The sequence below is a fragment of the Paenirhodobacter ferrireducens genome, assembly GCF_004022265.1.
Classification (GTDB): Bacteria; Pseudomonadota; Alphaproteobacteria; order Rhodobacterales; family Rhodobacteraceae; genus Rhodobacter; species Rhodobacter ferrireducens.
Genome location: NZ_SAVB01000021.1, coordinates 1 through 105144, shown reverse-complemented (window position 1 = coordinate 105144; position 105144 = coordinate 1). Strand labels below are relative to the sequence as shown.

Sequence of the window (105144 nt, the reverse complement as noted above, 5' to 3'; positions counted from 1 at the left end):
CGCTCGGACCAATGGCGCGACATGGCTCATTCATGAACCGCTGCTCGGCCCTGGGACGGGCCGAGATCGAGGCCGTGACATGAGACAGACGGGATAAGGCCCAGATCGGCCCGTCGTCCGATTAGCGAAACAAGGTCTCCTGTAGGCCCCCTAGATCGAAGAGAGTGGTTTCGGGCGTAGGATCCACCAAAATGTCGAGATCGCTATCTTCCTTGTCTTCTTGACGAAGCACAGAGCCGTAGACGCGAGGATTCAATGCGTGATGTTGCGCGACGAGTTGCCGGATCACATGGCGGCCGTGCATGAGAGCTTGTGAAGGTTTCTTCCGGCACATTTCACGTCCTTCAAGTCCTTTGCGCATTCCCAGAAATCCGCCGCCCGCTCTCAGTAACATTGACTGCCAAATCTGACCAAGAATGACCGGCGGTTGCGCGTTCCCCATATAGCCACCATTCATCCACCGCACAGCGCCGCACTTGGCCCGAGCGGCTGCTTCCAGGAAGAGGCGTCAAAAGGCGACCGGCGGCTCACGGGCCGAATACGTCACCTGCGCCCATTCCGGAAATCGCCGCGATCTCTCACGCCCTCGGTTCCACGTCCTTCCAGTGCTTGTGCTTCGGCAATGCCTTTGCGCGCCGGGCAGCCTCTGCAATCGTGACAGGCGCATGATTCCAGACATCGACGCCGACATTGAGACTGTTGGCGCTGCCTTGCCAGTTCCCATGAACATGCCCGAACAGGTGCAGCGCGCCTTTCCTCGCGCCGTTCCACGTCATCATCGGGTAGTGGCACAGCGTGACTGGCAGATCCGCTGCGGGATCTTCGGCCTCAGCAAGCAGGGACACGCTGTCCCACGGCAGCGCCTGCGTCAGCGGGCCGTCGTGATTGCCGACGATCAGGTGCCGCCGCGCGCCCGGAAGCTGACCGAAGAGCGCGAGCAGCCAGTCGGGATCCTTGACCTTCGGGCCGAAGGCGAAATCGCCGATGATCCAGAGGTCATCCTCCGGCCCAACCTTCTGCCAGAGGGCCTCGATCAGCGCGGCGTCCATATGCGCGGTGTCGCGAAACGGGCGCCGGGCGTTGGGGATGATGCTCTCATGCCCGAAATGGAGGTCGGCGGTGTACCAGAAGGTCATGGGGATTGGTCTCAGAGGGAAGCCGAACCAGTCTAGCCGCACATCGAGTGCGAGCAAACACGATCCGGATGCCGTCACGTCCAACGTGAGAGGGTATCGCTGCGGGAAAGGAGGAAATTCACCGAAGAGCAGGAAACGTCGTGGACAGGATGGTTTCCGTGCGCCAACAAACATGTTGACAGCCGATCGGTACGCTTATGCTTCAGATCGGCACTGTTATGGGTAAATTACACAGGAACGGCTTGGTGGAGCTGAGGGGGATCGAACCCCTGACCTCATCATTGCGAACGATGCGCTCTCCCAACTGAGCTACAGCCCCTCGCCGTGGGGGGCTTTTCGCCCTTTGGCGGGGGAATGTCAAGCGCCCCAAAACACGGGAATGAAAGATTTTTCATTCTTCGGTTTCGAGGAGTTTTGCTCCCCCGCCGCCCCCCCCTTTCAGGCCGTGACGCCAAGCTTGCCACGCACGAAGGCGGCAAGATCGGCGGCCGGCCGGGCGCCTGCCGCGCGCGCCACCTCGCGCCCGCCACGAAACAGCACGAAGGCCGGAATCCCCTGGATCCGATAGCGTTGCGCCACTGTCGGATTCGACTCGGTGTTGATCTTGGCGAGCCGCACCTGCGGCGTCAGCATCCCCGCCGCCGCCTGGAACTGCGGCGCCATCTGCCGGCAAGGCCCGCACCAAGGCGCCCAGAAGTCGACGAGAAGCGGCAGGTCGTCCTTTTCCGCCTTCATCAGGGTCTCGGTCTCGATCTCGGTCACCTTGCCCGAGATCAGCGGCGCGCCGCAGACGCCGCATTTCGGTCCCGCGAGCAGCCGGTCGGCGGGAACCCGGTTCGCCTGCCCGCATTCGAGACAGGTCACGCGCATCGATTCGGCCATGTTGAGCCTCCGTTGCATTCGATTTGCCGAATATATTGGAAGCGACTCGCGACAATGCAAGGAGACAGGATGACCCCGTTCCGGAACCTGACGGCCGAGCGGCAGGAGGCGCTGCGCGCGGCCTATGCCGAGGAAATGGCGCGGCAGGGCGGCACCTGCGAAATGGCCGAGAAGATCGCCCGTTTCGCCGCATGGCTGGCCCCGCAGGGGGTGAGCTTCGGGCCCGAAGACCTGCCGCAGCGCCAGCGGTGAGGCCGCAAGGGGGCGCTGGCCCCTCTTGGCTACGCCAATTCACCCCCGGGATATTTTGGGGCAATTGGAAGCGGAAAGGGGAAGGTGCCCCTCCCCTTTCCACCCGGCATTTCCTTGGCCGAAATACTCCGGGGGTCCGGGGGCAGCGCCCCCGGCCCGTTGTCTTACATCCAGTCCTCGACCGGCGGGCAGGTGCACACCAGATGCCGGTCGCCATAGACGTTGTCGACCCGGCCGACGGGCGGCCAGTACTTGTCCTCGCGGAAGGCGCCGGGCGGGAAGCAGCCCTGTTCGCGGCTGTAGGGCCGATCCCAGTCGGCCACCAGATCCTCGACCGTGTGCGGCGCACGGCGCAGCGGGCTGTCCTCGGCGCCGATGCGGCCCAGGGCGACATCGTCGATCTCGGCCCGGATCGCCTCCATTGCGGTGATGAAGCGGTCAAGCTCGGCCTTCGTCTCCGATTCCGTCGGTTCGACCATCAGCGTGCCGGCGACCGGCCAGCTCATCGTCGGCGCGTGGAAGCCGTTGTCGACCAGCCGCTTCGCGATGTCATCGACCGTCACCCCCACCTCGGCGAAGCCGCGGGTGTCGAGGATGCACTCATGCGCCACCCGCCCCCGGTTGCCCATGAAGAGGATCGGATAGAGCGGCTTCAGCCGCGCCGCGATGTAATTCGCGTTCAGGATCGCGACCCGCGTCGCCTGGGTCAGGCCCGCGCCGCCCATCATCAGGCAATAGGCCCAGCTGATCAGCAGGATCGAGGCCGAACCATAGGGCGCGGCACTCACCGGCCCCTCGACGCCGCCGAGCTCGGGGTGGCCCGGCAGATGCGGCGCGAGATGCGCCTTCACCCCGATCGGGCCCATGCCCGGGCCGCCGCCGCCATGCGGGATGGCGAAGGTCTTGTGCAGGTTCAGGTGACTGACATCGCCGCCGATCTCGCCCGGCTTCACCAGGCCCACAAGCGCGTTCATGTTCGCGCCGTCGATATAGACCTGGCCACCGTGCTCATGGGTGATCTCGCACACCCGCTTCACCGTCTCCTCGAAGACGCCATGGGTCGAGGGATAGGTGATCATGCAGGCCGCGAGATCGCCCCCCGCCTCGGCCGCCTTCGCCGCGAAATCCTCGAGGTCGATGTCGCCGTTCGGCGCGGCCTTGACCACAACGACCTGCATCCCCGCCATATGCGCCGAAGCCGGGTTGGTGCCATGCGCCGAGACCGGGATCAGGCACACGCGCCGGTGCCCCTCGCCCCGCGCGCGATGGTATGCGGCAATCGTCATCAGCCCGGCATATTCGCCCTGCGCGCCGGAGTTCGGCTGCATCGAGAAGGCGTCATAGCCGGTGATCTCGCACAGTTTCTGCTCGAGATCGGCGATCACCTCGGCATAGCCCTCGGCCTGGTTCGCCGGCGCGAAGGGATGGAGCGAGGAGAACTCGGGCCAGGAGATCGGCATCATCTCGGCCGCGGCGTTGAGCTTCATCGTGCACGAGCCGAGCGGGATCATCGCGCGGTCAAGCGCGAGGTCGCGGTCCGAAAGCCGGCGCATGTAGCGCATCATCTCGCTTTCCGCCCGGTTCATGTGAAAGACCGGGTGGGTGAGATAGGCGCTGTCGCGCAGCATCGTCTCGGGGAAGCCGAGGCCCACGGTCTCGGGCGCCGGATCGGTGATGCCGAAGGCGTCGAGAAGCCGGGCGATGACGCCGGCATCGGTCAGCTCGTCGACCGAGATCCCGACCCGGTCGCGCCCGACGCGGCGCAGGTTCAGCCCGCGGTGGCGGGCGGCCGCCATGATCCCCTGCTGGCCGACGCCGACCTTCACGGTGATCGTGTCGAAGAAGGCCTCGGGGGCGACCTCGGCGCCGGCGGCCACCAGCGCATCGCGCAGCCGCACCGCGTTCAGATGCACCTGCTCGGCGATCGCGCGCAGCCCGACGGGCCCGTGGAAGACGGCGTAGAAGCTCGCCATCACGGCGAGCAGCGCCTGCGCGGTGCAGACGTTCGAGGTCGCCTTCTCGCGGCGGATGTGCTGTTCGCGGGTCTGCAGGCTGAGCCGATAGGCCTTGTTGCCACGGCTGTCGATCGAGACACCGACGATGCGCCCGGGCATCGACCGCTTCAGCTCGTCGCGCGTCGCCATGAAGGCCGCATGCGGGCCGCCATAGCCCATCGGCACGCCGAAGCGCTGCGCCGAACCCACCGCAATGTCGGCCCCCATCGCGCCCGGTTCCTTCAGCAGGCACAGCGCCAGAAGGTCGGTCGCAACCACCGCCAATGCCTTGGCGGCGTGGAGTTTTTCGATCAGATCGGTGAAATCGCGGACATGGCCATAGGTGCCCGGATACTGGAAGATCGCGCCGAAGACCTGGTCGGGGACCAGCGTCTCGGGCTCGCCCTTGATGATCTCGATGCCGAGCGGCAGCGCCCGGGTCTCGATCACGCCGATCGTCTGCGGATGCAGGTTCACATCGACGAAGAAGGCGCGCGCCTTCGATTTCGCCGCGCGCTCAGCCATGGTCATCGCCTCGGCCGCCGCCGTCGCCTCGTCAAGAAGCGAGGCGTTCGCCACCGGCAGGCCGGTGAGGTCCGCCACCATCGTCTGATAGTTCAGCAGCGCCTCGAGCCGGCCCTGCGCGATCTCGGGCTGATAGGGGGTATAGGCGGTGTACCAGGCCGGGTTTTCCAGGATGTTGCGCTGGATCGCCGGCGGCGTGACCGTGCCGTAATAGCCCTGCCCGATCAGCGAGGTCATCACCCGGTTCTTCGCCGCCACCCCGCGCAGCTTCTCGAGCAGCGCGTGTTCGGTCATCGGCGCCCAGCCGAGCGGCCGCGTCTGGCGGATCGCGGCGGGCACCGTCTCGTCGATCAGCGCCTCGAGCGAGGGCACGCCCACCGCCTTCAGCATCTCGGCCATCTCGGCCGGGCTTGGCCCGATATGGCGGCGGTTGGCGAAATCGTAGGTATCGTAGGAAGTGGGCGTGAACATGGGATTAACCGATGAAATCCTTATAATCCTCTTCCGACATGAAGGCATCGAGCTGCTCCATGTCCTCGACCTTCATCTTGAAGAACCACGCGCCAAGCGGGTCCTCGTTGACCAGGGCGGGGTTGTCGGAAAGCGCCTCGTTCACCTCGACGATCTCGCCATCGACCGGGGCGAGGATGTCCGAGGCCGCCTTGACCGATTCGATCACGCAGATCTCGTCGCCCTTGGCGACCTTGGTCCCGGGCTCGGGCAGTTCGACGAAGACCACGTCGCCCAGCTGTTCCGAGGCATGTTCGGTGATGCCGACAACCACGAGGTCGCCCTCGACGCGCAGCCATTCGTGCTCTTCGGTGAATTTGATCGTCATCTCGGGGGCTCCTCAGCGTTTGTAGGAATGGGGATGGAAGGGCATCGGGGCGATGCGGACGGGGTGACGCTTGCCGCGCACCTCGCCATAGACGAGCGTGCCCTCGGTCAGCGTGGCCGGCAGATAGGCCATCGCCATCGGCGCGTTGATCGAGGGGCCGAAACCACCCGAGGTGACGCGGCCAAGCGCCGCGCCGCCGCTCTCCTCGGCGAAGATCTCGGTGCCCTCGCGCATCGGCGCGCGGCCCTCGGGGCGCAGGCCGACGCGGCGGCGGGCGGGCCCCTGCGCCAGCTCGGCAAGGATCCGCTCGGCGCCCGGGAAGCCACCCGCACGGGCGCCCTCCGCGCGGCGCGCCTTCTGGATCGCCCAGGCAAGCCCCGCCTCGACGGGCGAGGTGGTGGTGTCGATGTCATGGCCATAAAGGCACAGCCCGGCCTCGAGCCGCAGGCTGTCGCGCGCACCCAGACCGATCGGCGCGACCTCGGCCATCGCCAGCAGGGCGCGGGCGAACCCCTCGGCGCGCCCCTCGGGCAGCGAGATTTCGAACCCGTCCTCGCCGGTATAGCCCGAGCGCGAGATCCAGAGCTCCGCGCCCTCCCAGACGAGCGTCGCGACCTCCATGAAGCGCATCGCAGCCACACCCGGCACCAGCCGCGCCAGCGCCGTTTCCGCCGCCGGCCCCTGCAGCGCCAGAAGCGCGCGGTCGGCGATCACCTCGACGCCCGGCACATGGGCGCGCAGATGCGCGCTGTCGGCCTCGGCACAGGCGGCGTTCACCACGAGAAACAGATGATCGCCCCGGTTCGCCACCATCAGGTCATCGAGAATGCCACCCGCGGCATCGGTGAACATCGCATAGCGCTGCCGGTTCAGGCCGAGCCCCGCGACATCGACCGGCACCAGCGCCTCGAGCGCGGCGACCGCGCCCGCGGGCAGGATCACCTGCCCCATGTGGCTGACGTCGAACAGCCCCGCCGCGGCGCGGGTGTGCAGATGCTCCTTCAGCACCCCCATCGGATATTGCACCGGCATCTCCCAGCCGGCAAAGGGCACCATCTTCGCCCCAAGCTCCAGATGCAGATCGAAAAGCGGCGTCCGCTTCAGGCCGGTTTCACTGGCCATGTCACACTCTCTTTCAGCCGGAAAAGCCCCGGCACCGAATCCCATGGCCTTTCGGCCCGCTCGATGCCCCCTCTGTCCCAACCCGTTGCCGGGCGCCTGAGATCGTTATCCCTTCGGCGGGCTCCCGTGTCCGGGCGCCTCTCTCCAGAGTCGTCGATCAGGTCGGTCCTTTTGCCTGAGAGTTTACCGGGGCGGTTGCTCCTTCGGCACCGGCGCGTGGCCGGCTTCTCCCGTTCCTGACGTCTCTCCCGATAGCCGAAGCCCCCCGTATCTGGCAAGCAAGAAAACGGATGCGACGCTTTGCAGAAAAAAGCGACATTCCTGTCAGGAAAAATGCCATGAAAAAAAGGGCGCCGACCGCGCCCCTTTCATCTTGGCAAAAATACCTCGGGGGTCCGAGGGGGCAGCGCCCCCTGCCCCGGCAGGGGCCCGGCGCGGCCTCAGCCCTTCGCCCGCACCCGGTGCAGCAGCGGCAGAAGATCGGCCATCTCGGGCCCGTGCGCCTGCCCCGTCAGCGCCTTGCGCAGCGGCATGAAGAGGCCCCGCCCCTTGCGCCCGGTCGCGGCCTTCACCTGCGCCGTCCACTCCCCCCAGGTCTCGGGGCCGAAAGGCGGCTCGGGCAGAAGCGCCAGCGCCGTCGCGACGAACTCGGCATCCTCCGGCTCGATCACCGGCTCGGCGCCGTTCAGGCACAGATCCGCCCAATGGCCGAGATCGTCGAGCCGGTCGATGTTGTGCGAGGCGACCCGCCAGAAGGCCTCGGCCTGCGCGGCGGGAATGCCGAGCCCCGCGATTCGCTCGGCCACCGCGGCGAAGGGCAGATGCTGATTGCGCGCGCGGGTCAGCGGAATCAGCTCGGCCGCGTCGAATTTCGTCGGCGCCGCGCCGAACTGGCTCAGTTCGAACCCTTCGGCCAGTTCGTCAAGCGACATCTTCAGCTCGACCGGCTGGCTCGAGCCAAGCCGCGCCATCATCGACAGCAGCGCCTCGGGCGCGATGCCCTGCGCGCGCAGGTCGCGGATCGACAGCGCGCCGAGGCGCTTCGACAGCTCCTCGCCCTGCGGCCCGGTCAGCAGCGAGTGATGCGCGAAGGCGGGCGGCTCGGCCCCGAGCGCACGGATGATCTGGATCTGCGTCGCGGTATTCGTCACATGGTCGGCGCCGCGCACGATATGGGTCACCCCCATGTCGGCATCGTCGACCGGCGAGGCGAAGGTATAAAGCACCTGCCCCGAGGTCTTCACCAGCACCGGGTCCGAGACCGAGGCCGCGTCGATCGAGATCGCGCCGAGGATGCCGTCCTCCCATTCGATCCGCTCCTGATCGAGGGCAAAGCGCCAGTAGCCCTCGCGCCCCTCGGCGCGCAGCGCCGCCTTCTCGGCCTCGCCCAGTCTCAGCGCGGCGCGATCATAGACCGGCGGGCGGCCCATGTTGAGCTGCTTCTTGCGCTTGAGGTCCAGCTCGGTCGGGGTCTCGAAACACTCGTAAAGCCGGCCCGCGGCGCGCAGATGATCGGCCACCTCGGCATAGCGGTCGAGCCGGCGCGACTGCGCCTCCTCGCGGTCCCACTCGATGCCGAGCCACTCGAGATCCGCCTTCAGCGCGTCGATGTATTCCTGTTTCGAGCGTTCCTGATCGGTGTCGTCGATGCGCAGAATGAAGGTGCCGCCGGCCTTGCGGGCGAGCAGATAGTTCATCAGCGCGGTGCGCAGGTTGCCGACATGGATGTAGCCGGTCGGCGACGGGGCGAAACGGGTCACGATGGTCATCTGGGGGCCTCCTGTGGGCCCCTGCTCTTTCACACCCGGCCGTTCTTGTCCATATCGGGGGCTGGACCGGCACGGTGGAGGACAGGATGACGGCACGCTGGAAGGATTGCGAGGCCCCCTCGCTCGACGACATCGCGGCGATGGCGGAAGCCGCGCGCGCCGCCCTGCCCGAGGCCTTCCGCGGCCCGGCCGCGGCGGTCGTGCTGCGGATCGAGGATTTCGCCGCGGACGATCTGCTCGACGAGCTGGAGATCGAGGACGCCTTCGAACTCACCGGGCTTTATGACGGCATCCCGATGACGCAGAAATCGGTGATGGATCCGGGCGGGCCCGACGTGATCTGGCTGTTTCGCCGCGCGATCCTCGACGAATGGGCGGCGCGTGGCGATGTGGCGCTCGATGCGCTGGTGGCCCATGTCTTCGTGCACGAGCTCGCGCATCACTTCGGCTGGTCGGATGGCGATATCGCCGCGATCGACCGCTGGTGGGAATGAGCGCGGCTTGCCGGGGCAGGAGGCGACCCTAGCTTGAGCCGAAACCCGCCCGGAGGACCGAGAATGAAGCACCCGACCCGCCGAGCCGCCCTTGCCGGCGCCGCCGCCCTGCCCCTCGCCTCGGCCCTGCCGCAACCGGCCGCGGCAACCGAGACGCCCCCCGCCCCGCCCGCGATCGCCCCCTGGCGGCGGCTGCGGCTCGGCGCGTTCACCGTGACCCCGCTGCTTGCCGGGCAGCGGCCGCTCGAGGCGCCGCATGGCACCTTCGGGCTGAACGTGTCGGACGAGGCCTTTGCCGCGGCAAGCGACGCCGCCTTCCTGCCCACCGACCGCGCCCTCAATTCCTTCACCCCGGTGCTGGTCGAGACTGGCAGCGAGACCGTGCTCTTCGACACCGGACTTGCCCCCGAAGGAGTGCTCGCCGCGCTTGCCGCCGCCGGCCACGCCCCCGAGGACGTCACCCTCGTCGTGCTCACCCACATGCACGCCGACCACATCGGCGGGCTGAGTGCCGGGGGTGTTGCGACCTTCCCGCAGGCGCGCTGCGTCACCGGCCGGATCGAATGGGACCACTGGTCCGCCGCCGGCAACGAGACCTTCGAGACCCGGGTGCGCCCGCTCGCCGACCGCTTCACCTTCCTTGACGACGGCGACACGGTGGTGCCCGGCATCACCGCGGCGCTCGCCCCGGGCCACACGCCGGGGCACATGGTCTTCCGCCTCGAAAGTGCCGAGCGCGCGCTGATGCTGACCGCCGACACTGCGAACCATTATGTCTGGTCGGTCGGCCACCCGGACTGGGAGGTGCGCTTCGACAGCGACCGCGCCCAGGCGATCGCCACGCGCAAGCGCGTGCTGGGCGCAATCGCGGCCGAACGCATCCCCTTCATCGGCTACCACATGCCCTTCCCCGCAGCCGGTTTCCTCGAGGCCACGGAGGGCGGTTTCCGTTTCATCCCCGTGAGCTATCAGCTCGACCTCTGACAGGTGCCGCACTGCGGCGATAGCGCTTGGAACAGGGCAGCGGACCTGCCATGATCGCGGCACTTGCCGCGCGCGAAACACCCGGGGAGATTGCATGCCCGCGATCCTGACCATCACGCTCAACCCGACGGTCGACATTGCGATCACCGCCGATCACGTGGCGCCCGAGCGCAAGCTGCGCTGTTCGCGCCCCGATACCGACCCGGGCGGCGGCGGCATCAACGTCAGCCGCGCGATCTCGGCGCTTGGCGGACATTCGACTGCCTTCGTCGCGCTTGGCGGGCCGACCGGCGACAAGGTGATGCACCTGCTGGCCGAGCAGGGGATCGGGCTGTCGCCCTTCCCCGCGCCCGGCGAGACGCGGCAGAGCCTGACCGTCACCGACGCCTCGACAGGAGAGCAATACCGCTTCGTCATGCCGGGGCCGGAATGGTCGAAACGCGACGTGACCAAGGTGCTCGACCGGATCGGCCGGGCCGCGCCCGAGGGCGGCATCGTGGTGCTCTCGGGCAGCCAGCCGCCGGGCGTGCCCGAGGATTTCCCGGCAAGGCTCGCCACCCGGATCGCCCGCACTCAGGCGCGCTTCTTCCTCGACACCTCGGGCAAGGCGCTGCATGCGCTGCTGAGCTCGGGCGCGAAACCCGCCGACGTGCTGCGCATGGACGATCTCGAGGCCGAGGAACTTGCCGGCCATCCATTGCCCAGCCGCACCGACAGCGCCGATTTCGCCGAAAGCCTGGTGAACCGCGGCATCGCCCATGCGGTGATCGTGGCGCGCGGCGCGGATGGCAATGTGCTGGCCACCGCCGCGGGCCGCTGGGTGGCGCAGGCCTTCCCCGACGAGGTGATCTCGAAGGTCGGCGCCGGTGACAGCTTCGTCGCGGCCTTCTCCCTCGCCCGCACCCGCGGCCTGCCGCAGCCCGAGGCGCTGCGCTGGGGCGCGGCGGCGGCGGCGGCGGCGGTGATGACCGAGGCCACCGACCTGTGCGAGCTGCACACGGTGAAGCGGCTGCTGCGCTCGACCACGCTCACCGAGATCTGAGCGCGCGCGGCCGGGAGGGGGAAAGGGGGCGCCGCCCCCTCGGCCCTTCAGGCCTCACCCCCGAGGTATTTCGGGCAAGGCGAACACCGGGACCATGGTCACGCCCGGCTCAGAAGCTCGGCGGCGTGCAGGCGCTGACCACGGTGCAGGGCTCGCGCCCCGGGTTGCGGAAGCGGTGCGGCAGCGGGCTGGCAAAGGCATAGGCATCGCCCGGGCCGAGGATCTTGCGTTCGCCGTCGACCGTCACCTCGAGCCGGCCGGTCAGGATGATGCCGATCTCCTCGCCCTGGTGGCTGAGCGCCACCTTGCCGGTGTCGGCGCCGGGCTGGTAGGTCTCGTGCAGCATCTGCAACAGCCGCCCCGCCCCCGCCTCGCCGATCTGGCGGTAGGAGATCTTGCCCTTGCCGATCTCGACCAGCTCCTCGGCCGCGAAGAAGAAGCGCCGCTCGGTCTCCGGGGTGAAGGCGAAGAATTCCGCAAGCCCGATCGGCAGCCCGTCGAGGATGCGCTTGAGCGCCCCGACCGAGGGGTTGGCGCGACCGGATTCGATCAGCGAGATCGTCGAATTCGGCACGCCCACCCGGCGCGCCAGCTCGCGCTGCGAGACCCCGCGCGCTGCGCGCAAGGCGCGCAACCTGCCGCCGACGTCCACATCCATTGCCCCGCCCCGTTCCGCTTGTTCGACATTCGCAAAACATCAACGAACGAACACGCAAAATCAAGGACTTGGATGCAGCGGAAAAAGGATTGTTGCAGGCGACGGAACGTGGCTTCCTTGCAGACAGACAGCTTTCCCCGAAATCACGGACCGAGTCCCATGAACAAGCTCACGAACGACCTTTCCCACGTCACCGAGGCCGACCGCGCCAACGTCTGGCACCATCTGCTGCAGCACAAATCGCTCGAGACCACCGACCCGCGCATCATCGTCAAGGGCCAGGGCCTGCGGATCTGGGACCAGCACGGCGCCGAATTCATCGACGCGGTTTCGGGCGGGGTCTGGACGGTGAACGTCGGCTATGGCCGCGAGAGCATCGCGAACGCGATCCGCGACCAGCTGATCGAGCTGCCCTATTGGGCGGGCAGCGGCGGCACCATCCCGGGCGCGCTGTTCTCGGAAAAGCTGCTGACCAAGATGCCGGGGCTGAGCCGCGTCTATTACGCGAACTCCGGCTCGGAAGCGAACGAGAAGGTCTTCAAGATGGTGCGCCAGATCTCGGCGCGGCTGCATGGCGGCAAGAAGTCGAAGATCCTCTATCGCGAGCGCGACTATCACGGCGCGACGATCGGCACGCTCGCCGCCTGCGGTCAGGAAGAGCGCGCGATGCAATACGGCCCCTTCCCCGACGGCTTCGTCGCTGTGCCGCATTGCCTTGAGTATCGTGCGCAATGGGATGTCGAGAACTACGGCGAACGCGCGGCGGATGCGATCGAGGAAGTGATCCTGCGCGAGGGCCCGGACACCGTCGGCCTTCTGTGCCTCGAGCCCGTCACCGCGGGCGGTGGCGTGATCGTGCCGCCGAAGGGCTACTGGCAGCGGGTGCAGGAGATCTGCAAGAAATACGACATCCTGCTGCACATCGACGAGGTCGTCTGCGGCATGGGCCGCACCGGCACCTGGTTCGGCTATCAGAACTACGGCATCCAGCCCGACTTCGTGACGATGGCGAAGGGCGTGGCCTCGGGCTATGCGGCGATCTCGTGCTGCGTGACCACCGAGGCGGTGTTCGAGCAGTTCAAGGATGCCTCGGACAAGCTGAGCTATTTCCGCGACATCTCGACCTTCGGCGGCTGCACTGCGGGCCCGGCTGCGGCTCTCGAGAACATGCGCATCATCGAGGACGAGGGGCTGCTGGCCAATACCGTCGCCATGGGCGAGCGGATCATGGCGAACCTCAACGCGCTGATGGAAAAGCACAAGGTGATCGGCGACGTGCGCGGCGCGGGCCTCTTTGCGGGCGCCGAGCTGGTCGCCGACCGGGCGACGAAAGAGCCGATGGCCGAGGCCGAGGTCTCGCGCGTGGTGGCCGAGGGGGCGAAGCGCGGCGTGATGTTCGGCATGACGAACCGCTCGCTCACCGGCTTCAACAACACGCTGTGCTTCAGCCCGGCGCTGATCGCGACGCCCGATGACATCGACGCGATCACCGATGCTGTCGATGGCGCGCTGACCGCCGTCTTCGGCTGATCCCGGCGCCACGGAAACACAAAGCCCCGGCGGAAACGCCGGGGCTTTTGCATTTCGGGAGGCGTTTCCGGGGGCGGCCTCAGCGCGTGTCGCGCCAGCGGTTCACCATCGGGTAGCGGCGGTCGAGCCAGAAGGCCCGCGTCGTCAGCCGCGGTCCGGGCGCCGACTGGAACCGCTTCCATTCCGAGATGTAGAGCAGATGCTCGACCCGCTTCACCGTGGCGCGCTCAAACCCCGCCGCGACGATCTCGGCCACTGACTGGTCGCGCTCGACCAGCCGGTCGAGGATCGCGTCGAGCACCTCGTAGGGCGGCAGGCTGTCCTCGTCCTTCTGGTTGTCGCGCAGCTCGGCACTTGGCGGCTTGTCGATGATCGCGGGCGGGATCACCTGGCCCGCCGGGCCCTGCATCCACGGCCGGTGGTTCGCATTGCGCCAGCGGCAGGTCTCGAAGACGCGGGTCTTGTAGAGGTCCTTGATCGGGTTGTAGCCGCCCGCCATGTCGCCATAGATCGTGCAATAGCCGACCGCGACCTCGGACTTATTGCCGGTGGTCAGCAGCATCCCCCCGAACTTGTTCGAGATCGCCATCAGCATCACGCCGCGCAGGCGCGACTGGATGTTCTCCTCGGTGATGTCGGGTTTCGTGCCCTCCATCAGATGGGCGAGCGCCCCCGCCACCGCGTCGCGCGGCCCCTCGATCTGCACGGCGTCGAGCCGGGTGCCGAGACGGCGGGCCAGATCGGCCGCATCATCAAGCGAGCCCTGCGAGGTGAAGCGCGAGGGCAGCATGACGCAATGCACATTTTCGGCCCCGATCGCATCGGCCGCGATCGTGGCGACCAGCGCCGAGTCGATGCCGCCCGAGAGCCCGAGCACCACCTTCGAGAAGCCCGACTTGCGAAGATAGTCGCGCAGGCCGGTGACCATCGCGGCGTAATCCTGTTCCCAGTCCGACGGCGCCTCGGTCACCGGGCCGGGCAGTGCCTGCCAGCCGTCGGTGCCGCGCTCGAAGTCGATATGCGCCACGGCCTCCTCGAAGACCGGCAGCTGGGCGGCGAGCGCCCCATGCGGGTTCAAGACGAAACTTGCCCCGTCGAAGAGCTGGTCGTCCTGCCCGCCCACCATGTTCAGGTAAACAAGCGGCAGCCCGGTCTCGACCACGCGCGAGACCATCAGGTTCATCCGCAGCTCGAGCTTGTTGCGATAGTAAGGCGAACCGTTCGGCACCAGCAGGATTTCGGCCCCGGTCTCGGCCAGCGTCTCGGCGACGTCGGCATGCCATGAATCCTCGCAGATCGGCGAGCCGATCACCAGCGGGCCGACCCGGTAGGGGCCGGAGATCGGGCCGCTGTCGAAGACCCGCAGTTCGTCGAACAGGTCCACATGCGGCAGGTGATGCTTGAGGATGCGCGCGGCGACGCGGCCGTTTTCCAGCACCCACCAGGCGTTGTAATGGCCGCTCTCGTCCCAGTAAGGGCCACCGATGCCAAGTGCCGGACCATCGGTGATCTTGGTGGCGAGGTCCTCCATCGCCGCCATCGCATCGGCGACAAAGGCGGGCTTCAGCACCAGGTCCTGGGTCTGATAGCCGGTCAGGAACATCTCGGGCAGCGCCACCATGTCGGCGCCCGCGGCGCGGCCCTCCTCCCAGGCGGCAAGCGCCTTCGCCGCATTGCCGGCGAGATCGCCGACGGTGGCGTTGAGCTGGGCGAGCGTGAGGCGGAATCTGTCGGCCATGCGGGGCTCCTCGTTCGTCTGCCCCCGATGTAGCCTCTTGGTGCAGCGGTGGAAAGCCGCAGGGGGCGAAAACCCGCACCGATCGGTGCCGCAATGCGGCAGGGACGGCCGCGATGCTTGTGCGATCTGCCCCCGCGCACTAGATTTGCCCGGCCTTCGGGCAGGCCGAGTCAGGGGGAAACATGGCGCGCACACGGATTCTCGCAATCGGACTGGCAGTGTCGCTGGCCGCCGGCGCCGCCGTGGCCCAGGAGGTCGCCACCAAGCAATACGAGGACGGCGGCATCTACGAAGGCACCTTCAAGGACGGCAAGCAGCACGGCCACGGCATCTACCGCCTGCCCTCGGGCTATGAATACGAGGGCGATTGGGTGATGGGCGAGATCGTCGGCGAGGGCACGGCGAAATTCCCGAACGGCTCGGTCTATGTCGGCCATTTCTCGCGCGGCAAGCCCGATGGCAAGGGTAAGATCACCTTCGCCGACGGCGGCACCTACGAGGGGGACTGGGTGCAGGGCGAGATCACCGGCAACGGCATCGCCCATTACGCGAACGGCACCACCTACGAGGGCAGCTTCGTCAACGCCCTGCATCAGGGCCATGGCGTGCTGACCGGCCCCGACGGCTATCGCTATGAAGGGGACTGGGTACAGGGGGTGAAGCAGGGACAGGGCAAGATCACCTATCCCGACCGCTCGGTCTACGAGGGCGACATGCTGGCCGGCGCGCGCGCAGGCCACGGCCGGCTGACGATGGCGAACGGGCTCGTCTACGAGGGGCTCTGGGCCGCCGGCCAGATGAACGGCACCGGCCGGCTGGTGCAGCCGAACGGCGACATCTACGAAGGCGAGATGGTCGACGGCAAGCGCCAGGGCCAGGGCAAGGTGACCTACGCGAACGGCGACACCTACGAGGGCAGCTTCGCGGGCGATGCCCGCTCGGGCCGGGGCGTGTTCCGCGGCACCGACGGCTATGTCTATGACGGCGACTGGACCGAGGGCCGGATCGAGGGCGCGGGCAAGGTCACCTATCCCGACGGCTCGGTCTACGAGGGCGCGTTCAGGAACGACCTGCCCGAGGGCAAGGGCAAGATCACCTATCCCGACGGGTCAAGCTATGAGGGCGACTGGTCGGCCGGCGTGATCGAGGGCACCGGCATCGCGCGCTATGCGAACGGGCTCGTCTACGAGGGGCAGTTCCTGGCCGCGCGCAACCACGGCAAGGGCAAGATGACCTACCCCGACGGCTATGTCTACGAGGGGGACTGGGCCGATGGCCAGCGCCAGGGTCAGGGCAAGGCCACCTATGCCGACGGCACCGTCTACGAAGGCGGCTTCGAGGCCGGACAGCGCTCGGGCCGGGGCCGGATCACCATGCCCGACGGCTTCGTCTACGAGGGCGGCTGGCACAATGGCGAGATCGACGGTCAGGGCAAGGCGACCTACGCGAACGGCGACAGCTACGAGGGCACCTTCGTGATGGGCAAGCGTCAGGGCAAGGGCGTGATGCGCTACAAGTCGGGCGAGGTCGCCTCGGGCACCTGGAACGAGAACGTTCTGACCGAGGAAGCGCCGGTCACCGAACCGCCGGCCGGCGATGCGCCAGAGACAGAGGCGCCGGCGGCCCCGGCCGCGAACTGACCCTGCCCGCCCGGAGGGCGGACAGGGAAAGCGGTCAGACTGCGGCCATGTCCACCGCGCGCGGCTTGCCCTCGGCATCGACCGCGACCATGGTGAAGCGCGCCTCGGTCACCTTCTCGCGCAGCGCGGTATAGGCGCGCCGGGCCCAGACCTCGATGCGGATCACCATCGAGGTGCGGCCGACCTGATCGACCGCGGTATAGACGCACAGCGTGTCGCCCACCTTCACCGGCTGCTTGAACACGATCTCGTTCGCCGCGATCGTCACCGTGCGGCCGTTGCAGCGCTCGTTCGCGCGGATCGCGGCGGCAAGGTCCATCTGCGACATCACCCAGCCACCGAAGATGTCGCCCGCCGCGTTGGTGTCAGCGGGCATCGCCAGCGTCCGCAGCGTCAGCTCCATCCCCTCGGGGGTATTCATCTCGCTCATCTCTCGTCCTTTCGGTCTCTCCCCTGCCCCGGGATGTGGCATGCGCGGGCGCGGTTCTCAACCCGGCCCCGCGTGCAAGACAGCCCTGCATCCGGTGCATCCCCGCACCGCATGCAGATTCCGCTTTTCAAACGCGACCGGGCCGGTATAGTCGCGGCCATGACACGGATGCTGAACATTTCGACGAACCGTCCCGGGGCCTTTGCCTCCGGCCTGTCCGTCCGTGGTCTCCTTCTTCTTAGCAGCCTCTGAGCGTGCCCTCGGGCGCGACCGCTCAGGGGTATCCAGCGCCCGACCTTCCCGAAGCCCACGCGAGCGCTGGCCTTCGGGTTCCCCTGACGCTAAGGAAGACCCCGAGGAGACATTTCCATGGCTGCGAACATGACCGACAAATCCCGTGTCCTGATTTTCGACACCACCCTGCGTGACGGCGAACAGTCGCCCGGCGCGACGATGACCCATGACGAGAAGCTGGAGATTGCCCAGGCTCTCGACGAGATGGGCGTCGACATCATCGAGGCCGGCTTCCCGATCGCCTCGGAAGGCGATTTCGAGGCGGTGTCCGACATCGCGAAGAACGCGAAGAACTCGGTGATCTGCGGCCTCGCCCGCGCGAATTACAAGGACATCGACCGCTGCTGGGAGGCGGTGAAGCACGCGCCGCGCGCGCGCATCCACACCTTCATCGGCACCTCGCCCAGCCACCGCGGCATTACCAACCTCGATCAGGACCAGATGATCGAGCGCATCGCCGATACCGTGAACCACGCCCGCAACCTGTGCGAGGACGTGCAATGGTCGGCGATGGACGCGATCCGCACCGAGCGCGACTATCTGTGCCGTGTGGTCGAGACCGCGATCAAGGCCGGCGCCACGACGATCAACATCCCCGATACCGTCGGCTACACCCTGCCGCAGGAATCGGCCGAGATCATCTCGATGCTGCTCGAGAAGGTGCCGGGCGCCGACGAGATCATCTTCGCCACCCACTGCCACAACGACCTCGGCATGGCGACGGCGAACGCACTGGCGGCCGTCGCCGCGGGGGCGCGCCAGATCGAGTGCACGATCAACGGGCTCGGCGAACGCGCCGGCAACACCGCCCTCGAAGAGGTGGTGATGGCGATGAAGGTGCGTCGGGATCTGATGCCCTACACCACCGGCATCGACACCACCAAGATCATGAACCTGAGCCGCCGCGTCAGCCAGGTCTCGGGCTTCCCGGTGCAGTTCAACAAGGCGATCGTTGGCAAGAACGCCTTCCTGCACGAGTCGGGCATCCATCAGGACGGCGTGCTGAAGAACGTCGAGACCTTCGAGATCATGAAGCCCGCCGACATCGGCATCACCGAGACCAACATTGCCATGGGCAAGCATTCGGGCCGCGCCGCGCTGCGCTCGAAGCTGAAGGATCTGGGCTTCGACATGGCCGAGAACCAGCTCAACGACGTCTTCGTGCGGTTCAAGGCGCTCGCCGACCGCAAGAAGGAGATCTATGACGAGGATCTGATCGCGCTGATGTCGGACAGCGCCGCCAACACCGGCAACGACTATCTGCAGGTGAAATGGCTGCGCGTGGTCTGCGGCTCGGACGGTCAGGAAGCCGAGCTGAAGATGCTGGTCGACGGCGTCGAGAAAAGCGCGACCTGCGCCGGCGACGGCCCGGTTGACGCCTGCTTCAAGGCGGTGAAGGCGATCTACCCGACCAAGGCGAAGCTGAAGGTCTATTCGGTGCAGGCGGTGACGCAGGGCACCGATGCGCAGGCGACGGTGAGCGTGCGGATGGAAGAGGACGGCCGCATCGTCACCGGCTCGGCCGCCGACACCGACACCATCCTCGCCTCGGTGAAGGCCTATGTCGGGGCGCTGAACCGTCTGCGCGTGCGCAGCCAGAAGACCGCGCCCGACGCCGACATGAAGACGGTGAGCTACAAGCTCTGAGCGGGCCGCGACAGGGATCAGGGGCGCCGGCATCGCCCGGCGCCCCTTTTCATCCCGCGCAAGCCCGGCAGAGCCGATTTTCCACCGCAAAATCACACGATTTCGTGAGAAGTTGCAGATTGAATATTTCAAAACTCTGACGCGGCCTAATGGCCGGATCCGATGTTCGATTTCTGCAATTCCGCCTCCATCGGCCGGCGGAATGCCGCGGCTGTGACCGGGGCGTGAGGGAAATCCGCTTCCGCATTTTCGAGGCTTTGCCTATATGGGCGGAAACCGGGCTCGGGGGGCGAGTCGCGGGCTTTTACTCATTGGGAAGCGGACATGGCGGGACTGGGCGGGATTTTTTCCTCGGACATGGCAATTGACCTCGGCACGGCGAACACGCTGGTCTACGTCAAGGGCAAGGGCATCGTGCTGAACGAACCCTCGGTGGTCGCCTATCACGTCAAGGACGGCAAGAAGCAGGTCCTCGCGGTCGGCGAGGATGCCAAGCTGATGCTCGGCCGCACCCCCGGCTCGATCGAGGCGATCCGCCCGATGCGCGACGGCGTCATCGCCGATTTCGACAGCGCCGAAGAGATGATCAAGCACTTCATCCGCAAGGTGCACAAGCGCTCGACGCTGTCGAAGCCGAAGATCATCGTCTGTGTGCCGCATGGCGCGACCCCGGTCGAGAAGCGCGCGATCCGGCAGTCGGTGCTGTCGGCGGGGGCGCGCCGCGCCGGGCTCATCGCCGAACCGATCGCCGCGGCGATCGGCGCCGGCATGCCGATCACCGATCCCACCGGCTCGATGGTGGTCGACATCGGCGGCGGCACCACCGAGGTGGCCGTGCTGTCGCTCGGCGACATCGTCTATGCGCGCTCGGTGCGCGTCGGCGGTGACCGAATGGACGAGGCGGTGATCTCCTACCTGCGGCGCAACATGAACCTGCTCGTCGGCGAAAGCACGGCCGAGCGGATCAAGACCACGATCGGCACCGCGCGCATGCCCGACGACGGCCGCGGCGCGAGCCTGCTGGTGCGCGGGCGCGACCTGCTGAACGGCGTGCCGAAGGAAGTCGAAGTCAATCAGGCGCAGATCGCCGAGGCGCTGTCGGAACCCGTGCAGCAGATCTGCGACGCGGTGATGCAGGCGCTCGAGGCGACCCCGCCCGATCTGGCCGCCGACATCGTCGACCGTGGCGTGATGCTGACCGGCGGCGGCGCGCTGCTGGGCGAGCTTGACCTGAGCCTGCGCGAACAGACCGGGCTGTCGATCTCGATCGCCGACCAGTCGCTGAACTGCGTTGCGCTCGGCACCGGCAAGGCGCTCGAATACGAAAAGCAGCTGCGCCACGTGATCGACTACGACAGCTGAGGCCGGCCCCTGACGGGCGTCGGGGCTGCAACCGGAGGCAGACGTGGCGAAAGACCGCGACGAAGATTACGCAGGGCCGCTGCGTCGGATCGCCATCGCGATTCTGGCGCTGGTTCTGGCTGTCAGCTTTCTGGCCTGGCGCATCGACAGCCCGCGGGTCGAGCGCTTCCGCTCGGCCTTCATCGACCGCTTCGTGCCGACCTTCGACTGGGCGATGGTGCCGGTGACGAAATTCCTCGGCATGGTCGAGGGCTTCCAGTCCTATGTCCGGATCTACGAACAGAACCAGGAGCTGCGGCGCGAGCTGCAGCAGATGAAGGCCTGGAAGGAAGCGGCGGTGCAGCTGGAGCAGCAGAACGCCAAGCTTCTGGCGCAGAACCAGGTGCGCCTTGACCCCAAGCTGACCTCGGTGTCGGGCGTGGTGCTCGCCGACAGCGGCTCGCCCTTCCGGCAATCGGTGCTGCTCAACGTCGGCTCGCGCGACGGCATCGTCGACGGCTGGGCGACGATGGACGGGCTCGGCCTGGTCGGACGGATCTCGGGCGTCGGCCACACCACCAGCCGCGTCGTGCTGCTGACCGACAGTTCAAGCCGCGTGCCCGTCACCATTCAGCCCTCGGGCCAGAAGGCGATCCTGACCGGCGACAACACCGCCTTCCCGCTGATCGACTTCCTCGAGAACGCCGATGCGGTGCGGCCGGGCGACCGGGTCGTGTCCTCGGGCGATGGCGGGGTGTTCCCGGCCGGGCTGCTGGTGGGCCAGGTCCTGCAGGGCCAGGACCGGCGGCTGCGGGTGCGGCTGTCGGCCGATTACGAACGGCTCGACTTCCTGCGCGTGCTGCGCTCCCACCCGGCCGAGCAGCTGCAGGATGCGGGCCCCCTGATCCCGCCGCCGCCGCAGGTGCTCGAGGAAGAGGCGAAGGGGGGCAAGGATGGTTGACCCGCTCACCACGCGCCGGCTTGCGCATCGCGCACTCTATGTGGCGCTGGCGGCGGTGATCCTGTTCCTGCGCCTGCTGCCGGTGAACCCGATGGCGCATGGCATCCCCGGCCCGGACCTGATGCTGGCCTTCACCCTCGCCTGGGTGCTGCGCCGGCCCGATTTCGTCCCCGCGCTGCTGATCGTCGCCGTGGCCTTCGTCGAGGATCTGATGTTCTGGCGCCCGATCGGGCTGTGGCCGCTCATCCTGCTCGCCGGCACCGAGTTCCTGCGCGCGCGCCAGTCCGCGGCCCGTGGCATGCCCTTTGTGCTCGAGATGCTGCTCGTCAGCGGCGTGATGCTGGCGATGCTGCTCGCCAACCGGCTGGTGCTGGCGCTGGCGATGGTCGATCAGCCGCCGCTCGGGCTTGAACTTCTGCGTTACCTGATGACGCTTCTCGCCTATCCTTTCGTCGTCGCGCTGTCGCGCATGGCCTTCGGGCTGCGCCGCGCCGCGCCCGGAGAGGTCGACGCCCTCGGGCATCCGCTGTGAGCGGCGCGGAAAGGAGGCCGGCATGAAGAAGACCGAGAAGAACGTCCGCGCAAGCCGCTCGTCGATCACCCGGCGCGGGCTGATGCTGGGGGTGGCGCAGGCGGGCATCATCGGCGTGCTGGCGATGCGGATGCGCAAGATGCAGCTTGAGCAGGCCGACGACTACCGGCTGCTGGCCGAGGGGAACTCGGTCAAGATCCGGCTCATTCCGCCCGCCCGCGGGCTGATCTACGACCGCAACGGCGTGCTGCTGGCGGGCAACGAACAGAATTACCGCGTCACCATCACCCGCGAGGATGCGGGCGATGTCGATGCCGTGCTGGCCGACCTGCGCCGGCTGCTGCCGGTGAGCGACGACGCCGCCGCCGATGTGATGACCGAGATCCGCCGCCAGCCGCCACATGCGCCGGTGACGGTCGCCGACCGGCTGAGCTGGGAGGAGTTCTCCCGCGTCGCGGTGAACGCCCCGGCGCTCCCCGGCGTGTCGCCCGAGGTCGGGCTGTCGCGCAACTACCCGCACGGCACCGATTTCGCCCATGTGCTCGGCTATGTCGGCCCGGTCTCGGATTACGACCTCAGCCAGATCGAGAACCCCGATCCGCTGCTGCGCATCCCGAAGTTCCAGATCGGCAAGACCGGGGTCGAGGCGAAGATGGAGGAGGTGCTGCGCGGCCGCTCGGGCCAGCGCCGGGTCGAGGTCAACTCGGCCGGGCGCGAGATGCGCGAACTGGGCCGCAAGGAGGGCGAGCCCGGGGTGAACCTGCAGCTCACCCTCGACACCCGGTTGCAGAACTTCGCCCACGAACGGCTCAAGGGCGAAAGCGCCGCCGCGGTGGTGATGGACGTGACGAACGGCGACATCCTCGCCATCACCTCGGTCCCGTCCTTCGACCCGAACCTCTTCGTGCGCGGCATTTCCTCGACCGACTACCGCAGCCTGATGGAGGACGACCACCGCCCGCTCGCCGACAAGTCGGTGCAGGGGCTTTACCCGCCGGGCTCGACCTACAAGATCGTCACCGCGCTTGCCGCGCTCGAGGCGGGCGTGATCGGCCCCGAGGACACGGTGCGCTGCCCGGGCTACATCGAGGTCGGCGGCCGGCGCTTCCACTGTTGGAAGCATTCGGGCCACGGCCGGGTGAACGTGATCCAGAGCCTCGAGCAGAGCTGCGACGTGTTCTATTACGAGGTCGCGCAGAAGGTCGGCATCGACAAGATCTCGGCGATGGCCAAGCGCATGGGCGTGGGCGTGCGGCACGACCTGCCGATGTCGGCCGTGGCCGAGGGGGTCGCCCCCACCAAGGCCTGGAAGCAGGAGCGCTATGGCAAGGACTGGCGCATCGGCGACACGATCAACTCCTCGATCGGGCAGGGCTATGTGCTGGCCTCGCCGCTGCAGCTTGCGGTGATGGTGTCGCGGCTCGCCTCGGGCAAGGCGGTGAAACCGCGGCTGATCCGCTCGATGGACGGGGTCGAGGTGCCGGTGCCGGAACCCGAGCCGCTCGGCCTGGAAGAGGCCTGGCTCGACCATGTCCGCAAGGGCATGATCGCGGTGGTGAACGGCGCGCATGGCACCGCCGGCAAGGCGAAGATCGTGCTGTCGGAATGGAAGATGGCCGGCAAGACCGGCACCAGCCAGGTGCGCAACATCTCGGCCGCCGAACGTGCGCGCGGCGTGATCTCGAACAACCAGCTGCCCTGGAACCGGCGCGACCACGCGCTCTTCGTCTGCTTCGCCCCGGCCGACAATCCGAAATACGCCGTCAGCCTGATCGTCGAGCACGGCTCGGGCGGCTCGACCACCGCCGCGCCGATCGCCCGCGACATCCTCTTGTTCGCGCTGAACGACGGGCTGCCGCCGCTCGAGGCCTATCCGTCGAGCCAGCGCAAGGCGGTCCAAAGCCGCTTCGACGCACTCGACCTCGTCGATCCGGACACCGTCGGCACCGGCGCCAAGAGCCGGGCCTGAGGAGGCGCCATGAGCTATCTCGAAAGCAACCTGAAGACGGTGCCCACCGGGCTGCGCAAGGTGCTTTACCTGAACTACCCACTGATCTTCCTGCTCACCGCGGTGTCCTGCGCGGGCTTCCTGATGCTTTACTCGGTCGCCGGCGGCGACATGACCACCTGGGCCGAGCCGCAGATGAAGCGCTTTGCCATCGGCATGCTGGCGATGCTGGTCGTCGGCTTCACCCCGATCTGGTTCTGGCGCAACACCGCGGGTGTCGCCTATTTCATCGCCCTGCTGCTACTGGTCGCGGTCGACCTGTTCGGCGCGATCGGCATGGGGGCGCAACGCTGGCTCGAGGTCGGGCCGGTGCGGATCCAGCCCTCCGAGCTGATGAAGATCGCCCTCGTGATGCTGCTTGCCGCCTATTACGACTGGCTGCCGGTCGAGAAGGTGTCGCGCCCGCTGTGGGTGCTGATCCCGGTGGTGCTGATCCTGCTGCCGACCTTCCTCGTGCTCGAACAGCCCGACCTCGGCACCGCGGTGATGCTGGTGCTGGGCGGCGGCTTCGTGATGTTCGCGGCCGGCGTCAGCCTGTGGTATTTCGGCACGGTGATCGCCCTTGTCGTCGCCCTGGTCTTCGGCGTGCTCGAAAGCCGTGGCACCAACTGGCAGCTCTTGCACGACTATCAGTTCAAGCGCATCGACACCTTCCTCGACCCGACCGAGGACCCGCTGGGCGCGGGCTACAACATCACCCAGGCGCAGATTGCGCTCGGCTCGGGCGGTTGGGCGGGGCGCGGCTTCATGCAGGGCACGCAGTCGCGGCTGAACTTCCTGCCCGAGAAGCACACCGACTTCATCTTCACCACGCTGGCCGAGGAGTTCGGCTTCGTCGGCGCCTTCGGTCTTCTGATGCTCTACGCCGCGATCATCGGTTTCAGCATCTATGCCGCGCTGATCAACAAGGACCGGTTCTCGAGCCTGCTGACGCTGGGCGTTGCCGGCACCTTCTTCTTCTTCTTCGCGATCAACATGGCGATGGTGATGGGGCTGATGCCGGTCGTCGGCGTGCCCCTGCCGCTTGTCAGCTACGGGGGAACACAGATGATGATCCTGCTCAGCGCCTTTGGCCTTGTCCAAAGCGCCAACGTGCACCGGCCGCGCTGATGGTCGTTGCGCTTTATGCCGGGGCCGTCGCGACGGCCGATGTCTGGATGCCGGCCCTTGCCAGGGCCTTTGCCGAGGCGGGACTGGCGGTCGATCTGGTGCGGCCGGGCGATGTGCCGCCCGAGGCGGTCGAGTACATCGTCTATGCCCCCTCGGGCCCGGTCACCGACTTCGCACCCTACACCCAGGCGAAGGCCGTCCTTGGCCTCTGGGCCGGGGTCGAGCGGGTGGTGGGCAACCCGACGCTGACCCAGCCCCTGTGCCGCATGGTCGACGAGGGGCTCGAGCGCGGCATGGTCGAATGGGTCGCGGGGCAAGTTCTGCGCGCCCATCTCGGGCTTGACCGTTTCATCGGCCGGCACACCCCGCATTGGGAGCAGGTGGCGCCGCCGCTCGCGCCCGAACGCTCGGTCGTGGTGCTGGGCCTTGGCGCGCTTGGCGCGGCGGCGGTGTGGATGCTGGTCACGCTCGGCTTCCGGGTGACGGGCTGGAGCCGCTCTCCGAAGGCGATCGAGGGCGCCACCTGTCTCAGCGGTGCCGAGGGGCTCGAGGCCGCGCTCGCCCGTGCCGAGATTCTGGTGACGATCCTGCCGAACACGCCCGAGACGACGGGTCTTCTGAACGCCCGCACGCTCGCCCTGCTGCCGCGTGGCGCGGTGATCCTGAACCCGGGCCGGGGCAACCTGATCGACGACGAGGCGCTGCTGGCGGCGCTGGATGCGGGTCAGGTGGCGCAGGCGACGCTCGATGTCTTCCGCACCGAGCCGCTGCCCGCCGAGCACCCCTATTGGCGTCACCCGCGGGTGACGGTCAGCCCGCATGTCGCGGCCGAAACCCGCCCGGCCTCGGCCGCGAAGGTGATCGCCGAGAACATCCGCCGCGGCGAGGCGGGCGAGCCCTTCCTCAACCGCGTCGACCGCGCCCGCGGCTACTGAGGGCTAAAGCGCGACCAGGTGGTTGTCCCAGGCGAGCGGCGCGGCGCTGAGCGGCTCGAGCACGCCTGCGCGCACCCGCATCACCGCGCCCTGCCCGTCCGTCGCGACAAAGCCGCCCTCGGCGCAGGGGCCAAGGCCGCAGACATCGGCGCGCGCCACCGACCACAGCGGCGTGCCCTCGAAGGAATAGGCCTGAATCCGGCCCCCACGGGGCGAGGTGATCGCCACCTCGCCGCCGCCCGGCGCGAAGGCGACCGAGCCGGCATAACCCTTCATCGCGAACATCTCGCTGTCCTTGGGGTCGGCCAGAACCACCGCCCCGCCGCGCCGGTGCAGGCCCAAAAGCGGCACCGGTTCGGCCAGATCGCCCTGCCACTGCATCGCGAAGGCGACGAGCCCGTCCGATTTCAGCGCGAGGTGACGGATCGAGTTCTGCGCCATCTCGGGCAGCTCGACGACCTCCAGCACCGCCCCCTCGGGGCTGAGATAGCTCAGGTTCGGGCGCATGCGGTCAAGGTTCAGCGGCGTGCGGTCGGAGGGGTCGGTCTCGATCCCCCCGTTCGCGATCACCAGATCGTCCGAGCCCGGCAAGCGGCGGATCTCGTGCGGGCCGATGCCGTTCGAGGCGAACTCGCCCAGCCGCGCGTAGCCGCGCGCCGCGTCCCAGATCCCGATCCGGCCGGCCGAGCCCTCGGCCACCACTTCGGACGTGTAGAGCACCGCGCCATCGAGCGAATAGGCGCCGTGGCCGTTGAACTGCCGGCCCTCGGGCGGGGTCAGCCGGGCCGTGGTGGCGCCGGTGACGCAGTCGATCACCAGCGCGAAGGTGCCCGGGCGGCGGGCGAAGGCCACGGCCTCGGGCCGGGTCGGATGGGCGGTCGCGGCATGCCCGCGCGCCGGCATCGGCTGCGAGAAAAGCCGCTCGCCGGTGGCCGAGAGGCCATAGAGCGCATGCGCACCCGAGGGCTCCTGCGCGGCGGCCAGATAGGCGGGGCTGCCCGCATCGGCCCAGCTCAGCCGCGGCACGGCGGTCGCGGCGGCCAGCGAGGCAAGGAAAGCGCGGCGTTTCATCGGATGTCCCTTCTCAGTCGCCATCGGCGGAGTTGAAGCCCGAGCGCACGCCCAGAAGCGCGCCGATCTCGGCCTCGGCGCTCTCACGTGTGGCCTTGATCGCCTGCTGCAGGATCTCGACCTTCAGCCGTTTTCCGGGATCGGCGACGCCCGCGAAGACCGGATCATTCAGCTTCGCGGCCAACGCCTCGGCGCGGTCGAAGGCCGCCTCGGTCGCGGGGATCGGGCCGATCCCCTGCACGAGTGCCCCGGCAAAGGCCCGCAGCGCCTTCAGCGACAGCGCCACATCGCGCAGCGAGCGGCCCGAGGCGCGGGCCTCGGCACGTTCGGGGCGCGGGTGGTCAAAGCTGCCCAGCGGTCGGCCGATGCGGGTGTCGGCGTCGAACTCGAGCCCGGCGATCAGCTGGGTGAAAAGCGCCTGCCGCGCCTCGGCCGCGCTCAGATAGGTGGTGTTGCCGGGGGTGCCCGCGCTCAGCACGGTCTCGGCGAAGCCGTCCTTCCAGCCCGCCTCGATCGTCTGCGCCATGCGGGCAAGGTCGGCGGCCAGCGCCCGGCGCAGCGCGCAGGCATAGGCGGGGTTGGTGTCCGACGCATCGCCATAAAGCAGCCGCTCGAGCCCGAAGAGCCCGCGCGCCGCCACCGAGAGCTGCGCCGCCCCTTCGGGGGTGACCAGCGCCGGATCGGCGCCCTGCAGCATCGCCTCGGTCTGGCGGCCGCCGATGTTCTTCGGATCGGGCCAGAAGGCGATGGCGAGCGCCCGGCCCTCTTCCTCGGCCGGGCCGATGTGGACGTGCTGCACGCCCAGCCAGGCGTCGAAAGCGGCGTTCCAGGGCGCGCGCAGCGCCTCGGGCGTGCAGTCGGTCGCCGCCGTGGTGGCAAGGTCCTGCGTCGCGCGGGCAAAGCCCGCATAGCCCGGCAGGATCACCTTGGCGACGGTCTCGGGCACATCGGCACGTGCGGGCGCCGCAAGGGCCAGCGCGACAGCCGCCGGGGCAAGGACAAGGGAAAGGGCAGTGCGGCGCATCAAAGGCTCTCCAGATAGCGGATCAGGGCGGCGCGGTCGGCGGGCGGCATCGCCACCACGCGCGCCTGCGCGGCAGCGGCTTCCCCACCATGCCACAACACCGCCTCGAGGGGCGAGCGGGCGCGGCCATCGTGCAGGAAACGCGTGCGCCCGGTGGTGCCAATCCCCCAAAGCGGCGCGGTGCGCCACTCTGCGCCGGTGGCCACGCCCTCGGGCAGGTCGACGGCAAGCTCGGGCCCCATGTCATGGAGCAGGAAATCCGAGAACGGCCAGATCAGCTGAAAGCTGCGGGCGGGGTCTGCGGGGCTGCGGGCGGTGACGAATTTCGGCCGGTGGCAGGCCGGGCAGCCGGCGGCGGCGAAGACCGCCTTGCCGGCCAGAACCTCGGGCGCGGCGACATCCCTGCGCCCGGGCAGCGCAAGGGCCGCGACATAATCGGCGACCGCGGTCAGCGCCTCGCCGCCCACTTCGCGGCTATCGCGCAGCCCCGCATCCTCGCCCGAGGGCCACGCGCGGCAGGCCGTCTGCGCCGCGGTGCAATCGCCCCAGGGGTCGGGGACAAGCGGGGTCGACAGCCCCATGTCGGTCGAAAACGCGCCCGCCACCATGTCGGCAAGCGTCGCCGCCCCCGCCTTGTGGCCATAGCGCCCCAGCCGGACGCCCCCCGCAGAAGCCGAGGGCACCTCGGCCACCCGGCCCGAGATCCCGTCGCCGTCGGCGTCCTCCGGGTCGGCGCCCGCCCGGATCGCGGCCTCGGGGATCGCCTCGATCAGGCCCAGCCCGTAAAGCGCCGGCGGCATCCGCAGCGATGTGCGCGTGGCGGGGTCGAGCGCCGGGGTGACGCGCGGCACCGGGCGGCGCAGATGCGCGACCTCGCCGCCCGACAGCGGCAGCTCGACCGCGTGCCAGTCGATCGCCAGCTGGCCCTCGGCCTGAAGCCCGGTGACAGCGAAATCCTGCAACTGCCGGCCAAGGCCGGGATCCGGGGCAACGGGATGCCAGCCGGCGATGCCGGGCGCCACCCCGCCCCCCTCCGCACCGGACCGGCCGAGCTTCAGCACCGGCGCACGCCCCTGCCCGCCCTTCTCGTGGCAGCCCGCGCAGGCGCGTGCGTTGTAAAGCGGGCCGAGCCCGTCCGAGGCCCGCGTCGCCGTCGGCGCCGGCACCCAGAGCTTTTCGAAGATCGCCTCGCCCAGCGTCGCCTGCATCCGCGCCTCGGGCGAGAGATTGGGCAACAAGGCCCCGGGCGTGCCGCCGGTCGCGGTGGCGGCACCCAGTGGGCGGGCCTCGAAGGGCTCGGGCGCGGCAAAGTCGGTGGCCGGCGCCACCACCGCGGCGACGCGGGCCGCGTCGGGGCCATAGGACGACGCCAGATCCCCCGCCACGGCAGGCGCGGCGAGGGCAAGGCTGGTCAGAAGGACGGGCAGGCGGATCATCGCGACGGGGCCGGAGCCCCGGACCTCACTGGAAGACCGCCGAAGGGTTGTCGAGGCTGTCCGACCCCTCGACCGAGATCGAGGTGCCGAGCACCGCCACCGCACGCTCGATCCCGCGGGTCTGGGTGACCAGCGCATCGACGACGCCGGTGATGATCGCCGCGCCCTTGTCGTTGCCCATGGCAAGCATCTGGTCGAAGGCCATGCCGCCCTCGGCCGCGGCCTTCATCTCGGTCAGCTTGCCGACCGTCGCGTCGAGATCGGCGCGCAGCTGGGCATCGACGCCCGCATCCTTCGCCTTGACGAGATCGCTCACCGAGGGGCCCGAGACCACCGCCCCGTCGACCCGCACGTAATGGCCGGTATAGACGTTGCGGATGCCGATGCCGTCGTAATAGTGGCTCAGATGGGTCATGTCCGAGAAGCAGTCATGCTCTTCCTCTGGATCGTGCAGCATCAGGCCGAGCTTGATCCGCTCGCCCGCAAGCTCGCCATAGGAGAGCGAGCCAAGCCCGGTCAGGATTGCCGAGATGCCCCTGGCCGGGTCGGCCTCGAGCACCTTGCGCGCCTCGCCGCCGGCGGTCCAATTCCCCGCCATCTCGGTCAGGTCGCTGACCAGCAGCTCGGTCGCGGCCTTCAGATAGGCGCCGCGGCGGTCGCAATTGCCATGCGTGCAGCCGTCGCCCTGAAGGTAATCGGTGAAGGGCCGCGCGCCCGCGCCCGGGCCGGTGCCGTTCAGGTCCTGCCCCCAGAGCAGGAATTCGATGGCGTGATAGCCGGTCGCCACATTCGCCTCGATCCCCTCGGCCTCGTGCAGGGTCTCGAGCAGCGCCGGGGTGATCTCGGTCGCGTCGACCTCGGCGCCGCCGATCGTCAGCTTCGGATTGGCGATGACATTGGCAAGGGCGAGGTCGTTCTCCTCGTTCACCGCCGAGTCGGGATCGACATAGTCGATCAGCCCCTCGTCGAGCGGCCAGGCGTTCACCTTGCCCTCCCAGTCGTCGACGATCGGGTTGCCGAAGCGGAAGGCCTCGGTCTGCTGATAGGGCACGCGCGCCGCGACCCAGGCAGCCTTGGCCGCGGCCAGCGTCGCCTCGGAGGGCGCCGCGATCAGCGCGTCGACGGCCTTTTGCAGCCCCTGCGCGGTCGCGAGGCTGTCGGCATAGCCCGCCTCGGCCAGATCGGCATAGGTCGAGATCACCGCCGCCTCGGTCGGCGCGCCAGCCAGCGCCGGAGCGGCAAGAACGGGAACAAGGGCCGTGGTGGCCAGCGCCATCAGGGTCGGTTTCATCGCAGGGTCCTTTCATGTCGTCTCGGCCGGCGGGCGGCGCGGCCGGCCAATAGCTGACTTGTTTTGTCTGCTTTGTAAACCTGATTTTTTAGATCGGGTATTTTCTTAACCTTCCGGCAAGGGCCGGGGCGGAGGATAGGGGCCCGTTCCCGCGAGCCCGCCGATGATTCCCCCGTCGCTCCTGCCCGCCCTGCCCCGTCTGCCGCTGCCCGAGGGCGCGGCCCGGACGAGTGCGCCGGACGGTGCCACCCCGGCCAGGACCGAGCCGCCGCAGCCGCTGGCGACAGGGGGCTTCACCGCCGCCCTGCCCCTGCCCGCAGAGCCCACGGGCGCGCCCGTTGATCGGCGAGAGCCCCCGCGCCTTGCGCTGGCAGAGGGCGCCACCGGCGCGCCGGCGCAGCCGCAGGCACCCGCCCTGCCCGTCCCCGCGCAACCGGCCCAGACGCTCGTCGCACAGGCGCTGCTGGCGCAGATGGCGGCGGGCACCGCGGAAGCCCCTCGCCCGACCGCTCGTCCGGGCGCGCAACCGGAGCCGGCAGGCGAAAGACAACCTCTGCTGCCACAGCCCGCAGCCGGGCCGCAGACCGATCAGCCCGGCGAGCCGCCGCTCGCCCCCGCCACAGCGACACCGGCCGTCACCGCGCACACCGAGGCGCCGCGCACGCGGTCTGGCATCGCCTCTGCGGCCCCCGCCCCGGACCCGCGCCTGCTGCCCGCGCCCTCCGCACCTGCGGCCCTGCCGCCGGCCGGCCTCTGGTTCGCCGCCGTGGCGATCTGCGCCGCGCTGCTGTTCCTCGCGGCGATCTGGAGCTGAGAGGCCGAAACGAAAAAAGCCGCGCACGGGGCGCGGCCTTTCCGATAGTCCCGGTCGGCAGATCTTACTTGATCTTGCCTTCCTTGTACTCGACATGCTTGCGGACGACCGGATCGTATTTGTTCACGGTCATCTTTTCGGTCATGGTGCGGGCATTCTTCTTGGTCACGTAGAAGTGCCCGGTGCCCGCCGTCGAGTTCAGACGGATCTTGATCGTCGTCGGCTTCGCCATTTTCGTTCTCCTGCAGTCGGGAGCCGTCCTGAACCGACCGCGCCCGCGAATTCCTTTGAGGCCTGCCTTTTACCGGGGCGCCCCCGGGAGTCAACAGGCAAAGCGGCGCGGACGCAAAATATTCACCCTCACGGCGCCGTCTTGCCCATCGTCTTGTGGATTTCCAGCACCTTCTCCGCCTCGAGCCCGAGCGCCGCGGCCAGATTCGCGAGGTATTGCTTCTCGGCCGGAGTGTCGACGGTGATCGCCATCAGCGCGGCAGAATAGACCTGCGCCTTGGCGTGCTCGCCCACCTCGGAAGCCAGCGCACCGACGTCGACCGGCGCATCAAGCGCGGCATTGACGAAGGCAAGCTCCTCATCCGAGGCGTCGCCCAGATGATCCATGATCTTCGCGCGCTCCTCGGCGTCGATCTCGCCATCCGCCTTCGCCGCCTGGATCATGGCGCGGATCATCAGCTTGGCATTCTCCTCCATCATCGGGTGCGCTGGCGTGGCGGTGCTCACCGCCTGCAGCATGTCGCCCACCCCCTTCGCCCCGCTCGCCGCCGCCGCGCTCATCGCGCCGAGCAGGCTGTCGAGCCCGGCCTCGGTCGCCTCGGTGGTCGAGACCGCCTGCGCGCTCATCTTCGAGACGAGATCGCGCATCGCCTGACCACCGCCCGGCACACCGATCTTCTCGGCGAACTCGCCCATCTTGTCGGCCATACCGCCGGGTTCGGCGGCGCCGCGCAGCGCCTCCTTCATGCCCTCGACACCGCCCATCTTGCGGAACGTCTCGACGCCGCGCGCCGCGGCAAAGCCCACTGCCAGCGTCGCCAGAGTTTTCACAAAGCTCATCGCCTTCTCCTCTTTTGGTTGCGCCCATGCTGCGCCGAAAGCGCGGCGGCGCCAATGATTTTTCTGCGCCCCAGAGCGCAGTGCGCCGCAGCGTTCCGGCCGCAGCGCTCGCGTCAGCAGGTCGGAAGCGGTCGAGAGGATCGCACATGACATCCTCCTTGGCGGCAGCCCGCGCACGGGCGCCCGCGACCAAGGTCGGGTCCCGGGAGGGACCGGATCAAGGGGGAAAGAGGAAAACTGCGCGGATGGCCTGTAAGCCGGATTCTGTCCGGGGTTGCCCCCTGGATGACCATTCCTCTGGGTCTGCGCTCACGCGCAGCCTCAAGCCGCCAACCCGGACCGCTCGGGGCGAAGCTCCCCTGCCGGGCCCCGTTGCCGGGGCGCGCGGCGCGCGATCCCTATTCGGCGTTGCTCCCGGTGGGGCTTGCCGTGCCGGTCCTGTTGCCAGTCCCGCGGTGGGCTCTTACCCCACCGTTTCACCCTTGCCGCAGCGGACTGCGGCGGTCTCTTCTCTGTGGCGCTTTCCCTGGGGTTGCCCCCGCCGGGCGTTACCCGGCACCGTTGCTTCATGGAGTCCGGACTTTCCTCGGCCCCCCAGCTGTCCGCGAAACGGAGCTATGGGGCGCCGCGGTCATCCGGCCATCCGCGCCCGGGCGGCATAGGCTGCCCGCGCGTGCGCGTCAAGCCGGTGCGAAGGGGCGCTGCCCCTCCAGGCCCGCGGCCAAGTCACCCCCGGGATATTTCGGGCAATTGGAAACGAAAAGCCCCGGGCTTTCTCCTTGCCGGAAATACCTCGGGGGTGAGGCCGAAGGCCGAGGGGGCAGCGCCCCCTGCCTCAGGCACTGCGCCAGCTGTCGCCATCCGCCCCGAAGCGCGCGGCAAGATCGGCCACAAGCGCCATGTCGATGCCGTCGAGCAACCCCTCATGGCGCGGCCGGAAGCGCAGCCGGAAAGCCGCAAGCAGCACCGCGGGCGGCGCCTCGGGATAGCCGAAGGCACAGGCGAGCGCGGTGAAGGCCTCCGGCGACGGCGCAATCTGCGGGCCTGGCCCGGGCCAGACCGCCAGCCCGCCGCGCGCAAGACGACGCCAGTCGAAGCGCGGACCGGGGTCGATCTTGCGGTCGGGCGCCATGTCGGAATGGCCGATCACCCCCTCGGGGCCGATCCCCCAGCGGGCCATGATGCCGCCGAGAAGCGTCTCGAGCGCCGCCATCTGCGGCTCGGGGAAGGGCCGGTCGCCGGGGTTCGCAAGCTCGATCCCGATCGAGCGGGAATTGACGTCGTCGCGCCCCTGCCAGCTGCCGACGCCCGCGTGCCAGGCGCGGGCCGCCTCGGGCACCAGCGCTTCGGCCCGGCCATCCTCGGCCACCAGCCAATGCGCTGAGACCTCGGCCGCCGGGTCGCACAGCCGCGCGCGCGCCGCAGCACAGCTGTGCATGCCGGTGTAATGGATCACGATCAGCTCGGGGCGCGCGTGCCCGCGCCGCTCGCCGAAATTGGGCGAGGGCAGCACGGGGCTACTGCCGTGCCGCTTGGAACGGGCGCGGATCCCAGCCGCAGGCAAAGCCGTCACCGTCCGGATCGAGGTTGAGCGGGTCCTTCTGCGGCCCGCCCCGTTGCAGGAAGGCCATCTGTGCAAGATCGGGCGAGAGGTATTTCTTGCACGCCTTGTCCGAGGAGCTCAGCCGCAGCCCGCCGCGCGGCCAGACCGACTGGCCGGGCGCATTCTTCGCCGCAAGTGCATAGGCGGCGAGGTTCGGCCCGGCGCCGCCGCCCGCCGGCATCGCGGCCGGCGACATTGCGTTCAGCGGCGCGCCGACGCTGCTCGTCGCGGCCACCACCGGCGCCACCGTCTCGGCCGGGGCGCTGTCGCCCGCGGGCGCGGTGGCGCGCAGCGCGGCCAGCGTGTCCGCCCCGATCGAGCCGGAGCCGCCGGTGGCCGCCGCATCGGTGCCCGTCGTGCCTTGTGCCGCGGCGATCCCGGCGGCCGAAGTCACCGGCGTCGCGCCATAGCCCGAGGTGCCATAGCCGCCATCCGCGGGTGTCGCGCCCGTCTGCACACCGGCCCCCTTCAGTTCGCTTTCGCGCTGATGCAGGTAGTCCTCATAGGTGCCGAAACCGGCCCCCGCCCCCGAATTGGGCACATCGGGCTGGCAGCCCGCCAGCAGCATTCCGGTCAGAACGAGCAGCGGCGCCTTGCGCATCGGTCTCTCCTCTTACCACCACTTCGACGGTTTGTGAGTGAACCCCGCCGCGCGCTCCAAGACAAGAGCGTGATTGAGCAGATCGCCCTCGCCCCAGGGCCGGCCGATCAGCTGCAACCCCATCGGCAGCCCCTTGGCATCAAGCCCGACGGGCACCGAGATCCCCGGCAGGCCGGCAAGGTTCACCGTCACGGTGAAGACGTCGTTGAGATACATCTCGACCGGCGAGGCGTCGGCCATCTCGCCGAGACCGAAGGCCGAGGACGGCGTCGCCGGCGTCAGGATCGCATCGACGCCGGCGGCGAAGACCTGATCGAAGTCGCGCTTGATCAGCGCGCGGACCCGGCGGGCGCGGTTGTAATAGGCGTCGTAGAAGCCCGCCGACAGCACATAGGTGCCGATCATGATACGGCGCTGCACCTCGGGGCCGAAGCCCTCGGCCCGGGTCTTCTCGTACATCTCGACGATGCCGTCCCCGGCACCGAGCTTGGCGCGATAGCCATAGCGCACGCCATCATAGCGCGCGAGGTTCGACGAGGCCTCGGCCGGGGCGATCACGTAATAGGCGGGCAGCGCGTATTTCGTGTGCGGCAGCGAGATCTCGACGATCTCGGCGCCTGCGTCGCGCAGCATCGCGGTGCCCTCGTCCCAGAGCTTGCCGATTTCCTCGGGCATGCCCTCGATCCGGTATTCGCGCGGAATGCCAATCTTCTTGCCGCGGATGTCGCCGGTCAGTGCCGCTTCGAAATCGGGCACCGGGATCTCGACCGAGGTCGAATCCTTCGGGTCGACCGAGGCCATCGCGCCAAGCATGATCGCCGCGTCGCGCACGGTCTTGGTCATCGGCCCGGCCTGATCGAGGCTCGAGGCGAAGGCGACGACGCCCCAGCGGCTCACGCGGCCATAGGTCGGCTTGATCCCGACGATGCCGGTGAAGGCGGCGGGCTGGCGGATCGAGCCGCCGGTGTCGGTGCCGGTCGCGGCCAGGCACAGGTCTGCAGCCACGGCCGCGGCCGAGCCGCCCGAGGAGCCGCCGGGCGTCAGCTGCCGGTCGTCGATCTTCCACGGGTTCACCGCGGGGCCATAGCAGGCGGTCTCGGTCGAGGAGCCCATGGCGAATTCGTCCATCGACACCTTGCCGAGCATCACCGCGCCCGCATCCCACAGGTTCTGGGTGACGGTCGATTCATACTCGGGCTTGAAGCCCGCAAGGATCTTCGAGGCGGCCTGAGTGGCGACACCCTTGGTGCAGAAGAGATCCTTGATGCCGAGCGGAATGCCGCACATCGCGGGCGCGTCGCCCGCCTTGATCCGCGCATCCGCGGCCTTCGCCTGCGCAAGCGCGATCTCGGGGGTCTTGGCGCAATAGGCGTTCAGCGCATCGGCGCCGTCAATCGCGGACAGACAGCTTTCGGTGATCTCGACCGAGGTGACCTCGCCCTTGCGCAGCGCGTCGCGGGCGGCGGAAATCGTCAGCTGGTTCAGGCTCATTCGACCACCTTCGGCACGGCAAAGAAGCCCTCGCGGGCATCGGGGGCGTTTTTCAGGATCTTCTCGGCATAGCCACCGTCGGTGACCACGTCCTCGCGGCGCTTCAGCCGCATCGGCGTGACCGAGGTCATCGGCTCGACGCCCTCGACGTCGACCTCGTTCAGCTGTTCCATGAAGGTCAGGATGCCGCTCAGATCCTGCGCGAGCTTGGGCAGGTTTTCCTCGGCCACGGCAATGCGCGCCAGATGCGCCACCTTGCGGGCGGTATCGATGTCGATGGACATGAAACTCTCCGATTGTCTTGGCCCGGGTTTAGCGCCCATGCGCCCGGGCTGCAAGCATGCCTTCCCTTCGCGGCGGGGCGCGCTAGACTCGGACGAAACCGATGGAGGTATCGCGATGAAACTGACCTGGCTTGGCCATTCCGGCTTCCGCATGGAGATCGAGAAGGCGGTGATCCTGATCGACCCCTGGATCACCGGCAACCCGATGTTCCCCGCCGCACGCCGCGCCGAGGCGCTGGCCGGGGCGACGCATATCCTGCTCACCCATGGCCACGGCGATCATTCGGCCGACACGCTGGCGATCGCGAAGGAGCTGAACATCCCCGTCGTCGGCATCTACGACACTGTCGCCTGGTGGCAGGAGACCGAGGGGGTCGAGGGGATCGGCTTCAACAAGGGCGGCACGGTCGACCTCGGCGGCGCCCATGTGACGATGGTGCCCGCCTCGCATTCCTCGTCGCTCTCCGGGCCGCAGGGGCCGGTCTATGCCGGCACCGAGTCGGGCTACATGATCGCGGGCGAGGGCCATGTCGTCTATGTCTCGGGCGACACCACGATCATGGCCGACATGGAATGGATGGCGGAATACCACCGCCCCGACATCGGCATCCTCTGCGCCGGCGGCCATTTCACCATGGACATGAAGGCCGCCGCCTGGGCCGCGCGGAAATACTTCAACTTCCGCACCGTGATCCCCTGCCACTACCGCACCTTCCCGCTGCTCGAGCAAAACGCCGCGGCGCTGAAGGCGGGGTTGCCGAAGGCCGAGGTGATCGAGCTCGAGGTGATGGAGCCGATCCTTCTGTGAGAAAGGAAGGGGGCGCCGCCCCCTCTTGGCTGCGCCAATTCACCCCCGAGGTATTTCGGGCAAGGAGAAAGCGCGCAGGGGCGTTCTCTTCCAATTGCCTCCAGGATCCCAGAGGTGAAGGCGACGCCCGAAGCGGCAGCGCCCCCCCCCTGCCCCGGCCGCCGCCCGTGCCCCGCTCAGCAGTTCGGCACGTTCACCGCGAGGCCGCCGAGGCTCGTCTCCTTGTAATGCTCGTGCATGTCGCGGCCGGTCTGGCGCATCGTCTCGATCGCGGCATCGAGCGGCACCAGATGCGTGCCGTCGCCGCGCAGCGCCAGGCTTGCTGCCGAGATCGCCTTGATCGCGCCGAGACCGTTGCGCTCGATGCAGGGCACCTGCACCAGCCCCTTCACCGGATCGCAGGTCATGCCGAGGTGATGTTCAAGAGCGATCTCGGCGGCATTCTCGATCTGCTCAGGGGATCCGCCCAGAACCGCGGCCAGCCCCGCTGCAGCCATCGCGGCAGCCGAGCCGACCTCGGCCTGACAGCCGCATTCGGCGCCCGAGATCGAGGCATTGGTCTTGATCAGCCCGCCCACGGCCGCGGCGGTGAGGAGAAACTCCCCCACCCGTGCTGCGGTGGCGCCCGGCACATGGTCGAGCCAGTAGCGGATCACCGCAGGCACCACGCCCGCCGCGCCATTCGTCGGCGCCGTCACCACCTGACCGCCCGCCGCGTTCTCCTCGTTCACCGCCATCGCATAGCACGAGATCCAGTCGTTCACCGTATGCGGCGGGGCAAGGTTCAGGCCGCGCTCGGCCAGCAGCGCCTCGTGGATCGCCTTCGCGCGGCGCTTCACCTTCAGCCCGCCGGGCAGGATGCCCTCGGTCGCCAGCCCGCGCGCGAGGCACTCGGCCATCACCGACCAGATCCGCCCGAGCCCCGCGTCGATCGCCGCCTCGTCGCGGAAGCGCCGCTCGTTGCGTCGCTTCATCTGCGCGATCGTCAGCCCGGAGGCCTGGGCCATTGTCAGCATCTCCTCGGCGGTGCGGAAGGGGAAGGGCACGGGAGAGGGTTCGGCGAGGGTCTTCGCGTCGACCGCGGCAAGTTCGGCCGCGGTGCGCACGAAACCGCCACCGATCGAATAATAGGTCTCCTGCAACAGCACGTCACCCTCGGCGTCGAGCGCCTCGATCACCATGCCGTTCGCGTGACCGGCCAGCGCCGGACCGAAGTCGAAGACCAGATCGCGCTCGGGATCGAAGACCAGCGGCGCAAGGCCCGGCGGGGTCAGCAGATGCGTCGCGCGGTTCGCGGCCAGGGCCGTCTCGGCGGCGGCCGCCTTATAGCTTTCGGGCTCAAAGCCCGCGAGACCGAGGATCGTGGCCCGGTCGGTCGCGTGCCCCTTGCCGGTGAAGGCGAGCGAGCCGTAGAGCCGCGCGCGCAGCCCCCGCGCCTCGAAGGGCGAGCTGCGCAGCGCGGCCAGAAAGCGCGCGCCCGCCACCATCGGCCCCATCGTGTGGGACGACGATGGCCCGACCCCCACCTTGAAGATGTCAAAAACGCTCAGAAACATCGCCCGGTCTCCCTGTTCGGCGCATCCTGCCACGGGCGGGCGCGACGGACAGCGGGAAAGCGACACTTTGCGTCGCAAAGGCGCTGTGCCCGCGCCGACGGGACGATTCGCCCTCGCGCAGGCGGGGGCGCTTGTCTATAAGCGGGCCGAGACGCTTTCAGGAGACCCGCCCATGCCCGCCGAACTCTCCCCGATCGACAAGGCCAAATTCGCCGCTGCCCGCCGTGCCGTCGACTATGTCGAGGACGGGATGAAGGTCGGCCTCGGCACCGGCTCGACTGCGGCCTGGATGGTGCGCTGTCTGGGCGAGATGGTGCGCGAGGACGGGCTGCGGATCACCGGCGTGCCGACGTCCTCACGCACCGCCGATCTGGCCCGGCAGGTCGGGATCGAGGTGATCGGCCTCGACGAGGCGAAATGGCTTGATCTGACGATCGACGGCGCGGACGAATTCGATGGTCAGCTCAACCTGATCAAGGGCGGCGGCGGGGCGCTGCTGCAGGAAAAGATCGTCGCCACCGCCTCGGACCAGATGATCGTCATCGCCGATGCGGCGAAGGAAGTGGCGGCCCTTGGCGCCTTCCCGCTGCCGGTCGAGGTGGTGCCCTTCGGCTGGCAGACCACCCGCGCGCTGATCGAGGAGATGCTGATCTCGATGGAGGTGCTGGGCCGGCAGACCACGCTGCGGCTGAACGGCACGCAGCCCTTCGTCACCGACGAGGGCAATTACATCGTCGACCTGCACCTGAACCGCATCGCCAATCCGCGCCAGCTGAGCCTCGTGCTGAACCAGATCCCGGGCGTGGTCGAGAACGGCCTGTTCATCGACATCTGCGATCGGGTCATCATCGGCGGCGCCGATGGCAAGGTCGAGATCCGCGACATCAACGAGGGCACGGTGGCGCATGAGCGCATCGACTTCGCCGACGAGGCCAACATCTTCTCCGACCTCGACTGAGGCACCCCGCCTGAGAGGCCCCGAAGAGCCATCCCGGCCCGGCGCAAGACGCCGGGCCGTTTTCGTTCCGGCAGACAGCTCCCAACGCCAATCCGCACCCCGCGGCTTGCCCCGCGGGGCCCGCGCCGCTAAGTCCTGTGCAACGGTGCCGCGATGCGGCAGGAAACGGAAGGGCGACAGATGAGCTTCGACTACGACCTCTTCGTGATCGGCGGCGGTTCGGGCGGGGTGCGCGCGGCGCGCATCGCGGCGGCCGAGCATGGCGCGAAGGTGGCGCTTGCCGAGGAATACCGGATGGGCGGCACCTGCGTGATCCGCGGTTGCGTGCCGAAGAAGCTGATGGTCTTCGCCTCGTCGATGCCGAAGGCGGTGGAAGAGGCGCGCGCCTATGGCTGGCAGGCCGAGCTCGGCGCCTTCGACTGGACCGGCTTCCGCACCAAGCTCGATGCCGAGCTCGACCGGCTCGAGGCGATCTATCGCCGCGGTCAGTCGGGCGCCGGCGTCACCGTCTTCGATCAGCGCGCCACCGTCGCCTCGCCCCACGAGGTACGCCTTGCCGATGGCCAGGTGGTGAGCGCCAAGCACATCCTGATCGCCACCGGCGGCACCCCCTTCGTGCCCGACTTCGACGGCCGCGAACACGTGATGACCTCGAACGAGATCTTCAAGATGGAGGCGCTGCCGAAGCGCATCCTGATCGTCGGCGGCGGCTATATCGCCTGCGAATTCGCCTGCATCCTCGAGGGGCTGGGCACCGGGGTGACGCTGTGGAACCGCTCGCCGCTGCTGCGCGGCTTCGACGCCGAATGCCGCGACCTGATCGTCGAGAAGATGGCGGCGCGCGGCATCGCAATCCACACCGGCCTTGTGGTGCAGCACATCCGGAAGAGCGAGGCGGGGCTTGTCGTCACCGCCGGCGACGGCCGCAGCGAGACCTTCGACGCCGTGCTTTACGCCACCGGCCGGGTGCCGAACACCGCGGGGCTGGGCCTTGCCGAGGCGGGCGTGACGCTCGCCCCGAACGGCGCCGTGACGGTCGACGACTGGTCGCAGACCAACGTGCCTTCGATCTATGCCGTGGGCGATGTCACCGACCGCATCGCCCTGACCCCGGTCGCGATCCGCGAGGGCCATGCCTTTGCCGACACCGTCTTCGGCGCCACGCCGCGCCAGGCCGATCACGAGCTGGTCGCCTCGGCCGTCTTCACCCGGCCCGAGTTCGGCACCTGCGGCCTGAGCGAGGAAGCGGCGCGCGAGATCGAGCCGGTCGAGATCTATGTCTCGGCCTTCCGCCCGATGCGCTCGGCCTTTGCAGGCGGCGACGAGAAGGTGCTGATGAAGCTCGTCGTGTCGAAGGCGACGCGGCGGGTTCTGGGCTGTCATATCGTCGCACCGGAGGCGGGCGAGATGATCCAGCTGGCGGCGATCGCGATGAAGATGGGCGCCACCAAGGAGCAGTTCGACGCGACCTGCGCGGTGCACCCGACGATGGCGGAAGAGCTGGTGACGATGCGCAAGCCCGTCCGGCACGCTTGACATCGACCAATCAGTCCCCACCTCGGACGGGACAACAATGAAAGGCGAGGGAAAATGAGCAACGGAGGTCCCTGGGGGACGGGCGGCGGCAACGGTGACGACCGCGACGACAACCGACGGCCCGGACAGCGGCGGCCGGGCGAGCCGCCCGCAATCCCCGAGATCGAAGATCTCATGAAGAAAGGCTCCGAGCAGCTGAAGGTGCTGATGGGCGGGCGTGGCGGCTCGGGCGGCGGACGTCCGGGCGGCGGGCTGCCGAAGGGGCCGGCGATGACCGGCGGCACGATCGGCCTCGTGGCGCTGGCCGCGGTTGCGCTCTGGGCCTGGGGGTCGTTCTACACGGTGCAGCAGAACGAGCGCTCGATCGAGCTGATGTTCGGCAAGTATTACGCGACCGGCAACCCGGGGCTCAATTTCGCGCCCTGGCCAGTGGTGACGGCCGAGGTGATCCCGGTCACCGACGAACGCACCACAGAGCTTGGCACCGGGCGCGGCGGTTCGATGGATTCGGGGCTGATGCTGACCCGCGACCAGAACATCGTCGACATCGAGTTCCAGGTGGTCTGGAACATCTCGGACCCGACGAAATACCTGTTCAACCTCGCCGATCCGGAAGACACGATCCGCGCCGTCTCGGAATCCGCGATGCGTGATATCATCGCGCGTTCGGAACTCGCGCCGATCCTGAACCGCGACCGCGGCGCGATCGGCGCCGATCTGCGCACGGCGGTGCAGGCGACGCTCGACAGCTATGACGTGGGCATCAACATCGTGCGGGTGAACTTCAACCGCGCCGACCCGCCGAAGGAGGTGATCGACAGCTTCCGCGACGTGCAGGCCGCGCAACAGGAGCGCGACAAGCTCGAGAAGGAAGCCGACGCCTATTCGAACAAGGCGACAGCCGGTGCCCGCGGCCAGGCCGCACAGCTGCAGGAACAGGCCGAGGCCTATCGCGCTCAGGTGGTGAACGACGCCCAGGGCGAGGCCGCGCGCTTCACATCGGTCTACGAGGAATATCGCAAGGCGCCCGAGGTGACGAAGCGGCGGATGTTCTACGAAACCATGGGCCGCATCCTGGGCGACGTCGACAAGGTGGTGGTCGACGGGCAATCGGGCGTGCAGCCCTATCTGCCGCTCGACCAGCTTCGCAAGACCACGCCTGCGACGAACGGGGGGGCCAACTGATGCGCGCGCAATTCCTGATCCCGGTGGGGGTGATCGCCCTCGCCGTCGGCCTGTCCTCGGTCTACACGGTGGACGAGCGCGAAAAGGCGCTGGTGCTGCAGTTCGGCGAGGTCAAGCAGGTCCGTACCGAGCCCGGTCTCGGCTTCAAGATCCCGCTGATCCAGCAGGTGGTGAAGTATGACGACCGCATCCTCAGCCTGATGACGCAGCCGCTCGAGGTGACGCCGCTCGACGACCGTCGTCTGGTGGTCGATGCCTTCGCGCGCTGGCGCATCACCAGCCCGGTGAAGTTCCGCGAGGCGGTGTCGACCGGTGGCGAGACCTTCGCGAAAAGCCGGCTTGACGGCATCCTGAACAACGCCATCCGCGAGGTCATGGGTTCGGTGCCCTCGACCGCCGTGCTGTCGGACGACCGCACCCCGCTGATGAACCAGATCCGCGACATCGCCCGGCGCGAGGCAGCGGCGCTTGGCGTCGACGTCATCGACGTGCGGCTGACCCGCACCGACCTGCCCGACCAGAACCTCGCCGCGACCTATGCCCGGATGCGGGCCGAGCGCGAGCGCGAGGCGGCGGACGAGCGGGCGCGTGGCGGCGAGGCGGCACAGCGGGTGCGCGCGGCGGCCGACCGGACCGTGATCGAGCTGACCTCGGAGGCGCGCAAGCAGTCCGAGATCATCCGCGGCGAGGCCGATGCCGAGCGCAACGCGATCTATGCCGAGGCCTATGGCAAGGACCCGTCGTTCTTCGCCTTCACCCGCTCGCTGCAGTTCTATGCCGAAAGCCTGAAACCGGGCTCGTCCTCGCTGGTGACCGAGCCCTCGAGCCTCTACTTCGACTATGACCGCTTCGTCAAAAGCCTCGGTCCGGTCGAGGCGGTGCCGACGGGCGAGACCCCTGCCCCGGCCACGGGTCAGTGAACGCACTGCGGCTGGCGGGCCTTGCGCTCGTCCTGTGGTGATCGGGGGGCTGGCGCTGGCGCTGGCCCCTTCGCGCATCAAGGAGGGGCCGGGGCGGCTTGCCGCGAGAAGGCCCGGGCGGCAGCACCTCTTCGGCCCGGCGGCGGTGGCTTACCAGCGTGGCGCTTTTCTGGCTTTTGCGGCATTTCGGGCATTGACCCCGGCACCGCAACGGGGCGAGATCCTCTCGCCCCTCTCACACCGAATTGAGACGGCGCGACGGTCTTTCATTTGAACGTCCCGCCCCCTAGGGTTTTAACAAGGGAGACGCCGGCGAGGCCCGGCTCGAGATTTTCGGGAGCGACGCATGACAAAACACGACCTAACTCCGTTCACCCCCAAAGCGCTGATCCGCACGCCCCGGCTTGTGAAGGGCATTCTGGGGGCCGCGATGATCTCGACAGCGCTGGCCTTCGCGCCGATCGCGCCGGCCTATGCCCGCGCCGCGCCGGACAGCTTTGCCGATCTCGCCGAGAAGGTCAGCCCCGCGGTGGTGATGATTACCACCACGACCACCGTCGCCGTGCCGAACGATCAGGGCCCGGTCTTCCCCGACGGCTCGCCGTTCTCGGACCTGTTCAAGGATTTCCCGTTCCAGCAGATGCCGAACGGCCCGAACGGGCCGACCCACCCGCAGCGCTCGAACGCGCTCGGCTCGGGCTTCGTGATCTCGGAAGACGGTTATATCGTCACCAACAACCATGTCATCGAGGGCGCCGACGAGATCCAGATCGAGTTCTACGGCGGCAAGACGATGGACGCGAAGCTGATCGGCACCGACCCGAAGACCGACATCGCGCTGCTCAAGGTCGAAAGCGACAAGCCGCTGCCCTTCGTCACCTTCGCCGACAGCGACCAGACCCGGGTGGGCGATTGGGTGATGGCCATGGGCAACCCGCTCGGCCAGGGCTTCTCGGTCTCGGCGGGCATCGTCTCGGCGCGCAACCGCGAGCTTTCGGGCACCTATGACGACTACCTGCAGACCGACGCGGCGATCAACCGCGGCAACTCGGGCGGGCCGCTGTTCAACATGGACGGCCAGGTCGTCGGCGTGAACACCGCGATCCTGTCGCCGAACGGCGGCTCGATCGGCATCGGCTTCTCGATGGCCTCGAACGTGGTGAAGAAGGTCGTCGACCAGCTCAAGCAGTTTGGCGAGACCCGCCGCGGCTGGCTTGGCGTGAAGATCCAGGAGATCACCCCCGACATGGCCGACGCCATGGGCCTGGCGAAACCCGAGGGCGCGCTTGTCTCCGAGGTGCCCGAGGGTCCGGCGAAGGCCGCGGGCATGCAGGCGGGCGACGTCATCGTCAACTTCGACGGCGGCGAGGTGAAGAACAGCCGTGACCTCGTGCGCCGCGTCGCCGATGCGCCGGTGGGCCAGGCGGTGCGGGTCACCGTGGTGCGCGGCGGCAAGGAGCAGACGCTGCTCGTCACGCTCGGCCGGCGCGAGACCGCCGAGGGCGATGCGGTGCCCGCCGCGGCCCAGGACCAGACCGGCTCCGCGAGCGAGGCGCAGGTGCTTGGCATGACGGTGATGCCGCTCACCGACGCGCTGATCCAGGAGATGGGCCTGCAGCCCGGCACCCAGGGCCTTGTCATCAAGTCGATCGACGAGAACTCTGACGCCTATGGCAAGGGCCTGCGCGAGGGCGACCTGATCACCGAGGCCGGCCAGCAGCCGGTGGCGCAGCTGAGCGACCTCGAGGACCGGGTGAAGGAAGCCAAGGACGCCGGGCGCAAGTCGGTGCTGCTGCTGATCCGCCGCGGCGGCGAGCCGCGCTTCGTGGCGCTGCCGGTGAACGGCTGAGCTGCACCCCGCTGCCGCGCGAGCGGCGCGGACAGAAACGACGAGGGGCCCGGAGCGCAATCACCGCTCCGGGCCCTTTGCGCAGGCATGGCATCCGGGCTATTCCGGCGTCACAGGTTCCGGGAGTGCCGCGCGTGAAAGCCCTCGTCATCATCGACATGCAAATGGAAATGCAGCATCGCATCGCGGCTGGCCGCGACTGCGTGAATGCCGGGGCGCCCGAGCGGATCGCCGCGCTCGCAGGGGCCTTCCGCCGAAACGGGTGGCCGGTGGTGCATGTCCGCCATCGTGACGAGGCCGCGCGCTCGCCCCTGCATCCGGAGGCCGCGGGCTATCCGCCGATGGCTTGCGCCGAAGCGCTGGAGGGCGAGGCGATTTTCGTGAAACGGACCTCATCGGCCTTCGCCTCGACCGATCTGGCGGCGCATCTGCAGGCGCGCGGCATCACCGAACTGGTGGTGACGGGTGCCGTGGCCGGGTTCTGTGTCAACAGCACGGTCCGCCACGGCGCGGATCTGGGCTTTGACATGACCGTCGTCCGCGATGCGGTGATCGGCTTCGACCTGCCGGCGGCAGGCCTCTCCGCACAGGTGATCTTCGACGTCACCCTCGCCCATCTCGAGGCCGATTTCGCCCGGGTCGTCGACAGCACGTCGGTGCTGGCCGCCGCGGGCTGACCGGCGGCCCGTGTGGCCTCGTCACTTCACGTCTTCAAGCCAGGGCAAAAGCCCCATCTCCTGCGCCGCCCGGACCGAAAGCGTGGCCGAGGCGAGCCCGCGCGGCGCCTGATAGGCGCGGATCGCGACATGGGTCGGGATGTCGAGCACGCCGTTGACCGGCCCGGCATAAAGCCCGCGCACCTGGAGCGCACGTTGCAGCGAGGCGACGAACTCGGCGGTCATCGCATCGGGACAGGGGGCGGGAAACCACATCTCGGCCCGGCCCTCGACGATGCGTTGATGCGAGGCGCTGCGATAGGCCGCGGGCCGCGTCACCTCTCCGGTGGCGGGGTCGCGCAGCTCGGGCGAGACCAGCTCCTGCTCGGTCACCGTCTCGATCACCGCGGGCCGGGTCTGATGCGCGAAGCAGCCCGCCTCGCCCGGTTGCGGCGGGGTCGCACGCCACTCGCCGGCAAGGCTCTGCTCGACCGCCTCGGACCCGGCCGGGTCCGAGGCGAACGCCCCCCCCGCCCCAAGGCCGAGGGCGCAGCACAGCAGGATCAGTCGCACAGAAATGGTCATCGCCGGGGCTCTTTGCCGAATTCCTGCGCGACCCTAGCCGATTGCGGCAGGCGCGGAAAGGGATGCGGCACCGCCACTCTGGTCAAGCCGGGCGGCATGTCCTACATCGGTTCGGACGGCCGCGCGGGCGGCCAGCGGATGGGATACAGACGATGGCGAAGATCACCTATATCGAATTCAACGGCACCGAGCATGTGGTGGACGTGAAGCCGGGCATGACGGTCATGGAAGGCGCGCGCGACAACGGCATCCCGGGCATCGACGCCGATTGCGGCGGCGCCTGCGCCTGCTCGACCTGCCATGTCTATGTCGACGAGGCCTGGGTCGATCGGCTGCCGGCGAAGGAATCGATGGAAGAGGACATGCTCGATTTCGCCTGGCATCCCGATCCGCAGAAATCGCGCCTGACCTGCCAGATCAAGGTGACGCCCGAGCTCGACGGGCTCGTCGTGCACCTTCCCGAGAAGCAGATCTGAACACGCTCCGAATGATGCGAAGGGCCGCCCGTCGGGGCGGCCCTTCGGCGTTTCAGGGCATCAGCGCCGGTGCACAGACCAGCGCCCCGGCGGGGGTGGGGCCGGCGAGCGGCCTCACCAGAACATAGCGCGCCGGCACCCCCGCCAGAACCACCGCCGGGTCGGCGACAAAGCCGAAGCGGCCGTAATAGGCGGGCTCGCCCACCAGCACCGCGCCCGCGGCACCGCGCGCCGCAAGCTGCGCAAGCGCCGCGCGCATCAGGGCGCTGCCGATGCCCCGCCCCTGTGCCTCCGGCACGACAGAAAGCGGACCGAGACAGGCCCAGCCCTCCGCCCCGCCGATCGTCGCGGGCGAGGCGGCGATCTGACCGACGAGCTGTCCTGCCTCCTCGGCCACGAGCGACAGGCTCAGCGCGCCGCTTTCGCGCAGCCGCGCCAGCACCTCGGCCTCGGTCCCCGAGGCGACCTGCGCCGTGGCGAAGGCCCGGGTGACGAGCGCGGCAAGGGCCGCCTGCTCGGGGGCGGTTTCGGTTTCGGCTCGGATGATCATGGCAGACCTCACTGGTTGTCGAGTTGGCCGCGCACGGCGGCAAGGCCGCGGCGCGAGATCCGGTAGGGCGCACCGCCGCCCGAGGCGATCAGCCGCCGCGCCCGGAGGCGACGGAACAGCGTCAGATCGCAATCGGACAGCACCAGCCCGTCGCGGGTGTAGCAGGTGACGGCGGAAATCTTGCGGCCCTCGCCGCGTTCATGGCGGATCAGCCCGCCCTGAGCCAGCACGTGCAGCACGCGCTGTTCGAGTTTCGAGATATTCATGGGAATCCTGAGACTGGATGTGAGACTTCAGGGCCGTGCCTTCAGGCCGCCCCGCTTCGTGTCACGGCTCCCCGACAGGGAGCCTCTCACACAATCTCCGACATCCACACTCCATCGCGGTCCATGCACCGCGCCTCCCCGAAGATAGGCAGCACAGCCCCCGGGCGCAAGGGGGCGCCCCCGCGACAGGCCGCCGCGCTCCACTATCGGAAACCCGCGTCTCGTTTGCGACACCGCCCGCGCCGCTTTTCGCGCCCTTCGCGTCGTATCCCGGCTGGCCCTCGGTCGCGCGGCAGGAGAGATTGCCCCCAACACGCCCGCAAGGGCCCAGCGAAGGACCCGAGAATGACTTCCTACGTGCTTACGGTGACCTGCAAGACGACCCGCGGCATCGTCGCCGCGATCGCGACTTTCCTGGCCGAGCAGGGATGCAACATCACCGACTCGCACCAGTACGACGACGTGCAGAGCGGCACTTTCTTCATGCGCGTCAGCATCGAATCGCAGACCGGCGCCAGCCGCGAGTCGCTCGTGGCGGGCTTCACCCCGGTCGCCGAAGCCTTCGGCATGGACTGGGCGCTGCACGATCAGGCGCGCAAGATGAAGGTGCTGCTGATGGTGTCGAACTTCGGCCATTGCCTGAACGACCTGCTGTACCGGACGCGTATCGGCGCGCTGCCGATCGAGATCGTCGGCGTGATCTCGAACCATCTGACCTATCAGAAGGTGGTAGTGAACCACGACATCCCCTTCTACCACATCCGCGTCACGAAGGAGAACAAGCCCCAGGCCGAGGCCGAGCTGCTCGCCGTGGTCGACGAGACCGGCGCCGAACTCGTGGTGCTGGCGCGCTACATGCAGATCCTGTCGGATGCGCTGTGCGCCAAGATGTCGGGGCGGATCATCAACATCCACCACTCCTTCCTGCCGTCGTTCAAGGGCGCCAACCCCTACAAGCAGGCCTATGAGCGCGGGGTGAAGCTGATCGGCGCGACGGCGCATTACGTCACCGCCGACCTCGACGAGGGGCCTATCATCGAGCAGGACACGGTGCGCGTGACGCATGCGCAATCGCCCGAGGATTACGTCTCGCTCGGCCGCGACGTCGAGGCGCAGGTGCTCGCCCGCGCGATCCACGCCCATATCCACCACCGCGCCTTCATCAACGGCGGCAAGACGGTGGTGTTCCCGGCCAGCCCCGGCTCCTACGCCTCCGAACGGATGGGGTGAGCCGCGGTCCCGGCGCATCGCGCCGGGATTGAACGCTCCTGTGGAGCGTTCAAAGCGGCGAACGCCCGAAGCGCAAGCGAGGGCCGGGTGCTTTTGGCGAACGCCCGGCAAGCAACCAGCCTTCCCCGCTTCCAGTTGCCTCAGATATCCCGGGGGTGAATGGCCGCAGGCCAGAGGGGGCAGTGCCCCTGCCCCGGCCGGGCCCGATCCCTTGGGCAAAACAGGGGGCGCTGCCCCCTCGGCCCTGACGGGCCTCACCCCCGAGGTATTTCAGGCAAGGAGAAAGACGGGCTGCCGTCTTCGGCACCGGGCAGCGTGGCGCGGCTCAGATGCGGCGGCTGCCCGGTCTCGCGGGTGAACATCGCGGTGAAGGCCGAGGGGCTGGCATAACCGAGGTCATAGGCGATCTGCGTCACCGGCCGGCCGGCGGCGAGGGATTCGCGCGCGCGGGCGATCTGCAGCCGGGTGCGCCAGCGCGCGAAGGAGAGCCCCGTCTCGCGCAGGAACAGCCGCGCCAGCGTGCGCTCCGCCACCGCCGCGGTGGCGGCCCAGTCCGGCAGGCTGCGCCGGTCGGCGGGATCGGCGACGAGCGCCTCGGTCACCCGCCGCAACCGCGGGTCGCGGCCAAGCGCGAGCCCCGGCGCCAGATCGCGCGCCCGGCAGATCTCGTCGGCCAGCACCTGCATCGCGCGCGCATCTGCCGCGTTCCAGGGCGCCACCGGGTCGAGCGCGATCGCGCGCAGCACCAGCTCGCGCAACAGCCCGCCAAGCGGCAGCACGGCGGTCTCGCGCGGCAGGTCGGGAAAGGCCGCGGGGTCGAGATAGGCGACGCGCACCGCGCTGCGCTCGGTGTAGTCGGCGGCATGCGGCACACCGCCCGGCAGGAAGGCCGCCTGCCCCGGCGGCACCGAGAACACCCGGTCATCGAGCCCGATCCGCATCGCCCCGGTCAGCAGGAAGATCAGTTGCGCACGGCTATGCACATGGCGCCCGACACGGGCGCCCCGGGCATGGTCGCGCGACAGTGCAAGGATCGGGTTCGTCGTGGGCCCGTCTTCGGGCAGCATGGCCATTCCTCCGCAGAACTTGGCTGCTTCACGAAAGCATATATCACATCTTTCGATATATAGCCATCCGCGGGGCCGCTTCGGGCGGCCGAAGACAAGGACCGGACCGACCATGACCTCCCCCTACCGCCTGCTGGGCATCCCCGGAAGCCTGCGCAAGGCCTCCTATTGCGCCGCCGTGCTCGAGGCGATCGCCGCCGAGATCGCGCCGCGCGCCGAGACCGCCATCGCGCCCATCGGCGCGCTGCCGCTCTACAATCAGGATCTCGACATCGAGCCCCGCCCCGCCCCCGTCGCCGCCCTGCGCGGCGCGATCGAGGCGGCCGAGGGGCTGATTGTGGTCTCGACCGAATACAACCATGGCATGCCCGGGGTGCTGAAGAACGCCATCGACTGGGCCTCGCGCCCGGCCTTCGCCTCGCCGCTGAGGGACAAGCCGGTGCTGATCGTCACCTGCTCGATGGCCTCGACCGGCGGCGTGCGGGCACAATACCAGCTGCGCGAGGCCTTCGCCTCGACCCTCTCGCGCCCGGTCGCGACGCCCGAAGTGGTGATCGGCGGCGTGCATCAGCGGATGACCGAGGGCCGCTTCACCGACCGCGCCGTCCTTGATTTCGCCGCCGCCGCCTGCGAGCGGCTCTTCGCCGAGATCGCGCGCGACCGCCGCGGCTGAGCCCACCGGCCGGGCGTCGTCACTTTCAGGATGGACGGCGCCCGCGCGGAGCGATAGCGATTCCGGATGACACGCCCGGACCGCATCTTTCCCGGCATCGCCCTGATGCTCACCTTCTGCGCGCTGGCGCCGCTGATCGACGTGGCCTCGAAACTGGCCTCGCAGGCGGTGCCGGTGGGCACGGTCACGCTTGGCCGCTATGTCGTGCAGGGGCTGCTGATGGCGCCGCTGGTTGTCGCGCTGCGGCTGCCGCTGCGGATCGGCGGGCGGGTGCTCGCGCTGAGCGTGGCGCGTGCCTTCGTCTCGATGACGGCGACCTATTGCTTCGTCGCCGCGGTGCAGGTGATGCCGATCGCCGATGCGCTGGCCATCGCCTTCGTCGAGCCCTTCGTGATCCTGTTCATCGGCCGCTTCGTGCTGCATGAGGAGGTCGGGCCGCGGCGCCTTGCGGCCTCGGTCGTGGGCTTCATCGGCGCGCTCTTCGTGATCCAGCCGTCCTTCAGCCATTTCGGCGCGGTGGCCTTCTTCCCGCTCGGCACCGCGGTCAGCTTCGCGCTCTACATCCTGCTGACGCGGGCGCTCTCGCGCACTGTCGACCCGGTGGCGATGCAGTTCCACACCGCGGTCTTCGCCACGCTGCTGTGCCTGCCGCTGCTGGCGCTTGGCACCAGCGCGGGGCTGAGCGAGGTGAGCTTCGGCCGGCCCGAGGGGATCTTCTGGCTGTGGTGCGCCTGTGTCGGCCTCGCCTCGACGGTCAGCCACATGGCGATGAGCTATGCGCTGTCCTTCGCGCCCTCCTCGACGCTCGCGCCGTTGCATTACTTCGAGATGCTGACCGCCACGCTGTGCGGCTATGTCTTCTTTGGCGATTTCCCGAACCTGCTGACCTGGGTCGGCATCGCGATCATCACCGGCTCGGGGCTCTACATCATCCACCGCGAGCGCATCACCGCAACCCGAGCGCGGCGAGCACCGCGGCCAGATGCCGTTTCGGCAGCAGCACCAGCATCTCTCCCGCCAGGCAAAGCCGCACCGGGCCGCTGACCTCGTTCGAGGTGCCGACGCGGCCGGCTGGGGTAAAATTCAGCCCCTCGATCGGCCAGCGCAGCCCCTCGGCCGTGCCCGAGGCCGGGCCGAAGGGGAAAAGCGAGAGCCGCTCGCCCAGCGGCAGGTCGAGCGCGATCTCGGGCGGGGCACGGAAGATCAGCTCGTCCTCGGCGATCAGCACCACGGCACGGTCGGGGCGCTGCGCCAGATCGCTGAGCGCGGCAAGGGTGTGGTCGAGCCGGAGCCCGGTGAAGCCGAGCCCGATGTAGAAACGGGCCCCGACATGGGTCAGGCATTTGCCAAAATCGGTGCTGTCCTGCTCGGCGATGCGGTGCAGGCGTTCGGGGCCGATGGCGGCGGCGCCGGCCGGGCTCAGACTGTCCATGTCGCCGATCACCGCCTCGGGCATCAACCCGAGGGCAAGCGCCCGGTCGCCGCCGCCATCGGCCGCAACCAGCGCCGGCGCCAGCGCCAGCGCCGCATGCAGATCCGCCGCCTCGACCGCGCCGCCGCCAAGCAGGGTCACCCCGCCATGATACTGGACAATGTGTCTTTCCATGCCATGATTGATGGCGATTAAGGCAGAAAAGCACAACCGCGACCGGAAAAATTCCCTGCATTTGCCTTTTTCCGTTCACGGGAAAGCACCAGTTCGACAGGATCATGGTCGGAACCGGATCTAGTAGAAAGTGAGCGTTCCATGGTTGGTGCAAGCAAGATTCTCACCGTCTCCTACGGCACCTTCTCCTGCACGCTGGAGGGGTTCGACGAGCCGTTCAACACGATGAAGGCGATCGCGGAATACTTTCGGGATCTGGCCGCCGACGACCGCTATTTCGGCGCAGAGCCACCGCAACCCGATGCCGAGATGCTGCACCGCATCGCCGAACGCGAGATTCAGCGCCGTGTCGAGGCGAAGATCCAGCGCAACGGCGTGATCCTGCGCCAGGCCGAAGCGGACCCCCTGCCGGCCGAGATCACCGCCGCGGCGCCGGCGCCCGAGCCTGCGGCGACGGCGCCTGCGGGGACGGCGCCCACCATGGCCGCAGCGCCCGCGGCGGCGCCCGCGGTAACGGAAACCGCCGTGCCGGAGGCCCCCGCGCCGGCGCCGCCCCCCCCGGTCGCGCCCTTCATGGTGCCGCAAAGTGCCGATCCGGTGAGCGAATCGGTCGCGGCCAAGCTGCAGCGCATCCGCGCGGCAGTGGCCTCGGCCAAGGCGGCGGCGGCCCCCGTTGCCGCGCCGGTCGACGCGGCGATCACGGCGGAACCCGCCGCAGACGCATCACCCGCCGCCATGTCCGAGCCCATGGCTGAACCCGTGTCCGAGCCGGAGGCGGAGATCGCCGAAGAGCCGGCCATCGAGGCCTCGATCCTCCTCGAGGAGGTCGCCGCCGTCGCGGAACAGGCCCCGGCAGCCTCTGCCGGAGGGACCGAAGCGCCAGAAGCGGCGACTGACGCAGCTGGCACCGAAATTGAGACCGAGACTGCCGGGGAAACCACCGCTGCGGCCTCGGAAACGGCGGCAGATCAGCCCGACGCCGAAGAGGAGGCCCCTGCCGAATCGATCGGGACGCCCGAAGAGCCACCGCATCTGAGCTGGGCCGAGCGCCGTGCCGCCCGTCGCGCCGCGCAGCTTTCTGCACAGGAGGCCTCGGCCCCTGAACTGCCCCCGGCCGAAGCGCCTGCCGCCGCGGGGGCCGAGGCCCCGCGCCCGCCGCTGCGGGCCCGCGTCATCAAGGTGCGCCGAATCGAGCCCACCCCGCCGGCCGAGGCGCCCGCCGCCCCCGTTGCCGCCGAGGCCCAGGCCGAGACCGGCAGCGAGGATATCGCGGCGCTGGTCGCCGCGCGCCTGGTCGCGGAAACCGTGCCGGCAGAGTCCGACGGCCCGGCGCTGTCGGCCGAGCAGGAAGCCGAACTGATGGCCGAGCTTGCCGCGCTCGAGCAGGATTTCGATGCTACCGACGGCGACGAACTGCCCGGCGCCGACACCGAAGCCGCGCTGGCCGCCGCGGCGGAGGATTGGGATTTCCCCGAGGAGTTCGACGAGGGGATCGCGGCGACGTCAGCCGCCCCCGAGGAGATCGACGCGGACACGATCGCCGCCGCGCTTGCCGCGCATCTGGCCGAGCCCGCACCGGCCGCCGGAGAGGCGATGACGCCGGACACCGCCGCCGACGCAATCGAGCCCGAGGAGATGGCGGCGCAGATCGCCGCGATGTTGCCGACCGAGGCTGCCGCCGCCGCGACGCCGGACCTTGCGGCAGCGGAAAGCCCGGAGCCGGAAGCCCCCCCGCTCGCGCCGGCCGCCGAAGCGGCTGCGCCCAGCCCCGTCGCCCCCGTCACCCCGCGCCGTGTCACGCAAAAGCCCGCCGGAGCCTCGCGCGACGCCGATGTGACGCGGCTGATGGAAGAGGCCGACGCCCAGCTTTCGGGCCACGAGAACCGCCGCCGGCTGTCGGCAATCGCGCATCTGAAGGCCGCGGTGGCGGCGACGGTGGCCGAGCGGCTGGCCCGCGGCGGCCGCAAGGAAGAGACCCCCGATGACACCCGGCCCTATCGCGACGACCTCACCCATGCAGTGCAACCGCGCCGTCCGGTGCTGCACGGCACCACGAGCGGGCGTCCGGCGCCGGTCGAGCCGCGCCAGGCGCCGCTGGTCCTCGTCTCCGAGCAGCGCATCGACCGGATACCGGCGATGCCAGTGGCGCAGCCGGCGGCGGTGACGCCGGTGCGGCCGCGCCGGGTCAGCACCGCGCAGCTGCTGGCCGAGGACGTACTGGCCGAAGACGACGGCCCCGCGCCGCTGAACGCGGGCGCGGCCGAGAGCTTTGCCGACTTCGCGCAGGCGCATGGCACCCAGGGCCTGTCGGATCTGCTCGAGGCGGCCGCGGCCTATACCGCTCAGATCGAGGGCCGGCCGCATTTCTCGCCGCCGCAGATCATGAGTAAGATCACTGCGATCGGCGCGGGCAGCTTCAGCCGCGAGGAGCGGCTGCGCAGCTTCGGCCAGTTGCTGCGTCAGGGCAAGATCGCCAAGGTGAAGCGCGGCCAGTACGCGATCACCGAACAGTCGCAGTATTTCGAAAAGCGGGCCTGAACACCGGCCCGGGCGCAAAGGAAAACGGAGGGGCAAGCCCCTCCGTTTTGCATTTGTCTCAGTCGCGTTTCGCGTCCGGATCGGGCTGGCCGACGCCGGTGAACACCGGCTTCAGCGGCAGCGCCCAGAGGATGCCGAGCCCGACATAGACGGCGAGCGATCCCCACCAGGGCATCATCCCCCACCGCGCCTCGGCCAGGTTCACCACGCTCACCGCGACGATGATATAGGCCGGCAGCCCGACCAGAAGCGCAAGCAGCGCCAGCCGCTTGCGGGTCTTGTAGCCGAGCGCCATCTCAGTCCGCGAAGGGGTCGGTGACGAGGATAGTGTCGTCGCGCTCGGGGCTCGTCGAGAGCATGGCGACCGGGCACTGGATCAGCTCCTCAATGCGGCGCACGTATTTCACCGCGGCCCCGGGCAGATCGTTCCACGACCGCGCCCCCTCGGTCGATTCCTTCCAGCCCTCGACCTCTTCATAGATCGGCGTGCAGCGCGCCTGCGCCTCGGCCGCGGTCGGAAGATAGTCGAGCACCTCGCCGTCGAGCGAATAGCCGGTGCAGATCTTGATCGTGTCGAAGCCGTCGAGCACGTCGAGCTTGGTCAGCGCGATGCCGTTGATGCCCGAGATCGCGCAGGTCTGGCGCACCAGAGCAGCGTCGAACCAGCCGCAGCGACGCTTGCGCCCGGTGACCGTGCCGAACTCGCGGCCACGTTCGCCCAGACGGTCGCCGTCGGCGTCGAGCAGCTCGGTCGGGAACGGGCCGGCGCCGACGCGGGTGGTATAGGCCTTGACGATGCCGAGCACGAAGTCGATCGCGTTCGGCCCGAGACCGACACCCGTCGCCGCCTGCCCCGCGATCACGTTCGAGGAGGTCACATAGGGATAGGTGCCGAAGTCGATGTCGAGAAGCGAGCCCTGCGCGCCCTCGAAGAGGATGCGTTTGCCGGCGCGGCGCATCTCGTTCATCACCTTCCAGACGGGCTTGGCGTATTGCAGCACCGCGGCCGAGATCGCGTTCAGCTCCTTCAGCAGCGCGGCACGGTCGATCGGCTCGAGGCCGAGACCGGCGCGCAGCGCGTTGTGGTGGACAAGCGCGCGGTCGACACGCTGCTCGAGCGTCGCCGGATCGGCGAGGTCGGCGACGCGGATCACGCGACGGCCCACCTTGTCTTCATAGCACGGGCCGATGCCGCGGCCGGTGGTGCCGATGCGCGCATTCGAGCCCGCCGCCTGCGCCTCGCGGGCGCGGTCGAGCTCGCCGTGGAACGGCATGATGAGCGGGGTGTTCTCGGCCACCATCAGGTTGTCGGGGGTGATCTCGACCCCCTGCTCGCCGATCTTCTTGATCTCGTTCAGCAGGTGCCACGGATCGAGCACGACACCGTTGCCGATCACGCTGAGCTTGCCGCCGCGCACCACGCCCGACGGCAGCGCGTTCAGCTTGTAGATGACACCGTTCACGACCAGCGTGTGGCCCGCGTTGTGACCGCCCTGGAACCGCGCGATGACGTCGGCGCGCTCGCTCAGCCAGTCGACGATCTTGCCCTTGCCCTCGTCGCCCCATTGGGCTCCGACAACCACGACGTTGGCCATATCCCACTCCTGCAGGGTTGTGAAAAACCGTGCGACATATAGCGGGCGCGGTCCCGGGGGGAAACCGTTTTTCGGGCTGTCCGGTCAAGTTTGCGGCACGGGACCGACAAGCCGGTGCGGTTTCGCCGGGAAACGGCTTGCGCGGCGGCCCTCATCCGCCTAGATAGGCGCGTCGGTTGAAAGAAGGCCCCGCACCCCTCATGGAAAACGTCGTCCTCTCCATCCACCTGATCCTTGCGCTGCTCCTGATCGGCGTCGTGCTGCTGCAGCGTTCCGAAGGCGGCGGGCTCGGCATGGGGAGCACCGGCGGCGTGATGACCGGCCGGCAGGCCGCGAATGCGCTGACCCGGCTGACCTGGATCTTCGCGGCGGGCTTCATCGTCACCTCGGTCACGCTGACCATCCTGGCCGCCCGGGCCGCTTCGGACTCGTCCGTTGTCGACCAGACCACCACCTCGGCGCCCGCGACCACCGCGCCCGCCACCCCGGCCGCACCGCCGATTGAGCTGCCGCCGGCCTCGACCGACGCGCCGGTGACGCCGCCGCCCGCGAACTGAGCGGGCCGCGGCCTTCGCCCCTGACACCAGTCTTGGGGCAAAGCGTCACAGTTTACCCAATGTCTTGCGGTCCGGTTGCGGGCAGGCCGCGAATCGTGTAGATATTAAGCCCCGTGATCCCGGAGCATCGCTTCGGGAGATGAAACAGGTTTTGGCTGATCACGGGGGCTTCCATGGCACGTTACGTCTTCATTACCGGCGGTGTTGTATCATCGCTCGGCAAGGGCCTTGCCTCCGCGGCACTGGGCGCGCTGCTGCAGGCGCGCGGCTTCTCGGTGCGGCTGCGCAAGCTCGATCCCTATCTGAACGTCGACCCGGGCACGATGTCGCCCTTCGAGCATGGCGAGGTCTTCGTCACCGATGACGGCGCCGAGACCGACCTCGACCTCGGCCATTACGAGCGCTTCACCGGAGTGAGCGCGCGCAAGACCGATTCCGTCTCCTCGGGGCGGATCTACTCGAACGTGCTCGAGAAGGAGCGCAAGGGCGCCTATCTCGGCAAGACGATCCAGGTGATCCCGCACGTCACCAACGAGATCAAGGACTTCATCGCGGTCGGCGACGAAGAGGTCGACTTCATGCTGTGCGAGATCGGCGGCACGGTCGGCGACATCGAGGGCCTGCCCTTCTTCGAGGCGATCCGGCAATTCGCCCAGGACCGTCCGCGCGGTCAGTGCATCTTCATGCACCTGACGCTGCTGCCCTATCTGGCCGCAAGCGGAGAGCTCAAGACGAAACCCACGCAGCACTCGGTGAAGGAGCTGCGCTCGATCGGGCTGCAGCCCGACGTGCTGGTGTGCCGCTCCGAGCACCCGATCCCGGACAAGGAACGGGCGAAGATCGCACTCTTCTGCAACGTCCGGCCCGATGCGGTGATCCCGGCCTATGATCTGAAGTCGATCTACGAGGCGCCGCTCGCCTATCACCGCGTTGGCCTCGATCAGGCGGTGCTCGACGCCTTCGGCATCTCGCCGGCGCCGAAGCCCGACATGAGCCGCTGGGAAGACGTGATGGACCGGCTGACCAATGCCGAGGGCGAGGTCAAGGTCGCGATCGTCGGCAAATACGTGCAGCTCGAGGACGCCTATAAGTCGATCGCCGAGGCACTGACCCATGGCGGCATGGCGAACCGGGTCAAGGTCAAGGCCGAATGGATCGACGCCGAGATCTTCGAGCGCGAAGACCCCGGCCCGCATCTCGAGCAGTTCAACGCGATCCTGGTGCCCGGCGGCTTCGGCGAGCGCGGCACCGAAGGCAAGATCCGCGCCGCGCAATATGCGCGCGAGAAGGGCATCCCCTATCTGGGCATCTGCCTCGGCATGCAGATGGCGGTGATCGAGGCGGCGCGCAACCTTGCCGGCGTGACCAACGCGGGCTCGGAAGAGTTCGACCACGAGGCCGGCAAGAAGCGCTTCACCCCGGTCGTCTATCACCTCAAGGAATGGGTGCAGGGCAACCACCGGGTCGAGCGCAAGCTCGACGACGACAAGGGCGGCACGATGCGGCTTGGCGCCTATACCGCGATCCTGAAGGAAGGCTCGAAGGTCGCCGAGGTCTATGGCACGACGCAGATCGAGGAACGCCACCGCCACCGCTACGAGGTCGACATCAAGTATCGCGACAAGCTTGAGGCCTGCGGGCTGGTGTTCTCGGGCATGTCGCCCGACGGCCGGCTGCCCGAGATCGTCGAGGTCAAGGACCACCCCTGGTTCATCGGCGTGCAGTTCCACCCGGAACTGAAGTCGAAACCCTTCGCGCCGCATCCGCTTTTCGCCGGGCTGGTGAAGGCGGCGAAGGAACAGAGCCGCCTCGTCTGAGCGGCGCAAGACAGCACAGGCTGCGCCTCTGACGGGGCGCCCGAAGGAGGGGGCCCTGCCCCCTCCTTTGCCATTCGGCAAAATTCACCCCCGAGGTATTTCGAGCAAGGAGAAAGCAGCGCCGCACGCATGCGTTCCGGCCGGGCTCCTCTCCTCTCAGCTTCCAATTGCTCCAAATATCCCGGGGGTGAGCGCCACAGGCGCGAGGGGGCTGCGCCCCCTGCCCCGGCTCCCGCAAGCGGCGGGCTCCGCGTTCAGAGCCCTTCGACCCGCAGCGCCCCTTCAAGCCAGGGCGCCTCGGCTAGCGCCGGAGCGACAATGCGAGCAGCAAGCAGGTCGCGCAGCCGGCCCGCCACCCGCGCCGGCAGGTCCGCCATCGTGCCTGCCCGCGCGCTCAGCACGATCTTGCGTGCGAGCGGCGCGACCGGCAGCGGCGCAAGCGTCACTCCCGCCCGTGCGCCATGACGCACGCCCGAGGGGGTCAGGATCGACCAGCCCTGCCCCGCCGCCACCATCGCCAGAATCGCCGGATAACTGTCGATCTCGAAACGGTGCGCCGGGGCGCCCCCCTCGCGTGCGAGATGCGCCGCGATCTGGCGCCCCATCAACGTGCGCGGGCTGTAGTGGAGGAAAGGCAGTGTCGCGCCCACCTGCCCCTCGGGCCAGACCGCGACGAAAGGTTCGGTCAACAGCGGCAGCACCGTCAGCCCCTCGCGGCTGCCGTCGATCTCGGCGGCGACGGTCATGTCGAGCGCCCGCGCCTCGAGTTGCGCCGCCAGCCGGTGGCTCGGCCCGGTCTCGAGCAGGAAGCGGCAGGCGGTGAGCTCGGCCCCCATGCCGGCGAGCAGCAAGGGCGTCACCTCGGCCTCGAAATCCTCGATCATGCCGAGCCGGAAGCTGCGCAGCCCCGAGGGATCGGCAAGCCCCACCCCCGCGCGGCCGCGCGCGAGCTCGTCGAGCATCGCCTCGGCATGGGGCAGGAAGGCGCGGCCGGCCGGGGTCAGCGCGAAGGGGCGCGCGCTGCGGTCGACGAGCTCGGCGCCAAGCGCCGCCTCGAGCGCGGCGATCTGCTGGCTGACGGTCGAGGCCGAGACCGCCAGCCGGCGCGCGGCGGCGGTGATCGCGCCTTCCTCGGCCAGCGCCACCAGCACCTCCACCGCCCAGAGGCTGATCCGCTCCCGCTGCCCTGCCATTCGCCGCCTCCTGCAATCCGCGCGCAGAATGCGCGGCCCCTGCCCGCTTTGGCAAGCCGCGATGCGCGGCGCGTGTGCATTCGGGCAAGGCGGCGGAACGCCCCATTGACGCAGGCCGCGGCACAGCTAGCCTGAGACCCGGATCGCGAAAGGAGAGCAACATGCGTGACAACAGCTGGGAGTCGAAGGCCGACGAATTCTCGCTCTACGGCTTCACCGACCTGCCCTCGGTGCACGAGCGCGGCACAGTCGTGGTGACGCACGGCAAGGGCCCTTACATCTACGACACCCACGGGCGGCAGTATCTCGACGCCAATTCGGGGCTGTGGAACATGGTCGCGGGCTTCGACCATCCCGGGCTGATCAAGGCCGCGCAGGACCAGTATGCGCGCTTTCCGGGCTATCACGCCTTCTTCGGCCGGATGTCGGACCAGACCGTGATGCTGAGCGAGAAGCTCGTCGAGGTCTCGCCCTTCGCAAGCGGCAAGGTGTTCTACACCAACTCCGGTTCCGAGGCGAACGACACCATGGTCAAGATCCTGTGGTTCCTGCATGGCGCCGAGGGCAAGCCGCAGAAACGCAAGATCCTGACCCGGATCAACTCCTATCACGGCGTCACCGCGGTCTCGGCCTCGATGACCGGCAAGCCCTACAATTCGGTCTTCGGCCTGCCGCTGCCGGGCTTCCTCCATCTGGGCTGCCCCCATTACTGGCGTTTCGGCCGCCCGGGCGAGACCGAGGAGCAGTTCACCGCGCGCCTTGCGGCCGAGCTCGAGGCGACGATCATCAAGGAGGGCGCCGACACCATCGCCGGCTTCTTCGCCGAGCCGGTGATGGGCGCGGGCGGGGTGATTCCGCCCTCGAAGGGCTATTTCCAGGCGGTGGCGCCGATCCTGAAGAAATACGGCATCCCGCTGATCGCCGACGAGGTGATCTGCGGCTTCGGGCGCACCGGCGCGACCTGGGGCTGCGAGACCTATGACTTCCAGCCCGATGCGGTCATCTCCTCGAAGAACCTGACCGCGGGTTATTTCCCGATGGGGGCGGTGATCCTCGGCCCCGATCTTGCGAACCGGGTACAGGCGGCCTCGGAAGCAGTCGAGGAATTCCCGCACGGCTTCACCGCCTCGGGCCATCCGGTGGGCTGCGCGATCGCGCTGAAGGCGATCGACGTGATCCTGAACGAGGGGCTGGCCGAGAATGTCAACCGGCTGTCGGGCCGGATGGAGGCGGGGCTCGCGCAGATCGCGCAGAACCCGAACATCGGCGAGCTGCGCGGCGTGGGCTACATGTGGGCACTTGAGGCGGTGGCCGACCGCGCCACCAAGACCCCGTTCGACGGCAAGCTGAGCGTGTCGGAGCGGATCGCCAACACCTGCACCGACATGGGGCTGATCTGCCGCCCGCTCGGCCAGTCGATTGTGCTCTGCCCGCCGTTCATCCTGACCGAGGCGCAGATGGACGAGATGTTCGACAAGCTCGACAAGGCGCTGAAGAAGGTCTTCGCCGAAGTCGCCTGACGTCGACCGGGTCAGAGGGGGCGCTGCCCCCTCGGCCCTGCCGGGCCTCACCCCCGAGGTATTTCCGGCAAGGAGAAAACCGGAAGGCTTTTCGCGGCGAGGCCTTTTCCTGGCACAAAGTCTCCGGGGGAATGACGAAGGGGGCCGCAAGGCCCCCTTTGACATGGGGGCAGCGCCCCCTCCCGGTCCGGATCAGAGTTTCGACAGCTTCGATTGCAGGTCCGCGAGCTGCTTCTTGATCGTGCTCAGTTCCTCGCGGTCCTTCGCGGCGTCGCTTGCCGCCGTCTCGTCGTCGGGCCCCGTCGAACCGGCCGTGCTCCAGCCCGCCATCATCGACTTCAGGAACGCCTGCTGCTGGCGCTGCAGCGCCTCGAAGCCCGGCATCGAGGCCATCGGATTCGGGAAGGAGGAGAAGTTCTCCATCATCTTCGACTGCCCCTCGCGCAGCATCTCGAAGGAGGCGGCGAGGAACTGCGGCACCACCGACTGCGCCGAGGTGGTGTAGCTGCGCACGAGATCGGTCAGCACGTCGACCGGCAGCACGTTCTCGCCGCGGCTCTCGTGTTCGGCGATGATCTGCAGCAGGTATTGCCGGGTCAGGTCGTCGCCGGTCTTCAGATCGACGATCTGCACCTCGCGCCCCTCGCGGATGAAGCTCGCGATATCCTCGAGCGTGACATAGTCGCTGGTCTCGGTGTTGTAGAGCCTGCGGCTGGCATAGCGCTTGATCAGCAAGGGCTTCGCGTCTTCGGCCATCATGTCCTCCCGGGGATCTTCCTGCATTGCAGCGATGATTATGCGGCAGCGGCGCAAAAGCAACAAAAGAAAAGGGCAGACCGAAGCCTGCCCTTTAGGTCCGGTCCCGGCTGGGAGGAGGAAGCCGGGTCGCGGGAGGTTCTCTTACTTCGTCGCGGCGGTGGCGGCGGTGGTGGCTTTCTTCGCGGCGGCGGTCACTTCCTCGGTGGCTTTCTTCACCGCGGCGGTCGCGTCTTCCGAGAAGTCCTTGCCGGCAGCCAGCATCAGCTCGACGGTTTCCATCTGCACCTTCTTCGCGATCTCGGCGAAAGCGGCGAGGTTTTCGGCAGCCATCTCGGCCGAGGCCGACGCGAAGTCGCTCATCGCCTTGGCGTATTCCGCGGGCTCCTGCTTCGACTTGGCGAGCGAACCGACCTTGGCGATCGTGTCCTTGGCCCATTTCGAGGTCACTTCGGTCGATTTCTCGGCGGCGTCGAGGGCGACCTTCGCGATCTTTTCGCCGAGCGCAGTCTGCGCCTTGAAGCTGTCCTGGAATTTGGTCGCGTCGATCGGCATCGACGCCATCATGTCCTGCATGATCTTGGTGAAGTCCTGGGTCTTGGCCATTTTCTTGCTCCGATCTGCGAGCCCGGGTGTGGGATGCGCGAGGGCCCCTTCGCTTACAGACATTTATAAATGCTGCGGCGCAGCATTTCAAGTGAAAAATGCTGCGCCGCAGAGAATTTTCAACCAAAGGGAGAGTTGCGCCGCCCGATCAGGCGGCGACCACCTCGCTCACATAGGTGCCGGGGGCCGGGCCGAGCACCGGGTGCTTCGCGCCGCCCGGAACCCGCGCCGGCACCATCGCGCCCGAGCGCTCGGCCAGCCAGGCGCCCCAGGTCGGCCACCAGCTGCCCTCGTGATAGGTCGCCTTGCCCTTCCATTCGTTCGGATCCCGGATCGGCGCCTCGGAGGTGTAATGGCCGTATTTCTTCTTCGTCGGCGGGTTCACCACCCCGGCGACATGGCCCGATTCCGACAAGATGAAGGTCTTGTCGGCCGATCCCATCTGCGCCATGCCATTGAACGAGGCGATCCAGGGTGCGATGTGGTCGGTCTCGCAGGCGAGCGCGCAGAGCGGCACCTTCACCTCGGAGATCTTCACCGTCTCTCCCAGAAGCGGGAAGCCCTTGGTGGTGAAGCGGTCCTCCTGACACAGCCCGCGCAGATACTCGACCGCCATCCGCCCGGGCAGGTTCGTCGAATCGCCATTCCAGTAGAGCAGGTCGAAGGCCGGCGGCGCCTCGCCCATCATGTAAGAGCGGATCGCCGGCGCATAGATCAGGTCGTTCGCGCGCAGGAAGGAGAAGGTGCGCTGCATGAAGCTTGCGGCCAGCACGCCTTGCTGCTTGATCAGCTGCTCGATGCCGCCGACGAAATCGTCCTGCAGATAGGCGGTGAATTCGCCCTGGTCCGAGAAGTCGGTCAGCGTGGTGAGGAAGGTGGCCGAGTTGACCGACTTGTCCTTGCGCTTCTCGAGCAGGGCAAGCGTCAGGCTGAGCGTGGTGCCGGCGATGCAATAGCCGACCGCGTTCACCTTCTTCTCGCCGGTGATCTCCTTCACCTGCTCGATCGCGGTCAGATAGCCCTCGCTCACATAGGTGTCCATGCCGACATCGGCATAGCTCGCATCGGGGTTCTTCCAGCTGACCACGAACAGGGTGAAGCCCTGATCGACGATCCAGCGGATCAGCGAGTTCGCGGGTTTCAGATCGAGGATGTAGAACTTGTTGATCCACGGCGGGAAGATGATGAGCGGCGTGCGGTGCACCGTCTCGGTGGTCGGCTTGTATTGGATCAGCTCGAACATCCGGTTGCGGAACACCACCGAGCCCTCGGCGGTGCCGATGTTGTGCCCCACGGCGAAGGCGTTCTTGTCGGAGAGCGTGACGATCAGCTCGCCCTTGTTCTCCTCGACATCGCGCACGAGGTTCTCGAGCCCCAGCACCAGGCTCGCCCCCTCGGTCGCCACCGCCTTCTCCAGCGCGTCGGGATTGGTGGCAAGGAAGTTCGTCGGCGCCATCATGTCGACGATCTGCCGGGTGAAATAGGTCAGCCGCCGGCGGTCGACCGGGTCGAGCCCCTCGATGCGCTCGACCGCGTCCTCCATCGCCTTTGCCGAGATCAGATACTGCTGCTTGACGAAGTTGAAATAGGGGTGGGTGTCCCACAGCGGGTTGGTGAAGCGGCGGTCTTTCGGGCCCGGATCGGCCGGCGCCTTGAACGCGCCTTGCGACAGCGCATGCGTCGCCTCGACATAGTGCTTCATCGCTTGGCCCCAGTAGGTCACCTGGGCCTCGAGGATCTTCGAGGGATTCTCGGCGAGTTCCTTCAGCAGGGCGGCGCTGGTATTGAGGTAAAGATCAAGACCGGGCCCGTCGATCGCCGGATTGGGGGGGCGCTTCTTCGCCAGGGCATCAACCAGGCGTTGAGTCAGGGTCTCGATCTTCGCGAGATTTTCCTGCATTTGCTGCGATGCAGCAACGGGGGCCTCGTCTGTTGTTGTCATAACGATCAATCCTCCCTATCCTAATTATGGGGAGCATAACGTCGCCTTCGGGGAAGCGTAAAGCGGCGTTTTGAGGGATTTTGTACTCGGGTAAAGGCGTTACGATGAAGGGCATGATGAGCTACGACCTGATGGAGACCATCAGGAACACGAACGAGTGGATGGGTGCCTCGGCACGGGCCATGGCCTCCTACCCGGTCTGGGGGCTGACGCCCCATCCGATGTTCAAACTGCTCTCGGCCTGGGGCCGGGTGACCGAGCGCAGCTTCGCGCGCATGGTGATCAAGCCCGACTGGGGGATCCGCTCGATTCCCGGCGTCGACGGCCGCGACCACACCGTCGAGGTCGAGACGCTGCTCGACAAACCTTTCGGGTCGCTCGTGCATTTCAAGGTACAGGGCCGGGCGCAGATGGCCCGCCGCGTGCTCCTCGTTGCCCCGATGTCGGGCCATTACGCGACTCTCCTCCGCTCCACCGTGGCGAGCCTGCTGCCGGACTGTGAAGTCTACGTGACGGACTGGCACAACGCCCGCGACATCCCGGTGAGCGAGGGCAAGTTTGACATCGAGGATTACACCCTCTACCTCGTCGATTTCATGCGCTTCCTCGGGCCTGACATCAACGTCATCGCAGTGTGTCAGCCGGCGCCGCTGACGCTCGCCGCGACCGCCTATCTGGCCGAGGAAGACCCCGCTGCGCAGCCGCGCACGCTGACCCTGATCGGCGGCCCGATCGATCCCGACGCCGCCGCGACCGAAGTCACCGATTTCGGCCGCCGCGTCACCATGGGCCAGCTCGAGCAGCTGGTGATCCAGCGCGTCGGCTTCAAGTACAAGGGCGCCGGGCGGATGGTCTATCCCGGGCTGATGCAGCTTGCCTCCTTCATCTCGATGAACATGGAAAAGCACGCCGACGCCTTCCAGAAGAAGATCGTCGCCGAGGCCAAGGGCGAGGGCAGCGAGCGCGACCACCACAACGTCTTCTACGATGAATACCTCTCGGTGATGGACATGACGGCCGAGTTCTATCTCTCGACCGTCGAGCGCATCTTCAAGGGGCTGGAGATCGCGCACAACCGCTTCACCATCGAGGGCAAGCGCGTCGACATCGGCAAGATCACTTCGGTCGCGGTGCATACCGTCGAGGGCGCGAATGACGACATCTCGGCGCCCGGGCAATGCGTCGCGGCGCTTGGCCTGTGCACCGGTCTGCCCGAGGCGAAGAAGGCCCAGCACCTCGAACCGGGCGCCGGCCATTACGGCATCTTCGCGGGCTCGAGCTGGCGCAAGAACATCCGCCCGCTGATCCTCGACTTCATCGACGCGAATGCCCCCGAGGCACCGAAGGGCAGCCGCAAGCCGCCGGTGCGCGCGGCCTGACGCCTGGCCCCGCCCGAAGATGAAAAAAACGCGCCCCGAGGGGCGCGTTTTGCGTTTCCGAGGGCGGCCGGATCAGCCGCCGAACCAGGCGATGAAATAGCCCGCGACCACCGCCGTGCCGATCACGCCGGCTACGTTGGGCCCCATCGCGTGCATGAGCAGGTAGTTGTTCGGGTCGGCGCGCTGGCCCTCGTTGTGGCTCACCCGCGCCGCCATCGGCACCGCCGAGACCCCGGCCGAGCCGATCAGCGGGTTAATCTTGGTCTTCGACACCAGGTTCATCAGCTTCGCCATCAGCACCCCTGCCGCCGTCGACACGCCAAAGGCCACGACGCCAAGTGCCAGGATCTTCAGCGTGCTCGCGTCCAAAAACCGCTCGCCGGTCATGGTGATGCCGACCGAGGTGCCAAGCAGGATGGTGGTGACATTGACCACCTCGTTCTGTGCGGCCTTCGTCAGCCGCTCGGCCACCAGGCTTTCGCGCAGGAAGTTGCCAAGCATCAGCATCCCGATCAGCGCCGAGGCCGCAGGGACCAGCAAGATCACGACGATCGTCACCAGCACCGCGAAGATCAGCTTTTCCAGCCGCGACACCGGGCGCAGCGACTGCATCCGGATCTTGCGCTCGGCCTTGGTGGTCAGCGCGCGCATGATCGGCGGCTGGATCATCGGCACCAGCGCCATGTAACTGTAGGCGGCAACGGCGATCGGGGCGAGCAGATCGGGCGCAAGCTTGTTCGCAAGGAAGATCGAGGTCGGGCCATCGGCCCCGCCGATGATGCCGATCGCCGAGGCCTCCTGCGGGGTGAAGCCGATCATCGTCGCCCCGAAGAAGGTGGCAAAGACGCCGAACTGCGCCGCCGCCCCCAGCAGCAGGGTGCGCGGGTTGGCGATCAGCGGGCCGAAATCGGTCAGCGCCCCGACGCCGAGGAAGATCAGCGGCGGGAAGATCTCGAGCTTCACCCCCATCGAGATGTAATAGTAAAGCCCCCCGGCCTCGCCGTTCACCGGCGCATTCACCAGCCCCTCGGTCGGCAGGTTGGCCAGAAGCGCGCCGAAGGCGATCGGGATCAGCAGCAGCGGTTCGAACTGACGCCAGACCGCAAGGTAGAAAAGCACCGCGACCACGGCCCACATCACGACCATCTGCCAGGTGACGTCGGGGATCGCGGTCAGCGACCAGAGCTGTTCGAGCTTCGAGCCCTCCATCTGCGCCCCCGTCAGGCCAAAGTGACGAGGATCTGCCCCTCGGTCACGGTGGCGCCGGGGGCGACGTTCACCGCGCTCACCGTGCCGGCCTGCGGCGCGCCGATGTTGGTGTTCATCTTCATCGCCTCGAGCACCAGCAGCAGCTCACCCGCGGCGACGGTCTGGCCGACCGAGACGGCGACGCTGACCACGGTGCCAGCCAGCGGGCTGGGCACCGAGCCCGCCCCCGCGGGGGCGGCCGGCGCCGCCACGACCGGGGCCGGCACGGGTTTCGGCGCGCTGGCCGCTGCGGGACGGGGCGCGACAACCGGGGCCACGGGGGCCGCAGCGGCGGCGGGGGCCGCGTCCAGATCCTCGACCGTCACCTCATAGGCGATGCCTTCGACAGTGATCCGCAAGCGTTTCATGGCTGATGTCCTCTCAGGATGTCGGGGGTTTCGCCGCCGAGCGTGGGCCGGGTCGGGCCCCAGTCGGTGCGGATGCGATGTGCGGTGAAGGTCTCGATCCGGCCTTCCATCGGCCAGCCCTCGACCTTGTGGCCGGGGGCCGCGACGCGGGTGATGCGCACCCCCGCCCCCAACGTCTCGGCCACCGCCGCGGCAATCGCGACGAGGTGATGGGGCGGCACGCCCGGCGCCACCACGGGCGCGGGTGCGGGTGCAGGGGGGCCGACGGCGGGTTTCGGCGCAGCGGCGGCGCGGGTGAAGGCGCGCCCGACCAGCGCACTCATCCCCCACAGTGCGGCGAGCACCATCAGCACCACCGTGAAGCCCGTGCCGATCAGTTCAAGATTGTCGAGCATGGCCAGGTCCTTACAGCGGGATGTTGCCGTGCTTCTTCGGCGGCCGCGTCTCGCGTTTCGACATCAGCCCGCGCAGCGCCAGCGCGATGGCGGAGCGGGTCTGGCGCGGCTGGATCACGTCCGACACGAAGAGCATCCCGGCCGACAGATAGGGCGAGGCGAATTCGGCGCGGTATTCCTCGGCCAGCTCCTTCGCCTTGGCGCGCTTGTCCTCGGCCTCGGACAGCTCCTTGCGGTAGAGGATGTTCACCGCCCCCTCGGCGCCCATCACCGCGATCTCGGCCGAGGGCCAGGCAAGGACGCGATCGGCCCCCATGTCCTGGCTGCACATCGCGATATAGGCGCCGCCATAGGCCTTGCGCATGATGACGGTGATCTTCGGCACCGTCGAGGAGGCATAGGAGAACAGCATCTTCGCGCCGTGGCGGATGATGCCGCGCCGTTCCTCGTGCACGCCGGGCAGGAAGCCCGGCACGTCGACGAGCGTCACCAGCGGGATATTGAAGATGTTGCAAAACCGCACGAAGCGCGCCGCCTTGTCCGAGGCGTCGATGTCGAGCGCCCCGGCCTTCACCATCGGCTGGTTCGCGACGAAGCCCACCACGATGCCACCGATCCGGCCGAAGCCGATGACGATGTTCGCGGCGAATTCCGCCATCACTTCAAGGAAATCGCCCTCGTCCGCCAGTCGCTCGATCACCTTGCGGCAATCGAAGGGCGCCTTCGGGTCCTCGGGCACCAGATCGTCGAGCACAGGGTCGTCGGCGATGGCGAGCTCGGGCTCGATCCGGTGCGGCGGGTCCATCATGTTGTTCGAGGGCAGGAACGACAGCAGCCGGTGCACCAGCGCCACGGCGTGCGCGTCATCCTCGGCGATGAAGTGGATGTTGCCCGCAACCGAGGCCTGCACCTCGGCCGAACCGATCTCGTCCATGCTGGTCGCCTGTCCGGTGACCGCGCGGATCACCTCGGGGCCGCAGATGAACATCTGTGCATGCTCGCGGGTCATGATGGTGAAATCGGTCAGCGCCGGCGAATAGGCGGCACCGCCCGCGCAGGGCCCGGCGATCACCGAGATCTGCGGCACCACGCCCGACAGCTGCACGTTGCGGTAGAACACCTGGCCATAGGCCGAGAGCGCGCCGACCCCTTCCTGGATCCGCGCCCCGCCGGAATCGTTGAAGCCGATGATCGGCACCCCGGCCTTGCCGGCGTGGTCGAGTGTGTGACAGATCTTCTTCGCATGGATCTCGCCCAGCGACCCGCCCGAGACGGTGAAGTCCTGGCTAAAGGCGGCGACCGGGCGGCCGTCGACGAAGCCCGTACCGGTGATCACACCATCGCCCGGGATCTCGCGCGATTCCATGCCGAAGTGGCGGGTGTTGTGGCGCGCGTGCAGGCCGAACTCCTGAAAGGTGCCGGGCGAGAACAGCGCCTCGAGCCGCTCGCGCGCGGTCATCCGCGCCTCGGCATGGCGCGCCTCGGCCTTCTTCTCGCCGCCGCCTGCCAGCGCAACCGCGCGCCGCCGTTCCAACTCGTCCGCAAGTGCCTTGGAAATCGCCATGTTGAAACCGTCTTTGTCTCTGGCCGCGCCGGGTCGGCACGGCATCTGCCGAAGGGGACCGTCCGCGCCCAGACTGCGGCCGCCCCCTGCCCCGTGCAAGAGCTTGCCCCGAAGCGCGCGCCAGATAAAGGCTTGACGGCACGAATCTTGTGCAGCCGCAGCGAGAATGTCGCGGCGGGGCGGCAGGACGCCTCCTTGAAACGAAAGCGGCGGCCCGAAGGCCGCCGCTTGGTCTCAGTTTCCGGTGATCGGGGCGCCACCGAGGCCCATCGGGGCCGGCACGCCCGAGCTTGCGCCCCCCTCGGGTGCCGGGGCCGGGGTTGCCGGCGCCGTGCCGCCAAGTCCGGGCGGCGGGCCGCCCAGCGACGGCGTGCCCAGCGTCAGGCCACCGCCCGGTGCCGCGCCCGGCGCGCCGATCGGCGGCAGGCCGAGCCCGCCCGGCGCGGGAATGCCGCCCGGCGCCGCGCCCGGCGCGCCGAGACCGCCAAGTCCCGGCATCGTCGGCAGCGTGTAGCTGACGTTCGAGGTGTCGACCGGCTTGCCCTTGTAGTGCATCACCAGCCCCGGGAAGGCCACGACGATGGCGATCATCGCGATCTGGATCACCACGAAGGGCACCGCCCCCCAGTAGATGTGCGAGGTCTTCACCGCCTCGATCTTCCGCCCGGTCAGCTTGTCGACATAGGCCTCCTTCGGCGCCACCGAGCGCAGGAAGAACAGCGCGAAGCCGAAGGGCGGGTGCATGAAGGAGGTCTGCATGTTCACGCCGAGGATCACGCCGAACCAGATCAGGTCGATCCCCATCGCATCGGCGGCCGGCGCCAGCAGCGGCACGATGATGAAGGCGAGCTCGAAGAAGTCGAGGAAGAAGGCCAGGAAGAAGACCAGCAGCGACACGACGATGAGGAAGCCCATCTCGCCGCCCGGCAGCGAGGTCAGCAGATGCTCGACCCACAGATGCCCGTTCACCCCGTAGAAGGTGAGCGAGAACACCCGCGCGCCCAGCAGGATGAACATCACGAAGGCCGAAAGCCGCGTGGTGGCAGCGAGCGCGTCGCGCACCACGCCATAGGTCAGCCGGTTCTTCACCGCCGACAGCAGCAGCGCGCCGACCGCGCCCATGGCGCCGCCTTCGGTCGGCGTCGCGATGCCGAGGAAGATGGTGCCGAGCACGAGGAAGATCAGCGCGAGCGGCGGGATCAGCACGATCACCACCTGCTGCGCCAGCCGGCTCATCACGTTGATCTTCAGCGTCTTGTCGAGCAGAGCGAGGACGTAGACCACGATCACCGCGACCGCCGCGGCCATCATCTCGGCATTGGCGGCATTGGTGCCGGTGTCGAACCAGCGGAAGGCACCGTAGAAGACCGCGCCGCCAAGCGCCAGCGCGACGACAAGCGACATCACGCCCGAGCCGAGGGTGCGCGCCTCTTTCGGCAGCGCCGGCATCGAATGCGGACGGATGATCGACATCAGCAACACATAGCCGAGATAGATCGCCGTCAGCACGATCGAGGGGATCAGCGCACCCTTGTACATGTCGCCCACCGAGCGGCCGAGCTGGTCGGCCAGAACGATCAGAACGAGCGAGGGCGGGATGATCTGCGCCAATGTGCCCGAGGCCGCGATGACCCCGCTTGCGATGCGCCGGTCATAGCCATAGCGCAGCATGATCGGCAGCGAGATCAGCCCCATCGCGATCACCGAGGCGGCGACGACGCCGGTGGTGGCCGCGAGCAGCGCGCCGACGATGATCACCGCATAGGCCAGACCGCCGCGGATCGGTCCGAAGAGCTGGCCGATGGTGTCGAGCAGATCCTCGGCCATGCCGGATTTCTCCAGCACGATCCCCATGAAGGTGAAGAAGGGAATGGCAAGCAATGTGTCATTGCTGAGCACCCCCCAGAACCGCTCGGGCATCGCGTTCAGAAGCGGCCAGCTGAGGTTGATCGAGCCCCCCGACAGCGGCGCGAGCTCGACCCCGAGGATGAAGAACAAAAGCCCGTTCGCGGCCAGCGAGAAGGCCACCGGATAGCCGAGCAGCAGGAAGAAGATCAGCGAGACGAACATGATCGGCGCCATGTTCTGCGCGATGAGCTCCATCATCAGAGTGCCTCCTCCTGCTCGATCGGATCATGGCCGTGATGGCCGGTCGCGGGGAAGGGATCGGCCAGATCGCCGCGGATCACCGCGATCTTCTTGATGATCTCGGAAATCCCCTGCGCGAACATCTGTGCGAAGCCGATCAGCAACAGCGCCTTCGCCGGCCACAGGATCAGACCGCCCGCGTTGGTCGAGACCTCGCCCGAGGCGTAGGAGCGCATGACATAGGGATAGAGCAGATAGATCATCAGCGTGACCATCGGCATCAGGAAGAAGACATGGCCGAAGAGGTCGATCCAGTGCTGCACGCGGCGCGACCAGGCGCCGTAGAGAATGTCGATGCGGATATGCTCGTTCTGCTTCAGCGTATAGGCGGCGGCGAAGAGGAAGGCCGCGCCATAGAGATACCATTGCAGCTCGAGCCAGGCATTCGACGATACGTTGAAGACCTTGCGCACGGTCGCGTTGACCGCGCTGACCAGAACCGCGATCAGGATGAGCCACGACACGGATTTGCCGATGATCTCGTTGATGCGGTCGATCAGACGTGAAAGGGCCAGCAAAGCGCCCATCTCATCCTCCCCTTCCCTTTTTGCGCCCCAGATCCGGGGCTTGCGATTTCCTTGGACGGGTTCTGGCCACAGGTCAAGAAATTTGGCCGATCTGGTCGTGTTTCCTGACCAGTTTGCCCTGGCATGCACAGAGTCGTCCGACAAGGGGTGCCGTTAACATTATCTTGCGCAAGAGGGAAGCTGGGCGGAAGATCCGCGAAGCCGACCCCGGCATTTTCGCAACCCCTTGCGCCGAAGCCCGCCTCCGACTCACCAGCGCCAGTGCGCGGAAATGTCCCCACAGCCTGCAGAAACCCCCGCAATATCCCGAAAATTTTCGTTTTATTACCAGACGATCAGCAGATCTGGCAACTTTCGAAATGTTTTGCAGGCCTCCGCGACATTTTCTTTGCAGATTTCCCGTTGACGCCCCGTTCCGGCCCTCCTAATGTCCGCCGCAACGCAATGGAAAGGATCAGCGATGCTCTCGCTTCTTATCGTCGTAGGGGACACGCGCATGGGCCGGTGACGGTTTGACCATGATGGTTCCCATGCGCCCTCGCCAGAAAAGCGGGGGCTTTTTGTTGCGAAACGGGTTGGGGGCAGCGCGCCCCGGTGAATGGAGAGAATGATGTCACGGCAGATGACCGGCGCGGAAATGGTGGTGCAGGCGCTGAAGGATCAGGGGGTCGACACGATCTTCGGCTACCCGGGCGGCGCCGTCCTTCCGATCTATGACGCGATCTTCCAGCAAAACGACATCCGGCACATCCTGGTCCGCCACGAGCAGGCGGCCGTGCACATGGCCGAGGGCTATGCCCGCTCGACCGGCAAGCCGGGCTGCGTGCTGGTGACCTCGGGACCGGGCGCGACGAACGCGGTGACCGGGCTCACCGACGCGCTGATGGACAGCATCCCGCTCGTCGTCTTCTCGGGCCAGGTGCCGACCTTCATGATCGGCACCGACGGCTTCCAGGAGGCCGACACCGTGGGCATCACCCGCCCCTGCACCAAGCACAACTGGCTGGTGAAGGACGCCGACAAGCTGGCCGAGGTGATCCACCAGGCCTTCCACGTCGCGACCTCGGGCCGGCCGGGCCCGGTGCTGATCGACCTGCCGAAGGACGTGCAGTTCGCCACCGGCACCTATACCGGGCCGAAACAGGCGCGCACCGAGAATTACCAGCCGAAGGTCAAGGGCGACATCGAGGCGATCACCAGGCTCGTCGAGCTGATGGAGACCGCCGCGCGGCCGATCTTCTACACCGGCGGCGGGGTGATCAACTCCGGCCCGGCGGCAAGCCAGCTGATGTGCGAGCTGGTCGATGCGACGGGCTTCCCGATCACCTCGACGCTGATGGGGCTCGGCGCCTATCCGGCCTCGGGCAAGAACTGGCTCGGAATGCTCGGCATGCACGGTCTCTACGAGGCCAACCTCGCGATGCATGACTGCGACCTGATGATCAACCTCGGCGCCCGCTTCGACGACCGCATCACCGGCCGCGTCTCGGATTTCTCGCCGAAATCGACCAAGGTGCATGTCGATATCGACGCCTCCTCGATCAACAAGATCGTGCGTGTCGACCTGCCGATCATCGGTGACGTCGGCCATGTGCTCGAGGACGTGCTGAAGGTGTGGAAGGCGCGCGGGCGCAAGGTCAACAAGGAAGGCCTGGCGAAATGGTGGGGCCGGATCGAGGAGTGGAAGAAGGTCCGCTGCCTCGCCTATGCGGGCTCCGAGACCGTCATCAAGCCGCAATATGCCCTTGAACGCCTCGAGGCGCTGACCAAGGGCCGCGACCGCTACATCACCACCGAAGTGGGCCAGCACCAGATGTGGGCGGCGCAGTTCCTGCATTTCGACGCGCCGAACCGCTGGATGACCTCGGGCGGGCTCGGCACCATGGGCTATGGCTTCCCGGCCTCGATCGGGGTGCAGATCGCGCATCCGGACGCGCTCGTCATCAACGTCGCGGGTGAGGCGAGCTGGCTGATGAACATGCAGGAGATGGGCACCTGCTCGCAGTTCCGCGTGCCGGTGAAGCAGTTCATCCTGAACAACGAGCGGCTCGGCATGGTGCGGCAATGGCAGGACCTGCTGCACGGCGGGCGCTATTCGCAGAGCTGGTCGGAAAGCCTGCCCGACTTCACCAAGCTGGCCGAGGCCTTCGGCTGGAAGGGCATCGTCTGCTCGGACCCGAAGGATCTCGACGACGCGATCATGGAGATGCTCGAACATGACGGGCCGGTGCTCTTCGACTGTCTGGTCGAGAAGCACGAGAACTGCTTCCCGATGATTCCCTCGGGCAAGCCGCACAACGAGATGCTGCTCTCGGCCGATGCCGAGGCCTTCAGCTCGGGTGCGGCGCTGGTGTGACGCGAGGCCGGGGGCCCTGCCCCCGGACCCCCGAGGTATTTCGGGCAAGATGAAAGCAATTCTGCAAGAGGAGAGAGGCAATGGCCGCTCTGAACATCAAGAAGGGCGCGACCTCGCATTCCGCCTATGACCTGCGCGACACCCACTCGGACGTCGAAAGCTCGCACACACTGGCGGTGATCGTCGATAACGAGGCGGGGGTTCTCGCCCGCGTGATCGGTCTGTTCTCCGGGCGCGGCTACAACATCGACAGTCTCACCGTGGCCGAGATCGACCACAAGGGGCACCGCTCGCGCATCACCATCGTGACGCGCGGCACGATGGCGGTGGTCGAGCAGATCAAGGCGCAGCTTGGCCGCATCGTGCCGGTGCACGCGGTGATCGACCTGACCACCGAAGCGCAGCCGGTCGAGCGGGAACTCGCCCTGTTCAAGGTACAGGGCACCGGCGAAAAGCGGGTCGAGGCGCTGCGTCTGGCCGATATCTTCCGCGCCAATGTGGTCGACAGCACGCTCGAAAGCTTCGTCTTCGAGGTCACCGGCACGCCCGAGAAGATCGACGCCTTCGCCGAGCTGATGCGGCCGCTGGGTCTGGTCGATGTGGCGCGCACCGGCGTTGCCGCGCTGTCGCGCGGGATCTGACCGAAAGGGACGGCGGCCTCAGCGGCCGCCGTCCGTCACCGCCGCGCCGATCGCCGCAACCGCCCGTTCGGCGATCCGCCCGAGCGCCGCGCTGTGATGCGCGGCGGCGATCCGGCGCAAGAGCCGTGTCTCGCAGGCGATCAGCGGCAGAACCGGCCGCTCCGGAGCCGGCGCATGCCACGGACGCGCGGCACGCGGATGCCGGGGCCGAAGCTGCCACAGGTGCAAACACACCTCGCGGCTGCGCAAAACGCACAGATCAATTTCTGTCATCAATTCTCCTCCCCTCCGGCGTCATGACACCGGCGCCGCCAATCAGCAGCTCTCCCCTCGTGTACTATAGCGCAAACCGGACCCTCCCGGAACCGTCCTGATGCCCTCAACGCAGCAGAAGCGGGGCGTCGAGCCAGTCGCGCAACGCCCGGGTGACCTCGAGCGGGCGCTCGAGCGGGCTCAGGTGCCCGGCGCCGGGAATCAGCCGGAATTCCGCATGGGGCATCAGCTCGGCCAGGAACTCGTGCCGGCGCGGCGGACAGATCGTGTCGTACTCGCCGCAGATCAGCAGCGTGCGCACGCGGGTGTTGCGCAGCGCGCGCTGCTGGTCGGGGCGGCGCATCAGGGCGCGGCTTTGCCGGGTGAAGCCCTCGGGGCCAAGGCTGTCAGCCATCTCGAGGAGCAGCGCCTGCATCGCCTCGCGCCCCTCGCCGGGGGCAAGTGCGGTGGCGGGGATCTCCTCGAGCACCATCTCGTCGAGGCGTCCGGCGCGGGCCTTGACGATGCGCTGTTCGCGCATCGCGGCGGCCTGCGGGCTTTCGGAGAGCGGTGAGACGTCGATCAGCGCGATCTCGGCCACCCGGTCGGGGGCGCGGCGCAGGATCTCCATCGCCACGAGCCCGCCCAGCCAGTGCCCGACGAGCGACACCCGCGGCGGCAGCGTCGCAAGAACCGTCTCGGCCATCTCCTCGACCGTGGCGCCCAGAAGCGGCGCCGCAATCACCGTGCGGTCGGCGGAAAAGTCGAGGATCTGATGCCAGAACAGCCTTGCGTCACACAAGAATCCCGGAAGGAAGACCAGCGGGTCTGCCGTCATGCCTGCTCACCTCTGCCTGTGGCGCCTGTGGCGCTCTTTGCACCACTGTGCCCCGGATCGGGGCCGGGGGAAACCCCATGCACGGCACGGCGGGCAAGGTTCCGCGGATCACAGGCGCGACAGCACCTCGCCCACCGTCGCCTCGATCAGGCGCAGATCGTCCGGGTCGGAAAAGCGGTGATCGGAGCCCTTCACGAGGGTCAGGCGGATATCGGCGCCCTCGGCATGCTCGAACAGCCGCAGCGCCACCGACACCGGCACCGCGGTATCGGCCGTGCCTTGCAGGAAGCGCGCCGGAATCGCGAGCCGGAGCGGATCGCGCAGCACCAGCCGGCCACGCGCCTCCTCGATCAGTCGGCGGGTGATGCGATAGGGCGCGCCGTATTCCGAGGGCAGATCGACATAGCCCTGTGCCTCGAGCGCCGCGGCCTGCGCGGGAGTGAAGGAGGCGACATAACCATCCTCGGTGAAATCGGGGGCGCCGGCGATGGTGACGAGCCCCGCCACCAGATCGGGGCAGTCGCGGGCCAGCAGCAGCGCAAGCCAGCCGCCCATCGACGAGCCCACCACCACCTGTGGCCCGGCGCAGAGCGTGCGGATCGCGGCGCGGGCATCCTCGAACCAGTCGCCGATCGCGCCCTCCTCGAACGCGCCGCCCGAGGCGCCGTGCCCCGAGACGTCGAGCCGCAGGAAGGCCCGCCCCTGCGCCTGCGCCCAGGCCTCGAGCGCCAGCGCCTTGAACCCCTCCATGTCGGATTTCAGCCCGTGCAGGAAGACGATGCCCGGCCCCTCGCCGGCCGAGCGGTTATAGGCGATGCGGCGCCCCTCGGGCGTGGTGATGAAATCGGTCATGGTCTGCCTCCGGTCGCCGCCACCCTAGCGGCGCACGGTCGCAGGCTCAAGCCGCGCCCCGCCCGGGCATCGACAAACGTCGCGCGCGCCCCTATCCCTGCGGGCAAAGGCGGAGGAGCGGGCGGATGGAAACGGGAACGGCACAAGGACTGTCGGTGATGGCGGGGGCCGAGCGGCTGCGCGGCGTGCTGGACCTTGGCGGGCCGGCGATGTGGGCGATCGCCGCGCTCTCGGTCGCGACGGTGGCGCTGATCCTGTGGAAGATCTGGCGGCTGATTGCCTTCGGCGCCTGGTCGGGCGGGGCGCAAAGCGCGGCCGCGGTCGCGCTGTGGCGGCAGGGCGAGCGGGCGACGGCGCTGGCGATGCTATCGGGCCGGCGCAGCCTGCGCGCGCGGCTGGTCCGCGCCGCGATGACCACGGCGGGCGATCCGGCCATGGGCGACACCGAGGCGCGCGAGGAGACCGCACGCGAGGCCCGCGCGCTGCTGGCGCAGGCGCAGGCCGGGCTGCGCGGGCTGGAACTTGCCGCGACGATCGGGCCGCTTCTGGGCCTGCTCGGCACGGTGACGGGCATGATCGGCGCGTTCCAGGCGCTGCAGGAGGCAGGAAGCCACGCCGACCCGGCGACGCTTGCGGGGGGGATCTGGGAGGCGCTGCTGACCACCGCCGCCGGCATGAGTGTCGCGATCCCGGCGCAGGTCGCGCTGACCTGGTTCGAGTCGGTGATCGACCGGCTTCGCCACGACATGGAAGACCTCGCGACCCGGATCTTTGTCGCCGCCGGCCGCTCGGGCGCCGACCATCCCGGGGATGCGGGCTGATGTTCGCCTTCGGCGCAAGACGCCCGCGCCGGCGCCCCGACCTGACGCCGATGATCGACGTGGTCTTTCTGCTGCTCGTCTTCTTCATGCTCGCCTCGCGGTTCTCGACCGAGACCGCGCTGCCCCTCGTCGCCGCGACCGGCACCGGCGGCAGCTGGCAGGGCCCGCCGCGGCTGGTCGAGGTCGGCGCCGGCGGGGCGGTGATGCTGAACGGCATCGCGACGCCGCTTGCCGGCCTCGGTGCCGCGCTTGCCCCCCTGACCACCGGGCCCGACGACCCGGTGGTGCTGCGCCCGCGCGCGGCCGGGGTGCAGGATCTGGTGACGGTGATGGACACGCTGCGGGGCGCGGGCTTCACCCGGCTGATCGTGGTGGAGTGAGCGATGGAGTTCTCGCCCCCGCCGCGCCGGCCGCCGAATGTCACACTGCTGCCGATGATCAACGTGGTCTTCCTGCTGCTGGTCTTCTTCCTGCTGGCGGCGAAGATCGCCCCGCCCGAGCCCTTCGCAACCGACCCGCCCGAGGCGCGGGCGGCCGAGGAGGCAGCCGGCGAGTTCACCCTGTTCCTCGGGGCAGACGGGCAGCTTGGCTTTCAGGAGGCGACGGGCGATGCCGCCACCGTGCTGCCCGCCCTTTCCGCCGCCCGCGCGGCCTTCTGTGACCGGGCCGATTGCGCCGCGGTGCCGCCGCGGCTGTCGCTGCGCGCCGACCGCGCCGCACCGGCCGAGGTGCTGGCCGCGCTTCTGCCGCAACTCGGTGCGCTTGGCTTTGCGCGCGTCGACCTGATCGCGACGGGGAGCTGAGCGATGCGCGCCCGCCCCGCCCTCGAAGCCCTGACCTGCCTCGCGCTTGCGCTCGGGCTGCATCTGGCGGTCTTCGGGATCGGGCTGCCCGAAGGCGGCGCGCCCTCGGCGGGCGATGGCGGCGACGCGATGATTACCCTTGCCGCGGCCGATGCCGACCTTCAGGCGCTCGTCGACAGCTGGGACCGGGTCGAGCTGCCCGAACCCGAACTGACCCTGCCGCCGAGCCCGCCCGTGATCGAGGCACCGCCCGAGATCGCCCTGCCCGAACTTGCCACCGCGCCGCCCCTGCCGGCAGCGCCGAAGGCCCCTGCCCCGGCCGCCGCCGCCCCCGACAGCCCGCCCGCCGTGCAGGCGGACCCGGCCCCGCCCAAACCCACCGCAAAACCTGCGCCGAAGCAAAGCCGCCGCGAGCCGGCCGAGACCCCGCGCAAGCCGGGCGGCGCCACCGCCTCGGTCGCCGGGCAGCGCGCCGCGGGCAGCGGCGGGCGCGGCGCGCAGGGCGTGAACGGCAGCGCCGAGGTGCCCTCGCTGACCCAAGGCGTGATCCGCTCGGCCCGCGCCGAATGGGGCGCCGCGATCCGCGCCCGGATCGAGCGGCAGAAGCGCTACCCCACTGCCGCGGGCCGCACGCAGGGCCGGGTGACGGTGTTCCTGACGGTGACGCGGGCGGGGGGACTCGCCGCGGCGCGCATCGCCACGGGCTCGGGCAGCGCCGCGCTCGATGCCGCCGCACTCGACGCCGTGCGCCGCGCCGGCCCCTTCCCGCCCGCCCCCGCCTCGCTGACAGACGCAAGCTACAGCTTCACCCTGCCGATCAGCTTCCGCCGCTGAAGCCCCCCGGCGCCGCGCCGCGGCATGTTGACTTGCCCCGGCTTCGGGCGCATACCCGCGCGATCATAACCCGCAACCGGGCGCTCCGTGGGCGCCAAACCGACGAGGAGGACCGACGTGTCCCAGTCTCAGATCACCCTCACCTTTCCCGATGGCAGCAAACGCGAATTCGCGGCCGGCGTGACCGCGGGCGACGTTGCCGCCTCGATCTCGAAATCGCTCGCCAAGGCGGCGATCTCGGCGCAGGTGAACGGCGCGCATTACGACCTGCAATGGCCGATCGACGCCGACGCGCGGATCTCGATCAACACGATGAAGGATCAGGTGCCGGCGCTCGAACTGATCCGCCACGACCTCGCCCATATCATGGCCCGCGCCGTGCAGGAGATCTGGCCGGACGTGAAGGTCACGATCGGGCCGGTGCGCGATTACGGCTGGTTCTACGACTTCGACCGGGCCGAGCCCTTCACCCCCGAGGACCTGGGCGCGATCGAGGCGAAGATGAAGCAGATCATCAACGCCCGCGAACCCGTCCGCACCGAGGTCTGGTCGCGCGAGGCGGCGATCCAGCACTATGTGGAAAGCGGCGAGCCCTACAAGGTCGAGCTGGTGAACCGCATCCCCGAGGGCGAAAACATCCGCATGTACTGGCACGGCGACTGGCAGGACCTGTGCCGCGGCCCGCACCTGCAGTCGACCGGCCAGGTGCCCGCCGACGCCTTCAAACTGACCCATGTCGCCGGCGCCTACTGGCTGGGCGACAGCACGCGGCCGATGCTGCAGCGCATCTACGGCATCGCCTTCCGCACCCGCGATGACCTGAAGGCGCACATGACCATGCTCGAGGAGGCCGCCAAGCGCGACCACCGCAAGCTCGGCAAGGAGATGGACCTCTTCCACATGCAGGAAGAGGCGCCCGGTCAGGTGTTCTGGCACCCGAACGGCTGGTCGATCTACACCACGCTGCAGGACTACATGCGCCGCCGCCAGCGCGCCGACGGCTATGTCGAGGTGAACACGCCGCAGGTGGTGAACCGGAACCTGTGGGAAAAATCGGGCCACTGGGCGAACTACCGCGAGAACATGTTCATCGTCGAGGTCGACGAGGAAGGCGCGAAGGAAAAGGTCGTCAACGCGCTCAAGCCGATGAACTGCCCCTGCCACGTCCAGATCTTCAACCACGGCATCAAGTCCTATCGCGACCTGCCGCTGCGCATGGCCGAATTCGGGTCCTGTGCGCGCTACGAGCCCTCGGGCGCGCTGCATGGCATCATGCGCGTGCGCGGCTTCACCCAGGACGACGCGCATATCTTCTGCATGGAAGACCAGATCGAGGCCGAGACGAAGAAGTTCATCGACTTCCTCGCCCAGGTCTATGCCGACCTCGGCTTCACCAACTGGCGCATCAAGCTGTCGACCCGGCCGGAGAAGCGCATCGGCACCGAGGAAAGCTGGGACCACGCCGAGGCGGCGCTCGGCAATGCCTGCAAGGCGGCCGGCTATGACTTCGAGATCCAGGAGGGCGAAGGCGCCTTCTACGGGCCGAAGCTCGAATTCGTGCTGACCGACGCGATCGGCCGCGACTGGCAATGCGGCACGCTGCAGGTCGACCCGAACCTGCCCGAGCGGCTGGACGCAAGCTATATCGGCGTCGACGGTGCGAAACACCGCCCGATCATGCTGCACCGTGCCTGCCTCGGCTCGTTCGAGCGCTTCATCGGTATCCTGATCGAAAGCCATGCCGGCAAGCTGCCGCTGTGGCTGGCGCCGCGCCAGGTCGTCGTCGCCTCGATCGTCTCGGACGCCGATGATTATGTCGAGGAGGTCGCCGCGAAGCTGATCGAGGCCGGCATCCGCGCCGAATGCGACACCCGCAACGAGAAGATCAACTACAAGGTGCGCGAGCATTCGCTCGGCAAGGTGCCCTATATCTTCGCGATCGGGATGAAGGAGGTCGAGGAGCGCACCGTCTCCGTGCGTCACCTGGGCGAGACCCGGACCGAGACCGTGGGCCTCGATGAGATCGTCGCGCGGCTCACCGCCGAGGCGCTGCCCCCCGACCTGCGCTGAGCGCTCGCCAAACGGGCAATGCCGGAATTTCGTGCCATCAGGTGCAGGGCTTCGGCCCTCACCTTTTTTTTCGTTGATTTTTTATCCGCCTGTGGCAGGTTTTCTTACGCGTGACCGCAGACTTTCTACCGCTCCCTTCTCGGGGCAGCCGGACGACCTGAAAGACCTGGCTGCACGGCCCGGCGCAATATCGCCCCGGGAACACTGATAGGAGATACGGTATGGCCACTGGCACCGTGAAATGGTTCAACACCACCAAGGGTTATGGTTTCATCGCCCCCGATGGTGGCGGCAAGGACGTTTTCGTCCACATCTCGGCGGTCGAGCGCGCTGGCCTCAAGTCCCTGGCCGACAACCAGAAAGTCAGCTTCGAGATGATCTCGGGCCGCGACGGCCGGTCCTCGGCCGGCGATCTCAAGCTGCTCTGATCGCAGCAGCCGGGCATCTGTCCCTGTAGGGCGGAAGCCCCCGGCGCTGCGCAACAAAACCGAATTGATTCGGGCAGCCCTTGCCCGGATCTTCTTGTGAGTGACCTTTTTTTCCAGTGCTCGCTGCGGGAGGATACGACCATGGCGATTCCAGATACGCTTGCCGCCCGGCTGATTGAAACGACTCGGCTGAACGATCTTTCCGGCGCCTTCGTCATGCTTGGCCGACAACGCTGGATTGGCGCGCGCCGCGGCGCCAGCGCCGATCTGCTCGACGAAACCCTCGCCCAGCACCTGCCCGGCACCGCCGCCGCCGATCTGGCCGATCCCGACTCGATCTATTCCGAGACCTTCTTCCGCCGTCTCGGCTTCGACACCGTCGACTCGATGGATTTCAGCGATTACGAGGGCGCGAGCCTGATTCAGGACCTCTCTGCCCCGCTCTCCCCCGCTCTCGAGGAACGTTTCGACGTCGTCTATGACGGCGGCACCTGCGAGCATGTGTTCGAGCTGCCGACGGCGCTGCGCAACATCGACCGGATGCTGAAGCCGGGCGGCGTGCTGATCGGCCATTCCCCAGCGAACAACTGGGTGAACCATGGATTCTATCAGCTGACCCCGGAACTCGTCTTCGGCTTCTGGCAGAGGGCCATGGGCTATGAGGTTCTGCATTGCCGGTTGCAGCCGCTGCAGCCGCGCCTCGCGCGGGTGCAGGTGGAGGCGACGAGCCCGAACGTCACCGGCCTGCGGCCGCGCTTCTCGCGCAGGCTCGAGGCCCTCGGCGGGCTGATGCTCGATTATGCCGTGCGCAAGCCGGCGGCCCAGGCGGGCGACGGGCGCGCCTATCAGACCGATTACCTGGCCCGCTGGGACGAGCAGCGTCCGGCGTTGGGTTAAAGCCAGCTCGCCTGTTCGGCCGCGCCCCAGCCCAGCGTCATCTTCGCACCGTCGCGGATCACCGGGCGCTTCATCAGCGTCGGATGTTCGGCCAGAAGGTCCGCCGCCGGGCGGACGCGCTCGGCCTCGCTCAGCCCGCGCCAGGTGGTCGAGGAGCGGTTCACCAGCTTCTCGCCGAAGGCCGCCAGGAAGGCGTCGATCTCGGCCGCGCTCAGCGGCGTGACGCGCACGTCCCGGAACGCGACGTCGCGCCCGGCGGCGTCGAGCGCCTTCAGCGCCTTCTTCACCGTGTCACAGCTCCTGATGCCGTAAAGTTCCATCGCTCACTCCGTCAGCGCGCCGGCCTCGAGACGCAACACACGGTCCATCCGCGCCGCAAGGTCGAGGTTATGCGTGGCGATCAGCGCCGACATGCCGGTTTCGCGCACCAGATCCATCAGCACGCCGAAGACCGTGTCCGAGGTCGCCGGGTCGAGGTTGCCGGTGGGCTCGTCGGCGAGCAGAAGGCTCGGCGCATTGGCGAGCGCCCGGCAGAAGGCGACGCGCTGCTGCTCGCCCCCCGAAAGCGCCGAGGGCCGGTGGTCGATGCGGCCCGACAGCCCGACGCGGTCGAGCAGCGCCCCGGCCCGGGCCCGGGCCGCCGCCTTGCCCGCGCCATTCGCCAGCTGCGGCAGCATCACGTTCTCCTCGGCGGTGAACTCGGGCAGCAGGTGGTGGAACTGATAGACGAAGCCCAGCTCGTTGCGCCGCGCCTCGGTCCGGCGCCGGTCGGAGGCGCCGCTCAGCTCCTGCCCGTTGATCGCCACCCGCCCGCTGTCGGGGGTGTCGAGCAGCCCCGCGATGTGCAGAAGCGTCGACTTGCCAGCCCCCGAGGGCGCGACAAGGGCCACGACCTGTCCGCGTGGGATGGTCAAATTCACGCCGCGCAGCACCGAAATCTCGCCCGGCTTGCCGCGGTTATAGCACTTTTCCAACTTCTCAAGCGTCAGCACGTCATTCATAGCGCAGCGCCTCCACGGGGTTCAGCCGCGCCGCACGGCGGGCGGGGAAGATCGTCACGACGAAGCTGAGGCCCAGCGACAGCGCCACCGCCTTGGTCACGTCCCAGGGCTGCAGCTTCGCCGGCAGGGCATAGATGCCGCGGATCGAGGGGTCCCAGGCGCCGCCGCCGTTCAGCCAGTTCACGAAGGCCATCACCTGGTCGATATACAGCGCGAAGACGACGCCGAGGGCGACGCCCGCCGCGGTGCCGATCACCCCGGTGAAGGCGCCGCACAGGAAGAAGACGCGCAGCACCGAGCCCTCGGTCAGCCCCATCGTGCGCAGGATGCCGATGTCGCGGCCCTTGTTCTTCACCAGCATGATGAGGCCCGAGGTGATGTTCATCGTCGCGATCAGCACCAGCACGGCAAGGATCACGAACATCACGTTGTCCTCGATGTCGAGCGCGCGCAGGAAGCTGCCCGAGGCGTCGCGCCAGCTCCACAGCATGGTGCCCGCCCCACCGGCGGCGATCAGCTGCGGCGTCCAGTCGTCGACGCGCTCGGGGTCGGTCACATCGACCTCGATCTCGTCGGCGCCGGCCTCGCGGTTGAAATAGCTCTGCGCCTCGGCGAAGGGCATGTAGACGCGGGTGCGGTCGATGTCCCAACGGCCGGCGGTGAAGATATAGACGACCTCATAGGCGTTCACCCGCGGGCTGGTGCCGAAGGCGGTCTTGGCGCCGTTGGGCGAGATCAGCCGCACCCGGTCGCCGAGCGTCACGCCAAGCTCGCGCGCGAGCTCCGAGCCCATCGCGATGCCCTCGCCGAAACGGGCAAGATCGCCGCGCGAGGTCTTCGGGTTGGCGACGCGCGGGATGGTGGCCAGATCCTCGGCCGAGATGCCATAGACATCGGCGACGTTCGAGCGGTCGTCGAAGGTCGCCATCGCCTGACCGCGGATCAGCGGTGCGGCGCGGGTCACCCCCGGCACCTTGCGGATCCGCTCGGCCCGGTCCTGATAATCGGGCATCAGCGAGGAGAAGATGCCGGTGCCGGCCACCACTTCCTGCGGCGCCGAATAGACGGTGACATGGGCGTTCGAGCCGAGGATGGTGTCGACGAACTCGGCGCGGAAGCCCGCGCGCACGGCGAGCGTGATGATCAGCGCGGCGACGCCCAGCATGATGCCGATCAGGCTGATCCAGGTCATCACCGAGACCCCGCCCTCGGCGCGGCGGGCGCGCAGATAGCGCCAGGCGATCAGGAATTCGAAGCCGGAGAAAGGTGCGGTGCGAGTGGCCATGACATGCGTCCCAAGGGTCGCCGGACCCTTGCCTTTCGGGGCGCAAAGGTCAAGCCCGCTACCCCTCTGCGCGCTTCACGGATCGGTCAGCAGCGGTTCATAGCGCGCATCCGTCAGCGTCTTGAGAAATGCCACCAGCGCGTCGATGCGCTGATCGTCGAGGGCCGGGCCGGTCTCGAGCTCGGTGCGCGAGAGGTTCTGCGCCACCTCGGGCGGATCGAAGGGCGCGCCGGTCTCGGGGTTGATGTGCCGCTCGAGGCGCTTCGTGTTGTAGCTGTTGTAGAACAGGATCACCGTGCGCAGATCGGCAAAGACGCCGTTGTGCATATAGGGCCCGGTGACCGCGACATTGCGCAGCGTCGGCACCTTGATCTTGCCGGCCTCGGCGGGGTCGGTGACGGCCGGGTTTTCCAGCAGTCCCGCATCCACCCGGTCGGGTGCGGCGCCGTTCGCCGCGCGCACGGCGCGGTTCACCGGCACGCCGATGTTATGGAACTGATAGTTGGAAAAGGTCTCTTCTTTTGCCCCTGGAGTGCCGCGCAACTGGTGGCAAAGGTTGCAATTGGTAAACTGGTTCGAGAAGAACAGAAGCCGCCCAAGCTCCTCCTGATCGGTCAGTTTCGCCGCGCCGCGCAGGAAGCGGTCGTATTTCGAGTCGAAGGGCGCGAAGGTGTCGCTGGCCTCATAGGCGGCGATCGCCTCGGCCATAGCATCGAAGGCAGCGGCATCATCGGCGCCGGGGCGCAGCGCCGCGAGCGTCGCGACATAGCGCGGGTTCTCGCGCAGCCGCGCCGCGACCGCGGCGACATCGGGCATCCCCATCTCGATCGGGTTCAGCGGCGGCCCCTTCGCCTGATCGGCCAAGGTCGCGGCGCGGCCGTCGTGGAACTGCCCGCCCTGCCACTTGCCATCGGCGGTGCGGCCGAAGGGCGGGGAAAAGCGCGCATAGCTCGCCGTCGGCGCGTTGCGGTCGCCCAGGCTTGCGCCATCATCGCCCAGGCTGACGGCGCGGCCCACGGCGGTCTCGCGCGGGTCACTGAACCCGGCGGCCGGGTCGTGACAGGTGGCACAGGCCTCGGTGCGGTTCTGCGACAGGTTGGTGTCGAAGAACAGCGCCTCGCCCCAGGCCTCGAGCGAGGGATAGGCCCCCTCTTCTGCCCGCAGCGGCGCAGCCAGCGCGGTGAACGCCATCGCGATCAGCACAGCCCGTTTCATCGACACCTCCAAATGATGGAGACGCGATTACCCGAGTTTTTTACTCAAGTCCAGCCTTTCCAGCGGCGCAGAGAAAAGGGGCGGTGGCCCGTGGCCCCGCCCCTTTTCGGAAAACTTCTGCCCGGATCAGATCCCGGCGTAGATCTCGACGATCCGCGCGACGGCGGCCTCGGGGGGCATCTCCTCGCTCTCGCCGGTGCGGCGCGAGGTCAGCTCGACCAGACCGTTCGCCAGACCGCGCGGGCCGACGGTGATGCGCCAGGGCAGGCCGATCAGGTCCATGGTGGCGAACTTGGCGCCGGCACGTTCCTCGCGGTCGTCGTAAAGCGGGTCGAGCCCCTTCGCCTTCAGCGCGGCATAGAGCGCCTCGCAGGCGGCGTCGGTCGCCACATCGCCCTGCTTCAGGTTGACGAGGCCGACGTGGAAGGGGGTCACGCCCTCGGGCCAGATGATGCCCTTCTCGTCGTGGTTCGCCTCGATCAGCGCGCCGATCAGGCGGCTGACACCGATGCCGTGGCTGCCCATCTCGACCGGCACCTTGGCGCCATCGGGGGTGGTGACGGTGGCGCCCATCGGTTCCGAGTATTTGGTGCCGAAGTAGAAGATCTGCCCGACCTCGATACCGCGGCCGACGCAGCGCCGCTCTTCCGGGATCTGGTTGAAGAGGGCCTCGTCATGGGTCTCGTCGGTGCGGGCGTAGAGCGTGGTGAACTCCTTGCAGATCGCAGCGACCTCGTCGCGGTTGTCGTAATCGACGGTGCGGTCGCCCAGCTTCAGCTCGGGCACCTTGGCGTCATAGAAGACTTCCGACTCGCCGGTCTTCGCCAGCACCAGGAATTCATGGGTGTTGTCGCCGCCGATCGGGCCGCTGTCCGCCCGCATCGGGATCGCGGTCAGGCCCATCCGCTCGTAGGTGCGCAGATAGCTCACCATGTGGCGGTTGTAGGCATGCAGCGCATCTTCCTTCGTCAGGTCGAAGGAATAGCCGTCCTTCATCAGGAACTCGCGGCCGCGCATCACGCCAAAGCGCGGACGGACCTCGTCGCGGAACTTCCACTGGATGTGATAGAGCGTCAGCGGCAGCGACTTGTAGCTTTCGACATGGGCGCGGAAGATGTCGGTGATCATCTCCTCGTTCGTCGGACCATAGAGCATCTCGCGGTCGTGGCGGTCCTTGAAGCGCAGCATCTCGGGGCCGTAGGCGTCATAGCGCCCCGACTCGCGCCACAGATCGGCCGATTGCAGCGTCGGCATCAGCAGCGGGATGTGCCCGGCGCGGATCTGCTCCTCGTGCACGATCTGCTCGAGCCGCTTGAGCACCTTGAAGCCCATCGGCAGCCAGGAATAGATCCCCGCCGCCTGCTGCTTGATCATCCCCGCGCGCAGCATGTAGCGGTGCGAGACGATCTGCGCCTCGGCGGGGTTTTCCTTGAGGACGGGGAGGAAATAGCGGGTAAGACGCATGGCGTGTCCGACGGTTTGTTTCGCGTTGCGAACTGGCCTAGAGGAAATGCCCTCGCGGGGCAAGTGGCAGGGCCTGCGGCACAGCCGGGCTTGCGCTTTGGCGGCGGGCCGTGTCGAATGCACGCCGCCCCCTGCCCTGAATTCCCGGAGACAGAATGAAACTCGCGCTTTATCAGGCCCTGCCCACCGACGGCGACATTGCCGGCGCCTTCGACCGGCTCGCCCGCGCGCTGCGCGCGGCTGCCGCAGCCGGGGCGCGGATGCTCGTCGCGCCCGAGCTCTATCTGCCCGGCTACAACCGCCCCGATCTGCATGCGCGCGACGCCGAACCGATCGGCGGCGACTGGCTCGCGCGGCTCGCCGAGATGGCCGCGGCCGAGGGCTGTGGCCTGACCCTTGGCTGGGCCGAGCGCGCCGAGGGGCGGGTGTGGAACAGCGCCGTCGCGCTCAGCCCGGAGGGGCGGCTCTTGGCCCACTACCGTAAGATCCAGCTGTACGGCGAGATGGAGAAGACGAGCTTCGTCCCGGGCGAGGCGCCGCCGCCGGTCTTCGACTTCGAGGGGCGGCGCTGCGGGCTGCTGATCTGCTATGACATCGAGTTTCCGGGCCACGCCGCGGCGCTGGCCGCGCGCGGGGTCGATCTGATCCTCGTGCCGACGGCCAACCCGACCGGGGCCGAGCATGTGCAGAACGTGCTGGTGCCGGCCCGCGCGCATGAGAACCGTCAGGTCATCGCCTATGCGAATTACTGCGGTGTCGAGCGCGGGCTGGCGTTTTCGGGACTGTCGGTGATCGCCGGACCCGATGCCCGGCCGATCGCGATGGCCGGCACCCGCGAGACCCTGCTGATCGTCGATCTGCCCCACCTTGCCGATCACCGGCCGGACCAGATCGCGCGGCTCACCGAGGATTACCGCGCGATCTGAGTGCGGGCGGGCTCAGCCCGCCAGCAGCGCCGCGTTGCCGCCCGCCGCGGTGGTGTCGACGCACAGGTGCCGCTCGTGCAGCACATGGGCGCGGTCGGGGCGGCCGGTGACCAGCTGCACGATCGGCCCCGGCCGCGCGGCCAGAACCCGCGCGATCGCCCGGCCGGTCTCGGCATCACCCCACCACAGCACGGCGCCGAAACCCTCGAGCGTGGCCAGCGCCGCGGGGTCAAGCCGCCCCTCGACGGCGAGCGCCACGCCGCAAAGCGCGCGCACCGCCGCGACCTGCGCCGCGGTGGCCGCCGCCCCCGGGCCGAGGCAGAGCACCGGCGGACGGGTGTGCAGGCTCAGCCGGTTCAGCTCGCCCGTCGGGCCGGGCATCAGCCGCTCCTCGACCTGCGTCTCGGCAAAGCCCGCCAGCGCCGCGCGGATCGCCGCAAGATCGGCCGCACCCGCAGGCGCTTCATTCGGCGCGGCAACCGGCTCGGGCGCGAAGAAGCGCGCGAGGTAGAGCGGACCGCCCGCCTTCGGCCCGGTACCCGAAAGCCCCTCGCCGCCAAAGGGCTGGCTGCCGACGACGGCACCGATCTGGTTGCGGTTGACATAGGTGTTGCCGACGTGGATCGCCTCGGCCACCTCCTGCACGCGGGCGTCGATGCGGCTGTGCAGCCCGAAGGTCAGCCCGTAGCCGCGCGCGTTCACCGCCTCGATCACCTTCCCGATCTCGCCCGCCCGGAAGGTGGCGACATGCAGCACCGGGCCGAAGACCTCGCGTTCGAGATCGGCGATGCCCGAGACCTTCAGCAGCACCGGGGCGACGAAGGTGCCCTCGGCCGGTGCCGCGGTGCGGTGCAGGACCGCGCCCTCGCGGGCGGCGACATAATCAAGGATGCCGGCCTGTGCGCGGGCGTCGATCACCGGGCCGACATCGGTCACGAAGTGCCACGGATCGCCGAGCTTCAGCTCGTCCATCGCGCCCTTCACCATCGCCAGCAGATGCGGCGCAATGTCTTCCTGCACATAGAGGCAGCGCAGCGCCGAGCAGCGCTGGCCGGCCGAGCGGAAGGCCGAGGCGACGATGTCGCGCACCGCCTGTTCGGGCAGCGCGGTCGAGTCGACGATCATCGCGTTCAGACCGCCGGTTTCGGCGATCAGCGGCGTGCCGGGTTCGAGGGTGTCGGCCATCACCGCGGCGATGCGCTGCGCGGTGGCGGTCGAGCCGGTGAAGACCACGCCCTTCACCCGCGGGTCCGAGGTGATCGCCGTGCCGACGACCGAGCCCGGCCCCGGCAGAAGCTGCAGCGCCGAAGCCGGAACGCCCGCCGCATGCAGGAGCCGCACCGCCATCGCGGCGATGAGCGGCGTCGCCTCGGCCGGTTTCGCGAGCACCGCGTTGCCCGCCATCAGCGCGGCCGAGATCTGGCCGGTGAAGATCGCCAGCGGGAAGTTCCACGGGCTGATCGCGGCGATGATGCCACGGGGCGCGGCACCCGAGGTCTCGCCCTCGGCGGCGTAATAGCGCAGGAAGTCGCAGGCCTCGCGCAGCTCGCCCACCGCATCGCCCCAGCTCTTGCCGGCTTCGGCGGCGAGGGTGGCGAAGATCGGGCCGAAGTTCTCCTCATACAGGTCGGCGGCGCGGCGCAGCACCGCGGCGCGTTCGGCCGCCGGCGCGTCCCAGACGCGGGCGTCATCGAGGGCGCGGGCAACCGTCGCCGCATCGGCCTCGATCACCTGCGCGACGGCGGCGCCGGTCGCGGGGTTGGTCACGGTCAGCGCGGTGCCGGTGGCGGGCGAGACGGTCAGCGGCGCGGCATCGGGGATCACGCAGTCGCGCGCCGCCTCGATCGCCTCGACCACGCGCTCATCCGACAGGTCGAACCCTTTCGAGGCCTTGCGGCGCGCGCCGAACAGATCGGCCGGCGCCAGAAGGCTGGCCGGCGCCTTCGCGGTCGCGAGCGCGGTGAAGGGGTCGCGGGCGATCGTCTCGGGCGCGATGCTCTCGTCGACGAGCTGGTGCACGAAGGACGAGTTCGCGCCATTCTCGAGCAGGCGGCGCACCAGATAGGCCAGAAGGTCGCGATGCGCGCCGACCGGGGCATAGATCCGGCAGCGGCCCTTGGTTTCCTTCAGAACGATGTCATGCAGCCGCTCGCCCATGCCGTGCAGGCGCTGGAACTCGAACGGCCGGCCCTCGGCCAGTTCGAGGATCGACGAGACGGTATGCGCGTTGTGGCCGGCGAATTGCGGGAAGATCCGGTCGCCCATGCCGAAGAGCTTCTTCGCCAGGCAGATATAGCTGACGTCGGTCGCGGTCTTCGAGGTGAAGAGCGGGAAGCCCGGATGCCCCTCGACCTGCGCCAGCTTCATCTCGGCGTCCCAATAGGCGCCCTTCACCAGCCGCACGCAGATCTTGCGGTCATAGCGGCAGGCCATGTCGTAAAGCGCATCAATCGCAAGGCCCGCGCGCTTGCCATAGGCCTGCACGACGATGCCCATGCCGTCCCAGCCGGCGAGCGTGGGATCGGCCATCACCGCCTCGATCACCTTGAACGACAGCGACAGCCGCGCCTGTTCCTCGGCGTCGACATGCATGCCGATGCCCGCCGCCGCGGCCTGACGCGCAAGGCGCAGCACCACCGGCACCAGCTCGGCCATCACCCGCTCCTCGTTCGCCAGTTCATAGCGCGGATGCAGCGCCGAAAGCTTGATCGAGATGCCGGGGTTGTCGTGGATCGAGCCCTTGGTCGCCGCCTTGCCGATCGCCGCGATGGCGCGGGTATAATCGGCGTCATAGCGCGCCGCATCGGCCGAGGTCATCGCCGCCTCGCCCAGCATGTCATAGCTGTAGGTGAAGCCGATCGCCTCGCGGGCTCGGGCATTGGCAAGCCCCGCCTCGATCGTCTCGCCCAGCACGAACTGCCGGCCCATCTCCTTCATCGCGCGGCCGACCGCGGCGCGGATCACCGGCTCGCCAAGGCGCTTGATCGCGCCGCGCAGCGTGCCCGCCACGCCCGGATAATCGTCGTCGAGCACCTTGCCCGTCAGCATCAGCGCCCAGGTCGAGGCATTGACCAGCGACGAGGCGGCGGTGCCGAGGTGCTTGCCCCATTCGGCCGGCGCGATCTTGTCCTCGATCAGCGCGTCGATGGTCTGGGTGTCGGGCACGCGCAGCATCGCCTCGGCCAGACACATCAGCGCCACGCCCTCGCGCGTCGACAGCCCGTATTCGGCCAGGAAATGCTCCATCAGCGTCGGCTTCGCCTCGGAGCGGATGCGCCCGACGAGGGCCGCCGCACGTGCCGAGATCGCGGCGCGGGTCTCGGCCGAGATCGCCGCGGTGGCGACCAGCCGCTCGAGCAGCGGCGCCTCGGGGGCGAATTTCACTTCCGGGCCCTCGAGGGCGGGGAAGACGGGGACGGGCTTGGCGATCATGGCGGCACTCCGGAAGGGCGATTTCCGGATTCTGTACCCGAATCGCACTGGACGCTGTGACCAATGATTGCCGATACTGTAGCCGATCAGACCAAAATGAAGGACAAATTCAGACCATGGAACCCGCACTCGACGCCACCGACCGCAAGATCCTGAGCGAGCTGGTCGCCAATGCCCGCCTGCCGATCACGGAACTCGCTCGCCGCGTCGGCCTGTCGAAGACCCCGGTCGCGGCGCGGATCAAGGCGATGGAGGAGATGGGGCTGATCACCGGCTATCGCGCGATCCTGTCGCCGCTGAAGCTGGGCATGACCCATGTGACCTATCTGGAGGTGCGGCTGAGCGACACGCGCGAGCGCGCGCTTGCGGCCTTCAACGCCGCGGTGCGCGCGATCGAGGAGGTCGAGGAGTGCTACATGATCGCCGGCGGTTTCGACTATCTGCTGAAGGTGCGCTCGCGCGACATGGCCGATTACCGCCGGATCATGGGCGAGAAGATTTCCGCCCTGCCCCATGTCCACGCCACCTCGAGCTATGTCGCGATGGAGGCGGTGGTGGAGCAGAGCTGGATGAGCCTGTGACGGCCCTCAGGGGATGTGGTGCAGCCAGGCGGGGGTTTCGAACTTCTCGCGCGCGAGCGTCTCGGCCGCGGCCAGCTCCTCGGCGGTGATCGCGCCCGGGGTGCCGCCGTGCAGGTCGAGGAAGGTGGCCTTCATCCGCTCGACCACCGCGCCGCGCTCGAGCCCGGTCTGGCTGCGCACCGGGTCGACGCGCTTGCCGGCGCTGGCGATGCCCTTGTCCGACAGCTTCTCGCGGCCGATGCGCAGCACCTGCATCATCTTCGAGGCGTCCATGTCATAGGCCATGGTGACATGGTGCAGCACCGCGCCGCCGGCATAGCGCTTCTGCGCCGCGCCGCCGATCTTGCCCTTCGAGCTCGCGATGTCGTTGAGCGGCTTGTAGACCGCATCGATGCCCAGATCGTTCAGCGCCTTCAGCACCCAGGTGTCGAGAAAGGCGTAGGAATCGGCAAAGCTCATGCCGTCGACCAGTTCGGCGGGCGCGTAAAGCGAATAGGTGATGGTCGAGCCGGGCTCGACGAACATCGCGCCGCCGCCGGTCACCCGCCGCACCGTCTCGACGCCCAGTTCCCCGGCCGCCTCGAGGTCGACCTCGTTCCTCAGCGACTGGAAATTGCCGATGATGATCGCCGGGCGCTCCCATTCCCAAAAGCGCAGCGTCGGCGCGCGACGCCCCGCCGCGACCTCGTGGGCAAGCACGTCGTCAAGCGCCAGATGCATCGCCGGCGACAGCGGCGCCCCGTCGAGCACCTGCCATTCGAAATCGCGCCAGCCGCGGCTGACGCCGAGCGCGCGGCGCACCGCGATCGCCACCGCCTCGAGGCTGAAGCCCACCAGCACCGCCTCGGGGCGCAGCCCGACGCGCAGCGCGGCGGTGATCTCCTCGACCGTCGCCGTCGCCGGCAGCCCCTCGAGCGCGGCGCCCAGATCGAAGATCGCCTCGCCCGGTTCGAGGAAGAAATCGCCCGAGATCTGCACCGCCGCCAGCCGCCCCTCGCGCAATTCGAGATCGGCCACGACCAGCTTGCCGCCATGGACCTTGTATTCGCCGTGCATCCGCGCCTCCTGCCTGCCGCCCGCGTTTGGGCAAGAGATGTGCCGCGGGCGGGGCGCCGGCAACCCCTTTTCGCCCGCCGGCCTGCGGCGAAGTGCCGAGGCCCCGCGCCGGGGGTTGACGGCACCGCCGCCCTCGGGGCCAAATGCCCGCGACCCGATCCGCGGCAGAAGGAGACCCGCCATGCCGTTTTCCCGTCGCCGGACATTGCTGCGCGGTCTCGCCGGGGCGCTGATCGCCCCTGCGCTCGCGCCGCTTCTCCCCCCGTTCACGAAAGGCCACGCCATGGGCGCCGAAACCTTCCTGCCGCAGGCAGGCCGCGACCTGCCGATCCCCGCAAGCTGGACGGGCGTCACCGGCGCGCTCGCGCGCGATGATGGCGAGCCCCTGCCGCAAGGCACCCTGCGCCGCTATCGCAGCGACGACAGCCCCGCGCCGCCCGCCTCGGTGCGCGCCCAGATGGACCTCTTCGCGCGGCTTGCGGACCTGCCCGCGGGCCCCGACGGCAGCGACGTGACCGCGGCGGCGGCGGCCCGCGGGGTGACGATCGACGCGCTCGCCGCGGCGCTCTTCGGGCCGGGCAAGTTCACCCGGCCGACGGTCATCCTCGGCTACCGGCTCGGCACCGCGCAGCCCGGCTTCGCCCTCGCGCGGATCGCCGTCGACCGCCCCGAGGCCGCGGTGCGCATGACCGTGTGCGGCCTTGGCCCGGGCAAGCGCATCACGCTCGCCCACCTTGCCGCACTCCGGCCGGCACAGGTTTCTGTGGTGCTCGCGGCCCTTTGTCCAATTGACGGTTGAGCCTTTTTCGGCAAGCGTGTTGACGTAGGGGGAGGTTCCGCTATCCGCGGCCCGGCCGAGGGCAGCGGCGCTGTGGTGCGTGCCTGCCGCCTGAAGGATTTTGGCCCAAAGGAGATTACCCATGGCCCAGACCAAGGCAGAAGTCGCCATCTCCAGCGCACTCCCGGCATCGGGACAGACGATGCTGGCCGATATCACCAACAACCGCGTATGGGCGGACGGGACCCTCCAATACTATCTCGGGACCGGTTCGGACATCGACCTCGACAGCGAATTTCGCGCCAATTACAACGAATACTTCGTGGCCGGGTCGATGGCGGACACGACCTACGCCTATACCGCGCTGACCGTCCGCGCCTTCCAGATGATCGACAGCGTGATCGCCACCGATTTCAGCCGGGTGACCGACCGCGCCACCGCCGCGGCCACCGCCGATCTCGTGCTGGTGAGCTCGGACACGCCGGCTCCGGCCTATGCCGGGCTCGAAGGGTTCTGCATGTTCCCGCAAACCGCCACGCGCGCGGCGGGCGATTACTGGAGCTTCGGCACCTTCACCAGCAATCTCGACTACATGAGCACGCCGGCCGAGCTTGGCGGCGGGGAATATGCGAACTGGACCCTGATCCACGAGATCGGCCACGGGCTCGGTCTCTACCACCCGTTCCAGGGTCCCGCCGCGACCAGCGTCGGCCCGGCGCTCGACAACGAGCGCTATACGGTGATGTCCTACACCGGCGCCACCAATGCCGATGCCTATGGCCATGCGGTCACGATGATGGCGCTCGACGTCGCCGCGCTGCAGCAGCAATACGGCGCCGAGACCTATGCCGCGGGCAACTCGACCTATACGCTCTTTGATGCGCGCGGCGGGGCGCTGTCGCTTGCCGAGGGCGCAATGAGCATCGGCCGCGCCTATGCCGCGATCTGGGACAGCGGTGGCACCGACACGATCCGCTACGGCAACAGCGCCAATTCGGTGATGATCAACCTCAACGACGCGACGCTCGACCGCAGCCAGATCGCCGCCGACGCCGCCCCCTCGATCGCGGCATTGCAGAACACCTCGATGTTCTCGCATCTCTCGGCCAGCCTGCAAACCGAGATCATCGACCCCGACTACAACGCCGGCGGCTTCTTCTCGCGCGTGCTGACCAATTCGGGCGGCACCTACAGCGGCATCGACGGCGGCTTCGCCATCGCCAATGGCGCGCAGATCGAGAATGCCGTGGGCGGGGCGCAGGCCGACCTGCTGATCGGCAACGAGCGCAGCAACACCCTGACCGGCAATGGCGGCAATGACGTGCTGATCGGCGGCGCCGGCAACGACATCCTGCAGGGCGGGCTTGGCACCGATACCGCGGCCTTCTCGGGCCTGCGCGCGCAATACACGATCACCGCAAACGCGAACGACTCCTTCACCATCAGCCACAACGGCGGCGGTATCGACGGCACCGACACCCTGTGGGACGTCGAGCAGGCGCAGTTTGACGACCAGCTGGTGCAGCTGACCGAGATCACGCCGACACCGGTGCTCGACTTCACCCCGATCGCGAACAACGGCTTCCTGAGCTACGGCGCCAATGTGCTCTATCACAACGATGACGGCTCGGAGAGCGGCATTGACATCACCTCGATCTTCGAGGACGGGCTGACGATCGGCGGCGTGACCTACACCACCTTCGCGGTGAACACGAACGGCAACGTCACCTTCGGCGGCGGTCTGGGCACCTACACCCCGGGCGAGATCGGCAACAGCAGTCTGGCGATCGTCGCCCCCTACTGGGCCGATGTCGACACCCGCGACTATCTCGTCGACGGGACCACCGTGACCAACCCGGGCGATGTCTTCTGGGACTTCAATGAGGGGCGCGACTCGATCGTCATCACCTGGCACGACGTGGGCTATTTCCGGACCCACACCGATCTGCAGAACTCCTTCCAGCTCGAACTGATCGACCGTGGCGCCGGCAATGTCGAGATCATCTTCCGCTATGGCGACGTGGAATGGACGACGGGCGACGCCTCGGGCGGCACCGGCGGGCTCGGCGGCACCGTGGCGCGGGCGGGCTTCTCGCTCGGCAACACCTATTTCGAGCTGCCCACCTCCGGCAACCAGGCGGCGATGCTTGCACTCGAGGACAGCGCCGGCAACACCGGCGTCACCGGGGTGTGGCAGTTCATCGTCGCCGGCGGCCAGGTCCAGGGCGTGGGCACCGACGGGGATGACACCTTCGTCGGCACCGCGGCGAACGACAACTATCTGGGCGATCTCGGCAATGACACGCTGATCGGCAACGGCGGCTATGACACGCTGCTCGGCGGGCTTGGCAACGACAGCATCGACGGCGGCCCCGGCAACGACAGCCTCGACGGTGGCGACGGCCAGGACACCATCATCGGCGGTCTCGGCGCCGACACGATCTCGGGCGGTGACACCGATGCCGATGGTGGCGATCTGGTCTATGGCGGCGGCGGCGCCGACCGGATCTATGGCGGCGCCGGCGATGATACCCTGCATGGCGGCACCCATAACGACGCGATCTTCGGCGAGACCGGCAACGACCGGCTGTATGGCGAGCTCGGCAATGACACGCTCGACGGCGGGCTCGGCAATGACACGCTGTTCGGCGGCGACGACAACGACCTGCTGCGCGGCAATGCCGGCAACGACCGCCTCGACGGCGAGGCCGGCGCCGACACCCTCGATGGCGGGTTCGGCAATGACGTGCTGCTGGGCAGCGACGGCAATGACACCTTGATCGGCAACGGAGGCAACGACCGTCTCGATGGCGGCAACGACAATGACACCCTCGACGGCGGGTTCGGCGACGACACCCTGCTCGGCGGCAACGGCGCCGACCGGCTCTATGGCGGCGACGGCACCGGCGCCGACAGCCTCGACGGCGGGCTCGGCAATGACACCTTGCTCGGCGGTGGCGGCAATGACCTGCTGCGTGGCAGTGGCGGCAACGACCGCCTCGACGGCGGCGACGGCAATGACACTCTCGACGGCGGGTTCAACGACGACACCCTGCTCGGCGGCGGCGGCGACGACCAGCTCTATGGCGGCGGCGGTACCGGCGCCGACAGCCTCGACGGCGGCAATGGCAATGACAGCCTGCTCGGCGGCGGCGGCAATGACCTGCTGCGCGGCAGTGGCGGCAACGACCGCCTCGACGGCGGCGACGGCAACGACAATCTCGATGGCGGCTATGGCAACGACAGCCTGCTTGGCGGCGACGGCAACGACAGCCTGTCCGGCGGCGCCGGCACTGGCGCCGACAGCCTTGACGGCGGCAACGGCAACGACCGTCTTCTGGGGGGGGCGGGCAATGACGCGCTCGCCGGCGGCGGCGGGCTCGACACGCTCGATGGCGGCAACGGCAATGACCGCCTCGACGGCGGCTATGGGGATGATGTGCTCTACGGCCGCGCCGGCAATGACACGCTCCGCGGCGGCGCCGGCACCGGCGCGGACCGGCTTGAGGGCGGCGACGGCAATGACCGCATCTTCGGCGACAATGGCAATGACAGTCTGGTTGGCAACTTCGGCCGTGATCTGCTTGATGGCGGCAATGGTGACGACAGTCTCGATGGCGGCTTTGGCAGTGACACCCTGCGCGGCGGCACCGGCAACGACACGCTTTTGGGCGGGGCCGGCGACGACACGCTGAACGGCGGGTTCGGTGCCGACCGTTTCGTCTTCACCAACGGCTTCGGTCATGACGTCATTCAGGACTTCAGCGCCGACGATGCCGAGCGGATCGTGCTGACCGGGGTCACTGCGATCACCAGCTTCACCGACCTGATGAACAACCACCTCACCACCGATGCCGGCACCGGCTTCGCGATGATCGTCGATGGCGCCAACAGCATCCTGCTGAACAATATCCACGTCTCCGACTTTGGCGCGGGTCAGGCCTATTCGGCGAACGACTTCCTGTTCTGAACGGCGGCCGCCCCGCGGCCCCCTACCCTGAAACGACGGCGCCCCCTGCCCGGGGGCGCCGTTTGCATTTCAAAGCCGCTCGAGCCGGTAGGGCGCGGGGTCGACGATCGGCGCGGTGCCGCACAGCAGATCCGCCGCAAGCTGCCCCGCCGCCGGCCCGGTGCCGAAGCCGTGGCCGGAAAAGCCGGTGGCCAGCATCAGCCCCGGCACCGTCTCGACCGGCCCGATCACCGGCTGTGAATCGGGGGTGATGTCCATCATTCCCGCCCAGGCCTCGACAATGCGGGCGGTCGCGAAGGCGGGCCAGGCGGCGCGCAGATTGGCCAGCGCCTCGGCGTTCAGGTCGGGGCGGGTCGGCGGGTCCATCGTGCGCAACCGCTCGAAGGGCGAGATCGCCCCGGCCCGCCAGCGCCGTGCCAGCGCAAGATCGGTCAGCGCCTCGCGCCCGAGGCCGATGCGCAACAGCTTGCGCTGGCCACGCAGCATCGGCAGATAGCGCATCCCGATCAGCAGGTGGTCGAGCATCAGCGGCGCCCCGAGCGCGCCCCGCTGCGTGATGATGAAACCGCCGTCGCGATGCTTGCGGAAGGAGAAGTCGGGCCCGCCCACCGCGATCTCGGTCGGCCCCTCCATCGGCGCGGTGCGGAACACCGAGCACACGAGCGGCAGCGTCGGCAGCGAGATCCCGAGATTGCCGAGGAAGCGGCGCGACCAGAGCCCGCACGCCAGCAGCACCTGTTCGCAGGCGATCTCGCCGCGCTCGGTCACCACGCCGCAGACCCGGCCGGCGGCGCGCGAAAGCGTGCGCACCGCGCAGTTTTCGACGATCACCGCGCCTTTCGCGATCGCCGCCGCGGCAATCGCCGCCGAGGCAAGCGTCGGCTCGGCACGCCCGTCCGAGGGGGTGACGATGCCGCCCGCCCACTGCCCGCGCCCGCCCGGCACCAGCGCGTCGATGTCGGCGGGGCGCAGAAGCCGGCTGTCGAGCGACAGATCGGCCACCGATTTCAGCCAGTCCGCATGCATCGCCATCTCGGCCTCGGTCCGGGCAAGATACATGATCCCGGCCTGACGATAGCCGACCTCGGCGCCAAGCCGCGCCGGCATCGCGGCCCAGAGCCGGTCGGCCGCCTGCGCAAGCGGCACATCGGGGGCCGAGCGCCCCATCTTGCGCACCCAGCCCAGGTTGCGCGAGGATTGTTCCGCCCCGATCCGGCCCTTTTCCAGCACGGTGACGGGGATGCCGCGCTCGGCCAGCACCAGCGCGGCGGACAGGCCGACGATGCCGCCGCCGATCACCACGACCGAGGTCTTCTCGGGCGCGTCGCGGCTGGTCAGGACGGGGGTTTGAACGGGCGCCATGGCGGATCTCCTTCGGTCGGGACAATCGGTCGGGGAAGTCGGGAGGGCCCGCCGCACGCAGGGCGGCGGGCCCGTCGGTCACAGCGCGATCACGCGCCGTTCGGTCTCGGCCCGGCCCGCGCCGCGGCGCGCCGTCACCTCGATCTCGACGCGGTAGACGGTCGAGCCGAGCGGCGGGCAGGTCACGGTTGTGGCCGGGTCGATGCCGCGGAACATCTCGCCGACGATGGTCATCACCGCCTGGGTGTCGGCCGGCTCCTGAATGAAGACGCGGCTCATCACCACATCCTCGAGCCCCGAGCCGACGGCGGCGAGCGCCCGCGTGACATTGGCGAAGACCTGACGGGTCTGCGCGCCGATCTCGGCGGGGATCTCCTTCGTCACCGGGTCGCGCCCGGCGGTGTTCGACACGAAGATCCAGTCATCCACCGCGACAAGGCGCGAATAGCTGCCGTGATCCTCGAAGGGCGAGCCGGTCTTGATCTTGGTCACCTGCATCATCGGTCTCCTCAGCGCAGCGCCGGCACGTCCCAGAGGTTCAGCTTGGCGCCGATCCCCTTGGCCACCGCGTTGCGATAGATCATCGTGCCCCAGGCCACGTCCTCGACCGGCATGCCGCCCACCGACATCAGCACGATCTCGTCGTCATTGCGCCGGCCCGGGGTGACGCCGGCGACGATCGCGCCAAGGTCCTCCAGATCCGCCCGCGCCATCCGGCCCTCGGCGATCATGTCCATGAACTTCACCCCGATCACCGGGATCGTGTGATGCGCGGGCTTCGGGCATTCCTCGAACCACGCCTCGTAAAGCCCGGTGTTGTCGAGCACCTTGCGCACCTCGCGTGCCTCCATCCCGGCGTCGATCTCGCAGCCGGCGGGCATCGCGAGGAAGGCGCCCGGCTTCACCCATTCGCGCTTCACGATCGGATAAAGGCTCGGATCGCCGGTCTCGCCCGAGGCGCAATAGGTGACGATGTCGGAACCGCGCACCACCGCCTCGAGCGTGTCGACGACCTCGATCGTCGTCACCTGCGGGTAATGCTCGTTCACCCAAGCGATGAAGGTGTCGAGGCTCTTCTGCCCGCGCGCCTTCACCTTGACCGTGTCGATCTGCGGGCAGACGGCGATGAAGGCCGCAAGGGCGGTGCGCGCCATCACCCCCGGCCCGAGGATGCCGACGATCTTCGAGTCCTTGCGCGCCAGGTGACGCGCGCCGACGCCGGGCACCGCGCCGGTGCGATAGGCCGAAAGCAGGTTCGCCGACATGAAGGCCAGCGGTGCGCCGGTGTCGGCGTCATTGAGGGTGAACATCAGGATCGAGCGCGGCAGGCCCTTTTCCCGGTTCTCGATGTTCGAGCCGTACCACTTGACGCCCGCGGTGCGGAAGTTGCCGCCGAGATAGGCCGGCATCGCCATGAAGCGGCGGTCGGCGGTCGGCTTGGGCATCTCCGGGAAGGGCGAGTTTTCCGGGAACATCACCATCGCGCCGTGGCTGTCGTTGTTGGCGCCGGCCATGCGGTAGTCGCCGCTGTAGAGCAGGCCGAACATCTCTTCCATGCAATCGACGCAGGCGGGCATGTCGGTGACGCCGGCGCGGATCATCTCGGGTTCGGAGAGGTAGAGGAAGTCGATCTTGGGAAGGGCAGTCATCTTGGGTCTTTCACTGCTTGCAGAAAGGGTGAGCCCTGCCGCGCGCCGCCCGCACCGGGGGCACCAACGGATCGTCGCGGCAGGGGGAAGGTCAGTCGAAGGCGCGGCCGAGGCGGGCGAATTGCTCGGGCCGGGTGCGCTTGATCCAGGCGGCGAACAGCAGCCCGCAGGCGCCGGTGGCGATCACGATCTCGGGGAAGGCGAGCACGATCGGGTTTTCCGAGCCGGTGAGCAGGGTGAGGTTCGAGGAGACGAGGAGGAACGCCCCGACGAGCCCCGCCGTGGCCAGCACCGGCGCCACCAGGACGGTGAGGACCGAGCGCTGATGCGCGGTGCGACGGAAGAAGACGATCACCGCGACCGAGACCAGCACCTGCACCGCCAGGATGCCCAGCACCGCAAGCCCCGACATCCAGGAGAAGACGAGGGTGTAGGGATCGGCACCCGAGAGGCCGAAGCCGAGGATGATCAGCGCCACGAGCCCCGCCTGCACCAGCCCCGCGACATGCGGCGAGCCATGCGTCTCATGCACCGCCGAGAGCGACTTCCATGCCAGCCCCTCGTGGCCGAGCGCATAGAAATAGCGGTTGAGCGTGTTGTGGAAGGAGAGCAGGCAGGCAAAGAGGCTGGTCAGCAGCAGCACGTTCATCACCTGCACCGACCAGTGGCCGAGCATCGTCTCGGCGGCCGCGAAGTAGAACCCGTCGAGGTTCTCGGTCGCCGCGCCCGTCACCGCGGCCGGGCCGTAGAACTGCACGATCGCCCAGGTCGAGACCGCATAGAACGCGGTGATCAGCAGCACCGCGACATAGGTCGCGCGCGGAATGGTGCGGTCGGGATCGCAGGCTTCCTCACCGAAGATCGCGGTGGCCTCGAAGCCGACATAGGCGCCCAGAACGAAGACCATGGTGACGCCAAGCCCGGGGCCGAAGACCTCGGAGGGGCGGAAGCCCGCAAGGCTCAGCCCCTCGGCGCCGCCGTGCATCACGATCGCGATGTCGAGAAGCAGCAAGATCACCAGCTCGGCAATCATGCACAGGCCAAGGATGCGGCCCGAGATCGCGATGTTGCGCCGCCCGAAAAGCACGACGACGGCCAGCACCGCCAGCGACCACACCCACCACGGCAGCGAGACGCCAAGGCTTTCCATCGCCCCCGCCATGAACACCGCGAAGAGCGCATAGATGCCGATCTGGATCGCGAAATAGGCGAGCAGCGCCATCAGCGCGCCGCCGATCCCCGCACCGCTGCCCAGCCCGCGCGAGATATAGGCGTAAAACGCCCCTGCCCCGGTCACATGCCGCGTCATCGCGGTGAAGCCCACCGAGAACAGCAGGTACAGGATGCCCGACAGGATGAAGGCCCCCGGCACCCCCGCGCCATTGCCGAAGGCAAAGGCCGGCGGCGTCGCCCCCACCACCGCGGTCATCGGCGCCGCCGCCGCGACCACGAAGAACACGATATGCGTCAAGCCGATCGAATTTCCCTGCAGACGATTTGCGCCTGTCTGATTGTCCATCTGGTGATCATCCCTGTCAGAGTTATGTCATTTAAGGACGAGTTACCCTGCCGCCTCCGGCCCGAGACCATTGCATCTCGCGCCAGAAATCCGATACTTCACGCCAAATGGCCGTTTCGAACGGAGAAACCGCGCCAATGCCGCCGTCCAACGCTCCGCTGCCGAAAATCCTGTCCGTCCGGGCCCTAATTCTTGAGCCGATTTTCGCCTACTTTGATAACGATTTGAGCAGAATGGGAATTTTGCTCCATCGCAACGGGTTGTCGGCCGAGATCTTCGACGACCTCTACACCCCGATTCCCCTTGCCGCCTATCTCGACATCTTCGAACAGGCGGCCGAGCTGGCGGGCGATCCGCTGCTCGGCGCGCGGCTCGGCTTTGGCATGCGACCGGGCACGCTCGCGCCGATCGGGCTGCGCGCGGTGCAGTCGGCGACGATCCGGCGCGGTCTGGCGGCACTCGCGCGCTGGTCGGGGGCCTTGCAAAGCGGCACGCAGGTCAGCCTCGAGGATGACGGCGCGCATCTGGTGCTGCGCTACATGATCAGCGCGCCGCAATCCCGCCCCTGCCGGCAGGACAGCGAATTCACCCTTGCCGGGATCTGCACCCTGATCCGCACCGGCTTCGATACCCGATGGCGCCCCGAGGAGGTGCATTTCGCCCATCCTGAGGGTCCGGGGGCGCTGACGCTCGCGCGGATGTTCGGCGCGCCGGTGCTGTTCTCGCAGGGTGCGAACGCGATCGTCATGGCAGCCGCCGAGGCAGACCGGCCGCACCGGACCGAGGATGCCGACATGATCGCGCTGATCGAGCGGCACCTCGGCGATCTGGTCGGCGAGGCGCATCATGCGGACACGACGCGCGAACAGGTGACGGCGCTGATCGGGCTGCATCTCGGCGTGCGCCCGGTGACGCTCGAGACGATCGCCGCCGCACTGCGGATCTCGCCGCGCAGCCTTCAGCGGCGACTGGCGGACGAGGGCGAAAGCCTGAGCGGGCTGCTGGCCGAAGTGCGCCGCGCCCGGGCCGAGACCCTGCTGCGCGAGCATGGCATGAGCGTCGAGGCGGTGGCGACCGCGCTCGGCTATGCCGACGGCACCGCCTTCTGGCGCGCCTGGCGGCGCTGGACCGGCGAAAGCCCGAGCCGGCTGCGCACACCGCCCAAGGGGCGGGAGTGAGGCCCCCAAAGGGGGGGGCGCTGCCCCCCCCCTCGGCTTCGCCTCCCCCCCGGAGTATTTCAGCCAAGAAAAAGCAAGGGGCGCCCCGATCGGAGCGCCCCCTGGTTTCATCTTGCCGCAAATACCTCGGGGGCCGAGGCGAAGCCGAGGGGGGCAGCGCCCCCGCCCGGCGGGGTCAGAGCTTCGAGGTCATTTCCGGGACGGCCTGGAACAGGTCGGCGACCAGACCGAAATCGGCGACCTGGAAGATCGGCGCCTCTTCGTCCTTGTTGATCGCGACGATGATCTTGCTGTCCTTCATGCCCGCAAGGTGC

General features: G+C 68.4%; 95 protein-coding genes, 1 tRNA gene, 1 other RNA gene, 2 pseudogenes and 1 riboswitch. Of the genes and pseudogenes, 44 read left to right on the top strand and 55 right to left on the bottom strand.

What is annotated here, in order from left to right:
- Positions 1 to 121 precede the first annotated feature (121 nt).
- From EOW65_RS20140 to trxC, 4 genes are all read right to left on the bottom strand, one after another.
- The gene (locus tag EOW65_RS20140; protein ID WP_206364078.1) at positions 122 to 457 is read right to left on the bottom strand and encodes a nucleotidyltransferase family protein; all 336 of its coding nucleotides are present in this window, start codon (positions 455 to 457) and stop codon (positions 122 to 124) included.
- A 121-nt stretch (positions 458 to 578) separates the two neighbouring features.
- Positions 579 to 1136, bottom strand: coding sequence for a metallophosphoesterase (locus EOW65_RS15085; RefSeq protein WP_128150801.1), 558 nt, complete (start codon positions 1134 to 1136; stop codon positions 579 to 581).
- Between the two features lie 243 nt (positions 1137 to 1379).
- Positions 1380 to 1455, bottom strand: a tRNA-Ala gene (locus EOW65_RS15080).
- 119 nt (positions 1456 to 1574) lie between these two features.
- Complete coding sequence (gene trxC, locus EOW65_RS15075) at positions 1575 to 2018, bottom strand: thioredoxin TrxC (RefSeq protein WP_128150799.1); 444 nt, start codon at positions 2016 to 2018, stop codon at positions 1575 to 1577.
- Between the two features lie 69 nt (positions 2019 to 2087).
- On the opposite strand from trxC, the gene EOW65_RS15070 reads away from it, so the two are divergent.
- Positions 2088 to 2270 carry a hypothetical protein gene (locus EOW65_RS15070; RefSeq protein WP_128150797.1) on the top strand — a complete coding sequence of 61 codons (183 nt, stop codon included), beginning with the start codon at positions 2088 to 2090 and terminating at the stop codon, positions 2268 to 2270.
- 164 nt (positions 2271 to 2434) lie between these two features.
- Here the strand turns inward: EOW65_RS15070 and gcvP are convergent, their stop codons facing one another.
- From gcvP to gltX, 4 genes are all read right to left on the bottom strand, one after another.
- Complete coding sequence (gene gcvP / locus EOW65_RS15065) at positions 2435 to 5260, bottom strand: aminomethyl-transferring glycine dehydrogenase (protein ID WP_128150795.1); 2826 nt, start codon at positions 5258 to 5260, stop codon at positions 2435 to 2437.
- Between the two features lie 4 nt (positions 5261 to 5264).
- Positions 5265 to 5621, bottom strand: a complete 357-nt coding sequence (gene gcvH, locus EOW65_RS15060) for a glycine cleavage system protein GcvH (protein ID WP_128150809.1) — start codon at positions 5619 to 5621, stop codon at positions 5265 to 5267.
- 18 nt (positions 5622 to 5639) lie between these two features.
- A complete protein-coding gene (gene gcvT / locus EOW65_RS15055) occupies positions 5640 to 6749 on the bottom strand; it encodes a glycine cleavage system aminomethyltransferase GcvT (RefSeq protein ID WP_128150793.1) in 1110 nt (369 codons plus the stop codon).
- A gap of 153 nt (positions 6750 to 6902) precedes the next feature.
- Positions 6903 to 6992: riboswitch (glycine riboswitch) on the bottom strand.
- Between the two features lie 197 nt (positions 6993 to 7189).
- On the bottom strand, positions 7190 to 8518 hold the full coding sequence (gltX, locus tag EOW65_RS15050) for a glutamate--tRNA ligase (protein ID WP_128150791.1): 1329 nt from the start codon (positions 8516 to 8518) through the stop codon (positions 7190 to 7192).
- A gap of 86 nt (positions 8519 to 8604) precedes the next feature.
- Here gltX and EOW65_RS15045 point away from each other — a divergent pair, with 86 nt between their 5' ends.
- The 3 genes from EOW65_RS15045 to EOW65_RS15035 all read left to right on the top strand — a co-directional run bounded on the left by EOW65_RS15045 (position 8605) and on the right by EOW65_RS15035 (position 11038).
- A complete protein-coding gene (locus EOW65_RS15045; RefSeq protein ID WP_128150790.1) occupies positions 8605 to 9012 on the top strand; it encodes a metallopeptidase family protein in 408 nt (135 codons plus the stop codon).
- A 63-nt stretch (positions 9013 to 9075) separates the two neighbouring features.
- Entirely contained in the window at positions 9076 to 9996 is a 921-nt protein-coding gene (locus EOW65_RS15040; RefSeq protein ID WP_128150788.1) for an MBL fold metallo-hydrolase, read from the top strand.
- Positions 9997 to 10090: 94 nt separating this feature from the next.
- Positions 10091 to 11038 (top strand): 1-phosphofructokinase family hexose kinase, encoded by a 948-nt coding sequence (locus EOW65_RS15035; RefSeq protein ID WP_128150786.1) that lies wholly within the window; start codon positions 10091 to 10093, stop codon positions 11036 to 11038.
- A gap of 109 nt (positions 11039 to 11147) precedes the next feature.
- Here the strand turns inward: EOW65_RS15035 and EOW65_RS15030 are convergent, their stop codons facing one another.
- Complete coding sequence (locus EOW65_RS15030) at positions 11148 to 11696, bottom strand: cupin domain-containing protein (RefSeq protein WP_128150784.1); 549 nt, start codon at positions 11694 to 11696, stop codon at positions 11148 to 11150.
- A gap of 159 nt (positions 11697 to 11855) precedes the next feature.
- Here EOW65_RS15030 and EOW65_RS15025 point away from each other — a divergent pair, with 159 nt between their 5' ends.
- The gene (locus tag EOW65_RS15025) at positions 11856 to 13226 is read left to right on the top strand and encodes an aminotransferase family protein (protein ID WP_128150782.1); all 1371 of its coding nucleotides are present in this window, start codon (positions 11856 to 11858) and stop codon (positions 13224 to 13226) included.
- A 79-nt stretch (positions 13227 to 13305) separates the two neighbouring features.
- Here the strand turns inward: EOW65_RS15025 and EOW65_RS15020 are convergent, their stop codons facing one another.
- On the bottom strand, positions 13306 to 14964 hold the full coding sequence (locus EOW65_RS15020; RefSeq protein WP_128150780.1) for an NAD+ synthase: 1659 nt from the start codon (positions 14962 to 14964) through the stop codon (positions 13306 to 13308).
- A gap of 182 nt (positions 14965 to 15146) precedes the next feature.
- On the opposite strand from EOW65_RS15020, the gene EOW65_RS15015 reads away from it, so the two are divergent.
- Positions 15147 to 16604 (top strand): MORN repeat-containing protein, encoded by a 1458-nt coding sequence (locus tag EOW65_RS15015; RefSeq protein ID WP_128150778.1) that lies wholly within the window; start codon positions 15147 to 15149, stop codon positions 16602 to 16604.
- 34 nt (positions 16605 to 16638) lie between these two features.
- Here the strand turns inward: EOW65_RS15015 and EOW65_RS15010 are convergent, their stop codons facing one another.
- On the bottom strand, positions 16639 to 17034 hold the full coding sequence (locus EOW65_RS15010; RefSeq protein WP_206364077.1) for an acyl-CoA thioesterase: 396 nt from the start codon (positions 17032 to 17034) through the stop codon (positions 16639 to 16641).
- 381 nt (positions 17035 to 17415) lie between these two features.
- Between EOW65_RS15010 and EOW65_RS15005 the strand changes: the two genes are divergently transcribed.
- The 7 genes from EOW65_RS15005 (at position 17416) to EOW65_RS14975 (ending at position 25862) form a co-directional block, all read left to right on the top strand.
- Positions 17416 to 18975, top strand: coding sequence for a 2-isopropylmalate synthase (locus EOW65_RS15005; protein ID WP_128150805.1), 1560 nt, complete (start codon positions 17416 to 17418; stop codon positions 18973 to 18975).
- 324 nt (positions 18976 to 19299) lie between these two features.
- Complete coding sequence (locus EOW65_RS15000; protein ID WP_113900799.1) at positions 19300 to 20337, top strand: rod shape-determining protein; 1038 nt, start codon at positions 19300 to 19302, stop codon at positions 20335 to 20337.
- A 43-nt stretch (positions 20338 to 20380) separates the two neighbouring features.
- Positions 20381 to 21277 carry a rod shape-determining protein MreC gene (gene mreC, locus EOW65_RS14995; protein WP_128150776.1) on the top strand — a complete coding sequence of 299 codons (897 nt, stop codon included), beginning with the start codon at positions 20381 to 20383 and terminating at the stop codon, positions 21275 to 21277.
- Entirely contained in the window at positions 21270 to 21809 is a 540-nt protein-coding gene (locus EOW65_RS14990; protein WP_128150774.1) for a rod shape-determining protein MreD, read from the top strand. The genes mreC and EOW65_RS14990 overlap by 8 nt, the downstream gene beginning before the upstream one ends.
- A gap of 22 nt (positions 21810 to 21831) precedes the next feature.
- The gene (mrdA, locus tag EOW65_RS14985) at positions 21832 to 23778 is read left to right on the top strand and encodes a penicillin-binding protein 2 (protein WP_128150772.1); all 1947 of its coding nucleotides are present in this window, start codon (positions 21832 to 21834) and stop codon (positions 23776 to 23778) included.
- A 9-nt stretch (positions 23779 to 23787) separates the two neighbouring features.
- A complete protein-coding gene (rodA, locus tag EOW65_RS14980; protein WP_128150770.1) occupies positions 23788 to 24927 on the top strand; it encodes a rod shape-determining protein RodA in 1140 nt (379 codons plus the stop codon).
- Entirely contained in the window at positions 24927 to 25862 is a 936-nt protein-coding gene (locus EOW65_RS14975) for a 2-hydroxyacid dehydrogenase (protein WP_128150768.1), read from the top strand. The genes rodA and EOW65_RS14975 overlap by 1 nt, the downstream gene beginning before the upstream one ends.
- A gap of 3 nt (positions 25863 to 25865) precedes the next feature.
- Here EOW65_RS14975 and EOW65_RS14970 read toward each other — a convergent pair whose 3' ends face one another.
- From EOW65_RS14970 to EOW65_RS14955, 4 genes are read right to left on the bottom strand one after another with little or no spacing between them, the layout of a single operon-like run.
- Positions 25866 to 26933, bottom strand: coding sequence for a DUF1513 domain-containing protein (locus EOW65_RS14970; RefSeq protein WP_128150766.1), 1068 nt, complete (start codon positions 26931 to 26933; stop codon positions 25866 to 25868).
- Between the two features lie 13 nt (positions 26934 to 26946).
- Positions 26947 to 27957 (bottom strand): imelysin family protein, encoded by a 1011-nt coding sequence (locus EOW65_RS14965; protein ID WP_128150764.1) that lies wholly within the window; start codon positions 27955 to 27957, stop codon positions 26947 to 26949.
- Positions 27957 to 29393 (bottom strand): di-heme oxidoreductase family protein, encoded by a 1437-nt coding sequence (locus EOW65_RS14960; protein WP_128150762.1) that lies wholly within the window; start codon positions 29391 to 29393, stop codon positions 27957 to 27959. Before EOW65_RS14960 ends, EOW65_RS14965 begins: the two co-directional genes overlap by 1 nt.
- Positions 29394 to 29418: 25 nt before the next feature.
- Positions 29419 to 30684 (bottom strand): imelysin family protein, encoded by a 1266-nt coding sequence (locus EOW65_RS14955; protein WP_128150760.1) that lies wholly within the window; start codon positions 30682 to 30684, stop codon positions 29419 to 29421.
- A gap of 163 nt (positions 30685 to 30847) precedes the next feature.
- Between EOW65_RS14955 and EOW65_RS14950 the strand changes: the two genes are divergently transcribed.
- Positions 30848 to 31498, top strand: coding sequence for a hypothetical protein (locus EOW65_RS14950; protein WP_128150758.1), 651 nt, complete (start codon positions 30848 to 30850; stop codon positions 31496 to 31498).
- Positions 31499 to 31562: 64 nt separating this feature from the next.
- Here EOW65_RS14950 and rpmG read toward each other — a convergent pair whose 3' ends face one another.
- The 7 genes from rpmG to gatC all read right to left on the bottom strand — a co-directional run bounded on the left by rpmG (position 31563) and on the right by gatC (position 36548).
- Positions 31563 to 31730 (bottom strand): 50S ribosomal protein L33, encoded by a 168-nt coding sequence (gene rpmG / locus EOW65_RS14945; RefSeq protein WP_011750518.1) that lies wholly within the window; start codon positions 31728 to 31730, stop codon positions 31563 to 31565.
- Between the two features lie 128 nt (positions 31731 to 31858).
- The gene (locus tag EOW65_RS14940) at positions 31859 to 32569 is read right to left on the bottom strand and encodes a tellurite resistance TerB family protein (RefSeq protein ID WP_128150756.1); all 711 of its coding nucleotides are present in this window, start codon (positions 32567 to 32569) and stop codon (positions 31859 to 31861) included.
- Between the two features lie 237 nt (positions 32570 to 32806).
- An RNA gene (gene rnpB / locus EOW65_RS14935) (RNase P RNA component class A) lies at positions 32807 to 33216 on the bottom strand.
- A gap of 188 nt (positions 33217 to 33404) precedes the next feature.
- Positions 33405 to 34082 carry an N-acetylmuramoyl-L-alanine amidase gene (locus tag EOW65_RS14930; protein ID WP_128150754.1) on the bottom strand — a complete coding sequence of 226 codons (678 nt, stop codon included), beginning with the start codon at positions 34080 to 34082 and terminating at the stop codon, positions 33405 to 33407.
- A 4-nt stretch (positions 34083 to 34086) separates the two neighbouring features.
- Positions 34087 to 34773, bottom strand: a complete 687-nt coding sequence (locus EOW65_RS14925) for a hypothetical protein (RefSeq protein ID WP_128150751.1) — start codon at positions 34771 to 34773, stop codon at positions 34087 to 34089.
- Positions 34774 to 34785: 12 nt separating this feature from the next.
- Positions 34786 to 36264: an Asp-tRNA(Asn)/Glu-tRNA(Gln) amidotransferase subunit GatA gene (gene gatA, locus EOW65_RS14920; protein WP_128150750.1), complete on the bottom strand. Its 1479-nt coding sequence runs from the start codon at positions 36262 to 36264 to the stop codon at positions 34786 to 34788.
- Positions 36261 to 36548, bottom strand: a complete 288-nt coding sequence (gatC, locus tag EOW65_RS14915) for an Asp-tRNA(Asn)/Glu-tRNA(Gln) amidotransferase subunit GatC (protein WP_128150748.1) — start codon at positions 36546 to 36548, stop codon at positions 36261 to 36263. Before gatC ends, gatA begins: the two co-directional genes overlap by 4 nt.
- A 115-nt stretch (positions 36549 to 36663) precedes the next feature.
- Between gatC and EOW65_RS14910 the strand changes: the two genes are divergently transcribed.
- Complete coding sequence (locus EOW65_RS14910) at positions 36664 to 37356, top strand: metal-dependent hydrolase (RefSeq protein ID WP_128150746.1); 693 nt, start codon at positions 36664 to 36666, stop codon at positions 37354 to 37356.
- A 176-nt stretch (positions 37357 to 37532) separates the two neighbouring features.
- On the opposite strand, the gene EOW65_RS14905 is transcribed toward EOW65_RS14910, so the two are convergent.
- A complete protein-coding gene (locus EOW65_RS14905; RefSeq protein WP_128150744.1) occupies positions 37533 to 38912 on the bottom strand; it encodes an L-serine ammonia-lyase in 1380 nt (459 codons plus the stop codon).
- Between the two features lie 172 nt (positions 38913 to 39084).
- Here EOW65_RS14905 and rpiA point away from each other — a divergent pair, with 172 nt between their 5' ends.
- The 6 genes and pseudogenes from rpiA (at position 39085) to EOW65_RS14875 (ending at position 46037) form a co-directional block, all read left to right on the top strand.
- Complete coding sequence (rpiA, locus tag EOW65_RS14900) at positions 39085 to 39870, top strand: ribose-5-phosphate isomerase RpiA (RefSeq protein ID WP_128150742.1); 786 nt, start codon at positions 39085 to 39087, stop codon at positions 39868 to 39870.
- Between the two features lie 180 nt (positions 39871 to 40050).
- Positions 40051 to 41406 carry a glutathione-disulfide reductase gene (gorA, locus tag EOW65_RS14895; RefSeq protein WP_128150740.1) on the top strand — a complete coding sequence of 452 codons (1356 nt, stop codon included), beginning with the start codon at positions 40051 to 40053 and terminating at the stop codon, positions 41404 to 41406.
- Between the two features lie 54 nt (positions 41407 to 41460).
- Positions 41461 to 42591 (top strand): FtsH protease activity modulator HflK, encoded by a 1131-nt coding sequence (gene hflK, locus EOW65_RS14890; protein WP_128150738.1) that lies wholly within the window; start codon positions 41461 to 41463, stop codon positions 42589 to 42591.
- Positions 42588 to 43508, top strand: a pseudogene (gene hflC / locus EOW65_RS14885) (protease modulator HflC); the annotation flags it as partial. The gene hflK and the pseudogene hflC, both read left to right, overlap by 4 nt.
- 349 nt (positions 43509 to 43857) lie before the next feature.
- A complete protein-coding gene (locus tag EOW65_RS14880; RefSeq protein WP_128150734.1) occupies positions 43858 to 45360 on the top strand; it encodes a DegQ family serine endoprotease in 1503 nt (500 codons plus the stop codon).
- 134 nt (positions 45361 to 45494) lie between these two features.
- Positions 45495 to 46037 (top strand): isochorismatase family protein, encoded by a 543-nt coding sequence (locus EOW65_RS14875; RefSeq protein ID WP_240664712.1) that lies wholly within the window; start codon positions 45495 to 45497, stop codon positions 46035 to 46037.
- 21 nt (positions 46038 to 46058) lie between these two features.
- On the opposite strand, the gene EOW65_RS14870 is transcribed toward EOW65_RS14875, so the two are convergent.
- Complete coding sequence (locus EOW65_RS14870; protein WP_128150732.1) at positions 46059 to 46601, bottom strand: peptidoglycan-binding domain-containing protein; 543 nt, start codon at positions 46599 to 46601, stop codon at positions 46059 to 46061.
- Between the two features lie 152 nt (positions 46602 to 46753).
- On the opposite strand from EOW65_RS14870, the gene EOW65_RS14865 reads away from it, so the two are divergent.
- Positions 46754 to 47077: a 2Fe-2S iron-sulfur cluster-binding protein gene (locus EOW65_RS14865; RefSeq protein WP_128150730.1), complete on the top strand. Its 324-nt coding sequence runs from the start codon at positions 46754 to 46756 to the stop codon at positions 47075 to 47077.
- Positions 47078 to 47129: 52 nt separating this feature from the next.
- On the opposite strand, the gene EOW65_RS14860 is transcribed toward EOW65_RS14865, so the two are convergent.
- Positions 47130 to 47627, bottom strand: a complete 498-nt coding sequence (locus EOW65_RS14860) for a GNAT family N-acetyltransferase (RefSeq protein ID WP_128150728.1) — start codon at positions 47625 to 47627, stop codon at positions 47130 to 47132.
- Positions 47628 to 47635: 8 nt separating this feature from the next.
- Complete coding sequence (locus EOW65_RS14855) at positions 47636 to 47893, bottom strand: YjhX family toxin (protein ID WP_121534380.1); 258 nt, start codon at positions 47891 to 47893, stop codon at positions 47636 to 47638.
- Positions 47894 to 48238: 345 nt separating this feature from the next.
- Between EOW65_RS14855 and purU the strand changes: the two genes are divergently transcribed.
- A complete protein-coding gene (purU, locus tag EOW65_RS14850) occupies positions 48239 to 49123 on the top strand; it encodes a formyltetrahydrofolate deformylase (RefSeq protein WP_128150726.1) in 885 nt (294 codons plus the stop codon).
- Positions 49124 to 49377: 254 nt separating this feature from the next.
- On the opposite strand, the gene EOW65_RS14845 is transcribed toward purU, so the two are convergent.
- Complete coding sequence (locus EOW65_RS14845) at positions 49378 to 50190, bottom strand: AraC family transcriptional regulator (protein WP_164880113.1); 813 nt, start codon at positions 50188 to 50190, stop codon at positions 49378 to 49380.
- 112 nt (positions 50191 to 50302) lie between these two features.
- Here EOW65_RS14845 and EOW65_RS14840 point away from each other — a divergent pair, with 112 nt between their 5' ends.
- Positions 50303 to 50863 (top strand): NADPH-dependent FMN reductase, encoded by a 561-nt coding sequence (locus EOW65_RS14840; RefSeq protein ID WP_128150722.1) that lies wholly within the window; start codon positions 50303 to 50305, stop codon positions 50861 to 50863.
- Between the two features lie 66 nt (positions 50864 to 50929).
- Positions 50930 to 51907, top strand: coding sequence for a DMT family transporter (locus EOW65_RS14835; protein WP_128150720.1), 978 nt, complete (start codon positions 50930 to 50932; stop codon positions 51905 to 51907).
- Here EOW65_RS14835 and EOW65_RS14830 read toward each other — a convergent pair.
- Entirely contained in the window at positions 51810 to 52469 is a 660-nt protein-coding gene (locus EOW65_RS14830; protein WP_128150718.1) for a thiamine diphosphokinase, read from the bottom strand. The genes EOW65_RS14835 and EOW65_RS14830 overlap by 98 nt on opposite strands.
- A 141-nt stretch (positions 52470 to 52610) precedes the next feature.
- Between EOW65_RS14830 and EOW65_RS14825 the strand changes: the two genes are divergently transcribed.
- Positions 52611 to 55007 (top strand): hypothetical protein, encoded by a 2397-nt coding sequence (locus EOW65_RS14825; RefSeq protein WP_128150716.1) that lies wholly within the window; start codon positions 52611 to 52613, stop codon positions 55005 to 55007.
- Positions 55008 to 55065: 58 nt separating this feature from the next.
- On the opposite strand, the gene EOW65_RS14820 is transcribed toward EOW65_RS14825, so the two are convergent.
- Positions 55066 to 55302, bottom strand: coding sequence for a DUF2842 domain-containing protein (locus EOW65_RS14820; RefSeq protein WP_113900767.1), 237 nt, complete (start codon positions 55300 to 55302; stop codon positions 55066 to 55068).
- Between the two features lies 1 nt (position 55303).
- Positions 55304 to 56602, bottom strand: a complete 1299-nt coding sequence (locus EOW65_RS14815) for an adenylosuccinate synthase (protein ID WP_128150714.1) — start codon at positions 56600 to 56602, stop codon at positions 55304 to 55306.
- A gap of 200 nt (positions 56603 to 56802) precedes the next feature.
- Between EOW65_RS14815 and secG the strand changes: the two genes are divergently transcribed.
- Together secG and EOW65_RS14805 are read left to right on the top strand one after the other, a co-directional pair.
- Complete coding sequence (gene secG / locus EOW65_RS14810) at positions 56803 to 57159, top strand: preprotein translocase subunit SecG (RefSeq protein WP_128150712.1); 357 nt, start codon at positions 56803 to 56805, stop codon at positions 57157 to 57159.
- 173 nt (positions 57160 to 57332) lie between these two features.
- A complete protein-coding gene (locus EOW65_RS14805) occupies positions 57333 to 58976 on the top strand; it encodes a CTP synthase (protein ID WP_128150710.1) in 1644 nt (547 codons plus the stop codon).
- A 254-nt stretch (positions 58977 to 59230) separates the two neighbouring features.
- Here EOW65_RS14805 and EOW65_RS14800 read toward each other — a convergent pair whose 3' ends face one another.
- Entirely contained in the window at positions 59231 to 60169 is a 939-nt protein-coding gene (locus EOW65_RS14800; protein WP_128150708.1) for a LysR family transcriptional regulator, read from the bottom strand.
- A 161-nt stretch (positions 60170 to 60330) separates the two neighbouring features.
- Between EOW65_RS14800 and EOW65_RS14795 the strand changes: the two genes are divergently transcribed.
- A complete protein-coding gene (locus EOW65_RS14795) occupies positions 60331 to 61689 on the top strand; it encodes an aminotransferase (protein ID WP_128150706.1) in 1359 nt (452 codons plus the stop codon).
- A gap of 192 nt (positions 61690 to 61881) precedes the next feature.
- On the opposite strand, the gene phaR is transcribed toward EOW65_RS14795, so the two are convergent.
- The 3 genes from phaR to phaC form a co-directional block, all read right to left on the bottom strand.
- Positions 61882 to 62445, bottom strand: a complete 564-nt coding sequence (phaR, locus tag EOW65_RS14790; RefSeq protein WP_121534369.1) for a polyhydroxyalkanoate synthesis repressor PhaR — start codon at positions 62443 to 62445, stop codon at positions 61882 to 61884.
- 144 nt (positions 62446 to 62589) lie between these two features.
- Positions 62590 to 63051: a phasin family protein gene (locus tag EOW65_RS14785; protein ID WP_128150704.1), complete on the bottom strand. Its 462-nt coding sequence runs from the start codon at positions 63049 to 63051 to the stop codon at positions 62590 to 62592.
- Positions 63052 to 63199: 148 nt separating this feature from the next.
- Complete coding sequence (gene phaC / locus EOW65_RS14780) at positions 63200 to 64993, bottom strand: class I poly(R)-hydroxyalkanoic acid synthase (protein ID WP_128150702.1); 1794 nt, start codon at positions 64991 to 64993, stop codon at positions 63200 to 63202.
- A gap of 104 nt (positions 64994 to 65097) precedes the next feature.
- Here phaC and phaZ point away from each other — a divergent pair, with 104 nt between their 5' ends.
- Entirely contained in the window at positions 65098 to 66372 is a 1275-nt protein-coding gene (phaZ, locus tag EOW65_RS14775; protein ID WP_128150700.1) for a polyhydroxyalkanoate depolymerase, read from the top strand.
- 72 nt (positions 66373 to 66444) lie between these two features.
- Here phaZ and EOW65_RS14770 read toward each other — a convergent pair whose 3' ends face one another.
- The 6 genes from EOW65_RS14770 to EOW65_RS14745 form a co-directional block, all read right to left on the bottom strand.
- Entirely contained in the window at positions 66445 to 67581 is a 1137-nt protein-coding gene (locus EOW65_RS14770) for a sodium ion-translocating decarboxylase subunit beta (protein WP_128150698.1), read from the bottom strand.
- 11 nt (positions 67582 to 67592) lie between these two features.
- A complete protein-coding gene (locus EOW65_RS14765) occupies positions 67593 to 67988 on the bottom strand; it encodes a biotin/lipoyl-containing protein (RefSeq protein WP_128150696.1) in 396 nt (131 codons plus the stop codon).
- Positions 67985 to 68383, bottom strand: a complete 399-nt coding sequence (locus EOW65_RS14760; protein WP_128150694.1) for an OadG family transporter subunit — start codon at positions 68381 to 68383, stop codon at positions 67985 to 67987. Before EOW65_RS14760 ends, EOW65_RS14765 begins: the two co-directional genes overlap by 4 nt.
- Positions 68384 to 68393: 10 nt before the next feature.
- Positions 68394 to 69947 carry an acyl-CoA carboxylase subunit beta gene (locus EOW65_RS14755; protein WP_128150692.1) on the bottom strand — a complete coding sequence of 518 codons (1554 nt, stop codon included), beginning with the start codon at positions 69945 to 69947 and terminating at the stop codon, positions 68394 to 68396.
- A 234-nt stretch (positions 69948 to 70181) separates the two neighbouring features.
- Entirely contained in the window at positions 70182 to 72053 is a 1872-nt protein-coding gene (locus EOW65_RS14750) for a TRAP transporter large permease (protein WP_128150690.1), read from the bottom strand.
- Complete coding sequence (locus tag EOW65_RS14745; protein ID WP_128150688.1) at positions 72053 to 72622, bottom strand: TRAP transporter small permease subunit; 570 nt, start codon at positions 72620 to 72622, stop codon at positions 72053 to 72055. The genes EOW65_RS14750 and EOW65_RS14745 overlap by 1 nt, the downstream gene beginning before the upstream one ends.
- Before the next feature lie 610 nt (positions 72623 to 73232).
- Between EOW65_RS14745 and EOW65_RS14740 the strand changes: the two genes are divergently transcribed.
- Positions 73233 to 74978 (top strand): acetolactate synthase 3 large subunit, encoded by a 1746-nt coding sequence (locus EOW65_RS14740; protein ID WP_128150686.1) that lies wholly within the window; start codon positions 73233 to 73235, stop codon positions 74976 to 74978.
- An 80-nt stretch (positions 74979 to 75058) separates the two neighbouring features.
- On the top strand, positions 75059 to 75619 hold the full coding sequence (gene ilvN, locus EOW65_RS14735) for an acetolactate synthase small subunit (protein ID WP_128150685.1): 561 nt from the start codon (positions 75059 to 75061) through the stop codon (positions 75617 to 75619).
- A gap of 18 nt (positions 75620 to 75637) precedes the next feature.
- On the opposite strand, the gene EOW65_RS14730 is transcribed toward ilvN, so the two are convergent.
- From EOW65_RS14730 to EOW65_RS14720, 3 genes are all read right to left on the bottom strand, one after another.
- Positions 75638 to 75892 carry a hypothetical protein gene (locus tag EOW65_RS14730; RefSeq protein WP_164880112.1) on the bottom strand — a complete coding sequence of 85 codons (255 nt, stop codon included), beginning with the start codon at positions 75890 to 75892 and terminating at the stop codon, positions 75638 to 75640.
- Positions 75893 to 75998: 106 nt separating this feature from the next.
- Positions 75999 to 76709, bottom strand: coding sequence for an alpha/beta fold hydrolase (locus tag EOW65_RS14725; protein WP_128150681.1), 711 nt, complete (start codon positions 76707 to 76709; stop codon positions 75999 to 76001).
- A gap of 108 nt (positions 76710 to 76817) precedes the next feature.
- Complete coding sequence (locus EOW65_RS14720) at positions 76818 to 77561, bottom strand: alpha/beta hydrolase (RefSeq protein ID WP_128150679.1); 744 nt, start codon at positions 77559 to 77561, stop codon at positions 76818 to 76820.
- Between the two features lie 125 nt (positions 77562 to 77686).
- Here EOW65_RS14720 and EOW65_RS14715 point away from each other — a divergent pair, with 125 nt between their 5' ends.
- From EOW65_RS14715 to EOW65_RS14685, 7 genes are all read left to right on the top strand, one after another.
- Complete coding sequence (locus EOW65_RS14715; RefSeq protein ID WP_128150677.1) at positions 77687 to 78382, top strand: MotA/TolQ/ExbB proton channel family protein; 696 nt, start codon at positions 77687 to 77689, stop codon at positions 78380 to 78382.
- A complete protein-coding gene (locus tag EOW65_RS14710; RefSeq protein WP_128150675.1) occupies positions 78382 to 78762 on the top strand; it encodes an ExbD/TolR family protein in 381 nt (126 codons plus the stop codon). The genes EOW65_RS14715 and EOW65_RS14710 overlap by 1 nt, the downstream gene beginning before the upstream one ends.
- A 3-nt stretch (positions 78763 to 78765) precedes the next feature.
- Positions 78766 to 79185, top strand: coding sequence for a biopolymer transporter ExbD (locus EOW65_RS14705; protein ID WP_128150673.1), 420 nt, complete (start codon positions 78766 to 78768; stop codon positions 79183 to 79185).
- A gap of 3 nt (positions 79186 to 79188) precedes the next feature.
- Positions 79189 to 80019: a TonB family protein gene (locus tag EOW65_RS14700; RefSeq protein WP_128150671.1), complete on the top strand. Its 831-nt coding sequence runs from the start codon at positions 79189 to 79191 to the stop codon at positions 80017 to 80019.
- A 117-nt stretch (positions 80020 to 80136) separates the two neighbouring features.
- The gene (gene thrS / locus EOW65_RS14695) at positions 80137 to 82089 is read left to right on the top strand and encodes a threonine--tRNA ligase (protein WP_128150669.1); all 1953 of its coding nucleotides are present in this window, start codon (positions 80137 to 80139) and stop codon (positions 82087 to 82089) included.
- A 221-nt stretch (positions 82090 to 82310) separates the two neighbouring features.
- Positions 82311 to 82517, top strand: a complete 207-nt coding sequence (locus tag EOW65_RS14690; RefSeq protein ID WP_113900742.1) for a cold-shock protein — start codon at positions 82311 to 82313, stop codon at positions 82515 to 82517.
- Positions 82518 to 82658: 141 nt separating this feature from the next.
- Positions 82659 to 83414 carry a methyltransferase domain-containing protein gene (locus EOW65_RS14685; RefSeq protein WP_128150667.1) on the top strand — a complete coding sequence of 252 codons (756 nt, stop codon included), beginning with the start codon at positions 82659 to 82661 and terminating at the stop codon, positions 83412 to 83414.
- Here the strand turns inward: EOW65_RS14685 and EOW65_RS14680 are convergent.
- The 5 genes from EOW65_RS14680 to proS all read right to left on the bottom strand — a co-directional run bounded on the left by EOW65_RS14680 (position 83411) and on the right by proS (position 88379).
- Positions 83411 to 83734 (bottom strand): arsenate reductase family protein, encoded by a 324-nt coding sequence (locus EOW65_RS14680; protein ID WP_128150665.1) that lies wholly within the window; start codon positions 83732 to 83734, stop codon positions 83411 to 83413. The two genes, EOW65_RS14685 and EOW65_RS14680, sit on opposite strands and share 4 nt — an antisense overlap.
- A gap of 3 nt (positions 83735 to 83737) precedes the next feature.
- On the bottom strand, positions 83738 to 84415 hold the full coding sequence (locus EOW65_RS14675) for an ABC transporter ATP-binding protein (RefSeq protein WP_128150663.1): 678 nt from the start codon (positions 84413 to 84415) through the stop codon (positions 83738 to 83740).
- Positions 84408 to 85700 carry a lipoprotein-releasing ABC transporter permease subunit gene (locus EOW65_RS14670; protein ID WP_128150661.1) on the bottom strand — a complete coding sequence of 431 codons (1293 nt, stop codon included), beginning with the start codon at positions 85698 to 85700 and terminating at the stop codon, positions 84408 to 84410. The genes EOW65_RS14675 and EOW65_RS14670 overlap by 8 nt, the downstream gene beginning before the upstream one ends.
- Before the next feature lie 75 nt (positions 85701 to 85775).
- A complete protein-coding gene (locus EOW65_RS14665) occupies positions 85776 to 86915 on the bottom strand; it encodes a cytochrome-c peroxidase (protein ID WP_128150659.1) in 1140 nt (379 codons plus the stop codon).
- 126 nt (positions 86916 to 87041) lie between these two features.
- On the bottom strand, positions 87042 to 88379 hold the full coding sequence (proS, locus tag EOW65_RS14660) for a proline--tRNA ligase (protein WP_128150657.1): 1338 nt from the start codon (positions 88377 to 88379) through the stop codon (positions 87042 to 87044).
- 155 nt (positions 88380 to 88534) lie between these two features.
- On the opposite strand from proS, the gene EOW65_RS14655 reads away from it, so the two are divergent.
- Complete coding sequence (locus tag EOW65_RS14655) at positions 88535 to 89305, top strand: carbon-nitrogen hydrolase family protein (protein WP_128150655.1); 771 nt, start codon at positions 88535 to 88537, stop codon at positions 89303 to 89305.
- 12 nt (positions 89306 to 89317) lie between these two features.
- Here EOW65_RS14655 and putA read toward each other — a convergent pair whose 3' ends face one another.
- Positions 89318 to 92737: a bifunctional proline dehydrogenase/L-glutamate gamma-semialdehyde dehydrogenase PutA gene (gene putA / locus EOW65_RS14650; protein ID WP_128150653.1), complete on the bottom strand. Its 3420-nt coding sequence runs from the start codon at positions 92735 to 92737 to the stop codon at positions 89318 to 89320.
- 116 nt (positions 92738 to 92853) lie between these two features.
- On the opposite strand from putA, the gene EOW65_RS14645 reads away from it, so the two are divergent.
- The gene (locus tag EOW65_RS14645) at positions 92854 to 93318 is read left to right on the top strand and encodes an Lrp/AsnC family transcriptional regulator (protein WP_128150651.1); all 465 of its coding nucleotides are present in this window, start codon (positions 92854 to 92856) and stop codon (positions 93316 to 93318) included.
- A 6-nt stretch (positions 93319 to 93324) separates the two neighbouring features.
- Here EOW65_RS14645 and EOW65_RS14640 read toward each other — a convergent pair whose 3' ends face one another.
- The gene (locus EOW65_RS14640; protein WP_128150650.1) at positions 93325 to 94374 is read right to left on the bottom strand and encodes a lipoate--protein ligase family protein; all 1050 of its coding nucleotides are present in this window, start codon (positions 94372 to 94374) and stop codon (positions 93325 to 93327) included.
- A gap of 181 nt (positions 94375 to 94555) precedes the next feature.
- On the opposite strand from EOW65_RS14640, the gene EOW65_RS14635 reads away from it, so the two are divergent.
- A complete protein-coding gene (locus tag EOW65_RS14635) occupies positions 94556 to 95173 on the top strand; it encodes a hypothetical protein (protein ID WP_128150648.1) in 618 nt (205 codons plus the stop codon).
- Positions 95174 to 95294: 121 nt separating this feature from the next.
- Complete coding sequence (locus tag EOW65_RS20410; RefSeq protein WP_128150646.1) at positions 95295 to 99122, top strand: nidogen-like domain-containing protein; 3828 nt, start codon at positions 95295 to 95297, stop codon at positions 99120 to 99122.
- Positions 99123 to 99191: 69 nt separating this feature from the next.
- On the opposite strand, the gene EOW65_RS14625 is transcribed toward EOW65_RS20410, so the two are convergent.
- The 4 genes from EOW65_RS14625 to EOW65_RS14610 all read right to left on the bottom strand — a co-directional run bounded on the left by EOW65_RS14625 (position 99192) and on the right by EOW65_RS14610 (position 103604).
- Positions 99192 to 100484: an NAD(P)/FAD-dependent oxidoreductase gene (locus EOW65_RS14625; protein ID WP_128150644.1), complete on the bottom strand. Its 1293-nt coding sequence runs from the start codon at positions 100482 to 100484 to the stop codon at positions 99192 to 99194.
- Positions 100485 to 100562: 78 nt separating this feature from the next.
- Positions 100563 to 100982 carry a Rid family hydrolase gene (locus EOW65_RS14620; RefSeq protein WP_240664710.1) on the bottom strand — a complete coding sequence of 140 codons (420 nt, stop codon included), beginning with the start codon at positions 100980 to 100982 and terminating at the stop codon, positions 100563 to 100565.
- A gap of 11 nt (positions 100983 to 100993) precedes the next feature.
- Positions 100994 to 102133 (bottom strand): tyramine oxidase subunit B, encoded by a 1140-nt coding sequence (locus tag EOW65_RS14615; RefSeq protein ID WP_128150636.1) that lies wholly within the window; start codon positions 102131 to 102133, stop codon positions 100994 to 100996.
- Positions 102134 to 102224: 91 nt separating this feature from the next.
- Positions 102225 to 103604: an APC family permease gene (locus EOW65_RS14610; RefSeq protein WP_240664708.1), complete on the bottom strand. Its 1380-nt coding sequence runs from the start codon at positions 103602 to 103604 to the stop codon at positions 102225 to 102227.
- A 281-nt stretch (positions 103605 to 103885) separates the two neighbouring features.
- Here EOW65_RS14610 and EOW65_RS14605 point away from each other — a divergent pair, with 281 nt between their 5' ends.
- Positions 103886 to 104830, top strand: a complete 945-nt coding sequence (locus EOW65_RS14605; RefSeq protein ID WP_164880111.1) for an AraC family transcriptional regulator — start codon at positions 103886 to 103888, stop codon at positions 104828 to 104830.
- Positions 104831 to 105005: 175 nt separating this feature from the next.
- On the opposite strand, the pseudogene EOW65_RS14600 reads toward EOW65_RS14605, so the two are convergent.
- Positions 105006 to 105144, bottom strand: a pseudogene (locus tag EOW65_RS14600) (electron transfer flavoprotein subunit alpha/FixB family protein); the annotation flags it as partial.

Coding starts and splice junctions, on each gene's coding strand:
- EOW65_RS14785 (WP_128150704.1), bottom strand. CDS start 63,051: ATGGCCAAGACCCAGGACTTCACCAAGATCATGCAGGACATGATGGCG.
- EOW65_RS14990 (WP_128150774.1), top strand. CDS start 21,270: ATGGTTGACCCGCTCACCACGCGCCGGCTTGCGCATCGCGCACTCTAT.
- EOW65_RS14710 (WP_128150675.1), top strand. CDS start 78,382: ATGTTCGCCTTCGGCGCAAGACGCCCGCGCCGGCGCCCCGACCTGACG.
- EOW65_RS14880 (WP_128150734.1), top strand. CDS start 43,858: ATGACAAAACACGACCTAACTCCGTTCACCCCCAAAGCGCTGATCCGC.
- EOW65_RS14750 (WP_128150690.1), bottom strand. CDS start 72,053: ATGATGGAGCTCATCGCGCAGAACATGGCGCCGATCATGTTCGTCTCG.
- EOW65_RS14725 (WP_128150681.1), bottom strand. CDS start 76,709: ATGACGGCAGACCCGCTGGTCTTCCTTCCGGGATTCTTGTGTGACGCA.
- EOW65_RS14765 (WP_128150696.1), bottom strand. CDS start 67,988: ATGAAACGCTTGCGGATCACTGTCGAAGGCATCGCCTATGAGGTGACG.
- EOW65_RS14965 (WP_128150764.1), bottom strand. CDS start 27,957: ATGCGCCGCACTGCCCTTTCCCTTGTCCTTGCCCCGGCGGCTGTCGCG.
- EOW65_RS14620 (WP_240664710.1), bottom strand. CDS start 100,982: ATGCAGGTGACCAAGATCAAGACCGGCTCGCCCTTCGAGGATCACGGC.
- EOW65_RS15020 (WP_128150780.1), bottom strand. CDS start 14,964: ATGGCCGACAGATTCCGCCTCACGCTCGCCCAGCTCAACGCCACCGTC.
- EOW65_RS14845 (WP_164880113.1), bottom strand. CDS start 50,190: ATGCTGCCCGAAGACGGGCCCACGACGAACCCGATCCTTGCACTGTCG.
- EOW65_RS14700 (WP_128150671.1), top strand. CDS start 79,189: ATGCGCGCCCGCCCCGCCCTCGAAGCCCTGACCTGCCTCGCGCTTGCG.
- EOW65_RS14665 (WP_128150659.1), bottom strand. CDS start 86,915: ATGAAACGGGCTGTGCTGATCGCGATGGCGTTCACCGCGCTGGCTGCG.
- EOW65_RS14645 (WP_128150651.1), top strand. CDS start 92,854: ATGGAACCCGCACTCGACGCCACCGACCGCAAGATCCTGAGCGAGCTG.
- EOW65_RS14720 (WP_128150679.1), bottom strand. CDS start 77,561: ATGACCGATTTCATCACCACGCCCGAGGGGCGCCGCATCGCCTATAAC.
- ilvN (WP_128150685.1), top strand. CDS start 75,059: ATGGCCGCTCTGAACATCAAGAAGGGCGCGACCTCGCATTCCGCCTAT.
- EOW65_RS14940 (WP_128150756.1), bottom strand. CDS start 32,569: ATGAGCTTTGTGAAAACTCTGGCGACGCTGGCAGTGGGCTTTGCCGCG.
- EOW65_RS14640 (WP_128150650.1), bottom strand. CDS start 94,374: ATGCACGGCGAATACAAGGTCCATGGCGGCAAGCTGGTCGTGGCCGAT.
- EOW65_RS14685 (WP_128150667.1), top strand. CDS start 82,659: ATGGCGATTCCAGATACGCTTGCCGCCCGGCTGATTGAAACGACTCGG.
- EOW65_RS14760 (WP_128150694.1), bottom strand. CDS start 68,383: ATGCTCGACAATCTTGAACTGATCGGCACGGGCTTCACGGTGGTGCTG.
- gorA (WP_128150740.1), top strand. CDS start 40,051: ATGAGCTTCGACTACGACCTCTTCGTGATCGGCGGCGGTTCGGGCGGG.
- EOW65_RS14820 (WP_113900767.1), bottom strand. CDS start 55,302: ATGGCGCTCGGCTACAAGACCCGCAAGCGGCTGGCGCTGCTTGCGCTT.
- hflK (WP_128150738.1), top strand. CDS start 41,461: ATGAGCAACGGAGGTCCCTGGGGGACGGGCGGCGGCAACGGTGACGAC.
- EOW65_RS14740 (WP_128150686.1), top strand. CDS start 73,233: ATGTCACGGCAGATGACCGGCGCGGAAATGGTGGTGCAGGCGCTGAAG.
- EOW65_RS14680 (WP_128150665.1), bottom strand. CDS start 83,734: ATGGAACTTTACGGCATCAGGAGCTGTGACACGGTGAAGAAGGCGCTG.
- EOW65_RS14605 (WP_164880111.1), top strand. CDS start 103,886: ATGGGAATTTTGCTCCATCGCAACGGGTTGTCGGCCGAGATCTTCGAC.
- EOW65_RS14955 (WP_128150760.1), bottom strand. CDS start 30,684: ATGAAACCGACCCTGATGGCGCTGGCCACCACGGCCCTTGTTCCCGTT.
- EOW65_RS15010 (WP_206364077.1), bottom strand. CDS start 17,034: ATGAGCGAGATGAATACCCCCGAGGGGATGGAGCTGACGCTGCGGACG.
- EOW65_RS14690 (WP_113900742.1), top strand. CDS start 82,311: ATGGCCACTGGCACCGTGAAATGGTTCAACACCACCAAGGGTTATGGT.
- phaC (WP_128150702.1), bottom strand. CDS start 64,993: ATGACAACAACAGACGAGGCCCCCGTTGCTGCATCGCAGCAAATGCAG.
- EOW65_RS15040 (WP_128150788.1), top strand. CDS start 9,076: ATGAAGCACCCGACCCGCCGAGCCGCCCTTGCCGGCGCCGCCGCCCTG.
- EOW65_RS15035 (WP_128150786.1), top strand. CDS start 10,091: ATGCCCGCGATCCTGACCATCACGCTCAACCCGACGGTCGACATTGCG.
- rodA (WP_128150770.1), top strand. CDS start 23,788: ATGAGCTATCTCGAAAGCAACCTGAAGACGGTGCCCACCGGGCTGCGC.
- purU (WP_128150726.1), top strand. CDS start 48,239: ATGACTTCCTACGTGCTTACGGTGACCTGCAAGACGACCCGCGGCATC.
- EOW65_RS15045 (WP_128150790.1), top strand. CDS start 8,605: ATGACGGCACGCTGGAAGGATTGCGAGGCCCCCTCGCTCGACGACATC.
- gcvP (WP_128150795.1), bottom strand. CDS start 5,260: ATGTTCACGCCCACTTCCTACGATACCTACGATTTCGCCAACCGCCGC.
- EOW65_RS14870 (WP_128150732.1), bottom strand. CDS start 46,601: ATGACCATTTCTGTGCGACTGATCCTGCTGTGCTGCGCCCTCGGCCTT.
- EOW65_RS14615 (WP_128150636.1), bottom strand. CDS start 102,133: ATGACTGCCCTTCCCAAGATCGACTTCCTCTACCTCTCCGAACCCGAG.
- EOW65_RS14705 (WP_128150673.1), top strand. CDS start 78,766: ATGGAGTTCTCGCCCCCGCCGCGCCGGCCGCCGAATGTCACACTGCTG.
- EOW65_RS14960 (WP_128150762.1), bottom strand. CDS start 29,393: ATGATCCGCCTGCCCGTCCTTCTGACCAGCCTTGCCCTCGCCGCGCCT.
- EOW65_RS14655 (WP_128150655.1), top strand. CDS start 88,535: ATGAAACTCGCGCTTTATCAGGCCCTGCCCACCGACGGCGACATTGCC.
- mrdA (WP_128150772.1), top strand. CDS start 21,832: ATGAAGAAGACCGAGAAGAACGTCCGCGCAAGCCGCTCGTCGATCACC.
- phaR (WP_121534369.1), bottom strand. CDS start 62,445: ATGGCCGAAGACGCGAAGCCCTTGCTGATCAAGCGCTATGCCAGCCGC.
- gcvT (WP_128150793.1), bottom strand. CDS start 6,749: ATGGCCAGTGAAACCGGCCTGAAGCGGACGCCGCTTTTCGATCTGCAT.
- EOW65_RS20140 (WP_206364078.1), bottom strand. CDS start 457: ATGAATGGTGGCTATATGGGGAACGCGCAACCGCCGGTCATTCTTGGT.
- EOW65_RS15000 (WP_113900799.1), top strand. CDS start 19,300: ATGGCGGGACTGGGCGGGATTTTTTCCTCGGACATGGCAATTGACCTC.
- EOW65_RS14635 (WP_128150648.1), top strand. CDS start 94,556: ATGCCGTTTTCCCGTCGCCGGACATTGCTGCGCGGTCTCGCCGGGGCG.
- gatA (WP_128150750.1), bottom strand. CDS start 36,264: ATGAGCCTGAACCAGCTGACGATTTCCGCCGCCCGCGACGCGCTGCGC.
- rpmG (WP_011750518.1), bottom strand. CDS start 31,730: ATGGCGAAGCCGACGACGATCAAGATCCGTCTGAACTCGACGGCGGGC.
- EOW65_RS14755 (WP_128150692.1), bottom strand. CDS start 69,947: ATGGCGATTTCCAAGGCACTTGCGGACGAGTTGGAACGGCGGCGCGCG.
- EOW65_RS14855 (WP_121534380.1), bottom strand. CDS start 47,893: ATGAATATCTCGAAACTCGAACAGCGCGTGCTGCACGTGCTGGCTCAG.
- EOW65_RS14925 (WP_128150751.1), bottom strand. CDS start 34,773: ATGCGCAAGGCGCCGCTGCTCGTTCTGACCGGAATGCTGCTGGCGGGC.
- EOW65_RS14970 (WP_128150766.1), bottom strand. CDS start 26,933: ATGAAACGCCGCGCTTTCCTTGCCTCGCTGGCCGCCGCGACCGCCGTG.
- EOW65_RS15015 (WP_128150778.1), top strand. CDS start 15,147: ATGGCGCGCACACGGATTCTCGCAATCGGACTGGCAGTGTCGCTGGCC.
- EOW65_RS14835 (WP_128150720.1), top strand. CDS start 50,930: ATGACACGCCCGGACCGCATCTTTCCCGGCATCGCCCTGATGCTCACC.
- EOW65_RS15005 (WP_128150805.1), top strand. CDS start 17,416: ATGACCGACAAATCCCGTGTCCTGATTTTCGACACCACCCTGCGTGAC.
- EOW65_RS14745 (WP_128150688.1), bottom strand. CDS start 72,622: ATGGGCGCTTTGCTGGCCCTTTCACGTCTGATCGACCGCATCAACGAG.
- EOW65_RS14625 (WP_128150644.1), bottom strand. CDS start 100,484: ATGGCGCCCGTTCAAACCCCCGTCCTGACCAGCCGCGACGCGCCCGAG.
- EOW65_RS14950 (WP_128150758.1), top strand. CDS start 30,848: ATGATTCCCCCGTCGCTCCTGCCCGCCCTGCCCCGTCTGCCGCTGCCC.
- EOW65_RS20410 (WP_128150646.1), top strand. CDS start 95,295: ATGGCCCAGACCAAGGCAGAAGTCGCCATCTCCAGCGCACTCCCGGCA.
- EOW65_RS14805 (WP_128150710.1), top strand. CDS start 57,333: ATGGCACGTTACGTCTTCATTACCGGCGGTGTTGTATCATCGCTCGGC.
- EOW65_RS14795 (WP_128150706.1), top strand. CDS start 60,331: ATGCGTGACAACAGCTGGGAGTCGAAGGCCGACGAATTCTCGCTCTAC.
- EOW65_RS15030 (WP_128150784.1), bottom strand. CDS start 11,696: ATGGATGTGGACGTCGGCGGCAGGTTGCGCGCCTTGCGCGCAGCGCGC.
- EOW65_RS14715 (WP_128150677.1), top strand. CDS start 77,687: ATGGAAACGGGAACGGCACAAGGACTGTCGGTGATGGCGGGGGCCGAG.
- EOW65_RS14905 (WP_128150744.1), bottom strand. CDS start 38,912: ATGTTTCTGAGCGTTTTTGACATCTTCAAGGTGGGGGTCGGGCCATCG.
- phaZ (WP_128150700.1), top strand. CDS start 65,098: ATGAAGGGCATGATGAGCTACGACCTGATGGAGACCATCAGGAACACG.
- EOW65_RS14815 (WP_128150714.1), bottom strand. CDS start 56,602: ATGGCCAACGTCGTGGTTGTCGGAGCCCAATGGGGCGACGAGGGCAAG.
- gatC (WP_128150748.1), bottom strand. CDS start 36,548: ATGTCCATCGACATCGATACCGCCCGCAAGGTGGCGCATCTGGCGCGC.
- putA (WP_128150653.1), bottom strand. CDS start 92,737: ATGATCGCCAAGCCCGTCCCCGTCTTCCCCGCCCTCGAGGGCCCGGAA.
- EOW65_RS15025 (WP_128150782.1), top strand. CDS start 11,856: ATGAACAAGCTCACGAACGACCTTTCCCACGTCACCGAGGCCGACCGC.
- proS (WP_128150657.1), bottom strand. CDS start 88,379: ATGCGTCTTACCCGCTATTTCCTCCCCGTCCTCAAGGAAAACCCCGCC.
- EOW65_RS14770 (WP_128150698.1), bottom strand. CDS start 67,581: ATGGAGGGCTCGAAGCTCGAACAGCTCTGGTCGCTGACCGCGATCCCC.
- EOW65_RS14730 (WP_164880112.1), bottom strand. CDS start 75,892: ATGACAGAAATTGATCTGTGCGTTTTGCGCAGCCGCGAGGTGTGTTTG.
- EOW65_RS14860 (WP_128150728.1), bottom strand. CDS start 47,627: ATGATCATCCGAGCCGAAACCGAAACCGCCCCCGAGCAGGCGGCCCTT.
- EOW65_RS14910 (WP_128150746.1), top strand. CDS start 36,664: ATGAAACTGACCTGGCTTGGCCATTCCGGCTTCCGCATGGAGATCGAG.
- EOW65_RS14840 (WP_128150722.1), top strand. CDS start 50,303: ATGACCTCCCCCTACCGCCTGCTGGGCATCCCCGGAAGCCTGCGCAAG.
- EOW65_RS15070 (WP_128150797.1), top strand. CDS start 2,088: ATGACCCCGTTCCGGAACCTGACGGCCGAGCGGCAGGAGGCGCTGCGC.
- rpiA (WP_128150742.1), top strand. CDS start 39,085: ATGCCCGCCGAACTCTCCCCGATCGACAAGGCCAAATTCGCCGCTGCC.
- EOW65_RS14670 (WP_128150661.1), bottom strand. CDS start 85,700: ATGGCCACTCGCACCGCACCTTTCTCCGGCTTCGAATTCCTGATCGCC.
- EOW65_RS15085 (WP_128150801.1), bottom strand. CDS start 1,136: ATGACCTTCTGGTACACCGCCGACCTCCATTTCGGGCATGAGAGCATC.
- EOW65_RS14865 (WP_128150730.1), top strand. CDS start 46,754: ATGGCGAAGATCACCTATATCGAATTCAACGGCACCGAGCATGTGGTG.
- EOW65_RS14830 (WP_128150718.1), bottom strand. CDS start 52,469: ATGGAAAGACACATTGTCCAGTATCATGGCGGGGTGACCCTGCTTGGC.
- EOW65_RS14675 (WP_128150663.1), bottom strand. CDS start 84,415: ATGAATGACGTGCTGACGCTTGAGAAGTTGGAAAAGTGCTATAACCGC.
- EOW65_RS14800 (WP_128150708.1), bottom strand. CDS start 60,169: ATGGCAGGGCAGCGGGAGCGGATCAGCCTCTGGGCGGTGGAGGTGCTG.
- gltX (WP_128150791.1), bottom strand. CDS start 8,518: ATGACCATCGTGACCCGTTTCGCCCCGTCGCCGACCGGCTACATCCAT.
- trxC (WP_128150799.1), bottom strand. CDS start 2,018: ATGGCCGAATCGATGCGCGTGACCTGTCTCGAATGCGGGCAGGCGAAC.
- EOW65_RS14975 (WP_128150768.1), top strand. CDS start 24,927: ATGGTCGTTGCGCTTTATGCCGGGGCCGTCGCGACGGCCGATGTCTGG.
- secG (WP_128150712.1), top strand. CDS start 56,803: ATGGAAAACGTCGTCCTCTCCATCCACCTGATCCTTGCGCTGCTCCTG.
- EOW65_RS14825 (WP_128150716.1), top strand. CDS start 52,611: ATGGTTGGTGCAAGCAAGATTCTCACCGTCTCCTACGGCACCTTCTCC.